The following is a 110,755-nucleotide window of genomic DNA, read 5'->3' as shown; positions in this document are numbered from 1 at the left end:
GCCACCACATTCTGGCTCCAGATCACTTTTCTGTCTTCCGACCGCATTGCGGTGGCGGACACTTGCAACATGCTGCCACAGGTCGAAGCGCGACACTGAAGGAAAAGATCAGGCCCAGCCGACAGTGGTTCCTTTGGAAGCGCAACCTGCGGCACCCGGTAATCCTGAACCTCGAGCGCTTCGGTTTCGGTAAGGGATTTGGACAGCTGTTCCGCAACGATGTTGGACACGAATGCCGCGGTTTCGGAACCGCCCCCCACATCCGGAGACAGAAGGCCGATCACGAAATTCGGGCGCGGTAAGGTGTACGACAGCCGTTCGGACCGGTAGGCCGTTGGGTTGGCGGGAACAGGAACCGGCTGTTCTTTTCCGTCCTTCTCATATGGAACGTCGATTGTTGCGCGGGCCACTTTGAACAGCTCAAGCGAGGCACCGATATTCTTGAGATTGGGCCGCCCGATCGAGTTGAACAGGAAATCCTGCCGCCCGCGCAGCGCATTGCGCACAACACTTGAGACCAGAACCTCGCCGGATGAGCCGACGCTTTCGATCCGGGCCGCCGTATTCACAGCGTCACCGATGATCTGCTGGTCAACCTCGAACGTGTCGCCCAGATGTATCCCAATTCGATACCCTTTGGCGTACCGGTCGGGGGCATGGGTCAGGACATCCTGCACCCCCAGCGCAGTTTCGACGGCGGCACGCGCACTTGGAAAAACGGCGCACAGCCCGTCACCGGTCAGGCCGGTCACCCGGCCCCGAAAGCTGTTAACCAGATCGCTGACGCAGTTCAGATCGCGGCGGATTCTGGCCAGTGTTTCAAGCTCGGCCTCGCGGACGGCGGCAGAGTAATCACATGCATCAAGGAACAGGATCGCCCTGAGCCGCGCCTTGGGAAGGTCGCTTGGATTGTTCAAATTCAGAGTAATACCCATGATCGTGTCTCGGAACTCTTTAACTTGTTGAAATGTGCCACCCCGAAAACAGGCGGGCTGGCACGCATCAGAGGCGTGTTGTGATTGCAAATGCAGCCGACGGGTGTGAATGGCGCTGCATTGCGCGGGACGGGCCACGGGCCTGAATGGAAATCACGAGGCATTAATCGGCCCGCTGATGAGATTTGGTTTCTAAAATGCGTTAAGTTCAAAATAATAAGGGTTATTGTATTGTTTTAGTGAACTTCCGTCGACATATTTTTATTTTTGCACATATTTTTCGGTGCAATTGGGCCAAATTACCCGGCATCTGTGGCGCTTTGTGCTTGGCGGGAAAGACGGGCTGACGCGGCAAGACTTCCCGTTAGGAGTGCGCGAGGGCTGACCCCGGTCAAGCCTTTGGCATTGGAGCTTCCTGTTGCCGCTAAACCGGGCGGACGGCATGACACGACAGCGGCTGCCTGGTACCGGAAATCGATTCTCCAAAAAGTATCTGAACGTTGCCCGGCCCTCGCCGTTTCAGCCGGTCAAGCCAGTCGCCACCCTGTTCGGTGGCCCAACATGTGGCGGGACCAGGTGCCCTGCACAACCTGAACGGTGCCGCAATTTGACCGGACCCGGGAGTGGTTTTCTGTGATCTGCACCCTTCCAACCCCGCCCCGAGACGCGCGCGCATAATCCCGACAACCAGCCCAAACCGGCCCCCGTGCAAGGGTGTCACCGCCCGCAGGCCCCGAATTTCCGGGAATCATTCACCTGACAACTAAATCCTTTGCCTCAGGCCCGATGCGCCGGGTTTCACCCTTGTCATCGCCGAAAATCCACGCCAAGGGCGGTGCATGAGGTTCGATACGATCATATTGGGCGCCGGAGCGGCAGGCATGATGTGTGCGGCCCGTTGCGGTGGGCGGGTGCTGGTAATCGACCACGCCAAGGCGCCGGGCGAGAAAATCCGCATCTCGGGCGGAGGGCGGTGCAATTTCACCAACATGTATGCGGGGCCGGGCAACTTCCTGTCGCAAAACCCGCATTTCTGCAAATCCGCGCTGGCCCGGTTTACGCAGTGGGATTTTGTCGACCTGGTGAACCGGCACGGCATCAAATGGCATGAGAAAACGCTGGGGCAGTTGTTCTGCGACGGCTCCTCGAAGCAGATCATCCAGATGTTGTTGGACGAGATGAGCCGCGCCGGCGCCGAGCTTTGGGTGCAGACCGCGCTGCGTGATCTGCGCAAGGATGGCACCGGATTCGCGCTGGAGGTCGAGCGTGAGGGGCAGCGCCTGCATCTGACCTGCGCCAATCTGGTACTGGCCACGGGGGGCAAATCCATCCCCAAGATGGGCGCGACCGGGCTGGCCTATGACATTGCCCGGCAGTTTGGCCTGCGGGTGACCGACACCCGCGCGGCGCTGGTGCCGTTCACCTTTTCGGATGGCCGGTTCAAGGACCTATCCGGTGTTTCCCTGCCCGTGCGGCTGTCGAATGACCGCACAAGTTTTGACGAAGCGCTGCTGTTCACGCATCGCGGCCTCAGCGGACCGTCCGTTTTGCAGCTGTCCTCCTATTGGCGCGAAGGCGAGGAGATCGGCGTGAACCTGATCCCCGAACTGCCCCTGTTCGATCTGCTGCGCGCACAACGGCAAAATGCAGGGCGCAAGGCGCTGACAACGGAACTGGCGCGGCATCTGCCGTCCCGGCTGGTCGAGTATTTAAGCCAAATCATCCCGATATCCGGCAATCTGGCCGATCAGTCGGACGCGAAACTGTCTGATCTGGTCGCGGCCCTGTCTGACTGGCGGCTGGTACCGTCGGGAACCGAAGGGTATCGCACCGCCGAGGTCACGCTGGGCGGGATAGATACCGATGATCTGTCATCGAAAACGATGGAGGCCAAGGATGTCCCTGGCCTCTATGCGATTGGTGAAGCGGTGGATGTCACCGGGTGGCTTGGCGGCTACAACTTTCAATGGGCATGGTCATCGGGCCATGCCGCAGGTGTCGCCATTGCCGCCAAGATTTAACCTACGACGTTATACCCGCGACCGCGCATGCAGTTGCGCACGATCACTTCCTGGTTCTGGGTGTTGCTGATCGCGCTGGCACCCACACCGACCAGAGCACCGGCGGCCGCCGCACGGCCCAGATCGCTGGCGCTGTTGTCGATGATCGCTGTGGTTGCCGCCGCACCAGCCGCGCCGATGGCGGCAGCGCCCGCGGTGTTGCTGTCCAGCGTCGGGCGAGACCGGGCCAGCGCCTGACAATTGGCCAGATCGGACTGGTAGTTCGGACCCACAGGCCCGTCGATGATGGGAACATAATTCGCCCCGCTATTGGCGCAGGCCCCGGCCAGCGCAACGACGGGAAGGATGGAGAGAATTTTGCGTGCAGACATTTCCGCTTCCTCTTTATTGACCTGGAGGTGACGCAACCTCAATTCCCACAAAGTGTCAATCTGATTGAAAAATGTCCACATCTACCGGCGGGCTGTTGCAGGTGCGGCCTTAGCACAGCCGTTTTTGCACCTGCGCCGTGAAGTCGTCGCCACGCTGTTCGAAGTTGTCATATTGATCGAAACTTGCCGCCGCCGGAGCGAGCAGAACGGTCTCGCCCGCCTGGGCATCCGCCATGGCCTGCGCCACTGCTGCCTCCATCGTGGTACAAACCTGTGCGTCGACCGTCAGCTGCATCGCAAAGCCCGCCGCCTCACGACCGATGACATAGGCTTTTATCACTTGATCCGCTGCTGCGTTCAGAGCTGCGACGCCGCCTTCTTTCTCAAGCCCGCCACAGATCCAGCGGATCTGTTTGAACGCAGTCAGCGCCTTCAGGGCGCTATCGACATTGGTCGCCTTGGAGTCGTTGACATAGGTTACCCCGTCCGCCTCGGCGATGATCTGGCTGCGGTGCGGCAGGCCCGGGAACGCGTGCAGCGCATCCTCGATCACGCGCGGCGCTAGGCCCAGCGACCGGCAGGCCGCATAAGCCGCACAGGCGTTCTGGTGGTTATGGGCACCGGGAAGACCTTTGATCGCGCGCAGGTCGATAGACCCGGCCTGCCGCCCCTTGCGGTATTCCGACAAAAACCCCTTGCGCGCGAAGACCTGCCATCCCGGCCCGGTCAGCTTTCGCGTTACCGAGATACGAATTACGCGGTCATCCGCTGGCCCTTCGGCCAGCTGGCCAGCAAGAAAGGCGCCTTCGGTTTCATCGATGCCGACGATCGCACGGTCCGGGCCGCCTTCGGCAAAGAGGCGCCGTTTGGCCGCGAAATATCCCCCCATGCCGCCGTGGCGGTCCAGATGATCGGGCGAAAGGTTGGTGAACACCGCCACATCCGGGGTCAGCGCACGGGCCAGTTCCGTCTGGTAGCTGGAAAGTTCCAGCACCACGACCGAGCCATCGCCACCCGGATCGATATCCAAAACACCGCGCCCGATATTTCCGGCCAACTGCGCCTCGCGCCCGGCCTCGGTCAGGATGTGATGAATCAGCGCCGCGGTGGTGGATTTCCCGTTCGAGCCAGTGACCGCGATGACCCGTGGCGGAGTGTCATAGTTGTTCCACTCCGGTCCCGCGAAAGAGCGGAAGAACAGGCCGATGTCATTGTCGACTGGCACGCCTGCATCCAAGGCTGCGGCAACCACGGGGTTGGGTTCGGGATAAAGATGCGGAATGCCCGGTGAAACGATGAGCGCGGCAATCGTGTCAAACGCCCCCTGTTTGCGCAGGTCGGCACAGGAGAACCCTTCGCCCTCGGCGTTGGCGCGGGCTGTGGGGTTGTCATCCCAGCAGACCGGTTCCGCCCCGCCTGCGCGCAAGGCGCGTGCCGTTGCCAGACCGGACCGGCCCAATCCCAGAACCGCAACTTTCTGCCCTGAAAAGCCTTTGACCGGGATCATTTCATGTGTCCTTTGCCTAGCTGCGCTTCAAGCCAGTCTGCCCGCTCGACCACGGGCCGTTTCGGGACAAGGACTGTCTGGAAACCAAGTTTCGGTAAGCGGTCGCACAAAGCTTCATATTCCGCAAGAGCGTCAGACAGATCATGCTGTCGCTCGCTGTCCTGAACATAAATTTCAGGCCATGGTGGAAACAGGAACACGCGGCAATCATAGCCAAGCCGCAGAATCTTATCACGCAGTGCATTTTCAAGATTTGTGCCCGTGCGCTCAAACCAGATCAGAGCATCCAGCGCCGACCTGTCAAACAGAACCAGACCAGCTGGAGCATGGGCCATGTCGTCAAAAGCCGTGCTGATCACCTTTCTGCAAAACGCCTTGGGGTCATTCCACGGTAACGCGTTCCCACCGCTATGCTGCTCGGCCCTGACCACACGTCGACCAGGTTCAGGAACCGTTGCGTAGCCGCGTTTCGCCATTTCCTGCAGCAGGGTTGACTTACCTCCGCTGGAACATCCTGACAAAACAATTCGGCGGTTGGTCACCGGACTTTCAGCGTTGCCAGACCGATCATCGCCAGGATCAGCGAGATGATCCAGAAGCGGATGACAATTGTCGGCTCGGCCCAGCCTTTTTTCTCATAATGGTGATGGATCGGGGCCATCAGGAAAACGCGCTTGCCGGTGCGTTTGAAGTAGAGGACCTGAATGATCACGCTCAGCGCCTCGACCACGAACAAGCCGCCGACGACGGCCAGAACCAGTTCGTGCTTGGTGGCCACGGCTATGGCGCCCAACGCGCCGCCTAGCGCCAGCGAGCCGGTGTCGCCCATGAACACCGCCGCCGGGGGGGCGTTATACCACAGGAATCCGAGACCCGCGCCAAAGAGCGCGGAGGTGAAAATGAAGATCTCACCCGTGCCGGGCACGTAATGCACGTCGAGATATTCCGTAAAGTCGACTCGGCCCACCGCATAGGCGATCACGCCCAGCGTCGAGGCGGCGATCATCGCCGGCATGATGGCCAGACCGTCCAGACCGTCGGTCAGGTTTACCGCGTTGGCGGCCCCCACGATCACGACAATCGAGAACGGAATATAGAAGATGCCCAGATTGACCAGCGTGTCCTTGAATACGGGTACAGCCAGCTGGTTCTGCAACGCTTCGGGGTGGTGCAAAGTCGCCCAAAGCGAGGCCAGCACGGCAATAATCACGCCCAATGCGAGGCGCATCCTGCCTGAAACCCCCTGCGTGTTCTGTTTTGAGACCTTCGCGTAGTCATCCGCGAATCCGATGGCCGCATAAGACAGGGTCACGAAAAGCACCATCCAGACATAAGGGTTGTCCAGACGCGCCCAGACAAGGGTCGAGGTCACAAGAGCCCCGACAATCAGCAACCCGCCCATCGTTGGTGTGCCTGCCTTGGAAAAATGCCCTTCGGGACCGTCGTCACGGATCGGCTGACCTTTGCCCTGCTTCCTGCGCAGCACGTTGATCAGCGGTTTTCCGAAGATGAACCCAAAGATCAGCGCGGTCATGAAGGCACCGCCTGCACGGAAGGTGATATACCGGAAGAGGTTCCAGAAATCCCCGCCATCCGACAGGGCGGTCAACCAGTACAGCATGACAATACCTTTCTCACACGAGGCGTATGGGCGTGATCACCCATCAAGCGCGCCCCCTTGCCCCATTTTGCGCAGACCGTCAACAATCGAGGCTAATCCCATGCTGAGAGAGCCCTTGGCGAGTACAGTGTCGCCATCCCGGATCAAGGCGGGCAAGCGCTCGGCCATTTCGGCGCTGGTTGCGGACCAGAGGCCGCGTTTCGCCGGGGGCAGCGCGTGGTGCAGTGCCCGCATCAACGGGCCGATACAATGCACCTGATCGACATGCGCCATCGCTTTGGCATCGGCCATGGCGACGTGCATCGCCTCTTCCTGCGTGCCCAGCTCTTTCATGTCGCCCAGAAAGGCGATGCGGCGTTTGCCTTGTGAGGCAGCGAGCACATCCAGCGCGGCCTCCATCGAGGTCGGGTTGGCGTTATAGCTGTCATCCAGCAGTTCGATCTGCCCGCCGCCGGGCAGGGAAAGGCTTTCCCGTACACCGCGCCCCTTGACCGGAGACCATGCACGCAGGGCCGCAATGGCCTGATCCAGATCGACACCCAGTTCAACGCAGGCTGCCAAAGCCCCCAGCGCATTCATGGCGAAATGGGTACCGGCAGAGTTCACCGCAAAGCGGAATACCTGATCGCCAACCGCAGCTTCGGCATTCACGGCGTTCGTCCCCTGCTGAACGTCGGTCAGCCGATAATCCGTTGCGCCTTGGCCGAAATCCACGATCCCGGCCCCCTGCTCAAGCGCCGTTTGGCGCAGGATATCCGCGTGCTCGATATCTGCGTTGACGATTGCCGCGCCACCGGGTTCGGGCCCTTCAAAGATCGCAGCTTTTTCATGGGCAATGCCAGCCACATTCTCGAAGGCTTCCAGATGCACCGCCGCCACGGTCGTCACCAGCGCCACATGCGGGCGGGCCTGCCGGGCCAGCGGGGCAATCTCGCCCGGATGGTTCATGCCAATCTCGATCACCGCAAATTCAGTGTCGCGCGGCATCCGTGCAAGGGTCAGCGGAACGCCCCAGTGGTTGTTGTAACTGGCCACGCTGGCATGGGTTTTGCCTTGCGTTTCAAGGATCACGGCCAGCATTTCCTTGGTCGACGTCTTACCGACACTGCCGGTCACCCCTACCACACGCGCATTCGTTCTGGCGCGAGCCGCCTGCCCCAATGCCTCGAGCGCCGCCTGCACATCATCAACGATCAGCAGTGGCGCATCAGGCGATACGTTGTTGGGAATATGCGAAACCAAAGCCGCGCCTGCGCCTTTCTCTAGCGCTTGGGCTACGAATTCATGCCCGTCCCGCGCCGCTTTCAGCGCCACAAACAGATCACCGGGTTGAAGGGTGCGCGTGTCGATCGAGACACCATCAGCGGCCCAGTCGGCCGTGACCCGCCCCCCCGTTGCCTGAGCGGCCTCGGATGCTGTCCAGAGCGTCATGCGACCCTCCCGTCCAGCGCGGCGACGGAAATGCTGGCCTGTTCGACATCATCGAAGGGCAGCACCTGATCGCCGACGACCTGCCCGGTTTCGTGGCCCTTGCCCGCAATCAGCAGCGCATCGCCGGGTTGCAGGGCATCGATGCCGCGCAGAATGGCTTCGGCGCGGTCGCCGACCTCGGTCACGCTGACGTCGCCCGCTGCCTCGAGCGCACCTGCCATGACGGCGGCGCGGATGGCGGCGGGGTCTTCGCTGCGTGGGTTGTCGTCGGTGACGAAAACCATATCTGCGTGGTTGGTGGCTGCCTTTCCCATCAGCGGGCGTTTTGTGGCATCGCGGTCGCCGCCCGCGCCGACAATGGCGATCAAACGACCCATCACATGCGGACGCAGCGCCTTGAGGGCGGTGGCCACGGCGTCGGGGGTGTGCGCGTAATCCACAAAAACCGTCGCGCCGTTGTCGCGGGTTGCGGCCAGCTGCATACGCCCGCGCACGGTGGTCAGGTGCGGCAGCGTTTCAAAGACCCGTTCGGGGCTGTCGCCCGCAGCAATCACCAGCCCGCAGGCCAGCAGGATGTTTTCTGCCTGGAACCCTCCGATCAGGTTCAGGCGGGTCTGGAAGGTCCGGCCCTGCCACGCAAATCGCAGATCCTGCCCGGTGGCATCGAACCGCTGGTTGATCAGGCACAGATCGGCGTCGCCCAACCCGACGGTCAGCACCGATTGACCGCGTGCCTCGGCGATCCGGCGGACCCGAGACCCCTTGGGATCGCTCAGGTTGATGACCGCGGTGCCATCCTGCGGCAGAACCCGGTCGAACAACCCGGCCTTGGCTGCGAAATACGCTTCAAAAGTCTCGTGGTAATCCAGATGATCCTGCGTGAAGTTCGAAAACCCGGCAGCGGTCAGGTGCACGCCATCCAGGCGGCGCTGTTCGAGGCCGTGGGACGAGGCCTCCATTGCGGCGTGGGTCACACCGTTTTCGGCGGCATCCGCCAGACAGCGATGCAGGGTAATTGGCTCGGGCGTGGTATGGGCCAGCGGTGCGGTCCATGCCCCTTCGACACCAGTTGTTCCAAGATTGACGGCAGCATGGCCCAGTTCGGTCCAGATCTGGCGCACAAAGGTGGCAACCGAGGTTTTTCCATTGGTTCCGGTGACCGCGACAATCGTCTGCGGCATCGCACCGAACCATAGGGCGGCGGCTCCGGCCAGCGCCTGACGCGGGTCTTCGACAACCACCAGCGCCGCATCCGACGCCGCAAGTTCAGCTGCTGCGGTTTTCGCCCCTTCGGCATCGGTCAGGATGGCGGCGGCCCCCATGCGCAGGGCGTATTGAATGAACGTGCCGCCATGAACCCGCGTGCCGGGAAGAGCTGCAAACAGGAAACCGTCTTTCACCTCGCGGCTGTCAACGGCCAGACCGGTGATCTCGGGGTTAACCCCGCCTCGCGCGGTCAGGGCCAGTTGGCTGAGTTTCTTTGTCCTTGTGCCCATGACCCACCTCTTGCCGGACAGCCTAGTTTGAGGTCAGCGTTATAGCAGCGCCCGCCTCAAGCTCAAGCCGGGGACGCAAGCCCAGCAGAGGTGCCACGCGACCAATAAGTTCGGCAGCTACAGGCACTGCTGTCCAGCCTGCGGTGCGGCGTTTTTCGCCGTAAGCCACGATAGAGGGTTCATCCAGCGTGACGATCAGAACATATTTCGGATCGTAGGCCGGGAAGAGCGTTGCGAAAGTGGCGATGACCTTGTCTTCGTAATACCCGCCGCGTGGCTTGGGCTTGTCTGCCGTGCCGGTCTTGCCAGCCACGTCATACCCTTTCACTTCGCCAAAGCTGGCGGTGCCATCCGTCACCACCTTGCGCAGCATTTTCTGCGCCTGACGCGCGGTTCCCTGCGACATCACGCGAGGGCCGTATTGCGGGCCGTTCTGGCGCAGGATGGTCGGGCTGACATAGTGCCCGCCATTGGCAATCGCGGCATATCCCGCTGCAAGGTGCATCGGGCTGGTTGACAGGCCATGGCCGTAGGAAATGGTCACAGTGCTCAACTCGCCCCATTTCTTTGGCTTCAGCGGCACACCGCCCGTGGCCTCGACAATCTCGAACGGGGTCGGGTCGAACATGCCGAGCGCATTCAGAAAATCCTGCTGCCGCTGCGCGCCGATCTGCAACGCCAGACGCCCGGTGCCACGGTTCGAGCTGTGGACGATCACATCCGCCACGCTGATCTTGCCGTAATTCTTGCCGTTGAACTCTCCGATCGGGAAGCGCCCGATCTTCATCGGGCCGGACGTATCGATGATGGTGTTCGAGTTTACCAGCCCAAGTTCAACCGCCTGCGCGGCGGTGAAAATCTTGAAGACCGACCCCAGCTCGTACACGCCCTGCACATAGCGGTTGAACAGCGGGCTGTCCGAGGGATCAAACCCTGAGGTCGGCGGGCGTGGGCGATCATTGGGATCGAATGAGGGTAGCGAGGCGGCGGATAAAACCTCGCCCGTATGCGCATTCATCAGAACCGCCGATGCGCCCTTGGCGTTCATGATCTTCATACCGCCATAGAGCACCTGTTCGACCGCGGCCTGAATGGTCAGGTCCAGCGACAGTTGCAGCGGCTTGTTGCCATTGGCCGGGTCGCGCAGATAGTCGTCAAACTGCTTTTCCACCCCAGCCACACCGATCACCTCGGCGGCGCTGACGCCCTCGCGGCCAAAACCGGAGCCGCCCAGGATGTGCGCGGCCAACTTGCCGTTGGGATAGAGGCGCATCTCGCGCGGGCCAAACAGGATGCCGGGATCACCGATGTCGTGCACGGCCTGTTTCTGTTCGGGCGAAATGCGTTTCTTGATCCACAGGAACTTGCGCTTGCCAGTGAAATCCTTGACCAGACGCTCTTTATCCAGATCGGGGAAGATCGCGACCAGTTGATCCGCTGCCGCAATCGGGTCGATCATCAGGGGCGGCTGCGCGTAGACGGAATAGGTATCAAGATTGGTGGCCAGAATGCGTCCTTCGCGGTCGACGATATTGGCCCGCTGCATGGCAATCGCAGCCCCCGGTGCATTGGCCAGTGGTTCCTGCACCTCGGACGTTGCCAACATGCCCATGCGGACGCCGACAACCGAGAATGCGCAGAAGAAGAACAGCCCCAGCACCAGCAGACGCCCTTCGGCGCGGGCGCGGGCGCGGTCTTTCATGTCTTCGTGGCGCTTGCGAATGTTTTCACGCTCGATCGCCTTTGGGTTTTCGCCACGGGCGCGGGCGTCAAGGATACGGGCCAGTGGACGAAGGGGCGTGCGTGTCATGGGATCTGCACCTCGCCCAATGCCTGAATGTCGGTGATGGCCTGCAATTCAATCGGGTCAACGATGGGCAGGTCCGGGTCTTCGGCAAAGGCAATCTGATCGGCGCGCCCGAACTGTTCGGCCCGCAGAGGTAGCAGACCAAGGCGTTCAAAATTCAGGTCCGCCAGCTCTCGCAGCCGGTCGGGTCGGTTCAAATAAGCCCATTCTGCGTTCAGGACCGCCAGCCGCACCTGCGCCATGCCAATCTCGCGTTGCAGGGATTGCGTTTCCTTCACCACCTGTTGGGTGCGATAATTCTCCTGATAGGCCCAAAGCGCCAATCCGAACACGGACAGAGCAGTCAACACATACAAAACACTCTTCATCTTGCCCTTCCCCCAAGTTGAGGCATTCCAATGGCGCGGGCCTCAATTTCCCCCGCCGGAGCATCGGTTCGGATCGCAACACGCAGCTTGGCCGAGCGCGCGCGCGGGTTTTCCTGCAATTCCTGTTCGTCGGGCCCAACGGCCTTGCGGGTCTTCAGCGTGAATTGCGGCTGGTCCTGTTCCATCTCGGGCGCATAGCGGTTCGCACGCCCTGTTTTGCCCGCGCGCGACTGAAAGAACCGTTTGACCATCCGGTCCTCAATGGAATGGAAGGTGACAACAGCCAGCTGCCCACCGGGTTTCAGCGCACGTTCGGCGGCCATAAGGCCCTGAAACAGCTCTTCATATTCGGCATTCACCGCGATCCGCAGACCCTGAAAACTGCGCGTTGCGGGATGCGATTGCCCCGTTTTCGGGCGCGGCAGACAGGATTCGACAATCTCGGCCAGACGCAGGGTGGTTGTGATCGGCGCCTCGCTTCGCGCCCGGACAATCGCCTTGGCAATCCGGCGGCTGGCGCGTTCTTCGCCATAGTGGAACAGGATATCGGCCAGTTGCGCCTCTGTCGCTGTGTTTACCAGATCGGCGGCGCTTTCACCTTGCTGGCTCATCCGCATATCCAGCGGACCGTCCTTCATGAAGGAAAACCCGCGCTCGGCCTGATCCAGCTGCATCGAGGACACGCCAAGATCCAGTACAACGCCATCCAGATCCTGCGCGTATTCGTCCATGCGCGAGAATACGCCGGGCTGCATCACCAGCCGGTCGCCGTAATCCTGCGCCCAATCTGCCGCCATTTCAAAGGCCAGCGGGTCACGGTCTACACCGATTACCTTGTCTGCCCCGGCCTCCAACAACCCGCGCGTGTAGCCGCCCGCGCCAAACGTGCCGTCCAGCCAGATGCCCGTGACCGGCGCAACCGCAGCCAGCAAGGGGCGCAGCAGAACGGGGATATGTGGTTTTTCAGATGAGGACGCAGCGCCGGCCATGCCGTTACGCATCCCCGGTGCCGTCTAGGAACTGCATCGGGTCAAAATCGTCCGGCAGATCATCCATCCATTCTTCGGTCTTGGCCAGTTCCTCGACCTCGTAGGTCTCGGGCTTCCAGATCTGAAAGGTGTCGCCTGCGGCGATAAAGAACGCCTCGCCTTCGAGGCCGATCTTGCTGCGCAGCTTGGCGGGCAGCACAAGACGCCCGGTTTCGTCTACGTTGGTCGGGAAGGACTGACCATGGAACATGCGCTGCAACATCCGTCGCTGCATCGAGCCGCGCGGCAGGGCATCGATCTTGGCATCAACCTCGTCAATCGCCTGCATGGTATAACATTCAAGGTATTTGCGGCGGTGGTCACCATAGACAATCACCAGTTCAGGGTTGTCACCGGGCTGCCAGTTGGGATCGGACGATTCAAGCACACGGCGAAACGAGGCCGGGATCGACACCCTGCCCTTCGTATCCACCTTATGGTGGCTTTCACCTCTAAACCTGCGCGCCAAGACGACTGTCCCTTTCGCTTGCGCCCCACCTTGAATTCACGTTCCCCCCGGATGAAAAACGGCGGGTTGATCTGCTGCCACTGATCAACCCGCCGCATTGACCCGCTTTGCGGGATGTCCAGCTGCGCGCGCCACCTGGGGGGATGTCTGCTCGCCCGCGCGCCGGATCTCATGGTTGATGAAAGCGAGATGCCTGTATGAAACCTGAATATTTTTGGTCGGGGTCGTTTGGTGCCCCTGCTGCCTCGTCCTCATCGGATGTATAAGGGATGACATGGGAATTCATGGAAATCAATAGGAATTTTGCGCAGCGTGTCATGAGGAACACGGCCAGACTGGATTTTCATTGAAGGATTCGAGCTTCGCGACACCAGTTTTAGCGGGTGATAAATAACACACCCCTATATATGGGGAAATTTTCGGTCAGTTTTTTTCCCGCGATTTCCCAAGAATTTTGACTTCTTTTCATTTGGACTGGAAATATTGGCCTCAAATGCACAATCCGCCCTTCGAATCGTTCAGAATTTCGGGTCGTTTTCCAGCAATCTCCCCCACGCGACCACATCGCCCCATGATTTCCCACGAGCGATTTACCCAAGCCTTGTCAACATCAGAACGGATATGTTTTGCCCATTTTCCCGCCGAGTGCGCTCAATTCAAAGGCAGGCCACCGGGAAGGGCCAGATGCCCCTGCCAAAGCTGACCTAGGGTCGGCCCCATATTTTCAAGGCGCATCGCTGCGAAATGAAAAAACTGAGCCAATCTATGCATTTGCTGCATAGCAGCATTGATGTCGCGACCTATTGTGCAATTGCAGCATTTGCCTATCTTCAGTCTCAAGCAAGGGCCGGACGATACCGGCAAGACAAAAAGATACGGATGATGAGCATGGCAGTCGCAAGCACGCATACAGCAGTAAAGAACGCACCGGCGTTCGGTTTTGGCGCAGTTCTGGAAAACGCAAAGACTCGGTTCGTGCGCTATCGCATGTATCGCCAGACGGTCAATGAACTGTCCGCCCTGTCGAACCACGAGCTGGCCGATCTTGGCCTGCACCGCTCGATGATCCGCCGCGTTGCCCTGCAGGCGGCAAACGAACAAACCGCGCGGTAAGCGCGACACGCATACTGAGATCAGGCCCTTCCTCCTCCCTTAGGGTCTGTAATCAGCGGCAGCGTCTTCCTCCTCCCTGACGTTGCCGCACCTAATACCGGCCTCAACCCGCCGGACACGGATACATCGGGGCGTCCTCCTCCCTGCCTTGATGTTGAAAGCGCGCGGCGATGTCTTCCTCCTCCCTGACATCGCCGCGTCTTCCTCATACCGGGTTCAAACCCGGGTTCGCATACATCAGGGCTCTCCTCCTCCCTGCTCTGATGTTGACAAGACGGCGGTTCCCTCTCCTCCTCCCTGGGAACCGCCGTTTTCTGTTTTTCGGACACTGGTGTAGGGTGGCGTCCTGATTTCTGATGCGGAGGACGCCATGGCCGCCTATTTCATTGCGCAGATCAACATTCACGACCCGGACGGATACCAGGGCTATCTGGCAGGTTTCATGCCGATCTTCGACCGCCACGGCGGTCGCCTGCTGACGGTCTCATCCAAACCGGTCGAACGGATTGAAGGCGATTGGCCCGAAGGCGGGATTGTGTTGATGGAGTTTCCGGATCTTGCAGCAGCGAAATCCTGGAAGGATGACCCGGATTACATCGAACTGGCGAAGATCCGAAAGGCCACCGCAACCACCAATTTGGTTCTGGTCGACGGGATATGACGCCTCAGAACGGGACGTCATCCTTGTTGGTCAGAAAACGCGAGACCACTTTCTTGATGCCCGCCTTGTCGAAATCGACCTCGACTTTGTCACCTTCTATCCCGATCACCGCGCCGTAGCCGAATTTCTGGTGAAACACCCGTTCGCCTAGCGTGAAACTGGCCAGTGCGGTGGCGTCGATCACTGTGTTGCGGCTTTCGCGGGGTTGCGACATGCCATATTGGCCCTGCCGCGCCTGCAACCGTCTCCAACCCGGCGAGTTATAGACATTGGCTTCGGCCGCGCGGGTTTCTATGCCCGCCGTCTGATGGCCGCCGCCATAAAGGCCCGGAGGTGTCAACACCTCGACATGGTCTTCGGGCAACTCGTCAATGAACCGTGACGGCATCGAGTTCTGCCATTGCCCGAATACCCGCCGGTTGGCGGCGAAGGAAATCGTACAAACCTCTTCGGCGCGGGTGATACCGACATAGGCCAGACGGCGTTCTTCCTCGAGCCCCTTGAGGCCGGTTTCGTCCATCGAACGTTGCGAGGGGAAAAGCCCGTCTTCCCACCCCGGCAGGAAGACGACGGGAAACTCCAGCCCCTTGGCCGCGTGCAGGGTCATGATCGAGACTTTGGCCCCGTCAACGTCCTGTTCATTGTCCATGACCAGGCTGACATGTTCCAGAAACCCTTGCAGGTTCTCGAAATTGTCCAGTTGGTTGACCAGTTCCTTGAGGTTTTCCAGACGCCCCGGCGCTTCGGGGGTCTTGTCGTTCTGCCAATGGGCCGTGTAGCCGGATTCGTCGAGGACGATCTGTGCAAGCTCAATATGCGTATGCTCGGGCGCGCCATAGCGGATCGGCGAAACCCCGTCATCAATAACCGTGTCATCATCGACTTCAATCCGGGGACCGCGTGTCATCGCATTCCACCGGGCCAAACCGTCGATCAATTCGCGCAGGGCTTTGCCGCCCTTGCCCTTAATCAGCCCGTTGTCGACTGCAATCCGCGCACCTTCGACCAGAGACACGCCATTCTCACGCGCCACAATCTGAATGGTCTGCTGCGCCTTGTCGCCCAGTCCGCGCTTCGGCGTGTTCACGATCCGCTCGAAGGCCAGATCATCTTCGGGGCTGACCACCAGCCGGAAATAGGCCATGGCATCGCGGATCTCCATCCGCTCATAGAAACGCGGGCCGCCGATCACCTTGTAGGGCAGACCGATGGTCAGGAACCGGTCCTCGAACGCGCGCATCTGGTGGCTGGCGCGGACGAGAATCGCCATCTCATCAAGGTTCATCGGACGGATACCGCGCGTCCCGCCCTGCATGGCGTCGATTTCCTCGCCGATCCAGCGGGCCTCTTCCTCGCCATCCCAATGACCGATCAGATTGACCTTGTGGCCGTCTTTGGCATCGGTCCAAAGCTCTTTACCCAAACGGCTTTCGTTGCCCCGAATGACGTTCGATGCAGCCGCCAGAATATGCGGGGTCGAGCGGTAGTTCTGCTCCAGTCGCACCACGTAGGCGCCGGGAAAGTCCTTTTCGAACCGCAGGATGTTGCCGACCTCGGCCCCGCGCCAGCCATAGATCGACTGGTCGTCATCGCCGACTACACAAATGTTTCTTTCGTCATTGATGAGAAGGCGCAGCCATAAATACTGTGCAACATTTGTATCCTGATACTCGTCGACCACAATATACTTAAACCAGCGCTGATATCGCTTTTGCAGGTCCTCATGATTCCGGAAAATAGTAATCATGTGCAACAGCAGGTCGCCAAAATCCACCGCATTCAGATCGCGCAGGCGGGTCTGGTATTGGGCATAGAGGTCAATGCCCTTGTTATTATAGGCTCCTGCTTCCGATGCAGGAACTTTATCAGGTGTCAGAGCACGGTTTTTCCAATCGTCAATGACTCCCGCTAGATTGCGCGGTGGCCATCGCTTCTCGTCAATATTGTTGACTTTGAGCAATTGCTTGAGAAGACGCAGCTGGTCATCTGCGTCCAAAATTGTAAAATTTGCTTTTAAATCGACCAACTCCGCATGGCGTCTCAACAATTGCGCACAAATCGAATGAAAAGTACCCATCCAAGGTATCGGGTGCTTCACTTGGTATGGCAATTCGGACAGGCGTAACTTCATGTCTCGGGCAGCTTTGTTGGTGAACGTAACCGCCAGTATCTCATTTGGCCGAGCCAATCCGTTCCGGACCAAAAACGCAACTCGCGACATCAGTGTTCTGGTTTTCCCAGTACCCGCCCCTGCTAGGATCAGAACTGGCCCTTTGAGGCGTTCGGCAGCTGCACGCTGCGCTGGATTAAGAAAATCCAATTCAAGCTTGTCGCGCACGGCCATAGCCCGCGCCGACAGGGATGCGCCTTCGAAGGCGTCCATTTCGTCAAAACTGCTCATGCCCCCAAACTACGCCGGATGATCGACGAGGGAAAGAGTTTGTTCACGGCTTGTTCGCAAGGATTTTTCACGTCTTTTTGCATTCAATTCTAAACAAAGATGCCGCTGCCCTGTGGGGCTGTTAACCCTCTGTCAAGTCCTGGCCCGGATGCTGGTTCCATTGCTGTGGGAGTGGAACAGATGGAAGCGAAGGAACTGACGGGCGGGTCGTCACGGCTGAAACTTGTGGGCGTTACCCTGATTCTGATCGCGCTGACAGCGGCAGCGGGATGGGGCATCTACGCGGCCCCTGCCCCGGTTGTGGACCGCATGTTGGAATCGGATTTGCGAAAGGACGCCATGCAGCTAAGCCGTCAGGTCGAAAGCCATCTGAACGATCTGGATGCAACGTTTCGGTACCATGAACTGCACGAGCATGACGCGGAATTCCTGATGCTGCTGCCCGAAACCTCGGACATCTACCGGTTCAAGCTGTTTGATGCGTCCGGTCGGGTGTTCTGGTCGACCCGGGCCAGTGATGTCGGGGCCGTGAACACAAAACATTACTTCCATTCAGTCGTCGCCGCCGGAAGGGTTTTTTACAACCACGAGGAAAAACCCGCGGCAGAGGTTGAGTCGATTGACAATGACCCCGCCGGACATGCGGGCCCAAACACCCGACATGTGGCCGAAGTTTATACACCGATCATCAAGGACGGCGTTTTCCTTGGCGCTATCGAGTTTTATTCGGACATCACCAATCTCAGAACCCTGTTCATAACGCGCGTGCGTCTGTCGCTGGCGTTGCTGAGCAGCGTCGCGTTGCTGGCGCTGGCCACGGTCATCCTGATTGTCCACCGCACCAACCGCCGTCAGATGCGTGATCTACACAAGCGCGCCGTGAAAGAACGCGAACTGATGGGAGAGCAGCTTCGCCTGGCGCGTGAGGTGCGCCTGCTGGGCGAGTTGAACGAGTGGCTGCAATCAAGCCGCTCACTGGATGAGCTTTTCGACATGGTCGCGCGCTTTATGACCCATATCCTGCCCGAGGCCGAGGGGAGCGTGTACGTCTATTCCAACTCGCGCGACGTGCTGGACGGGTGTGCCAGCTGGAACGGTGGAACGCATAAATCTCATATCCATCCGGAAGGATGCTGGGGTTTGAGGCGCGGCCGGACTTATGAGTTCGGTGCTTCTGAGATCGATTTTGTCTGCGAACATGCCGAACCGCATGACGGGCGGCCCTATTTCTGTTTTCCCATTCTGGCCCACGGGGAAACCGTTGGTCTGTTGCATCTGCGCGCGGCTGAGGGGCGTGAGGCCTGTTTCCATAAAAGCCGCAAGCTGGCGCAGCTGTGCGCCGAACAGATCAGCATGGCAATCGCCAATGTCCGTATGCGCGATCAGCTGCATGACCAATCGGTGCGCGACCCGCTGACCGGGCTGTTCAACCGCCGCCACATGACCGAGACATTGCGCAAGGCCATCAGCCGGAGCCAGCAGACCGGCGCCGCGCTGAGCCTGATTGCCGTGGACGTCGATCACTTCAAGAAATTCAACGACACGCATGGTCATGACGCCGGAGACATGGTGTTGCGCGCGGTCGGCGCGGCGCTGGAACAGGGCTGCGACCGGGACGAGATCGCCTGCCGCATCGGCGGTGAGGAATTCATGCTGATCCTGCCCGACAACAGCCCCGAAGATGCCATGACCCGGGCCGAGCAGTTGCGCCAGTCGGTCGAGGCGGTCATTGTCCGCTATGGCGAAAAGGCCCTGCCCCGTATCACAATCTCGGTCGGGGTCGCGCATTACCCCGCCCACGGCACCATGCCGCAGGATCTGATGCGTGCCGCGGATGATGCGCTGTATGTCGCCAAGGACAAGGGGCGCAATCAGGTTCACGTCGCCGCCGGGGCGCTGGAGCAGGCCAGGCGCGTTCCCGCAACGGGTAAACGCCCATCGCCGGAAGCCGCTTGAAAACCTTGCCGAATCGCCCCGCAGGCCGGATCAATCCTTATGGACCTGCACAGCACCTATCCCGGTATTCCCGATCTGAAACGCCGCGCACGCCGTCGGCTGCCGCACTTCGTGTGGGAATATATCGACAGTGGCACCGGGATTGAAACGACGCGGCATCGCAATCGAAAGGCGCTGGATGATGTCCGTCTGAGCCCCTCGATCCTGCATGGGGACCTTGAATTCGATACGTCGGTGAAAATCCTGGGTGGCACCTGTCCTTTGCCCTTCGGCATTGCGCCGATCGGGATGTCTGGGCTTGTCTGGCCTGATGCAGAGCGACTGCTGGCACAGGCCGCCGCCAAGGCAGGCATTCCCTATTCGCTATCGACGGTGGCAAGTCAGAGCCCCGAAGACCTGGCCCCCTATCTGGGAGAGACCGCGTGGTTCCAGCTGTATCCGCCAAGGGACCCAGAAATTCGCTTGGACATGCTGAACCGGGCGCGCGGGGCGGGATTTCGAACTCTGGTTCTGACCGCTGACGTCCCTGTCGCCTCGCGCAGGGAACGGCAGACGCGCTCGGGCCTGCGGCAGCCGCCGAAATTGACACCGCGCCTGCTGGTACAGATCGCTCAAAGACCCGCCTGGGCTTTGGGTATGCTGCGCAGCGGTGTTCCGCATATGCGCACGCTGGACAAGTATATTGATGACCCTGGTGATCTGCCGCCGACGGCCCATGTCGGATACCTGCTGCGGACCTCGCCGGATCTGGATTACGTCAAATGGCTGCGCGATCATTGGGAAGGGCCGTTTGTCGTGAAAGGCATCCTGCGCCCCGAGGATGCAGACAGGCTGGAACGGGTGGGTGTGGACGCCCTGTGGGTGTCGAATCACGGGGGCAGACAGTTTGATGCGGCCCCGGCCAGCATTGAGGTTCTTCCCGCGATCCGGAACGCGACCCGCCTGCCGCTGATTTTCGACAGCGGTGTCGAAGGCGGGCTGGATATCCTGCGTGCGCTGTCGCTGGGCGCGGATTTTGTCATGCTGGGGCGTGCTTTTTTGTACGGTCTTGCGGCACTTGGCGCTAAAGGCCCTGCGCATGTGATCGATATCCTGAGGCAGGATCTGCACGCGAATATGGGTCAGATGGGACTGGCCGATCTATGTCAGTTTGAGACGAAACGCTAAATTATTGATGCTGCAACGCGGCATCCCTATAAGTGTGCCGAGGCCAAAGGGCGTTTGCGAGCGATAACATGCCGGTTCTACCCAGAAGAACGGATGTACCTGTGCGTATTCTCCGCCCAATAAGACGCCCAAACACCAAAGACCGGGACCTGATATGACAGACTTCAACAAGATCCTGATCGCCAATCGCGGCGAGATTGCCATCCGCGTCATGCGCGCAGCAAACGAGATGGGCAAACGCACCGTCGCTGTTTACGCTGAAGAAGACAAACTGGGCCTGCACCGGTTCAAGGCGGATGAGGCCTATCAGATTGGCGAGGGCATGGGTCCGGTCGCGGCGTATCTGTCGATTGACGAGATCATCCGCGTGGCCAAGCATTGCGGCGCGGACGCGATCCATCCGGGCTATGGCCTGCTGTCTGAAAACCCGGATTTCGTGGATGCCTGTGTCAAGAACGGCATCACCTTCATCGGCCCCCGGGCCGAGACCATGCGCGCATTGGGCGACAAGGCCAGCGCGCGGCGCGTGGCCATCGCGGCCGGTGTGCCTGTCATTCCAGCCACCGAAGTTCTGGGTGATGACATGGACGCGATCCGCAAGGAGGCCGCCGAGATCGGATACCCGCTGATGCTCAAGGCGTCCTGGGGTGGCGGCGGGCGCGGGATGCGCCCGATCCAGTCGGAGGATGAGCTGGAAGAAAAGGTTCTGGAAGGCCGCCGCGAGGCTGAGGCCGCCTTTGGCAATGGCGAAGGCTATCTGGAAAAGATGATCACCCGTGCCCGCCATGTCGAGGTGCAGATTCTGGGCGACAAGCATGGTGAGATTTATCACCTTTATGAACGCGACTGTTCGGTCCAGCGCCGGAACCAGAAGGTCGTCGAACGTGCCCCTGCCCCTTACCTGAGCGAAGAACAGCGCGCCGAGATTTGCGAACTGGGCCGCAAGATCTGCGCCCATGTGAATTACGAATGCGCGGGCACTGTCGAGTTCCTGATGGATATGGAGACGGGCAAGTTCTACTTCATCGAGGTAAACCCCCGCGTACAGGTCGAACACACGGTCACCGAAGAGGTCACCGGCATCGACATCGTTCAGGCGCAGATCCTGATCGCCGAGGGCAAAACGTTGGCCGAAGCCACCGGCGCCGCCAGCCAGGCCGAGGTGCATCTGAACGGTCACGCGCTGCAAACACGGATCACCACAGAAGACCCGCAGAACAACTTCATCCCCGACTATGGCCGGATCACCGCTTATCGCTCGGCCACAGGCATGGGCATTCGTCTGGATGGCGGCACGGCCTATGCGGGCGGTGTCATTACGCGGTATTACGACTCGCTGCTGACAAAGGTCACCGCCTGGGCGCCAACGCCCGAGAAGGCGATCAGCCGGATGGACCGCGCCCTGCGCGAGTTCCGTATTCGGGGCGTCAGCACCAATATCGACTTCGTCATCAACCTGCTGAAGCACCCGACTTTCCTGTCGAATGAATACACCACCAAATTCATCGACACGACGCCGGATCTGTTTGCCTTCAAGCGCCGCCGCGACCGGGGCACCAAGGTTCTGACCTATATCGCCGATATCACGGTGAATGGTCATCCAGAAACCAAGGACCGCCCCGAGCCGCGCGCCGACCTGAAAGTCGCCAAGCCCCCCGCGCAGAAGGCTGAGCCGCGGATGGGCACGCGCAACCTGCTGGAGCAGAAAGGCCCGCAGGCCGTGGCGGACTGGATGAAAGCGCAGCGGCAGCTGCTGATCACCGACACCACCATGCGCGACGGGCACCAGTCGCTGTTAGCGACCCGGATGCGGTCGATCGACATGATCAAGGTGGCGCCAACTTATGCCGCGAACCTGCCGCAGCTGTTCTCGGTCGAGTGCTGGGGCGGTGCGACGTTCGACGTGGCCTACCGGTTCCTGCAGGAATGCCCATGGCAGCGTCTGCGCGACCTGCGCGAGGCGATGCCGAACCTGATGACACAGATGCTGCTGCGGGGCGCGAACGGGGTTGGGTACACCAATTATCCCGACAACGTGGTGCAGGAGTTCGTGCGCCAGGCATCGAAGAACATCGACGTCTTCCGCGTCTTCGACTCGCTGAACTGGGTCGAGAACATGCGCGTTGCGATGGATGCTGTAATCGACAGCGGCAAGATCTGCGAGGGTACCGTTTGTTACACTGGCGATATTCTAGACCCTGACCGCGCCAAATATAACCTGAAATACTATGTCGGAATGGCCAAGGAGTTGCGCGACGCAGGCGCGCATGTTCTGGGTCTGAAGGATATGGCGGGCCTGTTGAAACCTGCCTCGGCCAAGATTCTGATCCGGGCGCTGAAGGAAGAGGTTGGACTGCCGATCCACTTCCACACCCATGACACGGCCGGTATCGCCAGCGCGACCATCCTTGCCGCCTCTGAGGCGGGCGTGGACGCGGTGGATTGCGCGATGGACAGCTTCAGCGGCAACACGTCTCAGGCAACGCTGGGCACCGTGGTCGAGGCGCTGCGCCATACTGACCGTGACACCGGGCTGGACATCAAGGCGATCCGCGAGATCAGCGATTACTTCGAGGCCGTGCGCGGACAGTATGCGGCCTTCGAATCAAGCCTTCAGGCCCCGGCGTCCGAGGTGTATCTGCACGAGATGCCGGGTGGTCAGTTCACCAACCTCAAGGCGCAGGCGCGCAGTCTGGGTCTGGAAGAGCGCTGGCACGAGGTCGCGCAGATGTACGCCGATGTAAACCAGATGTTCGGCGATATCGTAAAGGTAACGCCCTCGTCGAAGGTTGTTGGCGATATGGCGCTGATGATGGTCAGTCAGGGCCTGACCCGCGAGCAGGTCGAGGATCCGGCGACAGATGTGGCCTTCCCCGACTCGGTCGTCGACATGATGCGCGGCAATCTGGGTCAGCCTCCTGGCGGCTTCCCGAACACCATCATCAAGAAGGTGCTGAAGGACGAGGCCCCCAACACGCAGAGACCCGGCAAGGATGTGCCTGCCGTCGATCTTGAGGCCACCCGCGCCGAGCTGTCCAAGCAGCTTGAGGGCAAAGAGGTCGATGACGAGGATCTGAACGGGTACCTGATGTATCCCAAGGTGTTTCTGGATTACATGGGCCGTCACCGGATTTACGGCCCGGTCCGCACCCTGCCCACGCGCACCTTCTTTTACGGCATGGAGCCCGGCGAAGAGATCACGGCCGAGATCGACCCCGGCAAGACGCTGGAAATCCGGTGTCAGGCCATCGGCGAGACGGATGAAAAAGGCGAGGTCAAAGTGTTCTTCGAACTCAACGGCCAGCCGCGTGTGATCCGGGTGCCGAACCGGATGGTCACATCAACCACTCAGGTGCGCCCCAAGGCCGAGGTCGGCAACCCCGATCATGTCGGTGCGCCGATGCCCGGTGTTGTGGCCACAGTCACTGTGACCGCGGGCCAGCAGGTCAAGGAAGGCGACATGCTGCTGACCATCGAGGCAATGAAGATGGAAACAGGTATCCATGCCGAGCGTGATGCGACCGTCAAAGCCGTGCATATCCAGCCCGGCGGCCAGATTGACGCAAAGGACCTTCTGATCGAACTGGAATAAGCCATAAAACAAACTAATGTTCATCAGGCCGTGTGGGAGACCGCACGGCCTTTTTCTATGATTGAGCGGAGACCCATTATGCTTGCAATCACCCCGATCTATGCGGCCTTGGTCGCACTTCTCTACGTCACACTCAGCGTCAAAGTGATCCTGCAACGGCGCAGCGACAGAATCTCGGTCGGGGATGGTGGCAGCAAGCTGATGATCAAGGCGATACGGACACACTCGAACTGCGCCGAATACGCCCCGATTTCCCTGTTGCTGATTGCTATGGTCGAGTTGCAGGGCGCGGCAGGGGTTTTGGTCCATCTGCTGGGGCTGATGTTGCTGGCGGGGCGTCTTTTGCACGCGTACGGATTTGGACGGACGCCACAGATCGTCATCCTACGGCAGGTCGGGATGAGCCTGACATTCCTCGCCATTCTGGGTGCGGCCTTCGCAAACCTGATTCTGGCGCTTTAGGCCGTCTGGCGGGTGTTACCCTGCCAGAACGGTTGTTTCGATCTGCGGCGCGCCCAGCAGAACCGGTGTGAACCGGTCATGTTCATGCCGGTCCGGTTTCAGGATGGCAGCGCCGATCAGAATCATCGCGGCAAGCATCACGATCTTCAGGTCTGCAACGGATATCATGACGGCACCTCCTGCCTGTGTTTCGTTGATTTGCATTACGGGTTGAACGGGCCACGGGCCGGATTCCGTCGAAAAGATTTTTCCCGCTTTTTGTGTTTTTCCGCTTGCAGCCCCGCGTGGGAATTTATACATCCCTCCTCACTCAACGGCGCGGGCGTAGCTCAGGGGTAGAGCATAACCTTGCCAAGGTTAGGGTCGGGCGTTCGAATCGCCTCGCCCGCTCCATTGAGAGGTCTTCGGACCACATATGTATCTGATGCGGGCGTAGCTCAGGGGTAGAGCATAACCTTGCCAAGGTTAGGGTCGGGCGTTCGAATCGCCTCGCCCGCTCCAGATACCAAGTTTTCCCAAACATATGGTTCTTTCGTTGGCATTGCGCCATTGTGGCTGTGGTTTCAATCACGCACGGGAAATGCTTATGTCCGACTATGTCATTCGCCCCCTGACTGCGGATGAAATGCAGACCGCTGTCGCCTGGGCAGGCCAAGAGGGCTGGAACCCCGGCCACCACGACGCCGCCTGTTTCTACGGCACCGACCCCAACGGGTTTCTGGGCGGGTTTCTGGACGATGAGATGATCGCATCAGTGTCTGTGGTGGACTATGGTGATGCGTTTTCGTTTCTGGGATTTTACATTGTACGTCCGGAATTTCGGGGGTCGGGTTACGGGCTGAAAATCTGGCATCAGGCTTTGGCGCAACGAACCGGGCGCAATATCGGGCTCGACGGGGTCGTTGATCAGCAACACAATTACCGCAAGTCTGGTTTCACCTTTGCCTATAACAATTACCGCTTCACCGGCACTGTCAGAGGCATTCTCGACACTCTAGGGCAGAGCGATGACGCATCAATCAGCCCGCTCAGTCAGCCATCGCCGGAGCTGTTCGCCTATGACCGGCAACTCTTCCCTGCGCAGCGCGACGCGTTTCTAACAGGTTGGCTGAGTGCGCCGAATCATATCTCACGGGTGTGTACAGTGGAGGAGCAGATCAGGGGATATGCCACCTTGAGACCGTGTAAGACAGGGTACAAGATCGGGCCGCTTTTCGCAGATGACGCCGGTGTCGCACGGGGCCTGCTTGCCAGTCTTTTGACTGCCGTATCAGCAACAGCCAGCGACCAAGCGGTTTTCATCGACATGCCACAGCCCAACGCGGCTGCTTTTGCTTTGGCGGATGCGCTGGGTCTTACGAAAGTGTTCGAAACCGCCCGGATGTATTCCGGCGATCAGCCGGATATCGACCTGAGCCGCATCTTTGGCGTGACCACCTTTGAACTGGGTTAAAACGCCTTGAACGTCATCGTCGTCAGCGAGCGTTCGATATTGGGAATCACCAGCAGGTGCTCGTTGATGAAATGGCCCACATCCTCGGTTTCGGGGATGTAGAGCTTGAGCATCAGATCAAATTCACCGCTGGTGGAATAAAGCTCTGAGTGTATTTCGCGCAGGGCGATTTCCTCGGCCACCTTGTAGGTGGTGCCGGGTTTGCAGCGGATCTGGATGAATACGCAGGTGGACATGGCTTGGCCCTGTTGGTTCATGTTGTCTGCAAGCTGACATGGTGCCGGGCCGGGTGCAATCCCTTGCAACAGTTTGCAGCGATTGCAACGCATGGTCTGGATCAACCCACCCCACCCCGTCTATAAGCGCGCCTGTAGCAAAAGGAATTTGCCCATGCGCACCGCTTCGATCAGCCGCAAGACTGCCGAAACCGAAATTTCGGTCTCGGTCAATCTGGATGGCACCGGTACATATGACAATCAGACCGGCGTCGGGTTCTTTGACCATATGCTGGACCAGCTGGCGCGCCACTCGTTGATCGATATGACAATCCGCGCCAAGGGTGACTATCACATCGACGATCACCACACGGTCGAGGATACCGGCATCGCGCTGGGTCAGGCTTTGACACAGGCCCTGGGCGACAAAAAGGGCATTCGTCGCTATGGCGAGTGCCATCTGCCGATGGATGACGCGCAGGTACGCTGTTCGCTGGACCTTTCGGGCCGCCCGTTCCTGATCTGGAATGTCGATCTGCCGACGCAAAAGATCGGTACGTTCGACACAGAACTGGTGCGCGAGTTTTTTCAGGCGCTCAGCACCCATGGCGGCATCACCCTGCATATCGACCAGTTGCACGGCTTCAACAGTCACCACATCGCCGAGGCCGCGTTCAAGGCTGTTGCGCGCGCGTTGCGCGACGCCGTCGAAACCGATCCGCGCAAGGCGGATGCGATTCCGTCGACCAAGGGCGCGCTGTAAATGCTCACCGCCATAATTGATTACGAAAGCGGCAATCTGCATTCAGCGGAAAAGGCGTTTCAGCGCATGGCGCAAGAAGTCGGCGCTGGTGACGTTGTTGTCACCTCGGACGCGGATGTGGTTGCGCGTGCGGACCGACTGGTTCTGCCCGGAGATGGTGCCTTCCCGGCCTGTGCCGCCGAGCTGCGCGGCCACAAGGGTATTTATGACGCGATGGTCGAAGCGGTCGAACAGAAGGGCCGCCCGTTTCTGGGCATCTGCGTTGGCATGCAACTGATGGCAACCAAAGGCCATGAATACACCGAGACCGATGGTCTGGGCTGGGTGGCAGGCGATGTTGTTCGAATCGAACCGTCAGATGCCGCTTTGAAAGTGCCGCATATGGGCTGGAACGATCTGGTTCTGGAAAGCGATCACCCGATCTTTGCCGGGGTGAAATCAGGCGATCACACCTATTTCGTCCATTCCTACCATTTTCGCGTGTCCGACCCGGCGCAGCGATTGGCTTATGTGGAATACGGGCAGGACGTCACGGCCGTGATTGGCCGCGACACGATGGTTGGGATGCAGTTTCACCCCGAGAAAAGCCAGGATGTTGGCCTGCGTATGCTGGGCAACTTCCTGACCTGGAAGCCCTGAGGCTTACTGAACCCGTGTCCAGGTTTGCCCGCGGCAGATCAGGCCGCCCGCCACGCAGCCCTTGACGGTCAGCGCATTCTGGCCGTCCAGAGACATTTTCGAGTTGTAGGTTTTGTCCCGGTCGGGGGCCCAGATCTTACCGCTGTCATAGCTGCCGCCCCCTTCGGGGACCATGTCCCAGATGATCTTTTTGCCAAGGTTCTCATATTCCAGCTGCTGGTTGCCATCCGCGTCGAACGCGCTGTCGATGGTGCCGCAGATCGCACTGCCGCATTCGGAAATCGTCACATGCAGATAGCCACCCGTGTCGCCCGGCGCGGTTTTCCACAGGCCGTCAACCGGATCGTCTGCAAAAGCAGCTGTAGCAAGCAGCATCAGGCCCGCTGAAAGAGTAGAAGTCTTCATGATTTTCTCCCTGTTTTGTGGGCAGTCTGACCCGCTAATGGGCGGCGGGCAAGAATGACCCAGCGTCGCGTTGCATCCCCTGCCCTGCTTGTGCGATATCCCGCGCGTGTAACAGTGATATAGGGCTGCCCGACATGATCCTCTACCCCGCCATCGACCTCAAAGACGGCCAGGCCGTACGCCTGCTGCGTGGTGAAATGGACAAGGCCACCGTGTTCAACGAAGACCCGGCCGCTCAGGCCCGTGCCTTTGTCGAGGCGGGGTGCGAATGGCTGCATCTGGTCGACCTGAACGGTGCATTCGCAGGCGAGCCGGTCAACGCAGCACCGGTTGAGGCAATTCTGAAAGCGTGCAAGGTGCCTGCGCAACTGGGTGGTGGCATCCGCGACATGGCCACGATCGAAACATGGATCGAGAAGGGGCTGGCGCGGGTCATTTTGGGCACTGTCGCTGTCGAAAATCCAGATCTGGTGCGCGAAGCAGCCAAAGCCTTTCCCGGCAAGGTCGCTGTCGGCATCGACGCACGCAATGGCATGGTGGCCACCAAGGGCTGGGCCGAAGAGACCAATGTTCAGGTCACCGATCTGGCCCGTAGTTTCGAAAACGCGGGCGTTGCGGCAATCATCTACACCGATATCAATCGCGACGGTGCCATGCAGGGCCCGAACATCGAAGCGACCGCTGCCCTGGCACAGGCCGTTTCCATCCCTGTGATCGCCTCGGGCGGTGTCAGTTCACTGGACGACCTGATCGCCCTTCGCGATTGCGGCGTTGCGCTGAACGGCGCGATTTCAGGCCGGGCGCTTTATGATGGCGCAATTGACCTGGCCGAGGCCATCCGCGCCCTGTCGTGATCGGTTATTGCGCGGCTGCGGCGGTCAGCTTGGCCAGTGCACCGCGCATCTTTTCGATGACCGGTGATTTGTCGACATCGTTCAGGTCGTCCAATGTCTCTTTCGGGTCTTCATAGATCAGCCAGACCTGGCCATTGGAGTCTTCGTACGCCTGCACCTTGAGAGGCAGAAACAGCCCGGCGCGCGGGTCGATCTGCATGGCTGGCGTACCCAGCGCCGGGTTGCCGAAGATCAGCACCTGATTGGCAGGAATGGACGTACCGATCTTTTCCGCCCCGGCCGCGTGGTCGATGCGGGCAAACACGGTTGCGCCTGCATTTCCGACGGCGGCTTCCAGCGCGTCCAGCGCCTCGGCCACGGATTTGTCGGTTTGAACCTTGATCAGATCATCTGCCATTGCGGTCAGCGCGCCTCCGATTGAAAAAACACAAGCCAGTATCAGTCTACGCATATCAATATTCCTTCTGTGAAATTCACCCCAGTTTTCACAGAATTGAGACCTCTCACAATCACAAGTCTGGCATCGGCAGGGCTTTGCCGCTAGAGGTGCGCCCATAAAGGATATCCTATGCTGAAAACCCGGATCATTCCCTGCCTTGATGTTGCCGATGGCCGAGTGGTCAAAGGCGTAAATTTCGTGGGCCTGCGCGATGCGGGCGACCCGGTGGAATCGGCCAAGGCCTATGATGCTGCCGGAGCGGACGAGATCTGCTTTCTCGACATTCACGCGACCCATGAGAATCGCGGCACCATGTTCGATGTGGTGCAGCGTACGGCGGAACAGTGTTTCGTGCCACTGACCGTGGGCGGTGGGGTGCGAACAAAAGACGATGTGCGCGCCTTGCTGCTAGCAGGGGCGGACAAGGTCAGCTTCAACTCGGCCGCGGTTGCCAATCCGGATGTGATTGCCGAAGCGGCAGATCAGTTCGGCAGTCAGTGCATTGTCTGCGCCATCGACGCCAAGACCGTCAGCCCCGGCAAGTGGGAGATCTTTACCCATGGTGGGCGCAAACCCACCGGCATTGACGCGGTTGCCTTTGCAAGAACCGTGGTCTCCAAGGGGGCCGGTGAAATCCTGCTGACCTCGATGGACCGCGACGGCACCAAATCCGGGTTCAACCTGCCACTGACCCGCGCCATTTCCGACGCCGTGGATGTGCCCGTGATCGCCTCGGGCGGTGTTGGTACTTTGGACCATCTGGTCGAGGGCGTCACCAAGGGCGGTGCAAGCGCCGTGTTGGCGGCATCGATTTTCCATTTCGGCGAATACACCATCCGCGAGGCCAAGCAACATATGGCCGCAGCTGGCATCCCCATGAGGCTAACATGAGCATCTTGCACGATCTGGCCGCCACGATCGAGGCACGCAAGGGGGCTGATCCCGAAAGCAGCTGGACGGCCAAGCTGCTTGCGAAAGGCCCTGAGAAATGCGCCGAGAAATTCGGTGAAGAGGCCATAGAGGCCATCATCGAAGCCGTAAAAGGGGATCAGGTTAAGCTGACCTCGGAAGCGGCGGACGTGTTGTATCACCTTCTGGTCATGCTGGCCGCGCGGGACGTGGCGCTGGATGATGTTCTGGCCGAGCTGGACCGCCGTCAGGGCACCAGCGGTATCGCCGAAAAAGCTGCCCGCCCCAAAGGGTAACGTCCGGGTTCCGCACTGGCTCCTGGGCCGTTATACTCGGATGCCAGACTGTCAGGGCGAAGGCGCGTTATGATCCGAATTTTGATGCTTGTGGCAACCCTTGCCATCGTCGCTGGCTGCGCCGCGCCGCCGCGCTCGACCGGGGATGAGGTGCAGCGGCTCGCCACGGAGATTCAGGGCCTTGGCCCGGATATCGACCCTGAGGAGGCCCGACGCGCAGCGGGAATTGCTTACGCCTATACCGCTCAGCTGGTCGAGGAATACCAGATCACAGACCCGCCCCTGATCCATAACATGAAGGTCAACAAGGGGCTGCGCCCGCGTGGGCTGTGCTGGCATTGGGCCGAGGATATCGAGCGGCGGCTGAAACAGGAAAACTTCCGGACACTGGAGCTGCACCGTGCCATTGCAAACGCGGACAACCCGACGCGGATCGACCACAGCACCGCAATCATCAGCCGTAAAGGTGCGACGCTGTATGACGGTGTCGTATTGGACCCGTGGCGTTATGGCGGCGTGTTGTTCTGGTCTCCGCTGGTCGAGGATACCCGGTATGACTGGGTTCCGCGCGACGTGGTGCTGGAAAAGCGGCGGAAGGAACAGGTCGCCCGTCTGAAACCTTACGTCCCCGCCAAACCCTAAAGCTTGGACGAGATGATCCCGGTCGAAAATCCGCCCATGCGCAATTCGCCAAACAGGCGCTGATATTCGATCTTTGGGCAACGGTTCATCACCACATCCACGCCACGGGCCTGGGCCTTTGCCGCCGCTTCAGGGTGTTCCACGCCAATCTGCATCCAGATCGTACCGAGCGACGGGAAAGCATCCAGCGCCTCATCCACAATGGGTGGCACGGCCTCGGACCGCCGGAAAATGTCTACCATGTCCACAGGCTCGGAGATCTCTGACAGACTGCCGCGAACCGTCTGACCAAACAGGTCTTTGCCCGCGTGGCCCGGATTGACGGGAATCACCTTGAACCCTTTCAGCGACAAATAGCGCGCCACGTAATAGCTGGGTCGCACCGGGTTCATGGAAACGCCGACAACGGCCACCGTCTTGGTGCGTTGCAAAATGGCCTTAAGGTACTGATCGGAATAGTCTGGCATGCCCTATCCTTAACAGGGTTCCAAAAAGAAAAAAGCGCCCAAGAAAGCTTGGGCGCCAGTTGTTGGAACGAGGGACAGTGAAATGACCCGCGGCAGTTCCGTTCCGCGGTCACTGTGACATTTAAGCATGGATCCGTTAAAAAAAAGAGGGGTAGAGCATTTTTGTGATGACTTTTCACAATTAGCTGAACCCTGCCTATTTTCCGTAGAGAATTGCGGGCCAGTTTTCCTCGGCCATCGCAATGTACCCTGCCCGATCCTGCTGCCAGATTTCCTCGACCTCGGGCGAATGCGTCAGGTAAAGGCGCCCATCGACCACCTGCCACGCCTTGGGATCCGTGCTTTTCAGTACTCCCTTCGCCATGGCATATGAGCAATAACCACCGAACTGCGGCGCAAAGGCGCGCGGGTTGCCTTCAAAGAGCTCGCGATTTGTCTGCGATTTGAAATGCCACCGGGCGCCCTTCCACATGACCGCGTTTTCGGGTGCCCCTTTTGAAGGCGCGTCGCTGTCAAAATAGGACACGGGATCATACCCCGCCAACGCCACACCGTCAGTGGCGTAGTACACGGGGTTGTCCTGCGCAAACACGGCAGGAGCCAGCAACACAGTGCTCAGCGAGCAAAGAAGAGTACGTCGGTTCAGCATCGTCATTTGGGAATCTGCATATTCAAGACTATCAACATGCAACTTTTCGCGCTTTTCGGAACCCCTGTTGACGCGGATGTGAACGAGTGTTCGCCAGTTGAAACTTAGTCAAAGATGTCTTCGATCACGTCCCATGCTTCGTCGAACACGCGCGCAAGCATGGTCTTCTTCCTCTTTTTGCGCTTTGCTTTCCGAGGGGCAGCATGAGACGCAGCTACGCGCAGCGGTTCGGGTTTGTGTACTTTCCGCGCGGGCAGCATCTTCAGATCATGCAAAGGTGCGCCACAACTGGAACAGCTCAGCTCGTGCCGTTCCTTGCCTTTCAGGATCAAGGCAGCCCGGGTGCCGCAATAGCAGCAGGTCGCGATTTTGGCAGGACCGGGAATGAAGCTCTCCTTTGCTCAGGGTCGCGATGCATATAAGGCGATTGCCGCAGCATTTGAGACGTTCAGCGAGCCAAATCCCCCGGCTGCGTCAATTTTAACCAACTGATCCACGGTTTCCTTTGTCTTCTGCCGCAAGCCCGGACCTTCCGCGCCCAGCACAAGCGCGACAGGGCGGTCACGGCCATCGCTTAGCGCACCTTCGATTGTCATGTCGGCTTCTCCGTCCAGCCCAAGGACCAGAAAGCCCATGCCCTGAAGCTCGACAATCGCGTCCGCAAGGTTGCGCACCCGCAGATAAGGCTGCCGCTCAAGCGCACCGCTGGCGGTTTTTGCCAGTGCCCCGGTCTCGGGCGCGGAATGGTGGCGTGTGCCGATCACAGCACTGGCCCCCAGAACTTCGGCCGAGCGCAGAATCGCCCCGACATTGTGCGGGTCGGTGACCCGGTCCAGCAGAATGACGCGAGGGTTTTCGCGACCGATGCAGTTATCTGCCAGACTGCCCCATTCCAACGGCTTGACCTCCAGCGCTGCGCCCTGGTGCACGGATCCAGAATCGATGGGCGCAGAAAACTTGCGCGGGTCGACCATCTCGGCCTCGATCCCCGCAAATTCAATAGCTTCCGCCAGTTTGTCACACGCATTCCGCGTCACCATCAGGCGTAGTTTTTGCCGTTTCGGGTTCATCAGCGCATCGCGAACCGCGTGCAGGCCAAACAGCCAGACTGTTTCCGCAGCAGCAGCTTTGCGCGCCTGTTCCTTTTCGACGACCCATTTGGGTTTCTTCATTTCAAGGGCCTCCGGGCCGGGAATTCGGTTTCCTGCGCCAAAGGGAAATTTTCCTGTTGACGCTCCTTTGGTGCGCTAGTAATCACGCCTCCACGTCAGGTGCAACGCCTGACAGTGGGCGACAGGCCGCAAGGTGTGGCAGGGGACTGTAACTCCCTCGCGGAGACGCACGCCTGGTTCGATTCCAGGGTCGCCCACCATCTTTCCAACATATTTCGAAGATGGCCAGGACGTGTAGTCCGCACTGCGTTATTGTCTGTCAGCTGTGTTATTGCTGTTGGTCTGCCGTCATTCTCAGATGCGGCAGACCTGATCCGTTTTACACATCTTAAACCGGCACTAACGCGACCGGATTGTGAACGAAGGGTGCCGCGTGGTCTTCGCCACCGCATGTCATGACGTTCAGATCAACGCGCCAGTCGATTGCGCACCTATTCCGCAGCCGGGCGCATCTGCGCTATGCGGTTGAACCAGCCTACGATGTCGTCCAAATCCGCAGGCAGCTCTTCGGCCGCACCTTCGGCGAAGGTGTTGAACTTTTCGGCGTTCAGCCCGTTCACGCCGACCAGCACCGGAATATCCAGCGCCAGTGCTTCGCCGATTACGGGGCGAAAACCGCGCCCATCGGATTCATGTTTGCCGAATTTGTTGATAATCAGCAGGTCCGGTGCGTTCGCAAGCGAGGCGGTCACATACCCCACCGCCTGTTCCAGCGCTGCCGGGTCCAGACGGCAGCCGCGCGACTGGGTGCCCAGTGATTGTGAGATTCGGATGGTTTCACCATCCGGCAACACGCGGACATCCATGTCGCACTTGCTGCTGTCGGTACATTCCGTGTTCGTTTGCACGACACCGGCCAGTTTCGCGCCAGACGCCAGCAGACGTTCAGCAACAGCGCTGAGCAGGCGATCCGTCGCGCCGCGGTCGGTGGTGGTGACATAGGCCAGATGCATCTTGGACCTCTTGTAAATCGATTGTGACGTTTCAAATAGCACGCAAGGTGCTGCCCGACCACTCCCCCAGTCAAGGCAGCGGCGACAGACCGATCACAGGTGCGTGCAGGTGAAAAAGAACCGCGTAAGCGGCCAGTGCGGTTAGCCAGATCCAAGGGCGTGGCCATGGACGCGGTAAGCGCAGTGAGAACCGCGCCGTATTTCGCGACAACCGGACCCATTCAAAACCCATCTCACGCGATTTACGCCTGTCGATCAGGGCCATGCCCATAACAGAAAATCCGGCAAACAGGCCGAACAGGATCACATGTGACAGGCTTCCATTGGCCAGAAGATGCGCCAAGGACCACAATAGCAGCGCGGCTAGGATCGGGTGGCGGGTGGAGCGCAGAATACCGGGGTGTTCGGGGTCAAAAGGCCTTTTGCCCATCCCACCGAAAGAAAACGGGTTCTGGATCGCAAGCCCGGCCACAGCCAGCCAGCACACCACGGGCATGATCAGTATTGGCACCCAGCGCAAGACTGCGAACGGCGGGATGACCTCGACATAGGGGGCGTTTGCAGCGGCGACAATCAGCCAGGCCAGCACGGCCAGCGACAGAAGTGAATAGGCCGCGAAATACCCCCGGCGCCCGAGCGTGCCGATCAGCCATCCCCGCACGGTGGGCCGTACAGGAATTGCATGGCTGAGTAGGAAAGCGATGAGTGCTGCAAGAAATAGTCCCCAACCGGTCATGATATTCTCCAAACGTGTTGGGGTCGGTCTAGAGTGAGAGGGCAGCGACTTCCTTGCCCGAAATCAAGTTGGGCCGCAGGGGCGGATACGCCGCCCCTGCCTGTATTACAGCCCAAGCGCCGCGCGGCGTTCTTCGGCAAAGCCCTGCACGATGCGGTCAGCAATCAGTGCCAGAATCGCCATCGCGGCCCCGGCCGAAATACCAAGCCCCACATCCGCCTGACCCAGCGCCAGATAGATCGACTGGCCCAGACCGGTGGTCCCGATCAGCGCCGCGATGACCAGCATGGCAAAGGCATAAAGGATGGTCTGGTTCAGCCCCAGCAGGATGGTCGGGGCCGCATAAGGCGCCCGCACATCGCGCATGATCTGCCACTCGGTCGCACCGCTTGAAATTGCGGCCTCCATCATCTCATCCGGTGTATTGACCAGCCCGTGCCGCGTGTAGCGGATCATCGGGACAATCGCATAGGCACAGATGGCCAGAAAGGCCGAGAACTCGCCAATCTGGAACACCATCAGCACCGGGATCAGGAACACGAAAAGGGGGATCGTCTGCAACATGTCACAGATCGGTCGAACCACGTTCCACACAGGCTGCCATACCGCGCTGGCAAGGCCGATCAGCCCACCCGCCAAAGCGCAGGTAAACACCGCTGCACCGCTGAGATAAAGCGACAGCAGCGCCCTTTCCCACAGGCCCGAAACGAGGATGGTGCAGAGCAGCCCCACGCAGAGCGCGGCCAGACGCCAGCCCCCGGCGACCCAGCCCAGCGCGGCAGCGCCAGTCAGGACAAAGGGCCACGGCAGGTTCGCGATACCGGTTTCCAGCATTCCAATCAGAATCAGAACGACCAGCCCGCCAGTCAGCCGTCCGCGCCACGCCATGAAAAGCGCAATCCCGGCACCGGCCGCGAACAGGCCAAAGCTCATGCTCGACGTCCACTGGAAACCCCATGTGAAGGGCAGCACCGCCTGATCCAGCCCGATCCGCAGCGGCAGCAGAATATAGAACAGCGAGTTGTTCTTCAGGGCGTCCAGCCACTGGCCGTTGGCCTGCGTGAATGCGGTCAGGCCGCTGTCCACGGCTTCGGCCATCGGGTCCAGCAGGGTCAGCTCCGCAGGGTTTGGCAACCACGCCCAGAAGGCCGCCGTGAAGACAACAGCAAAGCCCAGCATCGCCCAGACAACACGGCTGTCATAGCGTTTACGCTCGGTCGCCAAAGTGCCGCTCATCCGGTCGATCACCACGGCAAAGACCACGATAACCAGACCCGCCATCAGCGACTCGCCGAACTGCGCCTTGCGCATGGTCAGCAGAACCTCCCAGCCGATATCGTTGAACCCGCCGATGACGGCGGCGATGATAACCATCGACAGAGCAGCCATCAGGCATTGGTTCACACCGACCATAATCTGAGTGGTGGCGGCAGGGATTTCGACCTGGAACAGTTGCTGGAACCGAGTGCCGCCGGACATGATGGCCGCCTCTTTGATCTCGGGCTCTACCCGTTCCAATCCCAGCATCACATTGCGCGCCATTGGAGGTGCTGCATAGATGGCCGAAGCGATCAGACCGACAACAGGGCCAAAGCCAAAAAGCAGCAGCAGCGGTGTCAGATAAGCGAAGGTTGGCACCGTCTGCATTATGTCCAGCACAGCCTGCACAAAGGATTTCACCTTTGGCACTTCGTTGGCGAGGATGCCGATGCCGCCCCCAATGACCAGCGCCACAGGGACAGACACGGCGACAAGCGCCAGCGTATTCATGCTTTCGGCCCAATAGCCCGAGGCCAAAACAAAGCTGAGGCCCAGAAAGCCAAGTGCGGCCATGGACAAGCCGCCCAGATACCAGCCCAACGCAGTCACAATCCCGATCAGGATAGGCCATGGCGTTTTGCCCAGCACGAAATTCGCCCAGTTCATTGGGTGGGTCATCAGGTCCGAAAACAGCCGCATTGCCGGTTTGATCAGGTTCAGAAACCAGTCCAGAAACGCGCCAACCCATTGGGTTGCAGGCAGTTCCCACGCGGCGGGCCATTTGACCAGCCACGGGGCGAAACCCTCGAGCGCAAGGCAAACTGCACCGACGATAACCGTTATCAGGGCGGCCTTCGCACCTGCCGTCAACTGCGCACTGCGCCGTGTCGGGAGGTCGGTTGTGGCGGTCATGTCTCGTCCACCTGAAGAGCTGCGGCCAGATCGGACGGATGCACCGTGCCGACGACATTGCCTGCCTCATCCCGTACGGGCACGGGTTCATACAGCTCCATGCAATGCGCAAGGGCTGCGTCCAGCGTCATCGAGGTGGTGAGGCCGGGATCATCCGGGCCACATTCCGCCTCGCTCCGCATGACCGAGGCGACCTTGGCGTGCTGACCTTTGGCGACATCCTTCGAGAATTCGCGCACGTAATCATCCACCGGGCGCAACACGATATCTGTGGGCGTTCCGATCTGAACAATCTTGCCGTCGCGCATGATTGCAATGCGGTCGGCCAGCTTCAGCGCCTCTTGAATGTCATGGGTGATGAAGACGATGGATTTCTTCAGCGTCGCCTGAATGCGCAGGAATTCATCCTGCAACTGGCGGCGGATCAATGGGTCGAGGGCCGAGAACGGTTCATCCAGAAACCAGATATCGGGATTTACGGCGAGGCTGCGGGCAATACCCACACGTTGGCGTTGGCCACCTGAAAGCTGGCGCGGAAAGCTGTCTTCGCGCCCTTCCAGACCGACCAGTGAGATCACCTCCTGTGCGCGCGCCAGCCGTTCCTTCTTGCCCACACCCTGCACCCGCAGCGGATAGGCCACGTTTTCGGAAACGGTCATATGCGGGAACAGGCCGAAATGCTGGAACACCATGCCCAGTTTTTTGCGGCGCAACTCGGTCAGGGCCTTCTTCGAGGCTCCGATGACATTTTCGCCGTCCACCCGAATCTCACCGCCCGTGCCGGGTAGCAGCTGCGAAATGCAGCGGATCAGCGTGGATTTGCCCGAGCCCGACAGGCCCATGATGACGAAAAGCTCGCCCTCCTGAACTTCGAAATTGGCATCCTGAACGGCGGGGATCAGCCCCTGTTCCCGAAGGGCGGCGGCAGCCTTGTCTGCGTCATTCCCTGACCGAGACAGCGCGTCGGTCAGGGCTTTGTCAGCGCCGGGGCCAAACACCTGCCAGAGATTCCGGCAGGCGATGGCTGGCATAGTCGTGTCCGTCACTTACGCGGGCTCACTGGGTTGCCGCGTCTACAACCGGACGCCATTTGCCTTCGTTTTCAGCCATCCATGCGGCGACAACTTCTTCGACCTTTCCGCCGTCAACGTCGATCGCGCCCATCATCGGCTGCTGGTCTTCAACAGCCAGCTGATAGTTGGTCAGGATTTCAAAGGCTGCCGGCCATTTCTCTTCCATACCGCTCCAGCCGGCTTTGAAGATGCGCGAGGGAGAGAAGTCGCAGTCATTGACAGCGTTCGGGTTCGGGCCCCAGGCCGGATCACTGAAGCACGCCTCTTCACCGGCGGGCAGTTCAACGAACTGAACGTCATAGGCCGACATCGCCCAATGCGGCTGCCAGAAGGTGATCAGCAGTGGCGATTTGCGTTCGGTCGAAGCGCGCAATTCCGCGATCAGCGCCCCTTCGGACCCTGCTGGTACGGCTTTGAACGGCAATTCCAGACCGGTCATGCGATCCGCGCCCGGAGTACCCCAATCGGCCGGGTAATCGACCAGACGACCACCGGGCAGAGTTTCCGCCGTCGCAAAGACCTGTGCACAATCTTTCAGCGCTTCCCATGCGGGCAGGCCCGGGCACAGATCGGCCACATGCGCCGGGTATGCGATGCCTTCCTTGGCATCCAGACCCAGATCACCGATTTCGACCACAGTGCCTTCACCGATTTTCTTGGCGTATTCATCGGAAACGTTGGAAGACCAGATTTCCAGTGTCGCGTCGATGTCGCCATCGGCCAGCGCCTGGAACTGGTTCATCATGCCAGCGGTCACATATTCGACGTTGTACCCGGCTGCCTTGAGCATCTCACCCGCCACATGCGTGGTGACGTGCTGGCCGGTCCATTCGTTGATCGCCAGTTTGATCGGTTCATCCACGGCGCCCATATCCGCCGCCTGCGCCGCGCCTGCAACGCTCAGAGCCATTAGGCTTACACTTAGTTTTTTCATGGACTTAACTCCCTGTGATATTTGTTTTGCCCATCCCGGCAAGGATTTTCCCGCCGGTCTTTCTGTCTGATGACAATGCCATGCCGCAGCATGCACAAATTTGGCTGGAAAAGAACAGTGATCCGTTTCCAAATTGAGGAAAAGATCTTTGTGCCAGATTGTTTCCCCCCTCCCGGCTCCCTTTACGCATCCAACCCGGCTAGCCCTTGTTTCATTTCGCTAAGACGGGACATTGACTGACGAGTCAATCAGAAAACATTTTGCCACCTTTTGTCGAGAACTTCTTTCAAAAATCCGCATTTTTCTGCGAATTCGATTATTCCGGGCACTGCCTCAAATCTGGAATCGGTCATATTTTTCATTGCCAAACAAGAACAAAAGACAAACATTCATTGTCGGGCAACATCAAGGTTAGACAGATGCGAACGTTTGACGAAATCTTTGAAATCGCAGCCGCGCGCCACGGCGGGCCAGAAGCGCTGGACGCAAAACTGAGCAAACCGAAATCCCCTGAGGAACTGGCAGCGATACCCGAGGACCGCTGGCTGTCGATCATCACGAAATGCATCTTTCAGGCCGGTTTCAACTGGAAAGTCATCGAAAACAAATGGGACGGGTTCGAAACAGCCTTTGACAGGTTCGACGTGGGGCGATGCGCGTTCATGGATGATGAGAAGTTTGACACCCTGTTGCAGGATACGCGCATCGTCAGGAATGGAACCAAGATCGCGGCTGTACGGGATAACGCTGCGTTCCTGCTTGAGCTGCGCGAGGAAGGCGGCGTGGGTAAAGTGCTGGGCGGCTGGCCATCTGATGACTACGTCAATCTTCTGGCCATGTTGGCCAAACGCGGGGCCCGACTGGGCGGCGCTTCGGCACAGTACGCGATGCGGTTTGCCGGGCGGGACAGCTTCATTCTGTCCCAGGATGTCACCGCCCGCCTGATTGCCGAAGGTGTGATCGACAAGCCTGCCACCTCGAAGAAAGCGATGGAGGCGGTTCAGAACGCCTTTAATACATGGATGGGTCAGTCCGGGCGATCACTTACGGAAATCAGCCGGGTTCTGGCCATGAGTCTGTGAAAACGGTTTGCGGAATACCCGCAGCGGAATAAGATTCAACTTATGGTTCTGCGTATATTCTTTGCTTCTCTTTTGTTGCTGGCCGCCTGCGGTCGTCAGTTGACCGAACAGGAGCGCGGTTTTGCGGAAACCATTCAGGGGGGAACCCTGAATCTGGATCACATCCGTCTGGTCGAAGGTGCCCCGGTGGCAAACGTGACGTATTTCCGCGAAAAACGCCCGCGACTGGCCTGCCGCGAGCGCATTCTGCCCCCGGTGGACCCCGGGCCGGTGACGGGCAAACCTGCCGCCGTGGCCCTGTTCAACAAAGTCTACTTTGCCCGCGACTGGTATCTGGAGGACTATATGTCCGACTTTCCGGATCAGATGAACCTGCTGGCCGCGATGCTTTTGGCCCATGAGCTGACGCATGTCTGGCAATGGCAGAATCGCCGGACCACGGGTTACCACCCCCTGCGCGCTGCGGCGGAACATGGGGGCCGAAGGGATCCGTATCTGTTCGATCTCGAAACTTCTCCGGATTTTCTGACCTACGGGTTCGAACAGCAGGGCGCGATCGTCGAGGAATACGTGTGCTGTCGCGCGCTGGCCCCTCAGGCCAAGCGCACTAAAAGACTTCATGACATGCTGGGTGCCCATTTTGATCTGTCGCCCCTGCCGGAACAGGGGCGCGAGCGCCCGGTCCTGATCCCGTGGAGCGAAGCCAGGATCGAGGGGATTTGCAGTTAGTTCCGGGCGCGCTGCAGGGTTTCCAGATATGCCACCAGATCAACGATCGGCTGGCTGGTCAGGATCGGCTGACCTTCCGGTGTTTTCATGGATGTGTCCTGCCCGTCGAAATAAGGGCCATAGACCGGCATCGGGCTGCCATGGCTGACCAGCGGGTCCCTGCCGTCGATGCGGGCGACAACGCGGGCGGTCGGGAACACCCCGCTTTCGCTGGACAATGCGGTCAGATCGGACGGCTGAACAACCAGCACACTGGCCATCGGCCCCTGCCCGGTTGCGTCAATCCCGTGACAGGTCGCGCAGTAATGCAAATAGAGTTCCTCTCCGGTCACGGCATCCTGCGCCCAAGCAGCCTGTGCGGCAGCAGCCGAAACCCCGAGAACCAGCATACCGATCGTTGCCTTGAACATCGTATCCTCCTGTCACAATTGACATTTGCAGGGTTGCCCGACAGGCATATGGGCGCAATGATCCAGATCAACGAAACAGGTGCAGAGGGTTCGGGCAATGACACAATACGCAGCCATCATGCTGGCCGCCGGATTTGGAATTCCGATACTGGCCGCTCTTAACGCGGCCCTTGGCAAGGTCATCGGATCACCGACAACGGCAGCTGTGGTGCTGTTTGCAATTGCCCTGGCCGCCTCGGTGCTGACCATGCTGTTGTTTCCCGGTTTTGCAGCCTTGTCCAAGGTTGCGCAGGCCCCGAAACACCTGTTGTTCGCTGGCATCCTGATTGCATTCTATGTGTTGTCGATCACCCATGTCGCCCCGCATTTCGGTGTGGGAAACGCCGTGTTCTTTGTCCTGTTGGGGCAATTGATCAGTGCCGCGGCAATCGATCACTTCGGCCTGTTCGGCGCACAGGTTGCACCCCTCACCCTGATGCGGGCAGGTGGTATCGCGGTCATGGCCATCGGTGTTGCAATCACTCAACTGGCCTGAGCACGCCGCCCTCAAGCCGGACCATTCGGTCCATGCGCGCCGCCAGTTCGAGGTTGTGGGTCGCGATCAACGCCGACAAACCGTCGTCCCGCACCAGTGTCATCAGCGCATCGAACACCTGATCCGAAGTTTCAGGGTCCAGATTGCCTGTCGGCTCGTCGGCCAGCAAAACACGTGGCGCGTTGGCAAGCGCCCGGCAAAAAGCCACGCGTTGTTGTTCACCGCCCGAAAGCGCCGCAGGGCGGTGGCTGGCGCGCGGGGCGACGCCCACACGGTCCAGCAAGTCCAATGCCCGTGCCTGAGCAGCTTTTTCGGACGCGCCATTGGCCAGTTGCGGCAATGTGATGTTTTCCAGCGCCGTAAACTCGGGCAGCAGGTGATGGAACTGATATACGAACCCGATATCCTGCCGACGCAAAGCCGTTCTGGTTCGGTCGCCCTTGCCGTTCACATTCTGCCCCCCGATTTCGACGGTTCCGTCGTCAGGCCGATCCAGCAGACCGGCAATGTGCAAAAGCGTTGATTTGCCCGCCCCTGACGGCGCAACCATGGCCACGGCCTCACCCGCGCGCAGCTCGAGATCGACCCCGCGCAGAACCTGCACCTCGCCCGGTGTGCCTTTGAGATAGGTCTTGGTCAGACCGTTCAGTCGCAAGGTGACATCATTCATAGCGCAGCGCCTCGACCGGGTTCAGCCGCGCCGCGCGGCGGGCGGGGAAATAGGTGACGATGAAAGACAGACCCAGCGACAGGCCCGTCGCCTTGAGCACATCGCTCAGATGCAGTTCGGCCGGCAGGGCGTAGATGCCACGGATCGACGGATCCCACACGCCGCCGCCCATCACGTAGTTCACGAATGAGAAGATCGGATCAATATAGATTGCAAAGAGGCATCCCAGGATGACCCCCATTGCAGTGCCGATCAGGCCAGTGAACGCACCGCAGATGAAAAAGACGCGCAGAACCGATCCTTCGCTCAGGCCGATTGTGCGCAGGATTCCGATATCGCGCCCTTTGTTCTTGACCAGCATGATCAGGCCCGAAACGATGTTCATCGCAGCAATCAGAACGAGGATCGACAGGATGATGAACATCACATTATCCTCAACCTCGAGCGCGCGCAGGAAACCGCCGGATGCGTCCTGCCATGTCCATATCTGACTGCGCTCGCCCGACGCCTCAAGAATGGGAATCAGGATCGGGCCAAGATCTTCGGGCTTGTCCACCATCACTTCTATCTCATCCGCCACACCTTCACGGTTGAAAAAGCCCTGCGCCTGCGAAAACGGCATGTAGACGCGGGTGCGGTCGATGTCATAGCGACCGGCCGAAAACACATAGACGACGCGATAGGCATTCACGCGCGGCGACGTGCCAAAGGCGGTTTTGACCCCGTTGGGCGAGGTCAGTTTGACCACATCCCCGACAGTGGCCCCGATGCTGCGGGCCACACCCGATCCAATGGCGATGACATCCTCACCCGTCTGGAAGTCCGACAGGTCCCCCGCCGCCTGTTCCGCCTGCGCGATACCCGGCAGGTCGAGCAGATCGTCGGGTCGGATGCCAAACACCTCGACCCCGCTGCTGCTGTCGCGATTGGTGATCAGCACCTGCCCCTTCACCAGCGGTGCGGCACGCTCAACTCCGGGCACCTGCGCAATACGGTCGGTGCGTTCGTTGTAGTCGGCAATTGTTCGATCCACCCGGCCCTGCGCGTCAAATTCGCCCGAGGAATAGACCGTCACATGCGCATTGGCGCCCAGGATGGTGCCGACGAATTCAGAGCGAAAACCTGAACGGACAGCCAGCGTTGCAATCAGCGCAAACACGGCAAGCGTGATCCCGATCAGTGATATCCATGTCATCACGCTGACACCGCCTTCGGCCCTGCGCGCGCGCAGATATCGCCAGGCGATTTTCCATTCAAAAGGGGCAAAGGGCGGGGGTGTCTTGGCCATGCCTGCTCCGGGTTTTCTTGTTTGCGGCGACCCTTTCGGCATTTCGCCCAATGGTCAAGCCGGTTGTCACTCTGAACTCGTTCCTCAGCCTGAAAGAGCCGAATCGTTTCAGGACATGACCAAAATACACGTGCAAAACAGGTGTCTTCTAATTCGGGCGCTACACCATGAGTTGTGAAGCGCATCACAGACAGAAGGTGATTGTTTCAGGTATGACGTTAATCATCGCACATCGTGAGCCACTGAATCGTAAAGGCAACAATAAGTGCGAAATTTTATTACTCTTTTTGATTATTTTCAGAAACTTTGCCACCCTAACCATGGGGGAACACATTTAAAGAGCGGGGGTCGCTCAATGAATTTACGAATTTCAACCAATGGCGCGGGTGCAATTTCGACCCGTCAGGCTTCAACAGAATTGGATTGTGAAACCGCAGCCTTGCTGCGCGCGGCTATCCGACCGATCTTTGTCACTGCGGCGAGCTGGGGCAATTTGGCAGACATCCTGAAAGACAAAGGATATCGTCTGGTGTTCCGGCAGGGCCGTTTGTGTATCACGGATCGGGCAACCGATGCGCGGATTTGCGGATTGCGCTTTCTGGATATCGAGTTTCGCGAACTGATCAGCCGCCTTGGCCGCCCGATTGTTGTGGCCACTGGTGACGGAGCCAACGGAGACGTCCTGGCCGAGCGCCCGACGTCGGATCAAAACTGAGAACCGACCGACTGACGCGGTCGGCCTTCAGGTAGCTTGGGAAGGGCCGCCAGATCTGAGCCTCCGGCACCCCTTCCGGATCACGGGGCGTGTTTCAACGCCCGCTTAATGCAGCAACTGATGGTCGCTCAGGCGATCTGCTGGTAAATCTCAGCAACTTTGGTGACGGCCGCTTCGGGGCTTAGTTCCTCGCTTTCGCCAGTGCGGCGGCAGGTCAGTTCAACTACACCATTCTTCAGACCACGCGGGCCAACCGTGATGCGCCAGGGCAGACCGATCAGGTCCATCGTGGCGAATTTGCCGCCTGCGCGTTCGTTGCGGTCGTCATAGAGCGGCTCCAGACCCAAAGCTGTCAGCGCCGTGTAGATCTTGTCACAGGCTGCATCGGCTTCTTCATCGCCCTGCTTGAGGTTGACGATACCGCAATGGAACGGGGTCACGCCCTCGGGCCAGATGATGCCCTTGTCGTCATGGCTGGCCTCGATGATTGCTCCTACAAGGCGGCTGACACCGATACCATGGCTACCCATGTGAACCGGAACCGGTTTGCCATCCGGACCTTGGACAGTCGCGCCCAAGGGATCGGAGTATTTGGTGCCAAAGTAGAAGATTTGGCCCACCTCGATGCCGCGCGCCACGCGGCGGCGTTCTTCGGGGATCTGATTGAACAGCGCCTCGTCATGGGTTTCATCAGTACGCGCGTATTTCGAAGTGAACTCTTCCAGAATGGCCTGACACTGTTCGCGGTTGTCATAATCGATGTCACGGTCGCCAAAGGTCAGATCAGTGACAGCACTGTCATAGAAAACCTCGGATTCGCCGGTATCGGCCAGAACCAGGAACTCATGCGTGTCATCGCCACCGATGGGGCCTGAATCGGCGCGCATCGGAATTGCCTGAAGTCCCATCCGTTCATAAGTGCGCAGATAGCTGACCAGATGGCGGTTATAGGCGTGCAGCGCATCTTCCTTGGTCAGGTCGAAATTGTATCCGTCCTTCATGTAGAATTCGCGGCCCCGCATCACGCCGAAACGCGGGCGGATTTCATCGCGAAACTTCCACTGGATCTGGTAGAGCGTCAGCGGCAGGTCCTTGTAGCTGCTGACGTGGCCGCGGAAGATATCTGTCACCAGTTCTTCGGCCGTCGGTGTGAACAGCATGTCCCGGTCATGCCGGTCCTTCATCCGCAGCATCTCTTGACCGTAATCGTCATAGCGCCCGGATTCACGCCACAGATCCGCCGACTGGATGATGGGCATCTGGATCGCGATGTGACCGGCCCGCGCCTGTTCCTCGTGGACGATGTTTTCCAGCTTGCGCAGCACTTTGAAGCCCAGCGGCAACCAGGAATAAATCCCGGCAGAGGCCTGCTTGATCATCCCTGCACGCAGCATCAACCGGTGGCTGACAATCTGAGCCTCGGACGGGGTTTCCTTGAGAACGGGCAGAAAGTAACGGCTCAGGCGCATGGACGGACCTTCAAAGGTAAGAATTCGACTGGACAGGTGATTATGCCAAAGCCCCGCCGGGGGCAATCGCGCATTGGTGTTTTTCCGACCTTGCGGCAGTCGGTTTTTTGATTGACCCGCCAATCGGGAATCCCAATGGTAGCGGAAACGCAAATCTCATGAGGCGCTGATGCAAACCATTCAGGAACCCGCACGCCAAATTCCCGTCATTCATCAATCCGATGTTCTGGTCGTGGGCTCTGGCCCTGCCGGGTTGGCAGCGGCGCTTGCAGCGGCACGTGCGGGGGCCGAGGTATCTTTGATTGATCGGTTCGGCTGCATGGGTGGCAACATCACTGCCGTCGGCGTCGAAGGATTTGCCTGGTACCGGCACGAGCAAACCGTCGAGGCAGGTGGCATCGGGATGGAATTCGAGACCCGCGCCAAGGAGATGGGCGCCGCCGTTCCGGAAAGCCAGTCGCTGAGCTATGAGCTGGACAGCGAAGGCTTCAAACTGGTCGCCGACAAGCTGGTCGAAGAAGCGGGTGTGCATCCGATGTTGCATCGGCATTTCGTGGCCCCGATCCTGGAAGGTGACCGGATCACCGGCGTCATCACAGAATCCAAAGCCGGGCGCGAAGCGATTTTGGCCAAGGTCGTCATCGATGCCACCGGCGACGCGGATGTGGCCCATCGTTCGGGCGCGCCGACCCACAAAACTCCGCGCGAGGACATGATGGCGGCTTCGGTCATGTTCCATCTGGCGGGCGTCGATAAACGCGCCTTCATGGAAGGTGTGAAAGCTGACCCGCAGACCTACAAGGACTGGGGCGGCGGCGGAGAGTGGAATATCGAAACCTCGGGGAAAGAGGACGACATGTTCTCACCCTTCGTGCACAAACCGTTCCAGCAAGCGATTGATGAGGGGCTGATCCCGCCGCACCTGAATACCATCGCCGGAACCTGGGGCGCGATGCATGACACGGGCGAGCTGACCTACATGAACCTCATCCATCTGGCCGAAATCGATGGCACCGACCCCGACAGCCTGACGCGCGGCGAGATTGAAGGCCGCCGCCAGACCATGCTGGCCATCGACGCGCTGCGCCGGTTCATGCCCGGTTGCGAAAACGCTCGTTTGCGGAATTTTGGGATGACCATCGGCATCCGCGACACCCGCAAGATCGACGCGGTTTACAACATGACCGAAAACGATGCCCGCCATCAGGGCCGGTTCGAGGATACAATAGGTATCTATCCCGAGTTCATCGACGGCTATGGCATTCTGATCCTGCCAACTACGGGGCGGTATATGCAAATCCCTTATCGGTCGATGCTGCCCAAGGGCATCAAAGGCCTGCTGGTTGCAGGACGGTCACATGGCGCGGACCGGGTGGCGCATGCCGCCACGCGCAACATGGCCTGTTGCGCGGTCATGGGTCAGGGCGCGGGAATCGCCGCAGCGGTATCATTGAAAAGCAATCAGGAGCTGGACCAGCTGAATCTGGCACCTGTTCACGCGGAACTGCAACGTCAGGGGGTGAGGATTCACTGATGGACAATATCCCAACGATTGACATCGCGCCTTTGACTGCCCCGGGAACCGAAGCCTATGACGCGACGGTCCGGCACATCCTTGCGGCCTGTCAGGGGATCGGCTTTTTGTCGATCACCGAAACAGGCGTATCCCGGCAGACCGTGGATCAGGTGCGTCAGATCACCCGAGAGATTTTTGCCGTCGATGACGCACGAAAATGGGATCAGGCCATCACCCGCGCTAACTATCGCGGCTATATTCCCATGGGGTTCTTCACACCCAATGATGGCTCGGGCAAAGCCGACAAATACGAGGGGTACAAACTGCATCACGAGGTCGCAGCAGACGACCCGGTGCGTGAGGATTGCGCGTTATACGGGCCGAACCTCTGGCCGGACGATGTACCACGCGCGAAAGAGGTCATTCTGGGTTACTGGCGGCAACTGGATCGCGTCACCGATCTGTTGCTGGGCGCGTTAGAAGCAGGGTTGGATTTGAAAGCCGACTCGCTGCGCGGTGCATTCCGGGACCCGATGACCAACATGACCCTGTTGCATTACCCGCCTCAGGCCGAAGATGAGGCAGGCTATGGCATCCATCCGCACAAGGATACCGACGCCTTGACCATCATTGCCCCCGATCCGGTGGGCGGGCTTGAGGTGCAGACCCGCAGCGGCGGCTGGATCACGCCCGACTGCCCGCCCGGTGGTTTCGTGGTGAATATCGGCGACATGCTTGAACTGTGGTCGGGCGGGCGGTTGAAATCCACACCCCATCGGGTTGTGAACCGATCGGGTCAGGAACGGTATTCTTTTCCCTATTTCGCGGTGCCCCGTCACAACGTCGTCGTCGCGCCTTTGCTGTCGCCCCTGCCCGGCTTTGACCGCCCGGCGGTTCATTGCGGGCACTGGTCGGCCGAGATTTGGCGCACCAACTGGCCCGATGAGACCGCCACCAAAGACACGCCTGAATTGGGAACCTTGCGCGGCTGACCCCTGCAAACCCAAGCGCCATGAACCGCTTGCATCATGGGCTTTGATGCGCCAAGAACACCTGCAAGGGCCTGAACAAGGGGATCGCGATGGCTTTGCCGGTTAAGGATCAGCTGAGATACTGGAGCATCGCCGCTGCGGTTTTCGCGTTGATCTTGTGGGCCCTTGGCGATGTCTTGTTGCCTTTTGTCATCGGCGGGGCCATTGCCTATTTCCTTGATCCGGTCGCTGACCGGCTGGAGCGGCTGGGCCTGTCGCGTATGGCCGCCACGGCGGTCATCACGGTCGTCGGTGTTTTGGGATTTGTACTGGCAATTCTGATGGTGGTCCCTGCGCTGATCACCCAGTTGCTGGATCTTGTCGATGTACTGCCTGATCTGTTCAAACAGTTGCGCAGTTTCATAGAAAAACAATTCCCGTCATTGCTTGACCGGGAATCAAGCACGCACGCGATGCTGGTGTCCTTTGGCGAAACGCTGAAATCCAAGACCGGGGACGTTATGCAGACGCTGCTGACCTCGCTGGGTTCCGCGATCAACATCGTTGTTCTGTTGGTCATTGTGCCGGTCGTGGCTGTTTACTTGCTGTTGGACTGGGATCGCATGACCGCCCGCATCGGAGAGTTGCTGCCACGTGACCACGCCCCAATCATCAGACGGCTGGCGGGTGAGATCGATGCGGTTCTGGCCTCGTTCGTGCGCGGCATGGGAACAGTTTGTTTGATCCTTGGCACCTATTACGCGGTCGCACTGATGCTTGCTGGTCTGCAATTCGGCCTGATTGTGGGTTTTATCGCGGGCCTGGTCACGTTCATACCCTATCTGGGCGCCCTTATCGGAGGCTCGCTGGCCATTGGGCTTGCGCTGTTTCAGTTCTGGGGCGACTGGGCTCATATCGGGCTGATCGCGGGTATCTTTGCCATTGGGCAGGTCACCGAGGGCAATTTCCTGACACCCAAGCTGGTCGGCAGCTCTGTCGGGCTGCATCCGGTCTGGTTGCTGCTGGCCCTGTCGGTCTTTGGCGCGCTGTTTGGCTTTGTGGGCATGTTGGTGGCAGTCCCGGTCGCCGCAGCATTGGGCGTTCTGGCCCGCTTTGCCACATCGCTATACCTCGACAGCAGATTGTACACTGGTCTTGAAGGTCTGGATCAGGAAACCGAGTAAATGGCCCGACAACTCAGCTTTGATCTGCCCGCCAAAACTGCGCTCGGGCGAGAGGATTTCTTTGTGTCACCGGCCAATGCGCTGGCGGTGGCAATGATCTCGGCCACGTCCTGGCCCGGCAACAAACTGGTGCTGAGTGGGCCTGCTGGCGCGGGCAAAACCCATCTGGCCCATGTCTGGGCCGCTGAAACCGGCGGTCGAATCCTTCAGGCCAGAGACCTGAGATATGACGATGTGCCAGACCTGGCGCGTATGCCGATTGCGGTCGAAGACGTGCCTTTGATCGCCGGCGATCTCGAACTGCAAAAAACGCTGTTCCACCTGCATAATCTTGTTCTGGCCGAGGGGCACCCCCTGCTGATGACCGGCCGTCTTGCGCCGAAATTCTGGGAGTTGCCGCTGGCCGACCTGCAAAGCCGGGTCGAAGGCGCGCATCACGTCGCACTGGATCCGCCCGACGACGCATTGCTGGGCGCAGTACTTGCCAAGCTGTTTGTCGACAGGCAGCTCAACCCCGGCCCCGATGTCATCGCCTATCTTGTCAAGCATATGGACCGGCGGTTTGAAAGCGCAGCCGACGTTGTATCCCAACTGGACCAACTGGCCCTGGCGGAAAAACGCGACATTACACGCGCGCTTGCCATTCGCGTACTGAACACGGCCCCGGATGAGGTCGAGACCAATGATTGACCCGCTGACGTCAATTTCGCATCCTCAGGCAGAACTATCTGGAACACACATGGATCAGACCGTCAAAACCGATATCCCGGACTGGGGAACGTTCGGAAAGCCCCTGTTTGACAAACCGGACGCACGGGCGCTGTCGCGCGTCGGGGTTGTCGATGTCGGGTCGAACTCGGTCCGGATGGTCATTTTCGACGGGGCGGCCCGATCACCAGCCTATTTCTACAATGAAAAGGTCATGTGCGAACTGGGGGCGGGCCTGTCCGAAACCGGGCGACTGAACCCGCGTGGCCGCGAACGCGCCTTGTCGGCACTACGACGGTTCCAGCACTTGGCAATGGATCTGGATTTGCCCGGTTTGCATGTTGTCGCCACCGCTGCTGTGCGCGAAGCCTCGGATGGGCCCGAGTTTTGCGATCAGGTGCAGGCTGAAACCGGTTTGCAGGTGTCTATCATTGACGGTGACGAAGAAGCCCGCCTGTCGGCGCAGGGTGTCCTTTTGGGATGGCCCGGAGCTTATGGGCTGATCTGCGATATTGGCGGATCGTCGATGGAATTGGCCGAAATCGGCGGTGGTCAGGTCGGCCGTCGCGTAACCTCGCCGCTTGGGCCGCTGAAACTGCGCGACATCAAAGGCGGGCGGCGCGCGCGAAAAGCGCATATCAAGGAAACGATGGAGGATCTGCGCAATCAGATGGGCCAGCAGCGAGACCGTTTGTTTCTGGTCGGCGGCAGCTGGCGCGCCTTTGCGCGGCTGGACATGCTGCGGCGGGGCTATCCGCTGAACGTTCTGCATGAATACCGCATGACCACCAAACAGGTGCGCGAGACGATCAAATACATCGAAAAACACGATGGTGAAAAGCTGCGTGCTCAGGCGGGCGTGTCGAGCTCGCGCATGGCGCTTATCCCGTATGCGATGGACGTTCTGGCTCGGCTGATCCGCACGTTCAAACCCAAAGATATCGCCATCTCAAGCTATGGGATTCGCGAGGGGTTGCTATATGAGCAGATGCCGCAGGAAGTGCGCGATCGCGACCCGCTGATCGAAGCCAGCCGGTTCTCGGAAGCCAAGGACGCGCGCCTGCCCGGATTTGGCAGCAATCTCTATGATTTTGTCATCCCGCTGTTCAGATCGGCACCGCCCAGCAGAGTGCGCCTGATCAAGGCGGCCTGCCTGCTGCACGATGTAAGCTGGCGCGCGCATCCCGACTATCGGGCCGAGGTGTGTTTCGACAACGTCACGCGCGCCAATCTGGGTGGTTTGAAGCATTCCGAGCGTGTCTTCATCGGATTGGCACTGCAACACCGCTATCGCAACAAACGGGAAGGCAATCGGTTCTCTCGGCTTTACGAATTGCTGGATGAAAAAAGCCAGAAACAGGCCGAGATTCTGGGCAAGGCCATGCGGTTTGGCGCGATGTTGTGGATGCACAACGATGCCAATATGGGGCAGCTCAAGTTTTTCCCCAAAAAGCGAGAGCTGGAACTGTATCTGCCCGAGGCCGCAGCCCCCCTGTTCAGCGAAGTGGCAGAAGCCCGGTTAAGCGCCTTGGCAGCAGCGCTGAAATCTCAGACTCGCGTGATTGTCAAAGGCTGACAATTGAGCGGGTCAGATATCTGTAGGTCCTTCGGGCACCTCGATATCCCGCTTTTCAGGCTCAGGTGGCTCTTGGGTCGGTTTTCTGCGGATAATGATATCGCCATTGGGCAGGATCTCGGGCGGCTCATAAACGCTCCAGTCCCTGACCTCAGCCGCCAGTTCAGCAAGCGCCGGGCCCATCTGCTGCAAGAATGACTGCATCGCCGGGCCAAGCTCTTCCGCCAGACCCAGCAAGTTTTCCAATGCCGGTTCCATTTCCTTGCGCAGACCTTCAAAAAACAGTTCGGCCCCCTGTTCCATCAGGGATTTTTCATTGTCTTCCTGCGCCATTGCAGGCGCGGCAAGGAACACTGAGATCGTACTGATCAGCAAGATGCGTTTCATACCTGACATATAAGGCCCGTGTGGCAGGCTGGAAAGGTCACAGTTCAATATCAAGCGTGACCGGAAAATGATCGGAGGCCGTCAAAAGCGCCTGCCGCAATTCCGGTTCAGCCCAACAGGCGGCATCCTGAAACGGGTGCCAGATACGCCAGGACGGGCGATATGCTTGCAGGTCCGTGGTAATCATTATGTAATCCAGTAATGCGTCCAGAAATTTACCTTCTTCCGGGCGGGCAAAGCGCGCAGTGGCAGGCACCGGCCCGGGCCGAAACCTGTAGGCTGTGACGGCGTTCGGGTCGAACAATCCGGCTTGCAGCAACACCTCGACCGACGAGCGGCCAAAGAGGTGCTCAAACTCATCCAGCCCGGGGCCATCGTTCAGATCGCCCAGCAAAATGACGGGCTGTTTTTGCGCAACATGCCATTCGACGCGCCGTGCAAGCCAGATCGCTTGCGCCAGCTGTTTGCGGCGATTGGCAATCGAAATCCGGATCGCCTCGTCCCGCGATTCGGCACCGTGCGGTGCCTTGGATTTCAGATGTGCCCCGATCAGGCGGATGTTGTGCCCCGCTTGCGTCGTCACCGCCAGTTCCATCGGCGGTTTGGAGAACCGCACGACATCCTCGGTCGCATCAATATCGAGGTCGATTTTGAATACACCATCGAACCGGGGGGCAGCGGTATCTGCAATATCTCCCTTGGGATCGTGGTGAACACTCAGCACCGTTCTGTCATAGAGCAATGCCAGTTCCTGATGCGTGTCGTTTGCATAGCCCATCACCGCATCAGACGTGCGCAAGCCGAACGCTTCGGCAAAGGCTTGCAGGGCCCGAACCGTGTTCTGGCGTCTGCCCGTGTTGGGCGCCTCGACGATTACAATCGCATCAGCGTCAATTGCGGTCAGAACCTTGGCAATTGCTTCGATCTGCTGCGCTTTGGTGACGTCGTGTCTGCCGGACCAGCTGTCATCGACGATCAGCCTGTCTTTCTGGTCAAACAGATTGGCGAACCATTCGATATTATAGGTCGCCAGCCGCATCTGATCAGGCCCGCGCGCCGTTGATTTCATCCCAGGCGCGATTGATGTCGATCATCTTTTTCTCGGCCAACCGGATCGCCTCTTCGGGGACACCCCGGGCCATCATGGCGTCAGGGTGCGTTTCCCGAACCAGCTGCCGCCAGACATTGCGAATGTCGGGCAGCGGCATGTCATGTGGAACGCCCAGAACCGTGTAAGGATCGTTTGGCGCATCCGGAACAAAGCGCGCCCGCAGCGCTTTGAACTGCGCGTCGGTTTGCCCGAAAATCTGGCTGACATCTTCGAGAAATGCGTTTTCGTTCGGATGATAGAAACCATCCGCCATCGCGATGTGAAAAAGACCTTCCATCAGGTCACACAGGGTTGTGCTGTCTTCGGAAAACATGCGGGCGATTTTGCGGGCGTAGTCCTGATATCCCGCCACGTCCGTACGGGCCATGTTGAAGACGCGGGCTGCACCTTCCTCATCTTCGCGTGCGATCTGAAACACGTCGCGAAAGGCGGTGACCTCATCACGGGTCACCTGACCGTCTGCCTTGGCCATTTTGGCACCCAGTGCGATGACCGCAATCGTAAAGGCCACGGACCGTTCCGGTGGCGAGCGTAGTTTTTCAAAAACTGCGGTCAGGCTTTCGCCCTGGGCAAGCGCGCTCAGCGCATCGGATATGCGGGTCCAGATCGACATGACCGCACCCTAGCGTCACAATTCGGGACTGTCAGGTGCAACAGGTCATTCAGCACCAAGAATTTTCTGCATCAGCACAAGGTCCAGCCGCTGGCCGAACTTAAATCCGACTTCGGGCATCACCCCGACTTTCGAATAGCCAAGTTCGGCATGAAACGCCTCAGCGCCCGGATTGGCCGAGGATATACCCGCGACCAGAACATGAACGCCTTGGGCTTGCGCGATTTCCTCCAGCTCTGACATCAACGCACGCCCCACCCCTTTGCCCCACGCATCCGGTGACAGCTGGATCGTATGTTCGCAGGTTTGCGCATAACCGGGCCCGGTGCGGAAAGGGCCATATGTGGCAAAGCCGATAACGTGGCTGTCGTGCTCGGCAACCAGATAACCGGGCGCGCGTGCCTTGATATCTTCGGCAATCTGGGCGGCGCTGCGTTCGTCCGTCGTGAAAGTGACCAAAGTGTCCCGGATGATCGCATTGGTGATCCGGGCAATGGCTGGAGCATCTGACGCTGTGGCCGGGCGTATGTTCATTCCAGCACCCGCAGCCCATGAGGTGTCTCTATCTCTGCCTGCAAAGCGGCGGGGCCGGTATCGAACACCACATGATCCAGTTCACCCAGTTGACGGGCCAGTGTCAGGGCGTCGGGGTGGTAGACAACCAGACGCCGCAACCGGCACGCGCTGTCCTGCAACATGTTTGCCGGGTGCAGGTCGCCCTGCCATTCGATAAGGGCGGGAAACAGATTGTCGAACGGCAAACGCCCCGTTGGCGGAACCGCCATGCGCCATTGCAACGCGCCGCGGGTCAGGTCGATGGGCTCTCCGGTGCTATCGGGGAAGATCGACAGTGTGGCCTCGATATCCTCGACCCGGCATATCCAGTTCGTCAAACGCGGGCCGCCCTGAAAATTGTCCAGATCGAACCATCGCGGCCTGCCCGGAGGCTGCGCCTGCGGATCGATGGCAATCGCTTCCAGATAGAGCCCGTCTCTGAGCCCCAGCAGCCTGTTATGTGTCCCGAATTTTTCGTGTTTCCCACCGGGTTGCAGTGCAACACCAAGCGCCTGTTCGATATGCGCAGACGCTTCTTCAAGCGTTTCGCCCGCGACGGCCAGATGATCGAGTAACATGTGCACACTCCTGCGAAAACGACCGGACCCAAAGGGATCCGGTCGCATGTTTTCGCCATTGGCGCAGGATCACAAGAGCTTTCGTTGAAAGACTTGCCTTGTGTCAGGGCCGTGCCTGGCGGATCAGGCGCAGAATGTCCTGAGCGGCCTCCGGAATGTTGGTGCCCGGACCAAAGATGGCCTTGACCCCATGGTCATACAGGAACTGGTAATCCTGTTGCGGGATCACCCCACCACAGATCACGATGATATCGTCGGCCCCTGCTTTCTTCAGCTCTTCCACCAGCTGGGGTGCCAGTGTTTTATGCCCCGCCGCCTGCGAGGAAATGCCGACCACATGTACGTCATTGTCCATCGCGTCCTGCGCGGCCTCGGCAGGTGTCTGGAACAGCGGGCCAACGTCCACGTCGAACCCGATATCGGCAAAGGCCGTGGCGATAACCTTGGCACCGCGATCATGCCCGTCCTGCCCCATCTTGACCACCAGCAGACGGGGGCGGCGGCCCTCGGCCTCGGCAAAGTCCTCGATGGATTTCTGGATCGCGGCAAAGCCTTCGTCGCCCTCATAAGCAGCGCCATAGACACCGGCCAGGGTTTTCACCTCGGCGCGGTGGCGGCCGAATTCTTTCTCCATTGCCATGCTGATCTCTCCTACGGATGCACGGGCGCGGGCGGCTTCGACCGCAGCGGCCAGCAGGTTTCCGCCCTCCTGGGCGGTCTTGGTCAGGGCGTCCAGCGCGGCTTGGCACGCGGCTTCATTACGGGTTGCGCGAATGCGTTCCAGCCGCGCCACTTGCGCCTCGCGCACGGCGACGTTGTCGACATCCAGAATGTCGATCGGGTCTTCCTGTTCCTTGCGGTACTTGTTGACGCCGACGATCACTTCGTCGCCCCGGTCGATCATGGCCTGACGGCGGGCTGCGCTTTCCTCGATCCGCAGTTTGGGCATGCCCGAGGCAACCGCCTTGGTCATGCCACCCATCTCCTCGACCTCTTGCATCAGGGCCCAGGCTTTTTCGACCAGTTCATTGGTCAGGCTTTCAACATAGTAAGAACCGGCCAGAGGATCGACCACATCTGTTACACCGGTTTCTTCCTGAAGCACGAGCTGCGTGTTCCGCGCGATGCGGGCCGAAAAATCGGTGGGCAGCGCAATTGCCTCGTCCAGAGCATTTGTATGCAGCGATTGGGTGCCACCCAGAACTGCGCTCATCGCTTCATAGGCGGTGCGGATGACATTGTTGTAAGGGTCCTGTTCCTGAAGCGAAACGCCGGAAGTCTGGCAATGGGTGCGCAGCATTTTCGACCGTTCGGACTTTGCCCCAAACTCGGTCATTACCCGGTGCCATAGCGTGCGTGCGGCGCGCAGTTTGGCGATCTCCATGAAGAAATTCATGCCGATGGCAAAGAAGAACGACAAACGGCCAGCGAACTTGTCCACGTCCATCCCGGCCTCAGTCGCGGCACGGACGTATTCACGCCCATCAGCCAGCGTATAGGCCAGTTCCTGTACAAGGTTCGCCCCGGCCTCTTGCATGTGATAGCCCGAGATCGAGATCGAGTTGAACTTGGGCATCTCGTTCGACGTGTATTCGATGATGTCCGAGATGATCTTCATCGACGGTTCCGGCGGGTAGATATAAGTGTTGCGCACCATGAATTCTTTCAGAATGTCGTTCTGAATGGTGCCGGACAGGACAGACTTGTCGTGACCCTGTTCTTCACCCGCAACAATGAAACTGGCCAGGATCGGAACAACCGCGCCGTTCATGGTCATCGAGACCGAGACCTTGTCGAGCGGGATGCCATCGAACAGTATTTTCATATCTTCGACACTGTCGATGGCAACACCTGCCTTACCGACATCGCCCACAACGCGCGGGTGATCACTGTCGTAGCCGCGATGTGTCGCCAGATCGAATGCAACCGAAACGCCCTGCTGGCCTGCTGCCAGATTGCGGCGATAGAAGGCGTTGGATTCTTCGGCGGTCGAAAAGCCCGCATACTGGCGGATCGTCCATGGACGCCCGGCATACATCGTGGCCTTGACACCGCGGGTAAACGGGCCAAACCCCGGCAAAGACCCCATATGCGGCAGATCGGCGGTGTCTTCCTGGGTGTAAAGCGGTTTGACCGCGATACCTTCCAGCGTTTCCTTGGTCAGGTCGCCCAACGGACGTCCGCGCAGCTCTTTCTCGGCAAGCGCTTTCCAGTCCTTTGTGTCGGTCATTTCGATTTCCTCTCGTCAATACGGATGGCGGTCGCTGAAAGCGTCCGCGCCAAGGTCCTGCACTTGGCCTGTTCTTTCAGACACAAGCGCGAAAATGTGGTCACCCGGCACAAATCGCCGGTCGCAATCGCGGGCACAGGGGCTATATTCGAAAGAACAGGAGGCCACATGACACGCACGCTTGCCTTTGTTTTCTCGGCACTAATCCCTCTGGCCGCCTTGGCGGCAGACGGAACCGCGCCGTCTGATGACAGTTTTGTCCGCCCGGTGGGTGAAAGTGAACTCAGCGAGTTTTTGTGGGTCAAACGCCCCATTGTGGTTTTCGCTGACACGCCCGCCGATCCGCGGTTCCAGCAGCAGATCGATATGCTTGTCGCAGAAGAAGCAGCCATGCGCGACCGTGATGTCATCGTGCTGACAGACACGGACCCGTCTGCCCGGTCTCCGATCCGGACCAAGCTGCGGCCGCGTGGTTTCCAGATGGTGTTCGTCGACAAGGACGGCGTGGTCAAACTGCGCAAACCCAGCCCGTGGAGCGTGCGTGAGATTGGCAGGTCTATCGACAAGACCCCCCTGCGCGAACGCGAGATCCGCGACCGGCGCGAAGGGGGTTGAACGCTTTCGCCACACCCAATGGCCCCGGCGCGATGCACCGGGAACGTTGGAATGTATGTCGAAAGCGTCAACATGGTCACTCGAACTCGATGATCACGTCGTCCACAGCAAGGCTGTCACCGGGGCCTGCATTGACCTTGGCCACCACGCCCCTCTTTTCGGCGCGCAGGATGTTTTCCATCTTCATCGCCTCAATCGTGCAAAGCGCCTGACCTTCCTGCACTTCCTGCCCCACTTCGACATCGACCTTCACGACAAGGCCGGGCATCGGACAGAGCAGCATTTTCGAGGTATCTGGTGGCAATTTTTCCGGCATCAGCTTGGCCAGTTCCGCCTGGCGCGGACGGCGTACATGCACTTTCAAGTCCGCGCCGCGGTTGCGAACGCGGAACCCGCCCGAGATCTTGCCGATTTTCAGAACCAGCGGGCTGCCATCCACGTCCAGAACCGCCAGTTGATCGCCCGGGGTCCAGTCCGAAGCGACACGCAGGGACGGTCCGTCCTCAAATTTGACCGTTGACCCCTCTTTGTCGGCATTGACCTGCACGGCGAAATCCTGCCCCTGCAATGTCACAACCCAGCGCTTGCCTACTTTGCGTTCGTGATTGTCCATCCGGCCCGACACGCGGGTGCGCCGGATTTCGGCGACGCGGTGCATGGCCGCGCAGGACGCAGCAATCCGGCGCAGATCCACTTCGGGCAACGTGACGCCCTCGAACCCGTCTGGATATTCTTCAGCGATAAAGGCCGTTGTCATGTCACCGCTGACAAACTTTGGGTGATCCATCACTGCCGACAGGAACGGCAGGTTGTGACCGATGCCTTCCACTTCGAAACTGTCCAGCGCCACGCGCATCGCCTCGATGGCTTTCTCACGGGTCGGGGCCCAAGTGCAGAGCTTGGCAATCATCGGGTCGTAATACATGCTGATCTCGCCGCCCTCGTAGACGCCGGTATCGTTACGTACGGCGGTTTCACCATCGGGTGCTTCACCCTGCCATTTGCCGTTGACCAGCAACGGACCAGCCGAAGTTTCCTGCGGCGGGCGATACCGGGTCAGCCGACCGATCGACGGCAGGAAGTTGCGATACGGGTCTTCCGCATACAGACGGTTTTCAATCGCCCAGCCGGTCAGGGTCACGTCATCCTGCGTTATCGAAAGCTTTTCACCCGCTGCAACGCGGATCATCTGCTCGACCAGATCGACGCCAGTGATCAGTTCCGTAACAGGGTGTTCCACCTGCAGGCGCGTGTTCATTTCGAGGAAGTAGAAATTCTTGTCTCCGTCCACGATGAACTCGACCGTACCTGCACTTGCGTAGTTCACGGCCTTGGCCAGAGCGACAGCCTGTTCACCCATTGCCTTGCGAGTTTCGGGATCAAGGAAGGGTGACGGTGCCTCTTCCACCACTTTCTGGTTCCGGCGCTGGATCGAGCATTCACGCTCACCCAGGTAGATGCCATTTCCGTGACTGTCGCACAGAACCTGAATTTCGATATGGCGCGGCTGGGTTACGAATTTTTCGATGAAGATCCGGTCATCTCCGAACGAGTTTGCGGCTTCGTTCTTGGACGACTGAAAGCCTTCGCGCGCCTCTTCATCGCTCCACGCGATGCGCATACCCTTGCCACCACCACCGGCGCTGGCCTTGATCATGACCGGATAACCGATGTCGTTCGAGATTCTGACCGCCTCGTCCGCGTCTTCGATCAGCCCCATGTAACCCGGAACCGTCGAAACTCCGGCCTCCTGTGCGATCTTCTTCGAAGTGATCTTGTCACCCATGCTTTCGATTGCACCGACAGGGGGGCCAACAAAGGCGACACCTTCGGCCTCGAGCGCCTCGGCGAATTTCGAGTTCTCTGACAGGAAGCCATAGCCAGGATGAACTGCCTGCGCGCCGCTTTGACGGATGGCATCCATGACCTTGTCGATCACAATGTAGGACTGGTTCGCCGGGGGCGGACCGATATGCACGGCTTCGTCGGCCATCGACACATGCAGCGCGTTCTTGTCCGCGTCCGAATAAATGGCAACGGTGCCGATACCCATCTTGCGGGCGGTCTTGATGACCCGGCAGGCGATCTCGCCCCGGTTGGCGATCAGGATCTTATTGAACATGAAACGTCCTTTGGCTTGGTGTTCCGGAAACGCAAAACGCCGCCGCAGGGTACGATCCCCACGACGGCGTGATGCGCAATGATGGCTGAGGCGCCAGGCGCCCCGAAGGATATGCGTTAGTTACAGGTGTTCTGTGTCTTGCAGTACAGCACGTTGCCCGCTGCACCGACGGCCGCGCCAAACAGCGGGTCGGCATTGAGGACCGCGGCCCCCACAGCCCCGGCACCACCGCCGAGGAGTGCCTGTTCGCCCGTGGTGTCACCGCACGCGGCCAGACCCGCACAGGTCGCCGCAACAAGGATGAGTTTCGAGAATCGCATTGTGTCTGCCCTTTTAGGTTTCTTGGTTCGTTTGGGATCAGATGCGCGAAAAGGGGCCTGTTATTCAATATCAATGCAGCTGCAGGCAGGTTTTGTGCAGGTTTTCGCTTCTCTTTGGCCGTGGAGGCCAAAAAGAAAAACGCGGACAGGTCTATGTGGGGAACACAAGCCTGCCCGCGCAAGGAAGGGGTACGGAATAGTAGGTGCATGTGCGGCGCAGGCAAAGTAGAGCCGCACGGCCCATTCAGTTTGCACGGCACAATCTGTTGAGCAAACACAGTATTGTTTCCCCGGGACAACTCGGCTGGTTTCTGCCCAAGCCGCAAAATGGCGCGCAACTTCGTGCCGACAGCATTCAAGTGAAATACCAGCGCGAAAGACCCGTTCACCGTCACAGTTTCGTTACAAAACGGACCACTTCCGATGTTTTCTGCAGTTGCAGCATCACGAATCGCCGCCACTCCACCGGCGAAGGAATTACGGCGCAGCAGCGCGTTAGATGACAGGTTCATGACGCCGTGATTCAAGAAGCCAAAAAAGGCACATTTTCTTGATAAATCAAATTGTTCTATTCTCTTTCTCGTGATTTCCAAAGATTTCTGCTGCGTGAAACGGTCCTTGGGCACACTCGCACTCAAAGGAACACCCACATGACTATGACTAGAAAAAAGGCACTCCTGCTCGCTGCCTCTGCGCTCAGTGTGACCGGCACGTTTGCTTTCGCTCAGGACGCCCAGACCCAAGCTGAGCTCGACGCTTTGCGCGCCCGGGTCGAGGCGCTGGAAGCCGCCAAAAGCAGCCCCGCCAACGGAGATTTCCGCATCGGCAACACCGTTCTGGACGTTTACGGGTATGTGAAGGCCGATTTCTTCTATGACTTCGACTACGATCAGGGGGATACGGCGTTCGTGAATGTTATCGGCGAGCCCTCGGCTGCGACCGACGGCACCTTCGGGGCAACCGTTCGCCAATCTCGGATCGGACTGCGTACCACCACCCCAAGCGGGATCGGTGACATTGGCGGACAGCTGGAGCTTGACCTGTTCGGTTCCGGCGGCACGGCTGAATTGCGCATACGCCATGCCAACATCACCATCGGCGACCAGTTCCTGATAGGTCAGTACTGGACCAACTTCCAACCATTGGACACCTACCCGACCACTGTCGAATTCAACGGACCGGTGGGTATCGCATTCGCTCGTGTCCCGCAGCTGAGATACACCGGACAGCTTGGCAGCAATGCACAGTTTGCGGTCTCGATCGAAGAGAACGTCAGCGGGTCGAATTCCGATGATCCCGTCCTGACGGCCTCGGCGGAATATAACGACGGCACATATATCGCCCGTGGTGCCGTTTTGTACGGTAAAGCCAATTCCGGCAATGTCGAAGTGGATCAAACCGGCTTTACGTTGTCCGGCGGCATTCGCCCCTGGCAAGGCGGGTTGTTCCAGGTCAACTACGTCACAGGTGAGGCGCTTGGCCCATACCTGATCGGTCTCGGCGATGCCATTGTCGGTGGGCAGGCCAACGATGTGGATGGCTACACCGTGGAATTCAGGCAGGACATCGGTGCAAAGTGGAATGTCGGCATTGCCTACGGGCGCGAAGATTATGATCTGCCGACCTCGACCGGCACGCTGTCCTTCACCGAGCTGGAAACGATCCATGTCAACGCGTTCTACAAGGCGACAGACAGTCTGACGCTCAGCGCCGAATACATCTATGGCGAGCGGAACGACGCGCCCACCGGCAGAACCTTTGATGGTAGCCGCGTTCAGCTTGCGGCCCAGTTGAACTTCTGAGACCACACATAAATCCTGTCCGGTTTCGGGCAGGATTTTCCCGAAACCGGCCATGATTGGTTTATGTGCGGCTGCGAATGTCACAATCAGTCCATCCCGTCGATGATGTCCGGGAAGGATATGCGCGCAGCGTTTACATCGATGACAAGCAAAGCATCATAGCTGGCCGGATCAAAGGGGTCTTCTGCCGCGATGACTTCGCGCCCGAACAGCCAGCTCAGACGCCCCGCATCCAGATTACCCCGTTCGAACGGCTGGTCGCCGAAATGGGCCCAAAGGGCCTCCATGAAAGCGATGTCAGCGCGCCTGTCCGCAGGTTTACGATCCCGAAACCGCTCGCGCTGCGTTAACGGTGTAACGCCCTTTGGGTTGGCGCGACGGATGGTGAACTGAAAGTCGGTGCCTGAAAGGCGACCGGGAAAACCTCGATGCTTCAGCATGAATGGCCCCCCTGTGTCATACTTGCAGACAAAAGCAATTCGAGCCCGAAAAAGGATGGGGTCATGATGCGCACCTCCAAAGCCGCACAGTTGGTCTGAGACGCTTTGTACTCATGAAGTCTTGCGTTCATGGTCAAAGCCCCTCCCAGATACACCGGGACTGCTCCAGCCGGTAGGCCTCAAAAAACTGGGTCGCATCCGGGGCGGCATCACCAAACTCTACCGGGCGATCGGACAAAGAGATAACGACCCGCGCCGGATGCAATTCATGCTGAGCAACATATGGAATGGCCAGAATCTGGCACAGGTGCTCCATATCCTTCGACGCCACATCATACCCGATCCGCCCTACTGACGCGCCTATTCTGGGCGCGATAAAGCGAAAGCGCAGCCAAAGCTCGCCAGGGTTGTTGTCCAGCAGGACATCGCTCAGTTGCACTGGCTGGCCCGACGGCACCGGCAGCAACGAATCGGAATCCGCAAAAGCAGGATGGCTGAAGGTGAGTGCACCCAGACAAATGGCGCGACCCCGGACCCACCAGCGGCGAGCTCCTCCTTCCGGGGTCGCGCGCGCAGTACGATTAGTCTGCGCGGTTCTATGTCTGACGGGTCGGATCATTCAACTATTTGCCGGTTTTTGTCAATTCCGCCTCAATTTGAGGGGGTTTCAGCCTCGGAACCGCTGTGACGGTCAAAGATTGAGCGGGGCGGGCCATCCCGCCCCTAGATGGATCACAGCGGGATATTGTCGTGCTTTTTCCACGGGTTCTTCAGCTGTTTGCCGCGCAAGCTGGCAAATGCCCGGGATACACGACGGCGGGTCGAATGCGGCATGATCACCTCATCGATGAAGCCGCGCTCGGCTGCCACGAAGGGATTTGCAAATCGGTCTTCGTAATCCTTGGTATGCGATGCGATCTTGTCGGCATCCCCCAGATCGGCGCGATGAATGATCTCGGTCGCCCCTTTGGCCCCCATGACCGCAATTTCGGCAGTGGGCCAGGCATAGTTGAAATCACCGCGCAAATGCTTGGAGGCCATAACGTCGTAAGCACCGCCGTAAGCCTTTCGGGTAATCACTGTCACCTTCGGCACGGTTGCCTCACCATAGGCAAAGAGCAACTTGGCCCCATGCTTGATGACACCACCATATTCCTGGCTTGTTCCCGGCAGGAAGCCAGGAACGTCGACCAATGTCAGGATCGGGATTTCGAAGCAGTCACAGAAGCGCACAAAGCGCGCAGCCTTGCGCGAGGAGTCGATATCCAGACACCCGGCCAACACCATCGGCTGGTTTGCGACGACGCCTACGGTCTGACCTTCCAGCCGGATGAACCCGGTAATGATATTCTTGGCAAAATCTTCCTGAATTTCATAGAAATCGCCCTCGTCCGCCACTTTGGCTATGAGTTCCTTCATGTCGTAGGGCGTGTTCGGATTCTCTGGCACAAGAGTGTCCAGCGAAGCCTCGATCCGGCCGGGCTCGTCAAAGAACGGGCGCACGGGCGGCTTTTCGCGGTTGTTGAGGGGCAGAAAGTCCACCAGGCGCCGCACCTCGGCCAAAGCTTCGACGTCGTTTTCGAACGCGCCATCAGCGACCGAGGATTTCTTGGTATGGGTCGAAGCCCCGCCCAGTTCCTCGGCAGTCACCACTTCGTTGGTTACGGTCTTCACCACATCAGGGCCGGTCACGAACATGTAAGAGGTGTCTTTGACCATGAAGATAAAGTCGGTCATCGCCGGGCTGTACACCGCGCCACCCGCACAGGGGCCCATGATAACGCTGATCTGCGGCACCACGCCCGAGGCCATGATGTTGCGCTGGAACACTTCGGCATACCCCGCCAGCGAAGCCACACCTTCCTGAATGCGCGCGCCGCCCGAATCGTTGATGCCAATCACCGGCGCACCGTTCTGGACCGCCATGTCCATAATCTTGCAAATCTTCTGAGCATGGGTTTCCGACAGCGATCCGCCAAAGACGGTAAAATCCTGGCTGAACACATAAACCATGCGCCCGTTGATCGTACCCCAGCCGGTGACGACGCCGTCACCCGCAGGCTTTTGTTTTTCCATTCCGAAATCGGTGCAGCGATGGCTGACGAACATGTCAAACTCTTCAAAGCTGCCCTCGTCCAGCAGCAGTTCGATCCGTTCTCGCGCGGTCAGTTTGCCGCGCGCGTGCTGGGCATCGATCCGTTTCTGCCCACCGCCCAGGCGTGCGTTGTCGCGGCGGTCTTCCAATTCGGAAAGAATGTCTTTCATGACGACTATCCCCTTATAAATTTGCCCGGACCCTACCTGCTTGGGCCGCTCATCCAAAGCTATTTTCGGCAAATTTGCAAAATTTCAGCAACAGTAATTTGGATAACTGCAAAACTGCGAATTTTTATAAGCAATTCTGCGAATGGCTGGCAATCCGAAAATCCATGGCTATACATGTGAACCATGCAGTTTAGCTCTGACGCGGTCCACCGCACACCGCCCACATTGGCGACGCTTGTTTTACTCTCGGGCCTGTCCGCCCTGAGCATGAACCTGTTTCTGCCCAGCCTGCCAAACATGGCCGAGTATTTCGAAACCGATTACAAGGTCATGCAGCTGTCGATTGCGCTTTATCTGCTGATCAATGCCATTCTGCAAATTCTCATAGGTCCAATTGCGGATCAGGCAGGTCGCAGACCAGTTTTATTGTGGGGCCTTGGCCTGTTCCTGATAGCGACCCTTGGGTGCATCTTCGCCCCCAATGCCACGGTTTTTCTGGCGTTCAGGATGTGTCAGGCTGTTGTGGTCGTCGGTATGGTTCTCAGCCGCGCTGCGGTGCGGGACATGTACGATCAGGACCAAGCTGCCTCAATGATCGGTTATGTAACGATGGGCATGGCCGTGGTTCCGATGATTGGCCCTGCCATCGGCGGCTTGCTGGAAGTGAGTTTTGGTTGGAAAGCGAATTTCTGGCTGCCCTTTGCCGTAGGTTTGCTGACTATGGCACTGACCTATTCGGACTTTGGGGAAACATCGGCAAAGAGCGGCAAAACGCTTGTCCAGCAATTCAAGGAATACCCCGAACTTCTGACCTCGCCACGGTTCTGGGGATACTCACTGGCTTGTGCCTTCTCATCCGGTTCGTTTTTCGCCTATCTCGGCGGCGCACCTTTCATTGGCACAGAATTGTTCGGGTTGAGCGCGGCGCAGGTTGGTATTTATTTTGGCGCACCTGCGGTTGGATATTTTGTTGGCAACTTCATGAGCGGGCGGTTTTCAGTGCGGTTCGGCGTGAACCGCATGGTTTTGTGGGGAAGCCTGCTCAATGCGTTTGGCGTAGCTGTATCGGCATTGCTGTTTTTAGCGGACCGCGGAACCGCACTCAGTTTCTTTGGGTTCATGACATTTGTGGGCGTCGGTAATGGCATGGTCATCCCCAACGCAACTTCGGGCGCGCTATCAGTGCGCCCTCAACTGGCTGCAACCGCCTCGGGCCTGAGTGGGGCCATCATGTTGGGCGGCGGCGCCGGGCTGAGTGCGCTAGCAGGTGCCTTGCTGACACGTGAAACCGGCGCGATGCCGCTGCTTTGGCTGATGCTGGCAACAGCCGTTCTGGCGATCGTCGCAATTTCAACTGTTGTACGAAGAGAGAGGCAATTGGGGCTGTAACCGCTTGCCCCAATGACTTTGCAAAGTTAACCTCGGAAATTGGAAAACTTGCAAAGGCACCCTATGGCCACCCAAAAGCTCTATGCGGGCGCGAAACTGCGCGAAATGCGAACGCGCCTGACCCTGACGCAGCGTGAATTTGCCGCCAAACTGGGCGTTTCACTGCCCTATCTGAACCAGATGGAAAACAACAACCGGCCGATCTCGACCACGGTTGTGCTGGCTCTGGCGCAGGAATTCGGAATGGATGTTACCGAACTCAGCACCGGCGACAGCGAACGTCTTGTTTCAGACATGCGCGAGGCGCTGGCCGATCCTGTTTTTGCCGACATACAGCCCCCTCTGGCCGATCTGCGCCTGACAGCTTCCAACGCCCCGGCCCTGGCGCGCGCGTTTATCGAATTGCACAAAACCTACCGGCAGACACATGAGCGCCTTGCCTCGCTGGACGAGGCTTTGGGGCGTGAAGATGCGCGTATTCAGGCCAGCCCGTGGGAAGAAGTGCGTGATTTCTTCCACTATTGCGACAACTACATCGACGCCGTGGACAGGGCCGCGGAACTGTTTGCCAACCGCGCCGACGGGCCTGGTGGTATCCGGCAAGCCGCCCTGAGCAGCCTTTCAGAGCGCGGAATTCAGGTGGTTTTTTCAGATATGGGCCCATTGCGCGCTTATGATGTCGACAGCAAAATTTTGCGCCTGTCCTCCCGTGCAGCCCCGCAGACGCAGGTGTTCCAGCTTCTGTTACAGGTTGCGCTGATCAGTCAGGACCAGCTGCTGGAGGCAACGCTGGACTTCGCCAAGTTCCAAAGTGACGAAGCCCGCGCTATCGCCAAAATTGGCCTTGCCAACTATTTCGCTGGTGCCTCTTTGATGCCTTATACCGCGTTTTTGACTGCTGCTCAGGAAGAGCGTCACGATCTGGAGCTGCTCAGCAACCGGTTCGGGGCGTCGGTCGAGCAGGTTGCACATCGGCTGTCGACACTACAGCGTCCCGGCGCCAAGGGTATCCCGTTCTTCTTCGTCCGGGTTGATCAGGCGGGGACGATCACCAAGCGGCACTCGGCCACACGCCTGCAATTTGCACGCTTTGGTGGCGCTTGCCCGCTTTGGAACGTGCATCGGGCCTTTGAAACGCCCGGGCATTTCCTGCGACAGCTGGCGGAAACACCAGATGGCGTTCGCTATATCTCGCTGGCACGGGATGTCTCAAAATCGGGGGGCTCGTTCGGTGCGCCCGTCAGACGGTACGCCATTGCGTTGGGGTGCGAGGTCCGCCATGCCCCGGCGCTTGTTTATGCTGATAACCTCGACATCAACAATGCCAGCGCTTACGAGCCCATTGGAATTTCCTGCCGCATCTGCGAGCGGCAAACCTGTCACCAGCGTTCGGTTCCGCCGCTGGAACGCCGTCTAAGCATCGACACCCATATTCGCGGCACCCTGCCCTATGAAGTGACCTGATCTTAGTCTGGCGACTAAGCACTATCAGCGTCACGTCTCTGGGCACGACGGGGGCATAGCCCCCGCCAATGAATTTAAGCCTTGGACAGGATCGCCCAGATCTCATCCTTCAGCGCCGCGCGTTTTTTGCGCAGGTCAACCTCGGCCAGCTCCTCCATGGGTTCGACATTGGTTTCGGCGCGGTGCACTTCGCGGTTGACCTCATGATATTCATCGGCCAGCCGGGCGAAATGCGCATCCGACTGCTTGAGCTGGCTCATCAGTTCAACTTTGTCCGGAAACTCTTCGGCCAGTTCATGCGGGGTGTGAGACATCTCTGTTCGCTCCTTCATATGTCGTTGCAAACCAGTGATAGAAGCGTGACCGGGCTTTCGCTTTGACCGGGATCAACTACCCGCAATAATCCCGCGAATTTCAATAAAGCGCCACGCGCATCCTGCCGTGCAGAGGGCAAGTTGTGCTGAAACGTGGCTCAACCTTATCTGGACAAGAACGCTGAACCTTTTCCTAATATGCCCCCGGCTAGCGCTGAACAGCGTATTCAACCGGGAGCAGTTAAGTATCATTATCGCTGCGCAGTTGCCCAGCCGGGGTGGATCCACGGGCGATCATTGGCCTTGGGTAACGGGTCTTTGCCCAGCAGAGAATCCGATACTTTCTCGCCCACCATGATCGAGGGCGCGTTGAGATTGCCGTTGGTGATCTGCGGGAAAATCGAACTGTCCGCGACGCGCAGCCCGTCCACGCCGATGACGCGACCCTCGGGATCGACCACCGCACCTTTGTCATCCGCACGCCCCATCCGGCAGGTGCCACAGGGGTGATAGGCGCTTTCGGCATGTTCCGCGATAAAGGCGTTCAGCTCTTCATCGGTTTGCACAGCGGCACCCGGCTGAATTTCCTTGCCCGCATAGGGTTTGAAAGCGTTTTGTCCAAAGATTTCGCGGGTCAACCGGATACAGGTGCGGAAGTCTTCCCAATCCTCTTCATGGCTCATGTAGTTAAACTTGATCACCGGCGCGTCTGCGGCTTGCGCAGATCGCAATGTGACCGCCCCGCGTGACGGGGACCGCATCGGGCCGACATGCGCCTGGAACCCGTGCCCCTCTGCCGCCGCCTGTCCGTCATAGCGAACTGCGATCGGCAGGAAGTGGTACTGAATGTCAGGATACTCCACACCCGGCTTCGACCGGATGAATGCCGCGCTTTCAAACTGGTTCGATGCGCCCAAACCTGTCTTGGTAAACAGCCATTGCGCCCCGATCAGACCCTTGCTGAACAGATTCCAGTGTTTGTAAAGCGTAATCGGCTGTAGCGAGGCCTGTTGAATATACAGCTCCAGATGATCCTGAAGGTTCGCACCCACCCCCGGACGATCCGCAACGACGTTGATCCCATGTTCCGCCAGATGCGCGCCCGGGCCGATACCGGACAGCATAAGCAGTTTGGGCGAGTTGATCGAGGACGCGGCCAGAACGACCTCGCGCCGGGCCTTGATGATCTCTTTCTTGCCGCCACGGATCAATTCCACACCAGTGGCGCGACCGTTTTCCATAACAACCCGAGACGCAAGACCCCGCACGATATCACAATTGTCGCGTTTGAGCGCGGGCTTCAGATAGGCATTTGCCGCCGACCAGCGCCGCCCTTTCCAGACGGTCTGCTCCATCGGGCCAAAGCCTTCCTGCTTTTCTCCGTTATAGTCGCCGGTGACCTCGTATCCCGCTTGCTGGCCTGCATCGACAAAGGCCTGAAACAGTGGGTTTGCGCGTGGACCGCGCGACACGTGCAATGGGCCGTCAGTGCCGCGCCAGGCCGGATCGCCCCCATGGCCGCCGTCATGCCATGTCTCCATGCGTTTGTAATAGGGCAGCACATCCGCATAAGACCAACCGTCAGCCCCCATCTCGGCCCAGGTGTCGAAATCGCGTGCGTGACCGCGCACATAGACCATGCCGTTGATCGACGACGACCCGCCGATCACCTTGCCGCGCGGACAGGCCAGACGGCGGTTGTTCAGATGCGGTTCGGGCTCGGACTGAAATCCCCAGTCATAGCGCGACATGTTCATCGGATAGCTGAGCGCGGCAGGCATCTGGATAAACGGCCCCATGTCGGTGCCACCATGCTCGATCACAAGGACCGAGGCCCCACCTTCGCTCAGACGATATGCCATTGCGCAGCCTGCGGACCCTGCGCCAACGATGACAAAATCTGCTTCCATATTCACAACTCCTCGCCCGCCGGGAAAAACGCCTCCGGCGGGAGTATTTTTAAAAAGATGAAGAGGTTACTCGCCGCGTGGGAACCGGGCATTTTCCTCGACGATGTTCAGATCCATGTGATTGCGCATGTAGCGTTCGGACGCCTTTTGCAGCGGCTGATAATCCCATGGGTAATATCCGCCTTGCCGCAGTGCCTCGTACACGACCCAGCGTCGCGCCTGACTGGCACGGACATCCGCGTCGAAGCGCTCCAAATCCCAGCGGGCCTCGGACTTTGCGCGCAGGGTTTGCAGCGTGCCCGCATGTTCGGGGCTGCCTGCCAGATTGGTCAGCTCATGCGGGTCTGCCTCGAGATCAAACAATTGATCCGGGTCCAGCGCGCATCGATTGTATTTCCACTTGCCATAGCGCAGCGACACCAGCGGCGCATACGATGCCTCGGCCGCGTATTCCATGGCCACAGGTGCGGTTCGTTCCCCGCCTTGCGCCAGCGGCACCAGGTTTTCACCGTCCGTCCATGGGGCGATCTCGGCCATGTCAACGCCTGCCAGCGCCCCGAGCGTGGGTGTGACATCAATGGTTGAAACCGGTGTATCGATCCGCCCCGCAGGCAAGTCCGGGGATGAAATCATCAAAGGAACGCGCGCCGAGCCTTCGTAGAAGTTCATTTTGAACCACAAGCCCCGTTCACCCAGCATGTCACCGTGATCCGAGACGAACAGGATGATCGCCTCTTGCCGTGTCGTTTCCAGCACTTCGAGGATTTCACCAATCTTGTCATCGAGATATGTGATGTTGGCGAAATAGGCACGGCGGGACTTGCGAATGTCTTCCTCGGTGATGTCGAAGTTACGCCAGTCATTGGCGTCGAAGATTCGCTTGGCGTGAGGATCCTGGTTTTCATAGCCAATATCAGCGATTTCAGGCAGCAGATGCTCGCAATCCTCGTAGAGGTCCCAGTATTTGCGCCGGGCGACATAGGGATCATGCGGATGGGTGAAGCTGACCGTCACGCACCATGGGCGGTCATCCTTGCCGCGTGCAAGGTCATACAGTTTGGCCTTGGCGTTATAGGCGACCTCGTCATCATACTCCATCTGGTTGGAAATCTCGGCAATACCCGCGCCGGTCACCGACCCCATGTTGTGATACCACCAGTCGATCCGCTCACCCGGCTTTCGGTAATCCGGTGTCCAGCCAAAATCGGCCGGGTAGATATCAGTTGTCAGGCGATCCTCAAACCCGTGCATCTGGTCCGGCCCGACAAAGTGCATTTTGCCTGACAGACAGGTGTAATAGCCCGCGCGACGCAGGTGATGTGCGTAAGTTGGGATATCGCTGCGAAACTCTGCCGCGTTGTCATAGACGCCGGTGCGTGAGGGCAATTGACCGGACATGAAGCTGGCCCGCCCCGGCGCACAAAGCGGCGACGCAGTATAAGCGTTGGCAAACCGAGTCGACCGTTCGGCCAGTTTCTTCAGGCTCGGAGCATGAAGCCAGTCAGCGGGACCGTCGGGAAAGAGGGTTCCGTTCAGCTGATCCACCATCAGGATCAGAATGTTCGGTTTTGTCATTTTTCAGCCTCGAGCAGAGTATCGAGCACGCGCATTGCGTGGTTCACGGCCAGTTGCGGTTCTTCCGGGGCGCTGAGCGCTGCGCGAATATAGAGCCCGTCAATCAGGGCAATCATGTTCTCGGCTGCCTCAACCGGATCCTGTATCCTGGGACGCAGGGCATGGACCAGGTTCGATCTGATGCGCGCCTGATAGATCTGCCACAAACGCAGCGCGTCACTATTGGTCTGCGCCAACACGTAAAAGGTCATCCAGGCGGCAATCACGTCAGGTGTGAAACACGAGGGAGCAAAACAGGCGTGGATAATCGCCTCTGCCCGATTGCCCGGTTTGGCCGCTTTCAACTGGGCCCTGGCTTCGTCGCTAAAGTCGGCGAGGATCTGACGCATTGCGGCCAGAAATATCTGATCCTTTCCGCCAAAATAATGGTGTGCCAGTGCGCTGGACATGCCCGCGCGTTTGGCAATCTGGCTGACGGTTACATCCAGGGATTTCTTGACACCCAGTTCAGCAATCGTCGCTCGAACAATCGCGTCCTTGCGGATCGGCTCCATTCCAACTTTTGGCATCGCTTTCCCCATACAGGTGTCATGCGACCAAGCTAGGATGTTTTTATTGACTCGTCAATCAATGTAAGCGCAGAGATGTCTTGTTACAGCTTCGGCGCAATACTGGGAGGCGTCAAGTCCCGCCGGTTCAACATGAACTCGCGCCATGAGATGAAGCTTACTGCGCCCAGTATCAGGGTTCCGCCAGCCACAACCCATAGGTCGACACTTTCGTGGAAGATCGCTGCACCCACAAGCGTGGCCCAGATCAACTGCAGGAATGTGACGGGTTGTGTGACGGCCACAGGCGCGGCCTGCAACGCCAATGTCATGAAGTAATGACCTGCGGTCGCAAAGCTGGCCACCAGAAACAGAACCCCGAGTTCTTGCATACTGGGCCGGGTCCAGACGGCAACCGCAAAGGGGATCAAGGCGATGGTTACCCAGATGGAAAGGTGCGCCACGACAACCGAAGGCGACACGTCTCGGACAAGAAGCTTGGCCAGCAAATAGGACCCACTTAGCATCAGGGCCGTTCCGAGCATGGCAAGGTGACCTTGTGAGACCTCGCGAAACCCGGGGCGCAGGATGACCAGCACGCCCACCAAAGCGACCAGAATCGCGGCGACCCTGCGAAAAGCCAGCTTCTCGCCCAGAAACAGGGCTGCACCCAAGGTGACATAAACCGGCGTCATGTAGTTCATCGCAGTGACTTCGGCCAAGGGAATTTGTGTCATGGCGAAGAACCAAAGCATGACAGCAATCGCGTGTACGACACCGCGCAAACCGAACAGCGTCAGCAGGCGGGGTGTCAGCCGGGTCGCCATGATCGACCGCAAGGCCGGTAACAGAAACACCAATCCCAGCGCATAACGCAGGAATGCGGCCTGGATCGGATTCATCGTCGTGCCCAGAGATTTGACCAATGCGGTCATCACAACAAAGGACAGCCCGGCGGCAAACATCCAGAACATACCGGCAAGCGGGCGCGACGAAACGGCAAGCAATGTCATGGCTTAGGTTGAACACCGAAACCCTGCCGGGAACAACCCTTCACATGACAACAAGTTTCAGTGCGATACCCAGCATTACGGCACCGATCACTGCATCCAGCACCTGCCAGGCGCGCGGGCGCGCAAACACCGGAGACAGAACACCCGCGCCGTATCCAAGTGAAAAGAAGAAGACAAAGCTGGAAATGGCCGCCCCGATGGCAAATCCGACCCGGTCATCATACTGTGCCGAGATGGAACCGATCAGAACCACTGTATCCAGATAGACATGCGGGTTCAGCCAGGTGAAGGCGAGAACGGTAAGCATCGCGGCTTTAAGGCTGGTTCGCGGGCCGCTGCCCGTTTTCATCACCGCGCCACCCCGCAGGGCAGACCCGAAGCTGCGCAGCCCATACCACGTCAGAAAAGCGGCCCCGCCAAATCGCAGTACAGGTTCAAACCAGGGGGCTGAATGCGCCAGAGTCCCGAACCCTGTGACGCCTGCAACAATCAAAACCGCGTCAGACATTGAGCAGGTCAGGCACAGAAGGAACACATGTTCACGCCGCAACCCCTGTCGCAAGATAAAGGCGTTCTGTGCCCCGATGGCGAGGATTAGACTGAAACCCAGCGCGAAACCGGCGATCATGGACGTGGGCATGGGACCTCCTGCTATTGCAAGACGTTGACTAAGATCGTCGGTGCGATCTATCAAATTAAAGATGTTACCCCAAGTTAAGCCTGACTAATGTTGCTGGATCCTCTTCACCTGTCCGCTTTGTCTGCCATTCTGCGCCATGGCAGCTTTGATGCGGCTGCGGCAGAACTGGCGGTGACGCCCTCGGCGATATCCCAGCGGATCAGGGCGCTTGAGGATCGGATTGGAGCCACCCTGATACATCGGGGCACCCCTTGCACCGGAACGCCCGCCGGGCTGCGCATCGCCCGTTACGCGGAAGATGTCGGACTGCTTGAGGCACAGCTGGTTCGAGAGCTTACGCTGGAGCAGGAATCAAGGTCCGCCCGCGTCCGCATTGCCGTACCGGCAGACAGTCTGGCCACCTGGTTTGTTGATGCGATGGCGCAGGTACCTGACATGCTGTTCGATCTGGTGATCGACGATCAGGATCACTCCGCAGACTGGCTGCGGCGGGGCGAGGTAAGCGCCGCCGTCACCGTTGGTGGCCAGACGGTGACCGGGTGCGACGCGATCCCATTGGGCGTGTTGCGGTACCTGCCAACGGCCAGCCCGGAATTCATCAACACCTGGTTTCGGGACAAAGTGACCGAGGCAGAACTGGGCAAGGCACCCTGCCTGGTTTTCAACCAAAAGGACGGGCTGCAAAGGGCATGGATTGTTCAGCACACTGGCAAACGCCTTTCCCCCCCGTCTCATTTCCTGCCTTCTTCACACGGATTTGTGGACGCGGCGATTGCCGGGCTTGGGTGGGGCATGAACCCCGCGGCTCTGGTGCAGGAGGTTTTGAAACAAGGGCTGTTGCGCCCCATCGTGCCCGATGCACCGCTGGATGTCGCGCTGAGCTGGCAGGTTGGGCGTGTTCTTGCGCCCGCACTCAAACCTCTGACCCAGGCTGTCAAACGTGCCTCAGAACGGATTTTGCTTCCGCCTCAAAGCAGCTAAACAGACACGACATTTTCGGAGGGACCGATGTTCTCACGTGACGCTCTTGGCTATGACCCTATTCCCCTGCCGGACCGATGCGACATCAGCGATACAGACATGCTGGGCGCGGCGCAGGCATTTTATGAAAAGATGCGTCAGCGTCATACTATCCGGGATTTCAGCCCCCGCCCCGTTGCCCGTGAGGTAATCGAAACCAGTCTGCGCACTGCGGGTACCGCCCCGTCAGGCGCCAATCACCAACCCTGGCATTTTGCAGCCATCTCGGACCCTGCCCTGAAACACCGCATCCGGGAAGAAGCCGAAGAAGAAGAACGCCGGTTCTACGCAGGTGGCGCCGGGGATGAATGGATCAAAGCACTGGAGCCCATCGGCACCAACGCGGTCAAAGAACATCTGACAGTCGCCCCTTGGCTGATCGTGGTTTTTGCCCAGCGCTGGGGGCAATTCGAGGATGGAACGCGGTACAAGAACTACTACGTCCCGGAGAGTGTAAACATTGCCACCGGTTTTCTCATTGCTGCGCTGCATCACGCGGGCCTCAGCACCCTGACCCACACCCCGAACCCGATGCGGTTTCTGAACGACGCGCTGGACCGGCCTGCGTCGGAAAAACCAACCATGATCATCGCGGTGGGGCATCCGTCAGAAGGAGCGACTGTGCCTGCTGTGGCAAAACTCAAGAAACCCCTGGAAGAGATTTCATCCTTCTTCTGAGGCTTTCGCTACGCTCGCCAAAAAGTCAATTCGAGGGCTGTTCCGCCTTTTTCCGTACTGGTTGCATCATACGGTAGCAGTTTACACAGGACACCAGACTGGCGACGACGATGAATGCGACGGCCATCGCGACCTCGTGCATATGGGCGACAGCGGCAAGGCCCGCAGACAACAACACCGCGGTTAAACGCGCGAACGCCTTGACCGCCGCCGATCCCCGTACCCGCTGCTCTTTGGGTGCCACATCCAGAAAATAGAGCTTACGCGCACTGCTGATCCCGGTCACCGCAACGGTGACAATGAACAGCGCAATTGCATGCAAGTGAACCTGATGGTCGATGCCCAAATAGTGGAACACCAAAAGGACACTGCCCGTTGCGGCAACCATCAATGTCCCGACCACCATGACCGCACGATGGGATTTCATGTTGATGGTTTGCCACAGAGGGCCCGAAACAAGATATCCCGAGGCGGAAGAAACGATCATCGCGGTCAATCCCTGTGTCGAGCTGTGATGCGCTTCGGCTGCAATGAGCGCGAAGAACGGAACAGACAGCGACACAGCAACCAAGGGCAGACGCATGATCATATACCGCCGGAACCACTGGTATTCGAACATGTCCAGAATACCCTTGATATTCGCCTTAATCGAAATGCCCCTTTCGGACTTCTGCGGCGTCGTCGGTGCACCCTCACGCACGGTTTCCGTCATCGCCAGCATGAACAGACCCGACAGAAGGAAGAATAAAACCGAAACGCCAATCATGACTGAATGGCGCGAAAAGGGTGGATTATCCTTGGTGATCTGATGCACCAGCAACGCAAGGCCAATGGCACATAGCCCCCCGGCACCAAGCTGCAGGTATTGCATGACCATGCGCGACCGCGCCTGAACGTGGTCCCCGAGCAGATCCGTAAGCATCAGGGTCTGCACTTCGCTGACAAGCCCGATCACCAGAAATACAGACAGGAAAACCGCCGCGATCAATGGGACAGCCCCGGTTGCGGCCGCAGCGATTGCCAGAACCAGACAGGCGCCAATGACCGCTTCGGTCAACGCAATCGCACGTTTCTTCTTGCTTCTTGCCGCAACGGGTTGTGCGAGAAAGAAATCCGCAATCAAGCAACCGACCATCCGCACCGACACCAGCGCCCCCGCCACAAACATCGGCAACTCGAAGGAAACGGCTAGAAAAGGTAAAACAACCGACGGGCTGCCGAGCGTCCACGCGACCTGAGACAGGATACTTTGCCCGGCTAGGACGGGCACGTTGCGCTTGGTTCGATCGGAAGTTTCGGATGTCATTAGTACTGTGTCTTCGTGTTTCCTGGATTTCCGCCACTTTCAGCCTAGGCGCATCGACTGTTTCAGCCAATAATTCAATAAAACCATCAAAAACCAAAAAACCCGGCCGTTGCGACCGGGTTTCAATGAGCTGGTATGGGTCAGCTTAAAGCTGCGCCATGACCTCATCGGTGGCTTCGAAGTTGGTCGTGACACGCTGCACATCGTCATCGTCTTCCAGCGCATCGACCAGCTTCATCAGCTTTTGCATGTCCTCAAGGCCCAGTTCCGTCGTTGTGGTCGGTTTCCAGACCAACTTGGTGGATTCTGATTCTCCAAGCGCGGTTTCCAATGCAGAGGAGACATCGTTCAGATCGGTATCCGCGCACCAGATGATGTGACCGTCTTCCGAGCTTTCGACGTCTTCGGCTCCGGCCTCGATGGCGGCCTCAAAAATCGTGTCGGCATCGCCAGCATCTGCCGGGTAAATGACCTCACCCTTGCGGTCAAACATGAACCCAACCGAGCCGGTCTCGCCCAGATTGCCACCGTTCTTCGAGAACGTGGAACGAACGGTCGATGCGGTCCGGTTGCGGTTGTCGGTCATGGTTTCGACAATTACCGCAACACCATTGGGCCCATAGCCCTCATAGCGGATTTCTTCGTAATCGTCGCCTTCACCCGCTTGGGATTTCTTGATCGCGCGGTCGATCACGTCCTTGGGGACCGAGTTCGACTTGGCTTCTTTCACCGCCAGACGCAGGCGCGGGTTCTTGTCGGGATCGGGGTCGCCCATCTTGGCGGCCACGGTGATCTCTTTCGACAGTTTGGAAAACAGTTTGGACCGCGCGGCGTCCTGACGCCCCTTGCGGTGCTGGATGTTGGCCCATTTGGAGTGGCCTGCCATAGTGCGTCCTCGTCATCATGTTTGCGTGTTCGGCGCTCATATAGACGTTTGCGGGGGGCAGGATCAAGAGAGCGGCTTGCGACGACCTCACCGCCTTGTATGGTGACGGCATGACGACAGATCAGATCATACTTTTTGCCCTTTTCATCACTGTCTTCGGAATGCTGCTTTGGGGTCGGTTTCGATACGACCTTGTGGCTTTTGCCGCGCTTATGATCGGCGTCGTGCTGGGTGTTGTGCCGGTGGGTGGCGCCTTTGCGGGCTTTGGCCATCCAGCGACAATTATCGTCGCGCTGGTGCTTGTGGTCTCTGCCGGTTTGGTCAGGTCGGGTGCGGTCTTTCTGATCACCCGCACTCTGGTTGATGCGTCACGGGGGCTGGGCGCGCATATCGCCCTGATGGGCGGGATCAGTGCGATTCTGTCGGCCTTCATGAACAATGTTGCGGCGCTTGCCCTGCTGATGCCCGTGGATATTCAGACCGCGCGCAAAGCGGGTCGGCCCCCCGGCCTGTCCCTGATGCCGCTGAGCTTTGCCACCATTCTGGGGGGCATGGTCACCCTGATCGGCACCCCGCCGAATATCATCATCGCTTCGATCCGGCAGGAAACGCTGGGCGAGCCGTTTCACATGTTCAATTTTGCCCCTGTCGGTGGAATAGCAGCGATTGCCGGTCTGGCATTTGTCGCGCTGATCGGATGGCGATTGATCCCCAATCGCGGCGTGCAACAAGAAACATCCGAGGTACTGGCCGAATACATTGCCGAACTGACGATCCCGCCGGGCTCTGCCCATATCGGCAAACGGGTCAGCGAGCTTTATGAAACGGCCGAAAAATCCGACGTGGCTATCATCGGCCTGATCCGGGATGGGAAACGGCGATATGGCCGGTCAACCCATGCCACATTGAACGATGGCGACGCGCTGGTGCTTGAAGCGCGCCCCGAAGCACTGGACGAATTCCGTTCTGCGCTGAAACTGGATTTCTCGGACACGCGACGGCAGGAGCTGCTGACGGCTGAAGGCGACGGGCTTGAAGTAATCGAAGTGGTCGTTCCCGAAAGCGCGCGCATAAGCGGCCGTACAGCGCAGGGTATCGGGTTGGCCTGGCGCCAAAGTACCGTCCTGATGGGCATCTCGCGTCAGGGTCGTCAGATCACCGAACAGGTTCGCAAGACCGAGGTTCAACCGGGAGACATCCTGCTGCTGCTTTGCCCTCGTGATCGCAGCGCTGATGTGACCGATTGGCTGGGGTGTCTGCCACTGGCCGAACGCGGATTGAACGTGACGGCAAACGACAAGGCCTGGTTGGCCATCGGTCTGTTTGCCGCTGCCGTCTTCGCGGCCAGTGTTGGGTTGATTTACCTTCCCGTCGCATTGGGGCTTGTCGTCATTGCCTATGTGCTGACCAAGGTCATGCCAATCACGGAGATCTATAACCACATCGAATGGCCCGTTGTCGTGCTGCTGGGTTCGATGATCCCACTGGGCAGCGCTTTGGAAACATCCGGCGGCACCGAGCTGATTGCCAATGCGCTGATTCAGCTGACCGACGGTCTGCCTGCATGGGCGATCCTGACGGTATTGATGGTCGTGACGATGACCTTGTCGGATGTACTGAACAACACCGCCACCGCCATCGTCGCGGCACCGGTGGGCATCCAGATGGCCCAAACGCTCGGGGTGTCGCCCGACCCTTTCCTGATGACCGTTGCCGTTGCGGCTTCGGCTGCGTTCCTGACGCCTATCGGCCACAAGAACAACACGCTGGTTCTGGGCCCCGGCGGCTATCATTTTGGCGACTACTGGCGCATGGGCCTGCCGCTGGAGGCTCTGATCATCGCGGTTTCCGTCCCCGCCATCCTTGTCTTTTGGCCGCTGTGACGGGTAAAGGCTGATCATGAAACGCTTTTTGATCCTGCAACTGCGCCCTGAAACGGATGCCTCCGACGCAGAATATGCTTCGATCCTGAACCGCAGCGGGTTGTCGCCCGAACGCACGCATCGCATCCGTTTGGATTGCGAAGACCTGCCAGAAGGGCTGAAAGTCACCGATTATGCGGGGGTTATCGTAGGCGGTGGGCCGGGATGCGTCAGTGATGACCCCGCAACCAAATCCGCGACGGATGCGCGGATCGAAGCCGCAATCCTGGGTTTGATGCCGCAGATTACCGCGCAGGATCATCCCTTCATGGGGTGCTGCTATGGCCTTGGTATTCTGGTGGTACATTTGGATGGCAACGTCAGCAAAGCCCGGTATGGCGAGCCTGTGGGACCGTCCAGGTGCCGCCTGACCCCCGAAGGACAACAAGACCCATTGACCGCAGAATTGGACGCCACCTTTGATGCGTTTGTTGGCCACAAAGAAGCGGTTCAAGCCTTGCCTGAGGGCTGCGTTCACCTTGTTGCGTCCGACCCCTGCCCGTTTCAGATGATCCGCTGGGGCCGGAACGTATATGCCACTCAGTTCCATCCGGAAGCCGATGCCAAAGACTTTGAACAGCGCATCAACATCTACAGGAACCACGGTTACTTCCCGCCCGAAGACGCGCAGAAACTGATCGACCACTGCCATTCGGCAGAGGTTACGCAGCCCGGCGAAATCCTGCGCCGTTTCGTCCAGCGATACGAGTGACCCAACGGCGCGGTTGCCTGCGCCTTTCCGCCTCGCTTAGGCTGATCTGACTCAACTTTGCGAGGGGATGATTGCGGATCATCAGGTTGCCATTGCCGGCCGCCTTGTTTTGCTGGCCCGGCTTTCGGCCATCCATGGCATCATGTTGCCTGCCGTGAATCTGCCGTTCACCGCATTGTTCCGCCGCCGCTGAAAGGAGTGTTCATGACAAACAATACTGCAGATGCGATTATCGTCGGTTCCGGGTTGGCCGGGCTGGCCGCTGCGGCAGAACTGGGTGACCGGGGCAAGAAGGTGATCATTGTCGATCAGGAACCCGAAAGCTTTCTGGGTGGTCAGGCGTTCTGGAGCCTTGGTGGACTGTTCATGGTCGACACCCCCGAACAGCGCCGCATGGGTATACGCGACAGCCACGAGTTGGCGCTGCGCGACTGGATGGGCAGCGCACAGTTTGACCGTGACGAAGACGCGTGGCCCCGCAAATGGGCCGAAGCCTATATCGAGTTTGCGGCTGGCGAGATGCGTCCATGGCTGCACGAGATGGGCCTGCGCTGGTTTCCGGTCGTTGGCTGGGCCGAACGTGGCGGGTCTTATGCGACGGGGCATGGCAACTCGGTCCCGCGCTTTCATATCACATGGGGCACCGGCCCCGGCGTTCTGGAACATTTTTTCCGACGCGTCCGCGACCATGTCAGCGCTGGGTTGATCCAGATGAAGTTCCGCCACCAGGTCAGCCATATCATCATGCAGAACGGAACCGCCAAAGGCGTTTCCGGAGAAATTCTGGCCGATGACACCACCCAGCGCGGCGGCAAAACCAACCGTGATGAGGTTGGCGAGTTCGAAGTTTATGCCCCGTCAATCATCGTCACGTCCGGCGGTATTGGTGGCAATTTTGATATGGTGCGTCAAAATTGGCCCCGGGACCGTTTGGGTGAGCCACCAAAAGATATGGTTGCAGGGGTGCCCTTTCACGTCGATGGCCGCATGATCGCAATCAGCGAAAAAGCGGGCGGCCATGTCATCAACGGTGATCGGATGTGGCACTACACCGAAGGCGTGCGCAACTGGGACCCGATCTGGCCCGCCCACGGCATTCGTATCCTGCCCGGCCCAAGTTCAATGTGGTTTGACGCCAGAGGTAACCGCCTTGCTCCGCCGTGCCTGCCGGGGTTCGACACATTGGGGACACTGCGTGAGATTCTGAAAACCGGGTATGAATACAGCTGGTTTGTTCTGACCCAGAAGGTGATCAAAAAGGAATTTGCGCTGTCCGGGTCGGAACAAAACCCCGACTTCACTTCGGGCAGCTGGAAAGAGGTTATCCGCCAACGCATTCTGTCAGGTTCCAGCGCAACTGCTCCGGTTGAGGCGTTCAAGGAAAAGGGTGAGGACTTTGTTGTCGCCAACACGCTGACCGAACTGGTCAATGGCATGAACCATCTGGGCGACACTCCGATAGACGAGGCTCAACTGCGTGCCCAGATCGAAGCCCGGGATTCGCAGGTCGACAACCCCTTTTCGAAAGATGCGCAAATGATGGCGATCCTTGCCGCGCGCAATTACCACGGAGATAAACTGATCCGCACAGCCAAACCGCACAAGTTTCTGGATCCGGCCAACGGCCCGCTGATTGCCGTCAAGCTGCATATTCTGACACGCAAATCTCTGGGTGGGTTGCAGACCAATCTGGACAGTCAGATGATTGGATCAGACGGCAATGTCGTACCGGGCCTGTTCGCTGCTGGCGAAGTCGCCGGATTCGGCGGTGGCGGCTATCACGGCTACAACGCGCTGGAGGGCACATTCCTGGGCGGCTGCATCTTTTCCGGTCGCAATGCCGGGCGTTCAAGGGCCGTCGCCTGACGCACTTTCCCTGTTACTTGCGCACCAGTTTGATCACCGGTTGGCCCTGCGCATCTAGCAGAGCCAGAGCGTTGCCCTGCATCGCGAATGTCGTGACGTTCTGCAAGGCTTGCAGGAATTGCCGCTCAACCGCGTCCAGCGGGGGCGGGCACGCCATGAGTGTTGCCGCCATGTTGTCTGGAAACGCAATGCGATTACCGGAAATCTCGGCCTGACCGCTGAACCGGTTGCAGCCGCTGCTTCCTGAAAAAACCCCATCCTGACCAAAGACAAGCTCGGGGCGTTTCTCGGATTCGACAGGCGCACCATTCAGGCCTGAGGCGGCCCATTGGGTGTTGTCCAGCGCTTCCGCCCCCTGCCCCTGGACCTGAACCAACAGAAGATCAGCGGAGTTTTCTGCCCCATTCGTCAGAACGGGGTAAACGGTATCTGTGGTGAACAGCAGGTTTTGCCCCTGCATCACAGATGCCCGAACGCTATAGCGATGAGCATCCATGATCAGTGCATCGTCATAGGTCAATTTGAACTGCGCGGGCACCCCGCTCAGCGCATACCGTTGCGCGGCAAGCGTGACAGCGGGAGCATCGGCCAGCGAGATATCCTGAAGCTCGACATAAAGGGTTGCGTCCGGTGGCAGTGCAATGCGCTCTCGGTATGTGGCGGTCCCTTCAACTGCACCGGCAATGGCGACACCGCTTAACGCCGCCCAAGTTGCTGCACCCGCCCATATTGCGCGACTTAATTGCTGCATAGGTCAATTCCTTTTGCAAACCCTCTTCGCAAAAGATCGTGTGCACTTGGGTCTTTGCAAGATGTGCTTCGACAAAGTGGCAATTCTGCGCCGAAATCACAAAGGCCAGATCAATGGAATAAGCAGGGATGCCAACAATCCGACTGTCAGATTTAGCGGAACACCCACCTTCATGAAATCGGTGAACCTGTAGCCGCCAGGGCCGTAGACCATCATGTTGGTCTGGTATCCGATCGGTGTTGCAAAGGACGCCGAAGCCGCCACCATAACGGCAACCACCAACGGGCGCGGGTCCATTCCGACGGCCTGGGCCAGTCCGATGGCTATAGGCGTGACCACAACCGCAACCGCATTGTTGGAAACCAGTTCGGTCAGCACCGAGGTCAGCAGGTAGATCGCCCAGATGATCAGGAAGGGCGGCAGAGCGCTTAATCCCGGCGCTACGGCCTCGACAATCAGTGAAACCGCGCCAGAGCTGTCCAGTGACGCACCGATGGCGAGCATCGCGAAGATTAGCGCCAACAGGCGACCTTCGACAAAGGAGAACGCCTCGTCCGCGTCGATGCAGCGGGTCAAAAGAACCACGGCTACGGCCACAATCGACAACAGCAGGATCGGCGCGACACCCAGCGCTGCAAGGACGACGATCCCGACCAGCGCGCCAATTGCAATCGGCGCATGGCTGCGACGGAAGGCGCGTGCAGAAGGCTGGCTGACATCCACCATATCCATGTCCGCCGCAAGGCGCTGGATATCTGCCGGGGCGCCCTCCAGCAGTAGTGTATCCCCTACCCGCACCACCAGATCATCCAACTGGCGACCAATATTCTGATTGCGGCGGTGAACGGCCAGAACATAGACACCGTACCGGCGCCGCAACCGCAGCATTCCCAATGTCCGCCCCACCATCCGGCATCCGGGTGTGATCAGAACCTCGACTGTCTTGGTCTCGACAGCGGAAACCTGATCCACGCGCTTGAGCTCTTTGTTGGTCTGAAGGCTCAGAAGTTCGGTCATCTCGGTCCGCAGGACCACGCGGTCACCGACCTGCAATTCAACGCCCTTCAGATTGCGCCGCAGCGATTCATCGCCCCGGACCACGTCGATCAGACGCACGCCGGGACGTTTGAACAACTGAACACCGGTCACTTCACGCCCGATCAGGTTGCTGTCGGGCGGAATGACCGCTTCGGTGAAAAACTTCATTCTGGACCGGTCGCTGAGCAGCGAGGCCATGCTGTCCCGCTCGGGCAGTAATCTGGGGGCGATGAAGCGCAGATAGATCATGCCGTAGATCACCAGTGCAATTCCCAGCGGCGTGACCTCGAATATCGAAAAGGCTTTCATCCCCTGCGCGCGGGCCACACCATCCACCAGCAGGTTGGTGGACGTTCCGATCAATGTCAGTGTCCCGCCAAGAATGGCGGCATAGCTGAGCGGAATTAGAAGTTTTGACGCGGGTACATTCAGCGTACGGGCGATCTGAACAAAGACCGGGATCATGACCACAACAACGGGCGTGTTAGACACAAAAGCCGAGGCCAGAACGACAAACCCCATCAGCAATCCGATGGCAATGCGCGGGTTGACCTGCGCCTGCCTTTGCGCGGTCGACGTGAAGGCGTCCAAGGCCCCGGTCCGCACCAAGGCCCCCATGATGATGAACATCGCCCCAATCGTCCAGGGCGCGGGATTGGACAAGACCGCCAGCGCGCTTTGATAGGGCAATATCCCTGTGACCAGCATCAGTGAGACACCGCCGATGGCCACGACCTCGGTCGGATAAACCTCGCGCAGGAACATGACGAACATGCTCGCAACAATCAGCAGCGCCAGAATTGCGCTGCCCGTCTCTGTCAGTGAAAGGAAATTCATTCGTGGTATTCTGTCCGAACCCTGGCCCAAGCGCCTGATGACATGCAGTTTCACGTATTGCGCGTGGCAGGGCAAGCCCGACGTTCGTTAATCAGGCCCGGCTTGTTCCAAACGCCCCCCGACGCGCACCATGCGAACAGATTTGGCCTGACCGTCGCGATCATCCGTTTCGACGAACACTCCGCTCAGCGTGGCCTCGCCATTGGCAGGGGTAAACCGGGTCTTGGGCATCCCGGTTATGAACCGGCGCATCGGTTCCTGCTTGTCCATGCCAATGACCGAGTCATAGTCGCCGCACATGCCCGCATCCGTCAGATAGCCTGTGCCGCCCGGCAGAATCTGCGAATCCGCTGTCGGTACATGGGTATGTGTACCCACCACAAGGCTGGCGCGCTTGTCGCAATAGTGACCCATGGCCATCTTCTCGGACGTCGCCTCACAATGCATATCGACGATGATGGCTTGTGCCTGCCCGCCCCTGGGGTGCGATTTCAGGATGGGCTCTATGGCCGAGAACGGGTCGTCGAATGGCCGTTTCATAAAGACCTGCCCCAACACCTGCACCACCAGAACCTTGCGCCCTCCGGGTGCGTTGAACAGCCGGTGCCCCCGCCCCGGCGCGCCCTTGGCATAGTTCACCGGGCGCACGATGCGCTGTTCTTTCTCGATATATTGCAGCATGTCCTTCTGGTCGAACGCATGGTCGCCCAATGTCAGGCAATCTGCACCGGCATCCAGCAGCAGCTTGGCGTGATCGCCGCTCAACCCCATGCCGTTCGACGCGTTTTCGCCATTGACTACAACGAAATCCAGCCGCCATTCATCGCGCAGGCGCGGCAAATGCTGCTGAACGGCCGCGCGCCCCGCGCGCCCCATGACATCACCAAGAAACAAAATCCTCATGATCCGGGTCGTAGGGGCTGTGCTGGGCAATAACAAGGCGGAACCGTGAAATTTAAGTTGAGCCCGAACTTGAAATTGCTTGCAGGCGTGGCAAAGTCTTAGCCATGCGCTTATATCAAAAGGACATGTTGTGAAGTTATTGGCAATATTGACATTCGGCCTTGTGGTCGCTTCGGGCGTTATGGCGCAAGGTACAAAGACATCCATGCCCAATCCCGCGGCAACCTTTTGCGTCGAGAATGATGGAGTTTACCAACTTCGGAAGAACGAAGACGGAAGCGTTTTTGGTGTCTGCATCCTGAAGGACGGCACGGAAGTGGATGCCTGGGACTATCTACGCGGCCACTTTCAGCAATGAGGCTTAGAACGTCAGCACCCGGCTTTCCGTGACAACCATGTCCAGCGGCTGATCGGTCGGCTCCAGTGGCAGATCCTGCGCCTCTTGCGCGTCAAAAGCGAAACCGATCGCCAGTGTCGCGCGCTTGCCTCGCAATCCTTCCAGCGTGCGATCATAAAATCCACCGCCATATCCCAGACGCCCGCCGTTGGCATCAAAAGCCACCAGCGGCACGATCAGGATCTCGGGGTCGAAATAATCATCGACCTCGGGCACTCTGGCACCGAATGGGCCGTCTTTCAGCGGTCCTTCAGGCGTCCAGCGCGAAAATTTCAGCGGTTTTCCAGCGGCTTGGATCACTGGAACACCAACAGGCCCATAAGCCGCAGCTTCAGCCATGGCGGATACCGGGTCGATCTCGGTCCGGATCGGCATGTAGCCTGACAAGGGCACACCGCGATAACCCGCCAGAACCTCGGACAAACGTCCGGCTGCACCGGGAACACGCGTGTCGAACGCGACCTTGCGCCGCGCAAATGCCGCTTTGCGTGCAGCTGCTTTGATTTCAGTCAGATCGGTCACAATAGCACCACACTTGCAAGCCCAAGAAAGATGAAGAACCCCATGACATCGGTTGTGGTTGTCACAAAGGTTCCTGACGCCAGAGCCGGGTCAATTCCCAGACGATCCAGCACCACCGGTACTACCGTACCTGCAAAGCCCGCGATGATCATGTTCACGACCAAGGCTGACCCAATCACGACACCCAGCCAAGGTGAACTGAACCACAGCATCCCTACGGTCCCCAGTACAATGGCAAAACAGAGCCCGTTCAACATGCCCACCAGCAGTTCCCGCCTGATAACGCGCATCACGTTTGAATTGGTCAGGTCGCGCGTCGCCAGTGCGCGCACTGCAACGGTCAGCGACTGAGTACCCGCATTGCCCCCCATGGATGCAACAATCGGCATCAGGATGGCCAGCGCGACAAGCTGGTCAATTGCTGCCGCAAATTGCGAGATTACCAACGAAGCACATATCGCTGTGCACAGGTTTACCGCCAGCCACGGCAACCGTCGCCGACTGGTCGCCGCGACACTGTCGGACAGAGAGCTTTCGTCGCTCACACCGGCAAGGCGCAGGATGTCTTCTTCGTGCTCTTCATCCAGAACGACCATCGCGTCATCAATGGTGATCACACCAACCAGACGCCCATCGGCATCCACTACAGGGGCCGAGATCAGGTGATACTGGTTGAAGGCGTAAGCCACGTCCTCCTCGTCCTGATCAACGGGGATGATGTGAAACTCCTCTTCCGCCAGATCGCGCAACGGCACCTCACGACGGGACGCCATCAGCTTGCCCAATGTCACCTGCGCTGTTGGTTTCAGGCGCGGATCGACCAGAACAACATGATAGAACTGCTCGGGCAGATCGTCATTGGCACGCATGAAGTCGATGGCCTGACCGACGGTCCAATGCTCGGGCGCCATGACGACCTCGCGCTGCATCAAACGACCAGCCGAATTCTCGGGGTAAGCAAGCGCCTGTTGCGCCGCTAGCCGCTCGGAATCTTCGAGCGCGCCCAGAATGGCTTCCTGCTGCGGTTCCTCAAGATCTTCCAGAAGGTCAACGACGTCGTCGCTTTCCATCTCGCGCACGGCTTCCGCCAGAACCTCGGGGGTCAGGACGGCGATGATTTCCTCGCGGACCGCTTCGTCCAGTTCTGACAGGATGTCACCGTCAAATTCCTTGTCATAAAGCCGGATCAGCCGCGCCCGGTCATAAGGATTGATCTGCTCCAGAAGGTCAGCGATATCAGCCGCGTGCAGCGGCTCCATCAGCTCAATCAGCTTGTCGCGATCATCCACATCGACGGCGTATAGGATCGCCGCCACTGTCCGGCGGTCCAGTGCATACGCGTCTTCGTCGTGGGGCAGATCGTATTCGGCTTGATCACTGCCTGTCGTCATGCGCTGCCCCCTTCTTTCGGCGATTGGCCCCTAAATAGAAGAAGCAGCTACCAGAAAACAATGACAATGCGCCGATTTACCCACTTCTTTCGTCTGCCTATGCTACAGCGCGGTCCCAAACAGGTGGAGAACAGGGCAAATGGCGCAAAAGACGCTTTTGAAAGGGCGCGTTCTGAGTTTCACAGGCTCACCCTTTGACGGAGAGCCAACCGAAGCGACCCGACTGGACGAAGCTGTCGTGATTGACAAAGGACGCGTTGCCGATGTCGGCGCGTCTGATGCGCTGATGCGGCGTCACCCTGATGCCGTCATCAAGGACCATGGCAATCACCTGATCATTGCGGGTTTCGTTGACCCGCATGTGCACTACCCACAGACGGCCATGATTGCCAGTTGGGGTAAGCGGTTGATCGACTGGCTGAACACCTACACCTTCCCCGAAGAGATGAAGTTTGGTGATCCTGAATACGCCTCTGAAATCGCCAACCGTTATCTGGATCTGACTGCCGCCCATGGCACAACGACGATGTGCAGTTTTTGCACCATCCACCCCGAAAGCGTGGATGCCTTTTTCACTGCCGCGCAACAACGGGGACAGCGCGTGGTCGCGGGCAAGACCTGCATGGATCGCAATGCGCCTGAAGGTCTGCGTGACACAGCCCAGACCGCCTATGACCAATCTGCCGCGCTGCTTGAGAAATGGCACCGTGTCGACCGCCTGTCCTATGCCATCACGCCCCGGTTTTCACCTACGTCCACCCCTGAACAGCTTGAGGCCATGGGCGCGCTTTGGGCGGAACATCCCCATTGCCTGATGCAAACACACCTGAGCGAGCAGACAGACGAAATCGAGTGGGTCCGCTCCCTGTTCCCCGATGCGCGGGACTATCTGGACACTTACGAAAAGTTCGGGCTGCTGGGGCAGAACGGACTTTATGGGCATGTCATCCATCTGGAAGACCGGGAACGCGATCGTCTGCGCGAGGTTGATGCGTCATTGATCCACTGCCCCACCTCGAACACCTTCATAGGGTCGGGTCTGTTCGACATGAACGGCTTGATCCACGATGGCCACCGGATCGGTCTGGCCACAGATACAGGTGGCGGATCAAGTTTTTCAATGCTTCGCACCATGGCTGCCGCATATGAAATCGGTCAGTTGCGTGGGCGCCCCCTGCATCCGGCGCAATTGCTGTGGCTGGGTACAGTCGGGTCGGCGCGCAGCCTGCGGATGGATGATTGCATCGGCAACATTGCTCCGGGAATGGAGGCGGATCTGGTCGTGATTGATCTCGCCTCGACCCCGGCCATCGCCCAGCGCGAAGCTTGTGCAAACGATGTTTGGGAGGCAATCTTCCCGACCATCATGATGGGTGATGATCGGGCTGTGGCCGAGGTCTGGATTGGTGGGCGGCAGGCCGCTTAGGCCTGCAACCCCTTGGCAAGACTGTTTTGACGCTCAATCACGCGGGGCAGGTCAATCGTCGTGATATGCCCATCCCGCACGATCTGGCGGCCTTCGACAAACAGGTGCTTTACTTGCATCGGACCGGCCAGAAGCAGAGCTGCCGGGTCCCAGCTGCCTGCGCATTCGATACTGCGCATATCCCAGACAGCGACATCCGCGCGTTTTCCCGGCATAAGCCGCCCGCAATCGGGACGCCCCAGCACATCGGCCCCGCCGCGGGTTGCAATCTCCAATGCTTCGCGGGCCGACATCGCATCCGCCCCATTGACCACCCGCTGCAACAGCAGCGCCTGCCGGGCCTCAAGCATCAGATTACCGTTGTCGTTACTGGCCGAGCCATCAGCGCCGAGACCGACCTTTACCCCCGCATCGCGCATCGCCCGCACCGGCGCGATGCCTGATCCCAGACGGCAGTTCGAACATGGGCAATGAGCGACACCGGTTTTGGTGCGCGAAAACAGATCAATCTCGGTCCCGTCCAGCTTGACGCAATGAGCGTGCCAGACATCCGGGCCGGTCCAACCCAGATCTTCGGCGTATTGACCGGGCCGACAGCCGAACTGAGCCTGTGAATAGGCGATATCTTCATCGTTTTCAGCCAGATGTGTATGCAACATCACGCCTTTGTCCCGTGCCAGAAGGGCTGCATCTCGCATCAGGTCCCGGCTGACGGAGAACGGTGAACACGGGGCAAGACCTACGCGGCACATCGACCCTTCTGACGGGTCGTGAAAAGCATCCACGACCCGGATCATGTCGTCCAGAATAGCAGTTTCTACTTCCACCAGACTGTCCGGAGGCAGGCCGCCATCGCTTTCACCAATGCTCATCGCGCCACGTGTCGGGTGAAATCGCATCCCCAACTCGGATGCGGCAGCAATCGTGTCCTCCAGCCGCGAACCATTGGGATAGAGGTACAGGTGATCAGAACTGAGCGTACAGCCTGACAGCGCCAGCTCTGCCAAACCGATCTGGGCCGAGGTGAACATCTCGTCTGGTCCGAACTTCGCCCAAATCGGATAGAGTGTCTGAAGCCACCCGAACAGCAATGCATCCTGCCCGCCCGGCACCGCGCGGGTCAACGTTTGGTAAAGATGGTGATGGGTGTTCACCAACCCGGGTGTCACCAGACAGCCCGAAACATCGTGAACCTCGCCTTGTGTTTGCAATCCGTGCCCGATCCCCGCGATCTGGCCGTCGCGGATCAGAATGTCCGCCGCGGGGAGCTCCTGCCGGGACTCGTCCATCGTCAGGATCAGATCAGCGTTTTTGAGTAGGATTTCTGTCATGTCGCGCTCCTGCATCTGCCCGTCTCTTGCAAGGAGTGCGAAGGTCGGCGGAAAACGGGCTTAAGAACCGACCGGGTATTATGTACCCGCCATCGGGATCTGCGACAACAGGTTTCAGAATCGACGCAGGATCTTAAGGGCCTCTGCATGTATTTCTGCGTTGGCTGCGGCCAATGCCCGACCGCCCTCATGCGCCGGGCCGCCTTGCCAATCGGTCACAATTCCGCCTGCCGCCTGAATAACCGCGATAGGGGCCTGAATGTCATACGCGTTCAGCCCAGCTTCGATCACCAGATCTGCTTGCCCTGCGGCCAACAAGGCATAAGCGTAGCAGTCCATTCCATAACGCGTCAATTGCACCTGCTCCGACACGGCCTGAAATCCGGCCCGGTCATCCGGGGTGCCGACTTCAGGAAAAGTGGTGAACAGCGTCGCCTGTGCTAGAGATTTCGTCCCCCGTGTTTGCAGCTTACTGGTGCCCTGTGGCCCTGTAAGGTGCGCACCAGCTGCCGATCCGACAAAGCGTTCGCCAATGTAGGGCTGATCAATCACCCCCATGATCGGCCCGTCTGCTGTGCTGAGCGCGATCAGAACGCCCCAGGTTGGTGTGCCACTGATAAACCCGCGCGTGCCGTCGATGGGGTCCAGAACCCAGGTTCGGCCACTGCTGCCCTTGTGCGCACCGTATTCTTCACCCAATACGCCATCTTCAGGGCGCAACCGGGACAGCACTTCTCGCATGGCTTTTTCAGCGGCCCGATCCGCTACGGTGACGGGGTCAAACCCTTCGGTCAGCTTGTTCGCAGTTTCCAGATTGGTCTGACGGAAAAAAGGAAGAATGGCCGCGCGTGCCGCTTCGGCCATTTCTTCTGCAATTTTAATGTCGCTTAAACTCGCCGGATGCATGGCACTCTGGTGCGTGCATTACGTGACAAAGTCAAGCCGGTCTGATCAGGCGACGTCGCTGAGGACACGTGCAAGTTCAAACAGGCGGCGGCGCTGGTTTTCCGGAATTGCGTAGTAAGAGCGAACTAGATCCAGGGCTTCTTTATCGCCCATCAGATCAGCTGGAACAGATTTCTTTTCCGCGCTGCTTTTCTGGGCTTCTTCCAGACCTTCAAAGAAGAAGCTGACCGGTACGTCCAATGCCTCGGCAATGTCCCACAGGCGGGACGCGCTGATTCGGTTGGCTCCGGTCTCATATTTCTGGATTTGCTGAAACTTGATACCAACTTGCTGCGCCAATTGTTGCTGGGTCATCCCAATCAGCCAGCGGCGATGCCGAACGCGCTTGCCCACATGGACATCGACGTGATGAGTCATTGGTATTCTCCTCTACTACACACACATTTGTACGGGATCGTGCGACGTCCGAGATCGCAATACCAATAGGGGCTTCCTTAACCGCCCCCAAATCCGGACTGTGCCGTCCCCCGTTACCAGCACTGCTTGCCAATATTGCCGGTTTTGAATTTTTTTTCAAGCTGGTTGAGTCGATCCCCCCTCACAAGGGCTGTGGTTGTATGCGTCAAATGCCCTGCCCGCTGTTCGCGTGGCCCGGCTGGATATGCGACAGATTTTCAGACGTTTCAGGACGCCGCGCATAAGGAATTGACATCTCGCACAGCCCACGTGCCTATGCCCCAAGCACGTGAGGAACCAAATGAAGGCCTATTGTATTAGATCTGACGGGGCAGTTGCCCAGCTGTGCGATGTACCGAAACCCGAGCCGGGTGAGGGTCAGGTGCGGGTTGCGATCAAAGCCTGCGGGTTGAATTTCGCTGATCTGCTGATGCAGAAAGGCACGTATCAGGATACACCGCCTGCGCCGTTTACTTTGGGTATGGAAATCGCCGGTGTCGTGGATACCATCGGTCCAGGTGTGTCCACCCTGAAGCCGGGCGACCGGATCGCCGTCTATTCCGGTCAGGGCGGTCTGGCAGAATATGGCGTTTTCGACGCCGATCGCGCGATCCCGCTGCCGGACACGACCCGTTTCGAAGACGCGGCAGCGATCCAGATAGCCTATGGCACCAGTCACATGGCCCTTGACCACCGCGCCCGTCTGCAACCCGGTGAGACGCTTCTGGTCACCGGCGCAGCAGGCGGTGTTGGGTTGACCGCGGTTGAAATCGGCAAGCTCATGGGTGCCACCGTCATCGCACAGGCCCGCGGCCCCGAAAAGCTGGCCGTTGCCCGCGCCGCAGGGGCCGATCACCTGATTGATGCCTCAGAGGATCTAAGGGCTCGGGTCAGATCGCTTGGCGGCGCGGATGTCGTTTATGACGCAATCGGCGGCGATGTGTTCAAGGCGGCCTTCCGCGCCACCAATCCCGAAGGCCGTCTGCTGCCCATCGGGTTTGCCGGCGGGGAAGTTCCGCAAATCCCCGCCAATCATCTGCTGGTCAAGAACCTGACCGTGATCGGCTTTTACATTGGCGGGTATCTGAAATTCCGGCCAGAAGCCGTACGCGAAAGTTTTGACACCCTTTTCCGCTGGCACACCGAGGGCCGCATCAATCCACACATCAGCCACGTCTTGCCACTTGATGAGGTCGCGCAGGGCATGCGGTTGCTAAAAGAGCGTAAATCGACAGGCAAAATTGTGATCACCCCCTGACCGCAATCAGCCCACCACGGCGCGCAGCTGTGTCCCCCCAAGGAGGCGAAAGTTCTGACGCACTAACTGCGCCAATGCTTCGACAACCGCGTCTCGACCCGGCTCTCCACCATACAGGTTGATCATGTGCGCAGGCAGGTCCGGTAGCGCACCCCCGCCTTCGATCTGTTCGAGATGTGCGGCTTCGGTACCTTCCAGTGCTGCATACACTGCCAGATCAGCGCTGACCGTGGCCTCGATTGTGCGGTCGTTTTCAGTTTCCACCGACAGCTCCCAGGGGATACCGGCCGCATCCAGCGCCGATATCACCTGTGGTCGAAACAAGCAGCGACGTCCAAGTGCCAAAGGCAGCGGACGCTTGCGCCAGGCCGACCCGCCCGGCGCACCTATCCAGCGCAAGGGCAGCTCTGCAATGGTTTCCGCACCGTCCACCGACGACGGTTCCGTGGTCAGGATCACGTCACATTCGCCGCGTTTGTACATCTCTTTCAATTGCAATGAATAAGACGACACCAACTGAACTCGGACTCGCGGGAAATCCGCGTTGAACCGTTGCAGGACCCGTGGGATGGCCGGGTAAACTATGTCGTGAGGAACCCCCAATACCACCTCACCTTCAAAGGCCTGATCGGTCAGTTTCGAGATAACCTCATCATTCAACGCGATCATACGGCGCGCATAAGCCAGCAATTGTTCACCGGACGCGGTCAGGGCAATCGTTCTGCCACTGCGGTCCAACAGCTGAAGGCCAAGCAGCTCCTCCAGCCGTTTCAACTGCATCGAGACCGCGGATTGCGTCAGATGCAGGAAACCTGCAGCGCGCGTCACCCCACCCTGATCCGCCACAGCAACAAATGAACGCAGGGTTGTAATGTCCAGATTCCGCACCTTCACGATTCCTTATGTGTTTCATCAAAAATATTCGTTTTCAATATATGTCATACTCCCCATATCAATCAAGGAAATTGATAAAGACGAGAGAAACCATCGTAAACACACGAAAGGACAATAAGTATGACCCAAATTGCCATTCATCGCCCTTGCAAGCCCCAGAAGCAATCGCTCGGCACTATCATCAGGCGTGCTGTTTCCCTGAAGCGTCAACGCCGCCAACTGGCACGGCTTGATGATCGCGCCCTTCAGGACATCGGAGTCTCCAGATCAGAGGCTGATGCCGAAGCCAGCCGTTTCGTCTGGGACGCGCCGGAATTCTGGCAGAAGTGATGCAAAATCAAATAGTAACTTCATGAGTGGCGGTCGGCTGATGCGGACCGTCACTTTTGTTGCGTAAATTAGTTGGTTTTCCGCGGTAAATACTTGAAACACAGCCCTGAGTTGCCGATATTTGCCTAGAACGCTTCCCCCACAGCCGGGGGGGCTGAATAATTATGTAAAGGGAGACCCTTTGATGGCACAATTCGACACGATCCGGACGGCGGCCGGCGCGCGCGCTGCCGAGATTGATGAGGGCCTGCGCGCCCATATGAACAAAGTCTATGGCACTATGTCCGTAGGCATGCTCATCACATTCGCAGCAGCCTGGGCCATCGCAGGCCTGGCAACCACAAGCGATCCGTCAGCCGCAGCGGCACAGTTGAATGCCGATACCTATCTGACATCGCTGGGCTATAGCATTTACGCGTCGCCCCTGCGCTGGGTCATCATGTTTGCACCTCTGCTGTTTGTCTTCGGCTTCAGCGCCGGGATCAACCGTATGTCGGCGGCTGCCGCACAGCTGGTGTTCTACGTTTTTGCGGCGGTGATGGGCGTTTCGATCAGCTGGATCTTCCTTGTTTTCACCGGTGAGTCGGTCATTCAGGTCTTCCTGATCACCGCAATCGCGTTTGCGGGCCTGTCCCTGTATGGTTACACAACCAAGAAAGACTTGTCCGCCATGGGCACTTTCCTGATGATGGGCCTGATCGGCCTGATCGTCGCGATGGTTGTGAACATCTTTCTGGAGTCTTCGGCGGTTGCCTTTGCAATCTCGGCCATCGGCGTTCTGATCTTCGCGGGCCTGACCGCCTATGACACCCAGAATATCAAGAACACATACCTGCAAATGGCCCATAGTGGCGATCAGGAATGGCTGGGCAAGGCCGCTATCATGGGCGCGTTGAACCTGTACCTGGACTTCATCAACCTGTTCATGTTCCTGTTGCAATTCTTGGGTAACCGCGAGTAATTGCAAACCAATGTAAGGGAAAAGGCCGGTCATCGGACCGGCCTTTTTTCGTTTTGAACCAGCTGCGATCGCGCTTGCCCGGTACATGAATCCTAGCGGACAAGGCGACGACGTCCGCGTACCCCGCAAAGAAAAAGCCCCCGCTAGATCAGCGAGGGCTTGATACATCGGAAGGTATAAGACTTAGCTGCAATTCAACGGTACAGCAAAGCCCGAACTACGCTCGGACGTGCCTTTGCGGAACACATCGCCGGCAGGCAGACACCCGGTGAAACGCTCAGCCTCTTGCGCGAAACCAACGCCGACCGAGTTGTCGACCTTTACGCTGTTCGTCGGTGTGCGAAGGACACCATACAAGGTTCCGTTGACGCTGACGGTGCTCAGGAACAGATTCGTATCGCTGCCCTGTAGCTGGACCGCATTGTCCGGCGTCCGCCCGCCATTGTCGATAGCAACGGCTGCCACCTTGGAGGGGTCCACTTCATCAGCCAAGAGAGTAACGGTCTGAAGTTCTGCCAGCTCGGCCGGGACATTCGTTTCAGGCGGCAGAAATGCGACGGCTCCGGGAACGTCGGAAATCGTGCGGGGTTCGCCATCGATTCCGGTAAACCCAACACCTTTGCGGTTAAACGGGTCTTCACAGGCCGCCAAAGTCAGAACGGCTATTGTGGATAACAAGATTTTTTTCATGGCGGTCAACATTTTGTGGCGGTTTGCTCAAGCGTACTTGCAGGTCGGCACAAAAAGCAAGCCACAGGCCATGCGATTTCATCGGTGGCTGATGCGCTCCTGCAACTGCCCCAAGTGGGCATGTTGACCTTCTTGGCAACAAACCACCGGAATTCATCACAAAAAAGGCTCTGCCAAGCAGAGCCTTTTTGGAAAGTTCAAATGGAATGGCAAGATTACTTGATCTTGCCTTCCTTGTACTCGACATGCTTGCGAACGACCGGATCGTATTTACGAATGGTCATTTTCTCGGTCATGGTGCGCGCGTTCTTTTTGGTCACGTAGAAGTGGCCCGTGCCCGCGGTCGAGTTCAGACGGATCTTGATTGTCGTCGGCTTCGCCATGGTTATCTCCTGCGTCCGGAAAGGCAGGGGCCTTTCGGTTGAATTCCTATGAGCGTGCGCTTTTACGCGCTACGCCGTGCATGTCAAGGCCAATCGGACGATCCCAGCCCAGGAATCGGGCACAGGTTCAACCCGGTAACGTTGGCGCACCCATATAGCTGTGAATCTGGTCCCTTTCACTGTCCGAAAGACCCAGCGCAGTGGACAATTGCCGCAAATATGCGGCCTCACGATCATTGTCCAACCGTATTGCCGCCAGAGATGTCGCATAAATCTGCGTTCTGAGCGGTGCCCCAGAATCAGCTGCCAGACCCATGACGTCGACAGGTGCGTTCAGTTGTTCCTGCACGAATGCGCGTTCCTCGTCACTGATGTCATCGCCCAACTCTCCGAGGATCGTTTCTTTCTCGTGCTCGTCCAGCTCGCCGTCTGCCTTTGCCGCCTGGATCATCGCCCGCAACATGAGCTTGGCCTGAGCTTCCATGGCAGCCCCGGCTGGTGTTCCGCCAAACACCGTCTCCATCATGTCGGTGGTCTGCTGGCTGCCAATTCTGGCCGCCCCCTGCATCGCATTCAAAAGCCCGCCAAGACCGGCGGCACCTGCGGCACTGCCACCCAGCCCCATCTTACCCATCATGTCCTGAAGGCCTGTCGCACCTCCGGGAAGGCCGAACTGTTCGGCCATTTTGCCAAGCTGATCCATACCAAGGCCGCCGCCTGCGCCTTGCATCATGTCCTGCAAGCCAGCCATTCCGCCCATTTTCTGGTATTTCTCCATCCCCTTCGCAGCCGCGAAACCAACTGCAACGGACGCAAGTGTCTTCATAAAGCTCATGACAATCCTCCCGGTTTTTCAAAATACGCCCCAGTTCTATCAAAGGAATGCAAAGGCGAATACCACGTTCAACCCCCACGGGATTCCGGACTGAATTTCCAAGCCGATGAGGACCAAAAGACAGTGAGTAAGTTTGTACATATCACGATATCGTGATAGGTTTGCCGCAACTGATACGTCCAAGAGGCCAACTTCAGGCTCGACGACCAAGGCAGTGTGAACAGGTAATGCCCGCGCGGAGCAGTGTTGTTTTACGCAGCTTTTCTTGGGGGGCTATCATGACAGAATGGGTTATTCAGGGCGAAGAACTGGCCAATTGTAATTGCAATTTCGGCTGTCCCTGCCAATTCAGCGTTCTTCCATCACACGGAAATTGCGAGGCTGTTGTCGTTTTCGACATCGAAAGCGGGCATTATGGCGATACTGATCTGGCCGGTTTGCGGGCAGCAGGTGTTTATCACTGGCCGGGACCGATCCACGAAGGCAATGGTCAGATGCAACTGATTATTGACGAAAGTGCTACAGCCGAACAGCGCGCAGCATTGCAGGCCATCATGACCGGCGAAGACACCGATGAAATGGCAACCATGTGGTACGTCTACAGTGCGATGGCCCCGACGAAATATGATACGCTTTTTGTCCCAATCGAATTGAACTGGAACCGCGATGACCGCAGCGGCTACGCCAAGGTTCCGGGGGTATTCGACGTTGAGGTCAGCCCGATTCCTCATATCGTATCGGGCGCTGCGCACAGGGCATCAATCCAGCTGCCGAATGGCTTTGAGTACCGCCACGCAGAGGCTGCCTCGGGGTCGGCCAAAACAACGGGCGGTGAGATCAGCCTTACCTTTGATGCCACGCACGCCCATCTCGCACATCTCAACCTCTCGGGTCACGGTGTTCTGGGCGCGTAGCCGGAGACTCTTTCATGACCAGACAGATTGCGACAGCCCCTGCCGGGGCGATTGAGCGGCTGTTGAGGCAGGACAATGCAATCGTGTTGGGCAGCGTCCTTCTGATCATTCTTGCTGCCACCTGGTACACAGTTGCCGGCGTCGGGATGAAAATGTCTGCGGTCGAAATGACCCGCATGGCAGGGCCGGTTGGGGAGCCCATGCAGATGGGTTCCGCAACCGCCTGGAGCTTCGGTTACACTCTGCTCATCTTCCTGATGTGGTGGATCATGATGATTGCCATGATGACCCCAAGTGCCGCGCCAGCCGTGCTTTTGTTTGCAGCGACAAAGCGCATGGGCCCTGAGAAAGACCGCGCCGCAACGTTCAGCCTGTGTTTCCTGTTGGGCTATCTGGTGACCTGGGGTGCGTTCAGCCTGACTGCAACGGCATTGCAGTGGGGATTGGAACATATCGGGCTGTCGAGCGGGCCGATGATGACAATCCGCTCTGGCCCCTTCGCGGGAAGTGTTCTGCTGGCTGCCGGGTTCTATCAGTTTTCAAGTTTGAAGAATGCGTGCCTTCGTTACTGCCAAAGCCCCGCAAGGTTTCTGGCCGGTCACAACCGGCCCGGACCCTTCGGCGCGCTCAGAACCGGAGCCCTGCACGGCACGTATTGCCTGGGCTGCTGCTGGGCGTTGATGCTGCTGCTGTTCGTCGGAGGGATCATGAACCTCTACTGGATCGTTGGCATTGCCGCCTATGTCGCGCTGGAAAAGCTTCTGCCGACAGCCCGGTGGCTGGCGCCGGTGTCAGGTGTGACGCTTATCGGAGCAGGTCTTTGGCACATCGCGGCACCGTTGATCTCCGGCATCTGACGCAAGACGGCCCCCGGGGCGGCTGACTGAAAGGCCCTGTGATTTCTCGTTAAAAAGGAGGTACCAATGCCTGTTTTCATTACCTACGCAACTTATTCGCAAGCTGGTGTCAAAGGCATGTTGCAAAAGCCCGAGAACCGTACCGGCCCAGTGAAAGCATTGCTGGAGAAAGTCGGCGGTCGACTGCTATCCTTTTACATGACGACCGGCAGCAATGACGTGGTCGTGATCAGCGAAGCGCCAGACGGAACAGATGCTGTGGCGGTCGGCATGGCGGTCGCGGCATCGGGTGCGGTCACGAACATAGAAACGGTTCGGGCCTGGACTGCGGACGAGTTCGTTTCGGTCACTGAGAAAGCCGCAAGATTGGCGGGGACCTACACGCCGCCCGGAGGATAAGTAGAAACGCGCGGAGGGCCTGTAAGCCGGATCTTGTTCCGGGGTTACCCCCTTCGATGACCATTCCTCTAGGCCGTGCATTGCTGCACGGCTCAAGCTGCCAACCCGGTCCCTCTCGGCCAAGACGCGCTTAGCGGCGGTATCGGCTTGCGCCGACCGGCCCGCGCGGGGACCCTATTTGGCATTGCTCCCGGTGGGGCTTGCCGTGCCGCCCCTGTTGCCAGGGACGCGGTGGGCTCTTACCCCACCGTTTCACCCTTACCCGGGGCCGAGGCCCTGGGCGGTCTGATTTCTGTGGCGCTTTCCGTCGGGTTGCCCCGCCCGGGCGTTACCCGGCACCATTGTCTTGTGGAGTCCGGACTTTCCTCTCGGGCATACGCCCCAGCGGCCATCCGGCCCTCCGCGCCCGGGCTGGGTAGGCTTTGTGGTCTGCGGCGTCAAGAGCTGACAGGTCTGAGAAGGGGCCAGCCCTTTCTTGGCCTGCGGCCAACTCAACCCCGGGATATTTTTAGCCTGATGAAGAGCGGATCAGGTTGTTGTGTCCGACGGGGTGAGCACATTCATATCCGCCATGTCCAGCGGACCTTTCGCCCAGGGGCGAAATCGCAATCGGACAGCGGCCAGTAGTTTTGCATCGTCCACGGGGGCGGTGAAACCTACCATCCGAGCAGAGGCGCGAAATGCTTCTGCATCGGGTAAAATCGGATCAACTCCTGTGCCGCGCGGTTTGGCCATCGCCTGCTTTTCGAGCCTGTTCCAGTCAAAGCGCGGCCCAGGGTCGGATTTTCGCCCGGGCGCCATGTCGGAATGCCCGATAACCCCGGACGGAGTAATGGACCAGCGGGTCATGATCAGGGGCAACAACTGTTCCAGCACCGCCATTTGCGGCTGCGAGAACGGATGTTTGCCGGTGTTATCCAGTTCGATCCCAACCGAGCGCGAGTTGATGTCGTCCTTGCCGTCCCATTCCCCTGCCCCGGCATGCCAGGCGCGATCTTCTTCACGCACCATTTGCCAAAGGGTGCCGTCATTGCCGATCAGGTAATGAGCCGAAACTTCGGAAACCGGGTCGCATAGGCGATCCAGAGCCGCCTGCGCACCGTCCATGGCCGTATAGTGGATCACGATCAAGGATGGCACCATCCCGCCCCGGCGCTTGCCGAAATTCGGAGACGGATGCCAGATCGGCGTTAAGGCGTCAGTTGTTAACGGCACTGCGGAACGGGCTGGGGTCCCAGCCACAGGCATAGCCGTCGCCATCCGGGTCCAGACCCTTGCGGTCACGTTGCGGACCGCCGTTGGACAGGAATTCGATCTGAGCTTGATCCGGTGACGGGAATTGCGCGCAGTTCCTCTGTGCCTTGGCTTGCAGGTTGAAACCGGAGCGGCTGTAGAGTTGTGTGCCCACCGGATTGGAGGTGCTCAGCGCATATTGTACGATATTCGGTTGGCCGCTCGCCGTGCGCTCAGGCACGGCGGTTGGCGCGACGACTTCGTAGGTCTGGCGGTTTTGCTCAATCCGGGCGGCATCGGATTGGATGCTGCGCCTCTCGGACACGGCTGCGAAGTCCTGCTCGTCAGAGATTGCGCTGCTGTTGGAGCCGGAAGACGGCGACGCGGAGACCGAGGATTGCCCGGACGTGCTGGCCAACGCTGCGGCAGTCTGGTTGGCGATGTCCGCATTCTCACCCGTTGCAAAGGTCGATGCTCCCGACGTGCCCAGTGGTTGCTGGGAAACATCGACCGGAGCCAGCAGAGGATTGATCGCCCCGCCCTGACCCGCCAATTGAGCCTCGCGCTGCGCCTGATATTCAGGCGTGTTGAAACCCGTGCTGGTCAACGGCGCGACATTGGTGCAGGCCGCAGCCAGTGTCAGGGCCGGGACCAAAAGCAAAACACGCATTGTTTGGCTCCGTCTTCAGTAATTCACTTGCCCGTAGGCTTACCACCATTTGCCGGGCTTGGCCACAAAACCGGCTGCGTTTTCCAGCGCATAAGCGGTGTTGAGCAAGTCACCTTCTTCCCACGGGCGCCCGATCAGCTGCAACCCCAAGGGAAGACCTTGTGCATCCAGCCCTGCGGGGACCGAGATACCGGGCAAGCCAGCGAGGTTCACGGTAACCGTAAAGACGTCGTTCAAATACATTTGAACAGGGTCCGCCTCGGTCATTTCCCCCAGACCGAAAGCCGCCGAAGGGGTTGCCGGTGTCAGAATGGCATCGATGCCTGCGGCGAACACGTCTTCGAAGTCTTTCTTGATCAGGGTCCGGACCCGGCGCGCGCGATTGTAATAGGCGTCATAGAAACCTGCGGACAGCACATATGTGCCGACCATCACGCGGCGCTGCACCTCGGGGCCAAAACCTTCGGCGCGGGTCTTTTCGTACATCTCGGTGATGCCATCGCCCTGCGCGAGCTGTGCACGGCGGCCATAGCGAACACCGTCATAGCGGGCGAGGTTCGAAGATGCCTCGGCCGGGGCAATCACGTAATAGGCGGGCAGCGCGTATTTGGTGTGCGGAAGCGAGATGTCGACAATCTCGGCCCCCGCAGCTTTCAGCATCGCTGCGCCATCGGCCCAGAGTTTTTCGATCTCGGCGGGCATACCGTCCATACGGTACTCTTTCGGGATACCGATCTTCTTGCCCTTGATGTCACCGGTCAGCATGGCCTCGAAATTCGGGGCCGCCAGTTCGGCACTGGTCGAATCCTTGGGGTCATGTCCGCACATGGTTTCCAGCATGATCGCTGCATCACGCACGTTCTTGGTCATTGGTCCCGCCTGATCCAGCGAGGACGCAAAGGCGACGATACCCCACCGAGAGCAACGACCATAGGTTGGTTTGATGCCCGTGATGCCAACGAAGGCCGCAGGCTGGCGGATCGAGCCTCCGGTGTCGGTACCTGTCGCAGCCAGGCACAAATCAGCAGCCACGGCAGATGCAGACCCGCCAGACGAGCCGCCAGGTGTCAGTTGCGCATCATCGTTGCCACGGCGCCACGGGCTGACCGCATTGCCATAGGTCGATGTTTCATTGGACGATCCCATGGCGAATTCGTCCATATTCAGTTTACCCAGCATCACCGCGCCTGCGTCGGCCAGTTGCTGTGAAACGGTGGATTCGTATTCCGGCTTGAACCCTTCCAGGATTTTCGACGCCGCCTGCGACGGCACACCCTTGGTGCAAAACAGATCCTTGATGCCGATCGGCAGGCCACACATCGACGGTGCGTCGCCACGCTGGATCCGCTCATCCGCGGCCTTGGCGCGCTCCATTGCAAGTTCGGGTGTCTTGTGGACAAAGGCGTTCAGCGCATCTGCCTCGTCAATGGCTTTCAGGCAGGCGTCGGTCAGCTCGACAGAAGTAACGTCACCGGAACGCAGCGCATCGCGCGCCTCGGCCAGACCCAGTTTGTTCAGCTCGCTCATGTCTTACTCCACCACTTTGGGAACTGCGAAGAACCCTTCGCGGGCGTCAGGGGCGTTGGCCAGAACCTTTTCCTGCTGGTTGCCGTCGGTTACCTCGTCCTTACGGCGTTTCAGCCGCATCGGCGTGACCGAGACCATCGGCTCGACACCTTCGACATCCACTTCGTTCAGCTGTTCGATGAACCCGAGGATGGTGTTGAACTCGGATGCCAGCGCCGGCAGCGCGTCATCCTCGACCTTGATCCGGGCCAGTTTGGCCACTTTGGCGGCGGTGCTTTGGTCAATCGACATCGGCTTCCCTCATCTACGTTATGGGGCGTTTACCTGTCTGTTGCGGCAGTCGCAAGACCGCTGCGCCATGGGCCGTCCCGAGTTTGAGATCCACCGCATGACACCCGCCATTCAAAACTGAATGAGTGGTATGCAAAAAAGTAAACTAATTAGTTCAATATTGTCCTTGAAAACTGAACTGTACTGTTCATTTCTAGTTGTGCGACACAACGCAAACCGGAGAAAAACATGAAACCCCTGATGATTGCCGCAGTCTTGTCCGCCACCTTTTTGGCCGCACCGGCCATGGCCTTGGGTATCGACACAAGCAACCTGACACGCACTTTGACCTTCCCCTCGCCCGTGACGGAACCGGTCACTCAGGACAAGGTTAAACCTGCAAAGTGATGCGCAGGTTCCGGCTGGGTCGGATTTCCCCTCTCCGACCCGGCCAAAGCGCATATTCGAGGGTGCACAGCCCAAAGCGAGTCGTTAGCATTGCTGCAAATACCAAAAGGGAACTGCATAAGGCACTTGCGGTTCTGACAAGCAAGTGGAGCAGCTGATGAACACGCAAAAACAAGCGGTCCTGGATGCCATCGATGCGGCGAACGCAAATGACCCCAATCGCGATGATGGCCGCCCCGAAGCGCGGCTTTACGGCGAGCGCATGAGCGCAGAGCTTGACCGCCTGTTTCCGGGCGCGTCCGACGCCTTGCAGATTGCAGCGCGTGGTCAACATGTGGAGCGGTGGAAACTTGCCCGCAATGAATTCCCAGAAGGTCGGGCGGGTTATCTGGCCTGGCGCAAGGCGCAAGGTGTGCATCACGCGGACGTGGTGATGAGTTTGATGACCCAAGAAGGCTATGACGCTGAGCAGGCCGAAGCCGCGGGTCGCATGTTGCGCAAGCAAGGCATCAAACGCGATGCAGAGGTGCAGGCGCTGGAAGATGTGATCTGCTTTGTGTTTCTGAAATGGTATTTCCAGCCCTTTGCGGCGAAACACTCAGCCGAGAAAATCCAGAGCATTGTTGAAAAGACTGCCCGCAAGATGTCGCCCGAGGGCCGCGCACGGGTTTTAAGCGAATTCAACCTGCCGGATCATCTGGCCGCAGCCTTTCAAGACTGAGAAAAGGCCAACGCCGTTTCATCGACCGAATAATAAGCCTTAAAATTGGTCACGACAGGCCTCCGCGCCATTTGCTCATGATCCACGAGTTTGGGTGACGCGGCCCCTGATGAGGGCCGCTCGATACACTTCGATCATCCAGCCCAGCATAATGGCATTCAGGAGATGCCACATGAAATGTGTCCCCACCGGCCATTGGCCGCAGAAACGCATATCGAGGGCACGGAAGGTAATCGACAAGATCAGGATCAACGCCCCGATTGTCAGTCCTTTGGCCAGAATCGGATCACGGCCACGCAAAAGAACAGCATAGATCAGGATCAGAAAAGGGACCGGCGCATAAACCGCCGACCCTCCAAGCCCCGGAACATGTTGGAACAGTGGGACAGCAGCCGTCGCATAGGGAAGAAAAAGAAGCATTCCCCCGAACGCCACCCCCAAAGGCATCCTCCAGATGTCTTTATTCACCGCAAAAACATAGACCAATATGAACAACAGTATGGGCGCGACATCCGCCAAAGCCGCCCATACCTGCGCATGCGTGTGGAACAGGTAACTGCCAAACCCGATGATCGCCAAAAGCGCCACCAAAACCTTGGCCAGCGGCATGTTCTGATTGCGCACGCGCCGCCACATGACCCATGCGCAAATCAGAAAAGCAGCGTTTGTGACCGCGTTAACGGGCTCGGCCCAGTAGGCTGGAGACAGCCGCTCGCAGTACCCGTCTATTTCACGAAACCAATCCATGGAAATTTACTTATCCGATGTTAGGCTGCCGCCAACAGAATGATTGGGAGGAAATAATTATGAACATTATCTGGTTGGGCCATGGAAGTTTCCGTATCGAAACCCAGGGACAGGTGCTGCTAATCGACCCCTGGCTGACCGGCAACCCGGTCTTGCCCGAGGAACAGCATGACGCCGCCGTTGATGGCGCCACCCACATCCTTCTGACCCATACGCATTTTGACCATGTCGTCGACGTTCTGCCTTTGGCCAAACACCTGAAGATTCCGGTTGTGGGACAATATGACCTGATGGGGTACTGGGCCGAAGCCGAAAGCATCGAGACCATTGGTTTCAACAAGGGCGGCACGGTCAACTTGAACGGGGTCAAGGTAACAATGGTCCCGGCCTCTCACAGCTCGACCTTTTCGACACCGGACGGCCTGCGCACAGGCGGCAGCGAGGTCGGCTTCATGATCAGTGCCGAGGGGCGCATGCTTTACGTTTCAGGTGATACCGACATCATGGCCGACATGGACTGGATGGGGGATTACTACAAACCCGATATCGGCATCCTGTCAGCGGGCGGGCATTTCACCATGGATATGAAAGCTGCCGCCTACGCCGCCAAAAGATATTTCAACTTCAAGACGGTAATTCCCTGCCACTACAAGACCTTCCCGATTCTTGAGCAATCCGCTCAGGCGCTGGCAGGTGCTTTGTCTGGCGTAGACGTCATCGAACCGCAGGTTATGCAGGCGATAAAGCTGTAGGGATGATATGACCAGCGACATCGTCCCTTCACCGGAACTGATCGCAGTTGTACGGCGATGGAATCAGGCCGTTCATGACAAGGATCGGGCTGCGCTGGTCAATATGCTGTCATCCTCGGAACACCTGCGGTATCAGGGCTCGGCGGATGAAGAGGCATGGTCCGGGCAGGTGTTTCGCCGTGGCTTCGCGGATCACACCAAGGAAATCCCGGACTATGACTGGCAGGAACATTCGCTGGAAGCGTTTGAATGTGGGGATGTAGGCTGGGCATTTTGCGAAGCGACGCTGACCTTTCATTCGAACGGCAATTCAGCCTGGCACCGCTTTACATTTGTTCTGCATCTGGAAGACGGCGTCTGGAAAATGGTGCAGCTGCATGTGTCTAACCCGACCTCGAACATGGAAAAGATCGGCATCGAGCATTCGGTGTTGAATGCACTGATCGAAGCCGCAAAACAGGAGTTCACACAGGATCAGACCGAGGGAACCGCTTCGGTCATGTTCACTGACATTGTCGGGTCGTCAGATATCACCTTGCACTTGGGTGACAAAAAATGGGCCCAGCTTATTTCCGGCCATTTTGATCTGGCTGAACACCTTATCCAAACCCATCAGGGACGGCTGGTCAAATCCCTTGGGGATGGCACGATGTCGATCTTCCCGACGGTCCAGGATGCGATTCAGGCAGCAATCGAGCTGCAAAGAAAGAACGCATTGGCAAATTCCGAAACACCTCTGGGTCTGCGGATTGGAATTCATACCGGCGACGTCATACAGAAAGATGAGGATTTCTTCGGGTCCGTCGTCAATAAGGCCGCGCGCGTGACAGACGTAAGTGGCCCGAATGAAATTCATGTCACCGACGTGACCAGATTGCTGGTCAGCCCGGAGGGCGGTCTGAGGTTCAGCTCGCCAAAATCGGTCGCACTGAAAGGGTTCGGCGGGCAGCAGACAGTGTATCGCCTGGACTGGAACTGACAGTGGCCGTCCTGTCAGATCACGGTCATTTTTCTATTCGTTTTTCCGCGAAAAAATCCAGCAGCAGGTTTTCACATTCTTTGGCGGCTATGCCGTCATAGACCTCGGGCTTGTGATGTGCTTGCGGGTGGGAAAAAACCCGCGCGCCATGGGCCACGCCGCCGGATTTGGGATCGGACGCCCCATAGTAAACGCGCCGGATGCGCGCGGCCGCCAGTGCCGCTGCACACATGGCGCAGGGTTCCAGTGTCACATAGATATCATGTCCGGGCAGTCTTTCAGATCCGGCATTGGCACAGGCCGCGCGCAAAGCCAGGATTTCTGCATGCGCAGTAGGATCGTTCAACTCACGCGTCCGGTTTCCTGCCTCCGCCACAACAGAGCCATCCGGCCCGACAATGATCGCGCCAACGGGCACTTCGCCGCGATCCGCTGCTGCGCGCGCCTCACGCAGCGCCTGTTCCATATACGATTTGAACACCATGCCCCTGACTGCATCAGAAACCTGCCTTTCGCAAGCGCGCGGGATAGGGTATGGCCCAGACATGAACAAGACCCCTCCTCCCGGCGACCGGATCGCCAAAGTCCTGGCCCGCGCTGGCGTCGCGTCGCGGCGCGAGGCCGAGCGCATGATCGAAGCTGGCCGCGTGGCCGTGAATGGCAAGACCATCGACAGCCCCGCCCTGAACGTGACGGCGAAAGACAAGATCGTGGTCGACGGCAAACCGGTCTCGGAACCGGAACCCTCGCGCTTGTGGCTGTATCACAAGCCCGCTGGGCTGGTTACGACAACCCGCGACGAAAAAGGGCGCGATACGATTTTCGACAAGCTGCCCGAAGACATGCCTCGGGTGATGAGCGTTGGCCGGCTTGACCTGAATTCCGAAGGTCTGCTGCTGCTGACTAATGACGGCGCTATCAAGCGTAAGCTTGAACTGCCCGCGACCGGCTGGTTGCGCAAATACCGTGTGCGGGTAAACGGCCGCCCGAAAGACGAAGATTTCGAACCGTTGCGCAAAGGGCTGGTGATTGAGGGAGAGCGGTTCCAGCCGATGACCGTCACGCTGGATCGCCAGCAAGGGGCCAATGCCTGGCTGACCATCGGTCTGCGCGAAGGAAAGAACCGAGAAATCCGTCGCGCGATGGAAGATATTGGTTTTAATGTGAACCGTTTGTTGCGGGTTTCTTATGGCCCGTTCCAGTTGGGCAATCTGAAGCCGGGCGAAGTCGAAGAAATCCGCCGCCGCGTTATGCGCGATCAACTTGGGCTGGATTCGGATGCCAAACCCGAAGCGGCCCCCAAACGCCCGACGCGACCACAAAGAAAACGCCCGCCCATCGGCAAGAATCCCCGCAAGTGATGCAGGTTCGGCAACCTTCCCCCTAGCGCCAAGCCTGCGTATCCCCTAAATTTTCTGTGATTGCTGCTATTTGGGGAGCGTGATGTCCGGAAGCGGAGTGCAAAAATTCGCCTACGCCGTATTGCTGGTGCTTTTGTTTGGCGTGTGCACAGGCGTGCTTGGGGGCTTGTAACGCATGGCAAAGCGATTTGGCGGCAAATACAGCCCTCAGGACAACGCGTCCGGCGACACTCTTCAGCCCCGTGGGCAATTCGATGGCGCGCGGGTCGAACCTGCGGGTGCGCGTGCCAATGTCCTGTTCATACCGGCCATCCCATTGGTATTTCTGTCGCTGAACGACGGCGCGATTGGCATGACCATTGGTCTGATCGCAGCTGGCCTGCTGACGGCAGCTGCGTTTTTGCTGCGGGAAGGTCTGCGGGCCGAAGCCGCGTTTAACGCCCGTAAGGCTGCCCGCCGGCCTGCGTTTCCCCGTAAAATCTTTGCCAGCCTTCTGACAGGTCTGGGCGCCGCTCTTGCGTCCTACCGGACAGAGTTTCTGAATGCGGAAACGGCATCGCAAGTCAGCCTGCTTGCCCCCGTCTTGTTCGGCGCTGCAGCAACCGTGCTGCACTCGGCCTCCTTCGGGTTTGACCCGATGAAGGACAAGGGCATGGAAGGAATTGACACCTTTCAGCAAGATCGCGTTGCCCGGGTCGTTGAGGATGCGGAAAACCGTCTTTCCGAGATGACGGACGCCATCAAACGCGCGGGTGATCGCCGGATCGAAGCCCGTTTGGAACGGTTTCAGGACACCGCACGTGACCTTTTTCGAACGGTCGAGGAAGACCCCCGCGATCTGGCGGGCGCGCGAAAATACATGACGGTTTATCTACAGGGCGCGCGTGATGCGACGGTCAAGTTTGCCGATGTTTACGCCCGGACCCGTGATGCTCAGGCGATGACAGACTATGTCGCCTTGCTGGATGATCTGGAACAGAATTTCGCCGCGCGTACGCGGAAAATGCTATTGGATGACCGCAGTGATCTGACGGTCGAAATCGACGTGCTGCGCGAAAGACTGCAGCGCGAAGGCGTCCGGTTGGACTAACCGGCCATTATTTGAGCGAGGAACATCCCCATGTCCGATGAGATCAAGAACAAGGCGGCTCAGGCCGAAACACTGGTGCAGGAAGTCACCGCAGTTGCCCTGCCCGAACCAAAGGCTGAGGTTATCTCGCTTGAAGAAGCCGATGAACCCGTGAGTGCCGAGATCCGCAAGCGCATGGACGAGATCGACATGGGCAACACCAATTCGATTGTTGCTTTCGGGTCTTCCGCTCAGGCCGAATTGCAGGAAATCAGTCAGGCCATGCTTGCGGATGTGCGCAACAAGGATGTTGGCCCGGCAGGTGACAGCCTGCGCAATATCGTGACCACGATCCGCGGATTTTCGGTCAGTGAGCTGGACGTGCGCCGCGAGCGTAGCTGGTGGGAAAGGCTGCTGGGCAGAGCCGCACCATTTGCGAAATTCACCGCTCAGTTTGAAGAAGTTCAGGAGCAGATCGACCGCATTACCGACGATCTTCTGGGACATGAGCATACACTGCTCAAGGACATCAAATCGCTGGACCTGCTGTACGAGAAAACTCTGGGTTTTTACGATGAACTGGCGCTGTACATCGCAGCGGGTGAAGAAAAGCTGACCGAGTTGGACAGCCATGACATCCCCGAAAGGGAAGCCGCCGTTCAGGCCGCGCCAGAAGAAGAACAGGTGATGAAAGCGCAGGAACTGCGGGACATGCGCGCCGCGCGTGACGATCTGGAGCGCCGCGTGCACGATCTGAAACTGACCCGTCAGGTCACGATGCAGTCGCTGCCGTCGATCCGGCTGGTGCAGGAGAACGACAAGTCGCTGGTCACGAAGATCAACTCGACGCTGGTGAACACCGTGCCGCTGTGGGAAACGCAACTGGCACAGGCCGTCACCATTCAGCGCAGCGCCGAAGCTGCCGCCGCGGTGCGCGACGCCAACGATTTGACCAACGAGCTTTTGACTTCGAATGCTGCCAATCTGCGCCAGTCGAACAAGATGATCCGCGAGGAAATGGAACGCGGCGTGTTCGATATCGAAGCTGTCAAAAAGGCCAACGCAGACCTGATCGGCACTATCAACGAAAGCCTGGCCATTGCGGATGAAGGAAAAGCCAAACGTGCCGCGGCCGAGGCCGAGCTGCAGAAGATGGAGGCGGAACTGCGCGACACTCTGGCATCCGCCAAGGCGCGACGAGACGGGACCGGCGACAACGCCGGAACCG

114 protein-coding genes, 3 tRNA genes and 1 other RNA gene (2 of these 118 only partly in view) are annotated in these 110,755 nt (G+C 58.7%); 51 read left to right on the top strand and 67 right to left on the bottom strand.

What is annotated here, in order from left to right; translation table 11 throughout:
* A protein-coding gene (locus ACR0LL_RS00855) for an adenylate/guanylate cyclase domain-containing protein (protein WP_480583029.1) crosses the window boundary here: on the bottom strand, positions 1-935 show its 5' portion. Its footprint begins 889 nt before the window's first position; 935 of the gene's 1,824 nt are visible here — the first part of the coding sequence; it begins with the start codon at positions 933-935; its stop codon lies off the left edge, out of view.
* Between the two features lie 839 nt (positions 936-1,774).
* Between ACR0LL_RS00855 and ACR0LL_RS00850 the strand changes: the two genes are divergently transcribed.
* On the top strand, positions 1,775-2,956 hold the full coding sequence (locus tag ACR0LL_RS00850) for a BaiN/RdsA family NAD(P)/FAD-dependent oxidoreductase (RefSeq protein WP_480583026.1): 1,182 nt from the start codon (positions 1,775-1,777) through the stop codon (positions 2,954-2,956).
* Here the strand turns inward: ACR0LL_RS00850 and ACR0LL_RS00845 are convergent.
* The 10 genes from ACR0LL_RS00845 to mraZ form a co-directional block, all read right to left on the bottom strand.
* Positions 2,953-3,327, bottom strand: coding sequence for a glycine zipper family protein (locus ACR0LL_RS00845; RefSeq protein WP_480475937.1), 375 nt, complete (start codon positions 3,325-3,327; stop codon positions 2,953-2,955). The two genes, ACR0LL_RS00850 and ACR0LL_RS00845, sit on opposite strands and share 4 nt — an antisense overlap.
* 109 nt (positions 3,328-3,436) lie before the next feature.
* Positions 3,437-4,834 (bottom strand): UDP-N-acetylmuramoyl-L-alanine--D-glutamate ligase, encoded by a 1,398-nt coding sequence (gene murD, locus ACR0LL_RS00840; protein WP_480583023.1) that lies wholly within the window; start codon positions 4,832-4,834, stop codon positions 3,437-3,439.
* Complete coding sequence (locus tag ACR0LL_RS00835; protein ID WP_480583019.1) at positions 4,831-5,376, bottom strand: AAA family ATPase; 546 nt, start codon at positions 5,374-5,376, stop codon at positions 4,831-4,833. Before ACR0LL_RS00835 ends, murD begins: the two co-directional genes overlap by 4 nt.
* Entirely contained in the window at positions 5,373-6,455 is a 1,083-nt protein-coding gene (gene mraY, locus ACR0LL_RS00830; protein ID WP_480583017.1) for a phospho-N-acetylmuramoyl-pentapeptide-transferase, read from the bottom strand. The genes ACR0LL_RS00835 and mraY overlap by 4 nt, the downstream gene beginning before the upstream one ends.
* Positions 6,456-6,491: 36 nt before the next feature.
* Entirely contained in the window at positions 6,492-7,886 is a 1,395-nt protein-coding gene (locus tag ACR0LL_RS00825) for a UDP-N-acetylmuramoyl-tripeptide--D-alanyl-D-alanine ligase (RefSeq protein WP_480583014.1), read from the bottom strand.
* Positions 7,883-9,382 carry a UDP-N-acetylmuramoyl-L-alanyl-D-glutamate--2,6-diaminopimelate ligase gene (locus tag ACR0LL_RS00820; RefSeq protein ID WP_480583011.1) on the bottom strand — a complete coding sequence of 500 codons (1,500 nt, stop codon included), beginning with the start codon at positions 9,380-9,382 and terminating at the stop codon, positions 7,883-7,885. Before ACR0LL_RS00820 ends, ACR0LL_RS00825 begins: the two co-directional genes overlap by 4 nt.
* A gap of 22 nt (positions 9,383-9,404) precedes the next feature.
* Entirely contained in the window at positions 9,405-11,192 is a 1,788-nt protein-coding gene (locus ACR0LL_RS00815) for a peptidoglycan D,D-transpeptidase FtsI family protein (protein ID WP_480583008.1), read from the bottom strand.
* On the bottom strand, positions 11,189-11,557 hold the full coding sequence (gene ftsL / locus ACR0LL_RS00810; protein WP_209504535.1) for a cell division protein FtsL: 369 nt from the start codon (positions 11,555-11,557) through the stop codon (positions 11,189-11,191). Before ftsL ends, ACR0LL_RS00815 begins: the two co-directional genes overlap by 4 nt.
* Positions 11,554-12,546 carry a 16S rRNA (cytosine(1402)-N(4))-methyltransferase RsmH gene (gene rsmH / locus ACR0LL_RS00805; RefSeq protein WP_480585225.1) on the bottom strand — a complete coding sequence of 331 codons (993 nt, stop codon included), beginning with the start codon at positions 12,544-12,546 and terminating at the stop codon, positions 11,554-11,556. The genes ftsL and rsmH overlap by 4 nt, the downstream gene beginning before the upstream one ends.
* A 4-nt stretch (positions 12,547-12,550) precedes the next feature.
* On the bottom strand, positions 12,551-13,054 hold the full coding sequence (gene mraZ / locus ACR0LL_RS00800) for a division/cell wall cluster transcriptional repressor MraZ (RefSeq protein ID WP_267363323.1): 504 nt from the start codon (positions 13,052-13,054) through the stop codon (positions 12,551-12,553).
* An 888-nt stretch (positions 13,055-13,942) separates the two neighbouring features.
* On the opposite strand from mraZ, the gene ACR0LL_RS00795 reads away from it, so the two are divergent.
* Positions 13,943-14,167, top strand: coding sequence for a DUF1127 domain-containing protein (locus tag ACR0LL_RS00795; protein WP_480486302.1), 225 nt, complete (start codon positions 13,943-13,945; stop codon positions 14,165-14,167).
* Positions 14,168-14,537: 370 nt separating this feature from the next.
* Positions 14,538-14,828: a DUF1330 domain-containing protein gene (locus tag ACR0LL_RS00790; protein WP_267363318.1), complete on the top strand. Its 291-nt coding sequence runs from the start codon at positions 14,538-14,540 to the stop codon at positions 14,826-14,828.
* 4 nt (positions 14,829-14,832) lie between these two features.
* Here the strand turns inward: ACR0LL_RS00790 and ACR0LL_RS00785 are convergent, their stop codons facing one another.
* Positions 14,833-17,229 (bottom strand): ATP-dependent helicase, encoded by a 2,397-nt coding sequence (locus tag ACR0LL_RS00785; protein WP_480583004.1) that lies wholly within the window; start codon positions 17,227-17,229, stop codon positions 14,833-14,835.
* A 180-nt stretch (positions 17,230-17,409) separates the two neighbouring features.
* Here ACR0LL_RS00785 and ACR0LL_RS00780 point away from each other — a divergent pair, with 180 nt between their 5' ends.
* The 4 genes from ACR0LL_RS00780 (at position 17,410) to ACR0LL_RS00765 (ending at position 24,406) form a co-directional block, all read left to right on the top strand.
* Positions 17,410-19,185 carry a sensor domain-containing diguanylate cyclase gene (locus tag ACR0LL_RS00780; RefSeq protein WP_480583001.1) on the top strand — a complete coding sequence of 592 codons (1,776 nt, stop codon included), beginning with the start codon at positions 17,410-17,412 and terminating at the stop codon, positions 19,183-19,185.
* Positions 19,186-19,224: 39 nt separating this feature from the next.
* Positions 19,225-20,352, top strand: coding sequence for an alpha-hydroxy acid oxidase (locus ACR0LL_RS00775; protein ID WP_480582998.1), 1,128 nt, complete (start codon positions 19,225-19,227; stop codon positions 20,350-20,352).
* A 154-nt stretch (positions 20,353-20,506) separates the two neighbouring features.
* The gene (locus ACR0LL_RS00770; RefSeq protein WP_480582995.1) at positions 20,507-23,944 is read left to right on the top strand and encodes a pyruvate carboxylase; all 3,438 of its coding nucleotides are present in this window, start codon (positions 20,507-20,509) and stop codon (positions 23,942-23,944) included.
* A 78-nt stretch (positions 23,945-24,022) separates the two neighbouring features.
* A complete protein-coding gene (locus ACR0LL_RS00765) occupies positions 24,023-24,406 on the top strand; it encodes an MAPEG family protein (protein ID WP_480582992.1) in 384 nt (127 codons plus the stop codon).
* Between the two features lie 15 nt (positions 24,407-24,421).
* Here ACR0LL_RS00765 and ACR0LL_RS00760 read toward each other — a convergent pair whose 3' ends face one another.
* On the bottom strand, positions 24,422-24,574 hold the full coding sequence (locus ACR0LL_RS00760; protein ID WP_209597812.1) for a hypothetical protein: 153 nt from the start codon (positions 24,572-24,574) through the stop codon (positions 24,422-24,424).
* A gap of 150 nt (positions 24,575-24,724) precedes the next feature.
* Between ACR0LL_RS00760 and ACR0LL_RS00755 the strand changes: the two genes are divergently transcribed.
* The 3 genes from ACR0LL_RS00755 to ACR0LL_RS00745 all read left to right on the top strand — a co-directional run bounded on the left by ACR0LL_RS00755 (position 24,725) and on the right by ACR0LL_RS00745 (position 25,859).
* Positions 24,725-24,799 (top strand) — tRNA-Gly (locus tag ACR0LL_RS00755).
* Between the two features lie 33 nt (positions 24,800-24,832).
* Positions 24,833-24,907, top strand: a tRNA-Gly gene (locus ACR0LL_RS00750).
* A 22-nt stretch (positions 24,908-24,929) separates the two neighbouring features.
* Complete coding sequence (locus ACR0LL_RS00745; protein ID WP_480582989.1) at positions 24,930-25,859, top strand: GNAT family N-acetyltransferase; 930 nt, start codon at positions 24,930-24,932, stop codon at positions 25,857-25,859.
* Here ACR0LL_RS00745 and ACR0LL_RS00740 read toward each other — a convergent pair.
* The gene (locus ACR0LL_RS00740) at positions 25,856-26,095 is read right to left on the bottom strand and encodes an Lrp/AsnC family transcriptional regulator (RefSeq protein ID WP_480482339.1); all 240 of its coding nucleotides are present in this window, start codon (positions 26,093-26,095) and stop codon (positions 25,856-25,858) included. The genes ACR0LL_RS00745 and ACR0LL_RS00740 overlap by 4 nt on opposite strands.
* Before the next feature lie 154 nt (positions 26,096-26,249).
* Here ACR0LL_RS00740 and hisB point away from each other — a divergent pair, with 154 nt between their 5' ends.
* Positions 26,250-26,837 carry an imidazoleglycerol-phosphate dehydratase HisB gene (hisB, locus tag ACR0LL_RS00735; RefSeq protein WP_480582986.1) on the top strand — a complete coding sequence of 196 codons (588 nt, stop codon included), beginning with the start codon at positions 26,250-26,252 and terminating at the stop codon, positions 26,835-26,837.
* Positions 26,838-27,476 (top strand): imidazole glycerol phosphate synthase subunit HisH, encoded by a 639-nt coding sequence (hisH, locus tag ACR0LL_RS00730; RefSeq protein ID WP_480537406.1) that lies wholly within the window; start codon positions 26,838-26,840, stop codon positions 27,474-27,476.
* 3 nt (positions 27,477-27,479) lie between these two features.
* Here the strand turns inward: hisH and ACR0LL_RS00725 are convergent, their stop codons facing one another.
* The gene (locus ACR0LL_RS00725) at positions 27,480-27,881 is read right to left on the bottom strand and encodes a DUF2147 domain-containing protein (protein WP_267363296.1); all 402 of its coding nucleotides are present in this window, start codon (positions 27,879-27,881) and stop codon (positions 27,480-27,482) included.
* Positions 27,882-28,015: 134 nt separating this feature from the next.
* Here ACR0LL_RS00725 and hisA point away from each other — a divergent pair, with 134 nt between their 5' ends.
* Positions 28,016-28,735, top strand: a complete 720-nt coding sequence (gene hisA / locus ACR0LL_RS00720) for a 1-(5-phosphoribosyl)-5-[(5-phosphoribosylamino)methylideneamino]imidazole-4-carboxamide isomerase (RefSeq protein WP_480582984.1) — start codon at positions 28,016-28,018, stop codon at positions 28,733-28,735.
* A gap of 4 nt (positions 28,736-28,739) precedes the next feature.
* On the opposite strand, the gene ACR0LL_RS00715 is transcribed toward hisA, so the two are convergent.
* The gene (locus ACR0LL_RS00715) at positions 28,740-29,186 is read right to left on the bottom strand and encodes a DUF302 domain-containing protein (RefSeq protein WP_267363290.1); all 447 of its coding nucleotides are present in this window, start codon (positions 29,184-29,186) and stop codon (positions 28,740-28,742) included.
* Positions 29,187-29,303: 117 nt separating this feature from the next.
* On the opposite strand from ACR0LL_RS00715, the gene hisF reads away from it, so the two are divergent.
* The 3 genes from hisF (at position 29,304) to ACR0LL_RS00700 (ending at position 31,021) form a co-directional block, all read left to right on the top strand.
* On the top strand, positions 29,304-30,065 hold the full coding sequence (gene hisF / locus ACR0LL_RS00710; protein WP_480582981.1) for an imidazole glycerol phosphate synthase subunit HisF: 762 nt from the start codon (positions 29,304-29,306) through the stop codon (positions 30,063-30,065).
* Positions 30,062-30,379 carry a phosphoribosyl-ATP diphosphatase gene (locus ACR0LL_RS00705; protein WP_480481906.1) on the top strand — a complete coding sequence of 106 codons (318 nt, stop codon included), beginning with the start codon at positions 30,062-30,064 and terminating at the stop codon, positions 30,377-30,379. The genes hisF and ACR0LL_RS00705 overlap by 4 nt, the downstream gene beginning before the upstream one ends.
* Before the next feature lie 69 nt (positions 30,380-30,448).
* The gene (locus ACR0LL_RS00700) at positions 30,449-31,021 is read left to right on the top strand and encodes a hypothetical protein (protein ID WP_480582978.1); all 573 of its coding nucleotides are present in this window, start codon (positions 30,449-30,451) and stop codon (positions 31,019-31,021) included.
* Here ACR0LL_RS00700 and ACR0LL_RS00695 read toward each other — a convergent pair.
* The 4 genes from ACR0LL_RS00695 to rlmB all read right to left on the bottom strand — a co-directional run bounded on the left by ACR0LL_RS00695 (position 31,018) and on the right by rlmB (position 33,309).
* On the bottom strand, positions 31,018-31,488 hold the full coding sequence (locus tag ACR0LL_RS00695; protein ID WP_480582975.1) for a CoA-binding protein: 471 nt from the start codon (positions 31,486-31,488) through the stop codon (positions 31,018-31,020). The genes ACR0LL_RS00700 and ACR0LL_RS00695 overlap by 4 nt on opposite strands.
* Positions 31,489-31,684: 196 nt before the next feature.
* Positions 31,685-32,143, bottom strand: a complete 459-nt coding sequence (locus tag ACR0LL_RS00690; protein ID WP_480582973.1) for a YHS domain-containing (seleno)protein — start codon at positions 32,141-32,143, stop codon at positions 31,685-31,687.
* Between the two features lie 98 nt (positions 32,144-32,241).
* Complete coding sequence (locus ACR0LL_RS00685; protein WP_480585222.1) at positions 32,242-32,523, bottom strand: hypothetical protein; 282 nt, start codon at positions 32,521-32,523, stop codon at positions 32,242-32,244.
* Between the two features lie 15 nt (positions 32,524-32,538).
* Positions 32,539-33,309 carry a 23S rRNA (guanosine(2251)-2'-O)-methyltransferase RlmB gene (gene rlmB / locus ACR0LL_RS00680; RefSeq protein WP_480582970.1) on the bottom strand — a complete coding sequence of 257 codons (771 nt, stop codon included), beginning with the start codon at positions 33,307-33,309 and terminating at the stop codon, positions 32,539-32,541.
* Between the two features lie 116 nt (positions 33,310-33,425).
* Here rlmB and ACR0LL_RS00675 point away from each other — a divergent pair.
* Positions 33,426-33,509 (top strand) — tRNA-Tyr (locus ACR0LL_RS00675).
* A gap of 231 nt (positions 33,510-33,740) precedes the next feature.
* Here the strand turns inward: ACR0LL_RS00675 and ACR0LL_RS00670 are convergent.
* The 5 genes from ACR0LL_RS00670 to ACR0LL_RS00650 all read right to left on the bottom strand — a co-directional run bounded on the left by ACR0LL_RS00670 (position 33,741) and on the right by ACR0LL_RS00650 (position 39,177).
* Positions 33,741-34,262, bottom strand: coding sequence for a DUF2478 domain-containing protein (locus tag ACR0LL_RS00670; RefSeq protein ID WP_480582967.1), 522 nt, complete (start codon positions 34,260-34,262; stop codon positions 33,741-33,743).
* Positions 34,263-34,332: 70 nt separating this feature from the next.
* A complete protein-coding gene (locus ACR0LL_RS00665; RefSeq protein ID WP_480582964.1) occupies positions 34,333-34,998 on the bottom strand; it encodes an NnrU family protein in 666 nt (221 codons plus the stop codon).
* 105 nt (positions 34,999-35,103) lie between these two features.
* Positions 35,104-37,170 (bottom strand): ABC transporter permease, encoded by a 2,067-nt coding sequence (locus ACR0LL_RS00660; RefSeq protein ID WP_480582961.1) that lies wholly within the window; start codon positions 37,168-37,170, stop codon positions 35,104-35,106.
* Positions 37,167-38,216: a quaternary amine ABC transporter ATP-binding protein gene (locus ACR0LL_RS00655; protein WP_480475875.1), complete on the bottom strand. Its 1,050-nt coding sequence runs from the start codon at positions 38,214-38,216 to the stop codon at positions 37,167-37,169. Before ACR0LL_RS00655 ends, ACR0LL_RS00660 begins: the two co-directional genes overlap by 4 nt.
* Positions 38,217-38,226: 10 nt before the next feature.
* On the bottom strand, positions 38,227-39,177 hold the full coding sequence (locus tag ACR0LL_RS00650; RefSeq protein ID WP_209504562.1) for an ABC transporter substrate-binding protein: 951 nt from the start codon (positions 39,175-39,177) through the stop codon (positions 38,227-38,229).
* 419 nt (positions 39,178-39,596) lie between these two features.
* On the opposite strand from ACR0LL_RS00650, the gene ACR0LL_RS00645 reads away from it, so the two are divergent.
* Positions 39,597-40,259, top strand: a complete 663-nt coding sequence (locus ACR0LL_RS00645; RefSeq protein WP_480582958.1) for a DNA-3-methyladenine glycosylase I — start codon at positions 39,597-39,599, stop codon at positions 40,257-40,259.
* 42 nt (positions 40,260-40,301) lie between these two features.
* Positions 40,302-40,988: a hypothetical protein gene (locus ACR0LL_RS00640; RefSeq protein ID WP_480582955.1), complete on the top strand. Its 687-nt coding sequence runs from the start codon at positions 40,302-40,304 to the stop codon at positions 40,986-40,988.
* Here the strand turns inward: ACR0LL_RS00640 and ACR0LL_RS00635 are convergent.
* Positions 40,985-41,398 carry a c-type cytochrome gene (locus ACR0LL_RS00635; RefSeq protein WP_480582952.1) on the bottom strand — a complete coding sequence of 138 codons (414 nt, stop codon included), beginning with the start codon at positions 41,396-41,398 and terminating at the stop codon, positions 40,985-40,987. The genes ACR0LL_RS00640 and ACR0LL_RS00635 overlap by 4 nt on opposite strands.
* A gap of 97 nt (positions 41,399-41,495) precedes the next feature.
* Here ACR0LL_RS00635 and ACR0LL_RS00630 point away from each other — a divergent pair, with 97 nt between their 5' ends.
* Positions 41,496-41,933, top strand: coding sequence for a DMT family transporter (locus ACR0LL_RS00630; RefSeq protein WP_267366019.1), 438 nt, complete (start codon positions 41,496-41,498; stop codon positions 41,931-41,933).
* On the opposite strand, the gene ACR0LL_RS00625 is transcribed toward ACR0LL_RS00630, so the two are convergent.
* Both ACR0LL_RS00625 and ACR0LL_RS00620 read right to left on the bottom strand, forming a co-directional pair.
* Entirely contained in the window at positions 41,917-42,603 is a 687-nt protein-coding gene (locus ACR0LL_RS00625; RefSeq protein WP_480582947.1) for an ABC transporter ATP-binding protein, read from the bottom strand. The two genes, ACR0LL_RS00630 and ACR0LL_RS00625, sit on opposite strands and share 17 nt — an antisense overlap.
* Positions 42,596-43,891, bottom strand: coding sequence for a lipoprotein-releasing ABC transporter permease subunit (locus ACR0LL_RS00620; RefSeq protein ID WP_267366021.1), 1,296 nt, complete (start codon positions 43,889-43,891; stop codon positions 42,596-42,598). Before ACR0LL_RS00620 ends, ACR0LL_RS00625 begins: the two co-directional genes overlap by 8 nt.
* A gap of 355 nt (positions 43,892-44,246) precedes the next feature.
* Between ACR0LL_RS00620 and ACR0LL_RS00615 the strand changes: the two genes are divergently transcribed.
* Positions 44,247-44,606 carry a hypothetical protein gene (locus tag ACR0LL_RS00615; RefSeq protein ID WP_267366022.1) on the top strand — a complete coding sequence of 120 codons (360 nt, stop codon included), beginning with the start codon at positions 44,247-44,249 and terminating at the stop codon, positions 44,604-44,606.
* A 128-nt stretch (positions 44,607-44,734) separates the two neighbouring features.
* Here the strand turns inward: ACR0LL_RS00615 and proS are convergent, their stop codons facing one another.
* Positions 44,735-46,075: a proline--tRNA ligase gene (gene proS, locus ACR0LL_RS00610; RefSeq protein WP_480481934.1), complete on the bottom strand. Its 1,341-nt coding sequence runs from the start codon at positions 46,073-46,075 to the stop codon at positions 44,735-44,737.
* A 169-nt stretch (positions 46,076-46,244) separates the two neighbouring features.
* Between proS and ACR0LL_RS00605 the strand changes: the two genes are divergently transcribed.
* From ACR0LL_RS00605 to ACR0LL_RS00585, 5 genes are all read left to right on the top strand, one after another.
* Entirely contained in the window at positions 46,245-47,609 is a 1,365-nt protein-coding gene (locus ACR0LL_RS00605; RefSeq protein ID WP_480582944.1) for an FAD-dependent oxidoreductase, read from the top strand.
* A complete protein-coding gene (locus ACR0LL_RS00600; protein ID WP_480582941.1) occupies positions 47,609-48,583 on the top strand; it encodes an isopenicillin N synthase family dioxygenase in 975 nt (324 codons plus the stop codon). The genes ACR0LL_RS00605 and ACR0LL_RS00600 overlap by 1 nt, the downstream gene beginning before the upstream one ends.
* Positions 48,584-48,672: 89 nt before the next feature.
* Positions 48,673-49,746, top strand: coding sequence for an AI-2E family transporter (locus ACR0LL_RS00595; RefSeq protein ID WP_267365997.1), 1,074 nt, complete (start codon positions 48,673-48,675; stop codon positions 49,744-49,746).
* Positions 49,747-50,436, top strand: coding sequence for an HdaA/DnaA family protein (locus ACR0LL_RS00590; RefSeq protein WP_480582938.1), 690 nt, complete (start codon positions 49,747-49,749; stop codon positions 50,434-50,436). It begins immediately after the preceding gene.
* 49 nt (positions 50,437-50,485) lie between these two features.
* Positions 50,486-52,030 (top strand): Ppx/GppA family phosphatase, encoded by a 1,545-nt coding sequence (locus ACR0LL_RS00585; protein ID WP_480537395.1) that lies wholly within the window; start codon positions 50,486-50,488, stop codon positions 52,028-52,030.
* 12 nt (positions 52,031-52,042) lie between these two features.
* On the opposite strand, the gene ACR0LL_RS00580 is transcribed toward ACR0LL_RS00585, so the two are convergent.
* The 6 genes from ACR0LL_RS00580 to scpA form a co-directional block, all read right to left on the bottom strand.
* Positions 52,043-52,417, bottom strand: coding sequence for a hypothetical protein (locus ACR0LL_RS00580; protein ID WP_480582935.1), 375 nt, complete (start codon positions 52,415-52,417; stop codon positions 52,043-52,045).
* Between the two features lie 37 nt (positions 52,418-52,454).
* A complete protein-coding gene (locus ACR0LL_RS00575; protein WP_480585219.1) occupies positions 52,455-53,456 on the bottom strand; it encodes an endonuclease/exonuclease/phosphatase family protein in 1,002 nt (333 codons plus the stop codon).
* Positions 53,457-53,460: 4 nt separating this feature from the next.
* A complete protein-coding gene (locus ACR0LL_RS00570; RefSeq protein WP_267365678.1) occupies positions 53,461-54,141 on the bottom strand; it encodes a molecular chaperone DjiA in 681 nt (226 codons plus the stop codon).
* Positions 54,142-54,186: 45 nt separating this feature from the next.
* Positions 54,187-54,675, bottom strand: coding sequence for an N-acetyltransferase family protein (locus tag ACR0LL_RS00565; protein ID WP_480582932.1), 489 nt, complete (start codon positions 54,673-54,675; stop codon positions 54,187-54,189).
* A complete protein-coding gene (locus ACR0LL_RS00560) occupies positions 54,672-55,274 on the bottom strand; it encodes a VOC family protein (protein WP_480486359.1) in 603 nt (200 codons plus the stop codon). Before ACR0LL_RS00560 ends, ACR0LL_RS00565 begins: the two co-directional genes overlap by 4 nt.
* Before the next feature lie 103 nt (positions 55,275-55,377).
* Complete coding sequence (gene scpA, locus ACR0LL_RS00555; RefSeq protein ID WP_480582929.1) at positions 55,378-57,504, bottom strand: methylmalonyl-CoA mutase; 2,127 nt, start codon at positions 57,502-57,504, stop codon at positions 55,378-55,380.
* 168 nt (positions 57,505-57,672) lie between these two features.
* Between scpA and ACR0LL_RS00550 the strand changes: the two genes are divergently transcribed.
* The gene (locus ACR0LL_RS00550) at positions 57,673-58,119 is read left to right on the top strand and encodes a DUF4174 domain-containing protein (protein WP_480475841.1); all 447 of its coding nucleotides are present in this window, start codon (positions 57,673-57,675) and stop codon (positions 58,117-58,119) included.
* Between the two features lie 76 nt (positions 58,120-58,195).
* Here ACR0LL_RS00550 and ACR0LL_RS00545 read toward each other — a convergent pair whose 3' ends face one another.
* Together ACR0LL_RS00545 and ACR0LL_RS00540 are read right to left on the bottom strand one after the other, a co-directional pair.
* Positions 58,196-60,241, bottom strand: coding sequence for an ATP-binding protein (locus tag ACR0LL_RS00545; protein ID WP_480582925.1), 2,046 nt, complete (start codon positions 60,239-60,241; stop codon positions 58,196-58,198).
* 116 nt (positions 60,242-60,357) lie between these two features.
* Positions 60,358-60,561 carry a hypothetical protein gene (locus ACR0LL_RS00540; protein ID WP_267365672.1) on the bottom strand — a complete coding sequence of 68 codons (204 nt, stop codon included), beginning with the start codon at positions 60,559-60,561 and terminating at the stop codon, positions 60,358-60,360.
* Positions 60,562-61,211: 650 nt separating this feature from the next.
* Here ACR0LL_RS00540 and ACR0LL_RS00535 point away from each other — a divergent pair.
* A complete protein-coding gene (locus tag ACR0LL_RS00535) occupies positions 61,212-62,363 on the top strand; it encodes a DcaP family trimeric outer membrane transporter (protein WP_480582922.1) in 1,152 nt (383 codons plus the stop codon).
* An 86-nt stretch (positions 62,364-62,449) separates the two neighbouring features.
* Here the strand turns inward: ACR0LL_RS00535 and ACR0LL_RS00530 are convergent, their stop codons facing one another.
* The 3 genes from ACR0LL_RS00530 to ACR0LL_RS00520 all read right to left on the bottom strand — a co-directional run bounded on the left by ACR0LL_RS00530 (position 62,450) and on the right by ACR0LL_RS00520 (position 65,068).
* Positions 62,450-62,803, bottom strand: a complete 354-nt coding sequence (locus tag ACR0LL_RS00530) for a hypothetical protein (protein ID WP_480582919.1) — start codon at positions 62,801-62,803, stop codon at positions 62,450-62,452.
* A gap of 133 nt (positions 62,804-62,936) precedes the next feature.
* Positions 62,937-63,422, bottom strand: a complete 486-nt coding sequence (locus ACR0LL_RS00525; RefSeq protein ID WP_480528543.1) for a DUF6497 family protein — start codon at positions 63,420-63,422, stop codon at positions 62,937-62,939.
* Between the two features lie 113 nt (positions 63,423-63,535).
* A complete protein-coding gene (locus ACR0LL_RS00520; protein WP_480582916.1) occupies positions 63,536-65,068 on the bottom strand; it encodes an acyl-CoA carboxylase subunit beta in 1,533 nt (510 codons plus the stop codon).
* Positions 65,069-65,251: 183 nt separating this feature from the next.
* Here ACR0LL_RS00520 and ACR0LL_RS00515 point away from each other — a divergent pair, with 183 nt between their 5' ends.
* On the top strand, positions 65,252-66,457 hold the full coding sequence (locus tag ACR0LL_RS00515) for a multidrug effflux MFS transporter (protein ID WP_480582913.1): 1,206 nt from the start codon (positions 65,252-65,254) through the stop codon (positions 66,455-66,457).
* Between the two features lie 63 nt (positions 66,458-66,520).
* A complete protein-coding gene (locus ACR0LL_RS00510) occupies positions 66,521-67,921 on the top strand; it encodes a helix-turn-helix domain-containing protein (RefSeq protein WP_209504590.1) in 1,401 nt (466 codons plus the stop codon).
* A gap of 74 nt (positions 67,922-67,995) precedes the next feature.
* On the opposite strand, the gene ACR0LL_RS00505 is transcribed toward ACR0LL_RS00510, so the two are convergent.
* From ACR0LL_RS00505 to ACR0LL_RS00480, 6 genes are all read right to left on the bottom strand, one after another.
* On the bottom strand, positions 67,996-68,235 hold the full coding sequence (locus tag ACR0LL_RS00505) for an HP1242/YdcH family protein (protein ID WP_209504591.1): 240 nt from the start codon (positions 68,233-68,235) through the stop codon (positions 67,996-67,998).
* Positions 68,236-68,486: 251 nt separating this feature from the next.
* Complete coding sequence (gene betA / locus ACR0LL_RS00500; protein WP_480582907.1) at positions 68,487-70,145, bottom strand: choline dehydrogenase; 1,659 nt, start codon at positions 70,143-70,145, stop codon at positions 68,487-68,489.
* 66 nt (positions 70,146-70,211) lie between these two features.
* The gene (gene betC / locus ACR0LL_RS00495) at positions 70,212-71,720 is read right to left on the bottom strand and encodes a choline-sulfatase (RefSeq protein WP_480582904.1); all 1,509 of its coding nucleotides are present in this window, start codon (positions 71,718-71,720) and stop codon (positions 70,212-70,214) included.
* Positions 71,717-72,289, bottom strand: a complete 573-nt coding sequence (gene betI, locus ACR0LL_RS00490; RefSeq protein WP_267365208.1) for a choline-binding transcriptional repressor BetI — start codon at positions 72,287-72,289, stop codon at positions 71,717-71,719. Before betI ends, betC begins: the two co-directional genes overlap by 4 nt.
* 83 nt (positions 72,290-72,372) lie before the next feature.
* The gene (locus ACR0LL_RS00485) at positions 72,373-73,281 is read right to left on the bottom strand and encodes a DMT family transporter (protein ID WP_480582901.1); all 909 of its coding nucleotides are present in this window, start codon (positions 73,279-73,281) and stop codon (positions 72,373-72,375) included.
* 40 nt (positions 73,282-73,321) lie between these two features.
* Positions 73,322-73,921, bottom strand: a complete 600-nt coding sequence (locus ACR0LL_RS00480) for a LysE/ArgO family amino acid transporter (protein WP_480582898.1) — start codon at positions 73,919-73,921, stop codon at positions 73,322-73,324.
* Between the two features lie 87 nt (positions 73,922-74,008).
* On the opposite strand from ACR0LL_RS00480, the gene ACR0LL_RS00475 reads away from it, so the two are divergent.
* On the top strand, positions 74,009-74,902 hold the full coding sequence (locus ACR0LL_RS00475; RefSeq protein WP_480582895.1) for a LysR family transcriptional regulator ArgP: 894 nt from the start codon (positions 74,009-74,011) through the stop codon (positions 74,900-74,902).
* A gap of 27 nt (positions 74,903-74,929) precedes the next feature.
* The gene (locus tag ACR0LL_RS00470) at positions 74,930-75,619 is read left to right on the top strand and encodes a nitroreductase family protein (RefSeq protein ID WP_480582893.1); all 690 of its coding nucleotides are present in this window, start codon (positions 74,930-74,932) and stop codon (positions 75,617-75,619) included.
* Between the two features lie 25 nt (positions 75,620-75,644).
* Here ACR0LL_RS00470 and ACR0LL_RS00465 read toward each other — a convergent pair whose 3' ends face one another.
* Positions 75,645-76,925, bottom strand: coding sequence for an MFS transporter (locus tag ACR0LL_RS00465; RefSeq protein WP_480582891.1), 1,281 nt, complete (start codon positions 76,923-76,925; stop codon positions 75,645-75,647).
* Between the two features lie 145 nt (positions 76,926-77,070).
* Positions 77,071-77,811, bottom strand: a complete 741-nt coding sequence (locus ACR0LL_RS00460; RefSeq protein WP_480481976.1) for a YebC/PmpR family DNA-binding transcriptional regulator — start codon at positions 77,809-77,811, stop codon at positions 77,071-77,073.
* Positions 77,812-77,921: 110 nt separating this feature from the next.
* Here ACR0LL_RS00460 and ACR0LL_RS00455 point away from each other — a divergent pair, with 110 nt between their 5' ends.
* From ACR0LL_RS00455 to ACR0LL_RS00440, 4 genes are all read left to right on the top strand, one after another.
* Positions 77,922-79,694 carry an SLC13 family permease gene (locus ACR0LL_RS00455; protein WP_480582888.1) on the top strand — a complete coding sequence of 591 codons (1,773 nt, stop codon included), beginning with the start codon at positions 77,922-77,924 and terminating at the stop codon, positions 79,692-79,694.
* Between the two features lie 16 nt (positions 79,695-79,710).
* Positions 79,711-80,445, top strand: a complete 735-nt coding sequence (locus tag ACR0LL_RS00450; RefSeq protein ID WP_480582885.1) for a glutamine amidotransferase — start codon at positions 79,711-79,713, stop codon at positions 80,443-80,445.
* Positions 80,446-80,512: 67 nt separating this feature from the next.
* Positions 80,513-80,638: a hypothetical protein gene (locus tag ACR0LL_RS00445; RefSeq protein WP_480582882.1), complete on the top strand. Its 126-nt coding sequence runs from the start codon at positions 80,513-80,515 to the stop codon at positions 80,636-80,638.
* Positions 80,639-80,649: 11 nt separating this feature from the next.
* The gene (locus ACR0LL_RS00440) at positions 80,650-82,311 is read left to right on the top strand and encodes an FAD-binding dehydrogenase (RefSeq protein ID WP_480582879.1); all 1,662 of its coding nucleotides are present in this window, start codon (positions 80,650-80,652) and stop codon (positions 82,309-82,311) included.
* A gap of 13 nt (positions 82,312-82,324) precedes the next feature.
* On the opposite strand, the gene ACR0LL_RS00435 is transcribed toward ACR0LL_RS00440, so the two are convergent.
* The 3 genes from ACR0LL_RS00435 to ACR0LL_RS00425 form a co-directional block, all read right to left on the bottom strand.
* The gene (locus tag ACR0LL_RS00435) at positions 82,325-83,062 is read right to left on the bottom strand and encodes a YbaY family lipoprotein (RefSeq protein WP_480582876.1); all 738 of its coding nucleotides are present in this window, start codon (positions 83,060-83,062) and stop codon (positions 82,325-82,327) included.
* Positions 83,063-83,158: 96 nt separating this feature from the next.
* Entirely contained in the window at positions 83,159-84,937 is a 1,779-nt protein-coding gene (locus ACR0LL_RS00430) for an SLC13 family permease (protein ID WP_480582873.1), read from the bottom strand.
* Positions 84,938-85,024: 87 nt separating this feature from the next.
* On the bottom strand, positions 85,025-85,840 hold the full coding sequence (locus ACR0LL_RS00425; protein ID WP_209504607.1) for a TIGR00282 family metallophosphoesterase: 816 nt from the start codon (positions 85,838-85,840) through the stop codon (positions 85,025-85,027).
* 148 nt (positions 85,841-85,988) lie between these two features.
* Between ACR0LL_RS00425 and ACR0LL_RS00420 the strand changes: the two genes are divergently transcribed.
* Positions 85,989-86,198: a putative hemolysin gene (locus ACR0LL_RS00420; RefSeq protein ID WP_480522524.1), complete on the top strand. Its 210-nt coding sequence runs from the start codon at positions 85,989-85,991 to the stop codon at positions 86,196-86,198.
* 3 nt (positions 86,199-86,201) lie between these two features.
* Here the strand turns inward: ACR0LL_RS00420 and ACR0LL_RS00415 are convergent, their stop codons facing one another.
* Complete coding sequence (locus ACR0LL_RS00415; protein ID WP_480582870.1) at positions 86,202-86,759, bottom strand: 5-formyltetrahydrofolate cyclo-ligase; 558 nt, start codon at positions 86,757-86,759, stop codon at positions 86,202-86,204.
* Entirely contained in the window at positions 86,756-88,150 is a 1,395-nt protein-coding gene (mgtE, locus tag ACR0LL_RS00410; protein WP_480582868.1) for a magnesium transporter, read from the bottom strand. Before mgtE ends, ACR0LL_RS00415 begins: the two co-directional genes overlap by 4 nt.
* A gap of 139 nt (positions 88,151-88,289) precedes the next feature.
* Here mgtE and guaD point away from each other — a divergent pair, with 139 nt between their 5' ends.
* On the top strand, positions 88,290-89,576 hold the full coding sequence (guaD, locus tag ACR0LL_RS00405; protein WP_480582865.1) for a guanine deaminase: 1,287 nt from the start codon (positions 88,290-88,292) through the stop codon (positions 89,574-89,576).
* Here guaD and ACR0LL_RS00400 read toward each other — a convergent pair.
* The 3 genes from ACR0LL_RS00400 to ACR0LL_RS00390 form a co-directional block, all read right to left on the bottom strand.
* A complete protein-coding gene (locus ACR0LL_RS00400; protein ID WP_480582862.1) occupies positions 89,573-90,907 on the bottom strand; it encodes an 8-oxoguanine deaminase in 1,335 nt (444 codons plus the stop codon). The genes guaD and ACR0LL_RS00400 overlap by 4 nt on opposite strands.
* A 114-nt stretch (positions 90,908-91,021) precedes the next feature.
* Positions 91,022-91,813, bottom strand: coding sequence for a histidinol-phosphatase (hisN, locus tag ACR0LL_RS00395; RefSeq protein WP_480582859.1), 792 nt, complete (start codon positions 91,811-91,813; stop codon positions 91,022-91,024).
* Between the two features lie 45 nt (positions 91,814-91,858).
* Positions 91,859-92,230, bottom strand: a complete 372-nt coding sequence (locus ACR0LL_RS00390; protein WP_267365354.1) for a helix-turn-helix domain-containing protein — start codon at positions 92,228-92,230, stop codon at positions 91,859-91,861.
* 340 nt (positions 92,231-92,570) lie between these two features.
* Here ACR0LL_RS00390 and ACR0LL_RS00385 point away from each other — a divergent pair, with 340 nt between their 5' ends.
* Positions 92,571-93,527, top strand: coding sequence for an NADPH:quinone oxidoreductase family protein (locus tag ACR0LL_RS00385; protein WP_480582856.1), 957 nt, complete (start codon positions 92,571-92,573; stop codon positions 93,525-93,527).
* A gap of 6 nt (positions 93,528-93,533) precedes the next feature.
* On the opposite strand, the gene ACR0LL_RS00380 is transcribed toward ACR0LL_RS00385, so the two are convergent.
* Positions 93,534-94,415, bottom strand: a complete 882-nt coding sequence (locus ACR0LL_RS00380) for a LysR family transcriptional regulator (protein WP_480516174.1) — start codon at positions 94,413-94,415, stop codon at positions 93,534-93,536.
* Between the two features lie 126 nt (positions 94,416-94,541).
* Here ACR0LL_RS00380 and ACR0LL_RS00375 point away from each other — a divergent pair, with 126 nt between their 5' ends.
* On the top strand, positions 94,542-94,751 hold the full coding sequence (locus ACR0LL_RS00375; RefSeq protein WP_267367668.1) for a DUF1127 domain-containing protein: 210 nt from the start codon (positions 94,542-94,544) through the stop codon (positions 94,749-94,751).
* Between the two features lie 184 nt (positions 94,752-94,935).
* The gene (locus tag ACR0LL_RS00370) at positions 94,936-95,712 is read left to right on the top strand and encodes a Bax inhibitor-1/YccA family protein (RefSeq protein WP_480582853.1); all 777 of its coding nucleotides are present in this window, start codon (positions 94,936-94,938) and stop codon (positions 95,710-95,712) included.
* 183 nt (positions 95,713-95,895) lie between these two features.
* Here ACR0LL_RS00370 and ACR0LL_RS00365 read toward each other — a convergent pair whose 3' ends face one another.
* The 3 genes from ACR0LL_RS00365 to ACR0LL_RS00355 form a co-directional block, all read right to left on the bottom strand.
* The gene (locus ACR0LL_RS00365; RefSeq protein ID WP_480486391.1) at positions 95,896-96,402 is read right to left on the bottom strand and encodes a hypothetical protein; all 507 of its coding nucleotides are present in this window, start codon (positions 96,400-96,402) and stop codon (positions 95,896-95,898) included.
* 215 nt (positions 96,403-96,617) lie between these two features.
* Positions 96,618-96,785: a 50S ribosomal protein L33 gene (gene rpmG, locus ACR0LL_RS00360; protein WP_037309480.1), complete on the bottom strand. Its 168-nt coding sequence runs from the start codon at positions 96,783-96,785 to the stop codon at positions 96,618-96,620.
* Between the two features lie 127 nt (positions 96,786-96,912).
* Complete coding sequence (locus ACR0LL_RS00355; RefSeq protein ID WP_480582849.1) at positions 96,913-97,620, bottom strand: DUF533 domain-containing protein; 708 nt, start codon at positions 97,618-97,620, stop codon at positions 96,913-96,915.
* A 278-nt stretch (positions 97,621-97,898) separates the two neighbouring features.
* Between ACR0LL_RS00355 and ACR0LL_RS00350 the strand changes: the two genes are divergently transcribed.
* The 3 genes from ACR0LL_RS00350 (at position 97,899) to ACR0LL_RS00340 (ending at position 99,790) form a co-directional block, all read left to right on the top strand.
* Entirely contained in the window at positions 97,899-98,534 is a 636-nt protein-coding gene (locus tag ACR0LL_RS00350; RefSeq protein ID WP_267366945.1) for a DUF1326 domain-containing protein, read from the top strand.
* A gap of 14 nt (positions 98,535-98,548) precedes the next feature.
* On the top strand, positions 98,549-99,391 hold the full coding sequence (locus ACR0LL_RS00345) for a DUF2182 domain-containing protein (RefSeq protein ID WP_480582845.1): 843 nt from the start codon (positions 98,549-98,551) through the stop codon (positions 99,389-99,391).
* Between the two features lie 66 nt (positions 99,392-99,457).
* Positions 99,458-99,790, top strand: coding sequence for a GYD domain-containing protein (locus ACR0LL_RS00340; protein WP_209504623.1), 333 nt, complete (start codon positions 99,458-99,460; stop codon positions 99,788-99,790).
* Positions 99,791-99,796: 6 nt separating this feature from the next.
* Here ACR0LL_RS00340 and rnpB read toward each other — a convergent pair.
* The 5 genes from rnpB to gatC all read right to left on the bottom strand — a co-directional run bounded on the left by rnpB (position 99,797) and on the right by gatC (position 103,511).
* Positions 99,797-100,194, bottom strand: an RNA gene (gene rnpB, locus ACR0LL_RS00335) — RNase P RNA component class A.
* Positions 100,195-100,318: 124 nt separating this feature from the next.
* Complete coding sequence (locus tag ACR0LL_RS00330) at positions 100,319-100,933, bottom strand: N-acetylmuramoyl-L-alanine amidase (protein WP_480585216.1); 615 nt, start codon at positions 100,931-100,933, stop codon at positions 100,319-100,321.
* 55 nt (positions 100,934-100,988) lie between these two features.
* On the bottom strand, positions 100,989-101,693 hold the full coding sequence (locus ACR0LL_RS00325) for a hypothetical protein (RefSeq protein WP_480582842.1): 705 nt from the start codon (positions 101,691-101,693) through the stop codon (positions 100,989-100,991).
* A gap of 39 nt (positions 101,694-101,732) precedes the next feature.
* Positions 101,733-103,220, bottom strand: a complete 1,488-nt coding sequence (gatA, locus tag ACR0LL_RS00320; protein ID WP_480582839.1) for an Asp-tRNA(Asn)/Glu-tRNA(Gln) amidotransferase subunit GatA — start codon at positions 103,218-103,220, stop codon at positions 101,733-101,735.
* 3 nt (positions 103,221-103,223) lie between these two features.
* On the bottom strand, positions 103,224-103,511 hold the full coding sequence (gene gatC / locus ACR0LL_RS00315) for an Asp-tRNA(Asn)/Glu-tRNA(Gln) amidotransferase subunit GatC (RefSeq protein WP_480482014.1): 288 nt from the start codon (positions 103,509-103,511) through the stop codon (positions 103,224-103,226).
* A 228-nt stretch (positions 103,512-103,739) separates the two neighbouring features.
* Between gatC and ACR0LL_RS00310 the strand changes: the two genes are divergently transcribed.
* Positions 103,740-103,898, top strand: a complete 159-nt coding sequence (locus ACR0LL_RS00310) for a hypothetical protein (protein ID WP_209504628.1) — start codon at positions 103,740-103,742, stop codon at positions 103,896-103,898.
* Between the two features lie 157 nt (positions 103,899-104,055).
* Positions 104,056-104,619 (top strand): DUF4202 domain-containing protein, encoded by a 564-nt coding sequence (locus ACR0LL_RS00305; protein ID WP_480582836.1) that lies wholly within the window; start codon positions 104,056-104,058, stop codon positions 104,617-104,619.
* 75 nt (positions 104,620-104,694) lie between these two features.
* On the opposite strand, the gene ACR0LL_RS00300 is transcribed toward ACR0LL_RS00305, so the two are convergent.
* A complete protein-coding gene (locus ACR0LL_RS00300; RefSeq protein WP_480582833.1) occupies positions 104,695-105,366 on the bottom strand; it encodes a ceramidase domain-containing protein in 672 nt (223 codons plus the stop codon).
* Positions 105,367-105,425: 59 nt separating this feature from the next.
* Here ACR0LL_RS00300 and ACR0LL_RS00295 point away from each other — a divergent pair, with 59 nt between their 5' ends.
* Both ACR0LL_RS00295 and ACR0LL_RS00290 read left to right on the top strand, forming a co-directional pair.
* On the top strand, positions 105,426-106,118 hold the full coding sequence (locus ACR0LL_RS00295; RefSeq protein WP_480582830.1) for a metal-dependent hydrolase: 693 nt from the start codon (positions 105,426-105,428) through the stop codon (positions 106,116-106,118).
* Positions 106,119-106,125: 7 nt separating this feature from the next.
* On the top strand, positions 106,126-107,097 hold the full coding sequence (locus ACR0LL_RS00290) for an adenylate/guanylate cyclase domain-containing protein (RefSeq protein WP_480582827.1): 972 nt from the start codon (positions 106,126-106,128) through the stop codon (positions 107,095-107,097).
* A 25-nt stretch (positions 107,098-107,122) separates the two neighbouring features.
* On the opposite strand, the gene ACR0LL_RS00285 is transcribed toward ACR0LL_RS00290, so the two are convergent.
* On the bottom strand, positions 107,123-107,581 hold the full coding sequence (locus ACR0LL_RS00285) for a nucleoside deaminase (RefSeq protein ID WP_480582824.1): 459 nt from the start codon (positions 107,579-107,581) through the stop codon (positions 107,123-107,125).
* On the opposite strand from ACR0LL_RS00285, the gene ACR0LL_RS00280 reads away from it, so the two are divergent.
* The 3 genes from ACR0LL_RS00280 to ACR0LL_RS00270 form a co-directional block, all read left to right on the top strand.
* On the top strand, positions 107,580-108,458 hold the full coding sequence (locus tag ACR0LL_RS00280) for a pseudouridine synthase (RefSeq protein WP_480582821.1): 879 nt from the start codon (positions 107,580-107,582) through the stop codon (positions 108,456-108,458). The genes ACR0LL_RS00285 and ACR0LL_RS00280 overlap by 2 nt on opposite strands.
* Before the next feature lie 175 nt (positions 108,459-108,633).
* Positions 108,634-109,548 carry a 5-bromo-4-chloroindolyl phosphate hydrolysis family protein gene (locus ACR0LL_RS00275; protein WP_480582819.1) on the top strand — a complete coding sequence of 305 codons (915 nt, stop codon included), beginning with the start codon at positions 108,634-108,636 and terminating at the stop codon, positions 109,546-109,548.
* Positions 109,549-109,578: 30 nt separating this feature from the next.
* A protein-coding gene (locus ACR0LL_RS00270; protein WP_480582816.1) for a toxic anion resistance protein crosses the window boundary here: on the top strand, positions 109,579-110,755 show its 5' portion. It continues 14 nt past the right edge of the window; the window shows 1,177 of its 1,191 coding nt (coding positions 1-1,177); it begins with the start codon at positions 109,579-109,581; the stop codon falls past the right edge of the window.

Source organism: Ruegeria sp. AI2, from assembly GCF_056541275.1.
The sequence above is the reverse complement of the archived record's forward strand: the minus strand, read 5'-3'. Positions and strand labels throughout refer to the sequence as shown.

What these genes read in the sequence shown, in the direction of transcription:
- ACR0LL_RS00370 (WP_480582853.1), top strand. Translation starts at nt 94,936, where the DNA reads ATGGCACAATTCGACACGATCCGGACGGCGGCCGGCGCGCGCGCTGCC.
- ACR0LL_RS00550 (WP_480475841.1), top strand. Translation starts at nt 57,673, where the DNA reads ATGACACGCACGCTTGCCTTTGTTTTCTCGGCACTAATCCCTCTGGCC.
- ACR0LL_RS00540 (WP_267365672.1), bottom strand. Translation starts at nt 60,561, where the DNA reads ATGCGATTCTCGAAACTCATCCTTGTTGCGGCGACCTGTGCGGGTCTG.
- ACR0LL_RS00760 (WP_209597812.1), bottom strand. Translation starts at nt 24,574, where the DNA reads ATGATATCCGTTGCAGACCTGAAGATCGTGATGCTTGCCGCGATGATT.
- hisH (WP_480537406.1), top strand. Translation starts at nt 26,838, where the DNA reads ATGCTCACCGCCATAATTGATTACGAAAGCGGCAATCTGCATTCAGCG.
- betI (WP_267365208.1), bottom strand. Translation starts at nt 72,289, where the DNA reads ATGCCAAAAGTTGGAATGGAGCCGATCCGCAAGGACGCGATTGTTCGA.
- hisF (WP_480582981.1), top strand. Translation starts at nt 29,304, where the DNA reads ATGCTGAAAACCCGGATCATTCCCTGCCTTGATGTTGCCGATGGCCGA.
- ACR0LL_RS00330 (WP_480585216.1), bottom strand. Translation starts at nt 100,933, where the DNA reads ATGGTGCCATCCTTGATCGTGATCCACTATACGGCCATGGACGGTGCG.
- ACR0LL_RS00605 (WP_480582944.1), top strand. Translation starts at nt 46,245, where the DNA reads ATGCAAACCATTCAGGAACCCGCACGCCAAATTCCCGTCATTCATCAA.
- ACR0LL_RS00765 (WP_480582992.1), top strand. Translation starts at nt 24,023, where the DNA reads ATGCTTGCAATCACCCCGATCTATGCGGCCTTGGTCGCACTTCTCTAC.
- ACR0LL_RS00845 (WP_480475937.1), bottom strand. Translation starts at nt 3,327, where the DNA reads ATGTCTGCACGCAAAATTCTCTCCATCCTTCCCGTCGTTGCGCTGGCC.
- ACR0LL_RS00775 (WP_480582998.1), top strand. Translation starts at nt 19,225, where the DNA reads ATGGACCTGCACAGCACCTATCCCGGTATTCCCGATCTGAAACGCCGC.
- mraY (WP_480583017.1), bottom strand. Translation starts at nt 6,455, where the DNA reads ATGCTGTACTGGTTGACCGCCCTGTCGGATGGCGGGGATTTCTGGAAC.
- ACR0LL_RS00820 (WP_480583011.1), bottom strand. Translation starts at nt 9,382, where the DNA reads ATGGGCACAAGGACAAAGAAACTCAGCCAACTGGCCCTGACCGCGCGA.
- ACR0LL_RS00690 (WP_480582973.1), bottom strand. Translation starts at nt 32,143, where the DNA reads ATGACGATGCTGAACCGACGTACTCTTCTTTGCTCGCTGAGCACTGTG.
- ACR0LL_RS00445 (WP_480582882.1), top strand. Translation starts at nt 80,513, where the DNA reads ATGATTGCGGATCATCAGGTTGCCATTGCCGGCCGCCTTGTTTTGCTG.
- ACR0LL_RS00590 (WP_480582938.1), top strand. Translation starts at nt 49,747, where the DNA reads ATGGCCCGACAACTCAGCTTTGATCTGCCCGCCAAAACTGCGCTCGGG.
- ACR0LL_RS00570 (WP_267365678.1), bottom strand. Translation starts at nt 54,141, where the DNA reads ATGTCGATCTGGACCCGCATATCCGATGCGCTGAGCGCGCTTGCCCAG.
- ACR0LL_RS00325 (WP_480582842.1), bottom strand. Translation starts at nt 101,693, where the DNA reads ATGCGTGTTTTGCTTTTGGTCCCGGCCCTGACACTGGCTGCGGCCTGC.
- ACR0LL_RS00450 (WP_480582885.1), top strand. Translation starts at nt 79,711, where the DNA reads ATGAAACGCTTTTTGATCCTGCAACTGCGCCCTGAAACGGATGCCTCC.
- ACR0LL_RS00400 (WP_480582862.1), bottom strand. Translation starts at nt 90,907, where the DNA reads ATGACAGAAATCCTACTCAAAAACGCTGATCTGATCCTGACGATGGAC.
- ACR0LL_RS00295 (WP_480582830.1), top strand. Translation starts at nt 105,426, where the DNA reads ATGAACATTATCTGGTTGGGCCATGGAAGTTTCCGTATCGAAACCCAG.
- ACR0LL_RS00460 (WP_480481976.1), bottom strand. Translation starts at nt 77,811, where the DNA reads ATGGCAGGCCACTCCAAATGGGCCAACATCCAGCACCGCAAGGGGCGT.
- ACR0LL_RS00455 (WP_480582888.1), top strand. Translation starts at nt 77,922, where the DNA reads ATGACGACAGATCAGATCATACTTTTTGCCCTTTTCATCACTGTCTTC.
- scpA (WP_480582929.1), bottom strand. Translation starts at nt 57,504, where the DNA reads ATGACCGACACAAAGGACTGGAAAGCGCTTGCCGAGAAAGAGCTGCGC.
- proS (WP_480481934.1), bottom strand. Translation starts at nt 46,075, where the DNA reads ATGCGCCTGAGCCGTTACTTTCTGCCCGTTCTCAAGGAAACCCCGTCC.
- hisB (WP_480582986.1), top strand. Translation starts at nt 26,250, where the DNA reads ATGCGCACCGCTTCGATCAGCCGCAAGACTGCCGAAACCGAAATTTCG.
- betA (WP_480582907.1), bottom strand. Translation starts at nt 70,145, where the DNA reads ATGGAAGCAGATTTTGTCATCGTTGGCGCAGGGTCCGCAGGCTGCGCA.
- ACR0LL_RS00660 (WP_480582961.1), bottom strand. Translation starts at nt 37,170, where the DNA reads ATGACCGCCACAACCGACCTCCCGACACGGCGCAGTGCGCAGTTGACG.
- ACR0LL_RS00430 (WP_480582873.1), bottom strand. Translation starts at nt 84,937, where the DNA reads ATGAATTTCCTTTCACTGACAGAGACGGGCAGCGCAATTCTGGCGCTG.
- ACR0LL_RS00355 (WP_480582849.1), bottom strand. Translation starts at nt 97,620, where the DNA reads ATGAGCTTTATGAAGACACTTGCGTCCGTTGCAGTTGGTTTCGCGGCT.
- ACR0LL_RS00790 (WP_267363318.1), top strand. Translation starts at nt 14,538, where the DNA reads ATGGCCGCCTATTTCATTGCGCAGATCAACATTCACGACCCGGACGGA.
- ACR0LL_RS00300 (WP_480582833.1), bottom strand. Translation starts at nt 105,366, where the DNA reads ATGGATTGGTTTCGTGAAATAGACGGGTACTGCGAGCGGCTGTCTCCA.
- ACR0LL_RS00580 (WP_480582935.1), bottom strand. Translation starts at nt 52,417, where the DNA reads ATGAAACGCATCTTGCTGATCAGTACGATCTCAGTGTTCCTTGCCGCG.
- ACR0LL_RS00485 (WP_480582901.1), bottom strand. Translation starts at nt 73,281, where the DNA reads ATGACATTGCTTGCCGTTTCGTCGCGCCCGCTTGCCGGTATGTTCTGG.
- ftsL (WP_209504535.1), bottom strand. Translation starts at nt 11,557, where the DNA reads ATGAAGAGTGTTTTGTATGTGTTGACTGCTCTGTCCGTGTTCGGATTG.
- ACR0LL_RS00435 (WP_480582876.1), bottom strand. Translation starts at nt 83,062, where the DNA reads ATGCAGCAATTAAGTCGCGCAATATGGGCGGGTGCAGCAACTTGGGCG.
- ACR0LL_RS00440 (WP_480582879.1), top strand. Translation starts at nt 80,650, where the DNA reads ATGACAAACAATACTGCAGATGCGATTATCGTCGGTTCCGGGTTGGCC.
- ACR0LL_RS00470 (WP_480582893.1), top strand. Translation starts at nt 74,930, where the DNA reads ATGTTCTCACGTGACGCTCTTGGCTATGACCCTATTCCCCTGCCGGAC.
- ACR0LL_RS00705 (WP_480481906.1), top strand. Translation starts at nt 30,062, where the DNA reads ATGAGCATCTTGCACGATCTGGCCGCCACGATCGAGGCACGCAAGGGG.
- ACR0LL_RS00560 (WP_480486359.1), bottom strand. Translation starts at nt 55,274, where the DNA reads ATGTTACTCGATCATCTGGCCGTCGCGGGCGAAACGCTTGAAGAAGCG.
- ACR0LL_RS00275 (WP_480582819.1), top strand. Translation starts at nt 108,634, where the DNA reads ATGGCAAAGCGATTTGGCGGCAAATACAGCCCTCAGGACAACGCGTCC.
- ACR0LL_RS00785 (WP_480583004.1), bottom strand. Translation starts at nt 17,229, where the DNA reads ATGAGCAGTTTTGACGAAATGGACGCCTTCGAAGGCGCATCCCTGTCG.
- ACR0LL_RS00375 (WP_267367668.1), top strand. Translation starts at nt 94,542, where the DNA reads ATGACCCAAATTGCCATTCATCGCCCTTGCAAGCCCCAGAAGCAATCG.
- ACR0LL_RS00815 (WP_480583008.1), bottom strand. Translation starts at nt 11,192, where the DNA reads ATGACACGCACGCCCCTTCGTCCACTGGCCCGTATCCTTGACGCCCGC.
- rsmH (WP_480585225.1), bottom strand. Translation starts at nt 12,546, where the DNA reads ATGGCCGGCGCTGCGTCCTCATCTGAAAAACCACATATCCCCGTTCTG.
- gatA (WP_480582839.1), bottom strand. Translation starts at nt 103,220, where the DNA reads ATGAGCGAGCTGAACAAACTGGGTCTGGCCGAGGCGCGCGATGCGCTG.
- ACR0LL_RS00525 (WP_480528543.1), bottom strand. Translation starts at nt 63,422, where the DNA reads ATGATCCGACCCGTCAGACATAGAACCGCGCAGACTAATCGTACTGCG.
- ACR0LL_RS00740 (WP_480482339.1), bottom strand. Translation starts at nt 26,095, where the DNA reads ATGTCCACCTGCGTATTCATCCAGATCCGCTGCAAACCCGGCACCACC.
- ACR0LL_RS00365 (WP_480486391.1), bottom strand. Translation starts at nt 96,402, where the DNA reads ATGAAAAAAATCTTGTTATCCACAATAGCCGTTCTGACTTTGGCGGCC.
- ACR0LL_RS00475 (WP_480582895.1), top strand. Translation starts at nt 74,009, where the DNA reads ATGTTGCTGGATCCTCTTCACCTGTCCGCTTTGTCTGCCATTCTGCGC.
- ACR0LL_RS00630 (WP_267366019.1), top strand. Translation starts at nt 41,496, where the DNA reads ATGACACAATACGCAGCCATCATGCTGGCCGCCGGATTTGGAATTCCG.
- ACR0LL_RS00390 (WP_267365354.1), bottom strand. Translation starts at nt 92,230, where the DNA reads ATGACTCATCACGTCGATGTCCATGTGGGCAAGCGCGTTCGGCATCGC.
- ACR0LL_RS00780 (WP_480583001.1), top strand. Translation starts at nt 17,410, where the DNA reads ATGGAAGCGAAGGAACTGACGGGCGGGTCGTCACGGCTGAAACTTGTG.
- ACR0LL_RS00345 (WP_480582845.1), top strand. Translation starts at nt 98,549, where the DNA reads ATGACCAGACAGATTGCGACAGCCCCTGCCGGGGCGATTGAGCGGCTG.
- ACR0LL_RS00285 (WP_480582824.1), bottom strand. Translation starts at nt 107,581, where the DNA reads ATGGTGTTCAAATCGTATATGGAACAGGCGCTGCGTGAGGCGCGCGCA.
- ACR0LL_RS00665 (WP_480582964.1), bottom strand. Translation starts at nt 34,998, where the DNA reads ATGACCGGTTGGGGACTATTTCTTGCAGCACTCATCGCTTTCCTACTC.
- ACR0LL_RS00620 (WP_267366021.1), bottom strand. Translation starts at nt 43,891, where the DNA reads ATGGCCAAGACACCCCCGCCCTTTGCCCCTTTTGAATGGAAAATCGCC.
- hisA (WP_480582984.1), top strand. Translation starts at nt 28,016, where the DNA reads ATGATCCTCTACCCCGCCATCGACCTCAAAGACGGCCAGGCCGTACGC.
- ACR0LL_RS00600 (WP_480582941.1), top strand. Translation starts at nt 47,609, where the DNA reads ATGGACAATATCCCAACGATTGACATCGCGCCTTTGACTGCCCCGGGA.
- ACR0LL_RS00770 (WP_480582995.1), top strand. Translation starts at nt 20,507, where the DNA reads ATGACAGACTTCAACAAGATCCTGATCGCCAATCGCGGCGAGATTGCC.
- ACR0LL_RS00585 (WP_480537395.1), top strand. Translation starts at nt 50,486, where the DNA reads ATGGATCAGACCGTCAAAACCGATATCCCGGACTGGGGAACGTTCGGA.
- ACR0LL_RS00575 (WP_480585219.1), bottom strand. Translation starts at nt 53,456, where the DNA reads ATGCGGCTGGCGACCTATAATATCGAATGGTTCGCCAATCTGTTTGAC.
- ACR0LL_RS00795 (WP_480486302.1), top strand. Translation starts at nt 13,943, where the DNA reads ATGGCAGTCGCAAGCACGCATACAGCAGTAAAGAACGCACCGGCGTTC.
- ACR0LL_RS00340 (WP_209504623.1), top strand. Translation starts at nt 99,458, where the DNA reads ATGCCTGTTTTCATTACCTACGCAACTTATTCGCAAGCTGGTGTCAAA.
- ACR0LL_RS00515 (WP_480582913.1), top strand. Translation starts at nt 65,252, where the DNA reads ATGCAGTTTAGCTCTGACGCGGTCCACCGCACACCGCCCACATTGGCG.
- murD (WP_480583023.1), bottom strand. Translation starts at nt 4,834, where the DNA reads ATGATCCCGGTCAAAGGCTTTTCAGGGCAGAAAGTTGCGGTTCTGGGA.
- ACR0LL_RS00535 (WP_480582922.1), top strand. Translation starts at nt 61,212, where the DNA reads ATGACTATGACTAGAAAAAAGGCACTCCTGCTCGCTGCCTCTGCGCTC.
- ACR0LL_RS00635 (WP_480582952.1), bottom strand. Translation starts at nt 41,398, where the DNA reads ATGTTCAAGGCAACGATCGGTATGCTGGTTCTCGGGGTTTCGGCTGCT.
- ACR0LL_RS00850 (WP_480583026.1), top strand. Translation starts at nt 1,775, where the DNA reads ATGAGGTTCGATACGATCATATTGGGCGCCGGAGCGGCAGGCATGATG.
- rlmB (WP_480582970.1), bottom strand. Translation starts at nt 33,309, where the DNA reads ATGAAGAAACCCAAATGGGTCGTCGAAAAGGAACAGGCGCGCAAAGCT.
- ACR0LL_RS00745 (WP_480582989.1), top strand. Translation starts at nt 24,930, where the DNA reads ATGGTTCTTTCGTTGGCATTGCGCCATTGTGGCTGTGGTTTCAATCAC.
- ACR0LL_RS00595 (WP_267365997.1), top strand. Translation starts at nt 48,673, where the DNA reads ATGGCTTTGCCGGTTAAGGATCAGCTGAGATACTGGAGCATCGCCGCT.
- ACR0LL_RS00505 (WP_209504591.1), bottom strand. Translation starts at nt 68,235, where the DNA reads ATGTCTCACACCCCGCATGAACTGGCCGAAGAGTTTCCGGACAAAGTT.
- betC (WP_480582904.1), bottom strand. Translation starts at nt 71,720, where the DNA reads ATGACAAAACCGAACATTCTGATCCTGATGGTGGATCAGCTGAACGGA.
- ACR0LL_RS00280 (WP_480582821.1), top strand. Translation starts at nt 107,580, where the DNA reads ATGCCCCTGACTGCATCAGAAACCTGCCTTTCGCAAGCGCGCGGGATA.
- ACR0LL_RS00670 (WP_480582967.1), bottom strand. Translation starts at nt 34,262, where the DNA reads ATGCATCTGGCCTATGTCACCACCACCGACCGCGGCGCGACGGATCGC.
- ACR0LL_RS00565 (WP_480582932.1), bottom strand. Translation starts at nt 54,675, where the DNA reads ATGAACATACGCCCGGCCACAGCGTCAGATGCTCCAGCCATTGCCCGG.
- ACR0LL_RS00310 (WP_209504628.1), top strand. Translation starts at nt 103,740, where the DNA reads ATGAAACCCCTGATGATTGCCGCAGTCTTGTCCGCCACCTTTTTGGCC.
- guaD (WP_480582865.1), top strand. Translation starts at nt 88,290, where the DNA reads ATGGCGCAAAAGACGCTTTTGAAAGGGCGCGTTCTGAGTTTCACAGGC.
- ACR0LL_RS00480 (WP_480582898.1), bottom strand. Translation starts at nt 73,921, where the DNA reads ATGCCCACGTCCATGATCGCCGGTTTCGCGCTGGGTTTCAGTCTAATC.
- ACR0LL_RS00545 (WP_480582925.1), bottom strand. Translation starts at nt 60,241, where the DNA reads ATGTTCAATAAGATCCTGATCGCCAACCGGGGCGAGATCGCCTGCCGG.
- ACR0LL_RS00615 (WP_267366022.1), top strand. Translation starts at nt 44,247, where the DNA reads ATGAATTTACGAATTTCAACCAATGGCGCGGGTGCAATTTCGACCCGT.
- ACR0LL_RS00385 (WP_480582856.1), top strand. Translation starts at nt 92,571, where the DNA reads ATGAAGGCCTATTGTATTAGATCTGACGGGGCAGTTGCCCAGCTGTGC.
- mgtE (WP_480582868.1), bottom strand. Translation starts at nt 88,150, where the DNA reads ATGACGACAGGCAGTGATCAAGCCGAATACGATCTGCCCCACGACGAA.
- ACR0LL_RS00695 (WP_480582975.1), bottom strand. Translation starts at nt 31,488, where the DNA reads ATGCCAGACTATTCCGATCAGTACCTTAAGGCCATTTTGCAACGCACC.
- ACR0LL_RS00465 (WP_480582891.1), bottom strand. Translation starts at nt 76,925, where the DNA reads ATGACATCCGAAACTTCCGATCGAACCAAGCGCAACGTGCCCGTCCTA.
- ACR0LL_RS00530 (WP_480582919.1), bottom strand. Translation starts at nt 62,803, where the DNA reads ATGCTGAAGCATCGAGGTTTTCCCGGTCGCCTTTCAGGCACCGACTTT.
- ACR0LL_RS00640 (WP_480582955.1), top strand. Translation starts at nt 40,302, where the DNA reads ATGGTTCTGCGTATATTCTTTGCTTCTCTTTTGTTGCTGGCCGCCTGC.
- rpmG (WP_037309480.1), bottom strand. Translation starts at nt 96,785, where the DNA reads ATGGCGAAGCCGACGACAATCAAGATCCGTCTGAACTCGACCGCGGGC.
- ACR0LL_RS00715 (WP_267363290.1), bottom strand. Translation starts at nt 29,186, where the DNA reads ATGCGTAGACTGATACTGGCTTGTGTTTTTTCAATCGGAGGCGCGCTG.
- ACR0LL_RS00510 (WP_209504590.1), top strand. Translation starts at nt 66,521, where the DNA reads ATGGCCACCCAAAAGCTCTATGCGGGCGCGAAACTGCGCGAAATGCGA.
- ACR0LL_RS00305 (WP_480582836.1), top strand. Translation starts at nt 104,056, where the DNA reads ATGAACACGCAAAAACAAGCGGTCCTGGATGCCATCGATGCGGCGAAC.
- ACR0LL_RS00625 (WP_480582947.1), bottom strand. Translation starts at nt 42,603, where the DNA reads ATGAATGATGTCACCTTGCGACTGAACGGTCTGACCAAGACCTATCTC.
- ACR0LL_RS00825 (WP_480583014.1), bottom strand. Translation starts at nt 7,886, where the DNA reads ATGACGCTCTGGACAGCATCCGAGGCCGCTCAGGCAACGGGGGGGCGG.
- gatC (WP_480482014.1), bottom strand. Translation starts at nt 103,511, where the DNA reads ATGTCGATTGACCAAAGCACCGCCGCCAAAGTGGCCAAACTGGCCCGG.
- ACR0LL_RS00725 (WP_267363296.1), bottom strand. Translation starts at nt 27,881, where the DNA reads ATGAAGACTTCTACTCTTTCAGCGGGCCTGATGCTGCTTGCTACAGCT.
- hisN (WP_480582859.1), bottom strand. Translation starts at nt 91,813, where the DNA reads ATGCATCCGGCGAGTTTAAGCGACATTAAAATTGCAGAAGAAATGGCC.
- ACR0LL_RS00350 (WP_267366945.1), top strand. Translation starts at nt 97,899, where the DNA reads ATGACAGAATGGGTTATTCAGGGCGAAGAACTGGCCAATTGTAATTGC.
- ACR0LL_RS00425 (WP_209504607.1), bottom strand. Translation starts at nt 85,840, where the DNA reads ATGAGGATTTTGTTTCTTGGTGATGTCATGGGGCGCGCGGGGCGCGCG.
- ACR0LL_RS00290 (WP_480582827.1), top strand. Translation starts at nt 106,126, where the DNA reads ATGACCAGCGACATCGTCCCTTCACCGGAACTGATCGCAGTTGTACGG.
- ACR0LL_RS00700 (WP_480582978.1), top strand. Translation starts at nt 30,449, where the DNA reads ATGATCCGAATTTTGATGCTTGTGGCAACCCTTGCCATCGTCGCTGGC.
- ACR0LL_RS00520 (WP_480582916.1), bottom strand. Translation starts at nt 65,068, where the DNA reads ATGAAAGACATTCTTTCCGAATTGGAAGACCGCCGCGACAACGCACGC.
- ACR0LL_RS00645 (WP_480582958.1), top strand. Translation starts at nt 39,597, where the DNA reads ATGCGAACGTTTGACGAAATCTTTGAAATCGCAGCCGCGCGCCACGGC.
- ACR0LL_RS00650 (WP_209504562.1), bottom strand. Translation starts at nt 39,177, where the DNA reads ATGAAAAAACTAAGTGTAAGCCTAATGGCTCTGAGCGTTGCAGGCGCG.